Genomic DNA, 114172 nt, shown 5'->3' with positions numbered 1-114172 from the left:
GCCTGGGCGGCGGGGCTGATCGGGTCGGTCGGCTTGCAGGGGCGCTCTCCCGCCGTGGCCTGGGAGGCCGGCACCACGCACTGGCTGACCTTGGACAGCACCGGCTTCTGGACCACCACGCCGAAGCCCATCATCACCAGCGCGAACAGCAGGAAGGCCAGCACGAAGTTCATCAGCGGGCCGCCGGCCATGATGATGACCTTCTGCCACCACGGCTTGCGGTAGAAGACCCGGTCCTGGTCGCTCGGGCGGATCTCCTCCGAGGCGACCGCGCGGGCGTTCTCGATCAGGCCCTGCCATGGGCCGGTGGAGATGCTGCGCAGCTTGTTGGGGTCGTCGCTGGCCCGGGGCGGGAGCATGCCGATCATCCGGATGTAGCCGCCGAGCGGGATGTACTTCACCCCGTACTCGGTCTCGCCGCGGCGGCGGGACCAGAGGGTGCCGCCGAAACCGACCATGTACTGGGTCACCCGGACGCCGAAGATCTTCGCGGGGATCAGGTGGCCGATCTCGTGCAGGGCGATGGACACCATCAACCCGACGAAGAGGAGCAAGAACCCGGCCACATAGACCCAGCTCATCGGCGCGTACCCCCGTAGCGGAGAAGGGTGTCGTTTCCGTTCGAGGGTAGCCCACCATTGTGCGGCCCGCGTCGTCCCGGTGGGGGACGCCTTCCACGATCAACTTGCACAGAGTTTGCCGAATCGAGAGACTTCGTTGACACTGTGCGTCTGGCCGATCACCCTGAGGTAAGGAAGGGGCACCTTTGATCAGGATCCTGGTGGCCGAGCACCTGCCGCTGGTCCGGCACGGGCTCGTCGTGTCGCTGGCCGCGGAGAGCGACTTCGAGGTGGTCGCCGAGATCGCGGCCGGGGAGGACATCGTGGCCACCGCCTTGGAGGTGAAGCCGGACGCCGCCGTCATCGACGCCGACCTGCCGGGGCTGGACGGCCTCACCGCCGCGGCCCGGCTGCACGAGAAGGCGCCTCGCTGCCGCGTGATGATCCTGTCCAGCCAGCCCAACCCCGGCCAGGTCCGGCGCGCGTTCGCCGCGCGGGCGCTCGGCTACATGAGCATCCAGGTGGGAACCGAGCAGCTGGCCGAGGGCATCAGGCGGATCGCGGCGGGGCGCAGGGCGGTCGACTCCGACCTGGCGGTCGCGGCGTTACAGACCGCGGACAATCCGCTCACGCCGCGCGAACTGGATGTGCTGCGGATCGCCGCGCAGGGCGCGCCGTCCAAGGAGATCGCCGATCAGCTGTTCCTGTCGGTGGGGACCGTGCGCAATCACCTGTCCCGGATCATGTGCAAGACGGGGGCGCGCAATCGGGTGGACGCGGTCCGGATCGCGGCGAATTCCGGCTGGCTGTAAACCGGCGGGCTTCGGGAGACCGGGTCCCGGGTGAGCCGCGCCGCTCGCCCGGGACCGGGAATCGGTGCCGGTTCGCCCCGGGCGCACTCCCGGAAGCGGCCCCGGTCGCGTTTCTCCGCCGGCGGCACCCCCGCGCCGCCGGTGGCAGGGGTATCCCCAGGATCGCTTTTTGCGCGGCTCTTAACCAGTGACTACGGACATGCCCCAACCCATGGAGTTCGTCAGGGACGCCAGATCAGCACCAGCGCGCAGTCGTCGTTGTGGGCCGAGGACATCGTCGTCACCAGCTGGCGGGCCCCGCTCGCGAATCCGGACGGAAGCAGGCGTTCCGCCTCACCGAGCAGCCGATCCAGGCCCGCGTCGATGTCGCGGCCCGGCTGTTCGATCAGGCCGTCGGTGTAGAGCATGAGCGCGTCGCCCTTGCGCAGCACCCCGCTGTCCGGCTCGCACTGCAGGTCGGGCACGACCCCGAGAACCACGCCCTTGGCGGCGGCCACCCGCCAGGTGCCGGTCCCCGCGTCGAACTTGACCACAGGCGGATGACCGGCCGAAGTGATCACGTAACCACCGGTGGCCAGGTCCAGGCTGAGGTGCACCGCGGTGACGAAACCCTCACCCTCCCGCTGCCGGTGCAGGTAGGCGTTGCAGGCCGGCAGGAAGTCGCGTACCGACCCGAGCAGCCCGCCGAAGGTGCCGGAGAGCATCAGCGCCCGGGTGCCCGCGTCCACCCCCTTGCCGGACACGTCCACCACCGCGATCTCGACCCGGGTGCCCTCCCGCATGGACACCACGAAGTCGCCGCCGAAGGAGGATCCCCCGGCCTGTTTGAGCACGACTTTGGCGCCCCAGTCCTTGGGCAGCGCGGGCAGCTCGCTCTGGCGTTTCAGCCGGTCCCGCAGCTCCAGCAGCATCGCGTCGCCGCGCAGGCCCTGCACGCCGAGGGAGCCCCGGGTGCGCGCCATCAGCCAGGCCAGCACGGCGGTGACCCCGACCGCGATCAGCAGCCCCGGCCCGACATACCGGTCATCGGTGGAGGAGGCCAGGTAGGTGAGCGCGACCGCCACAGAGCACAGCAGCACCGCGAGACTGCGCAGCTTGAGCTGGAGCCCGCCGAGCAGCGTGATCAGGATCAGCAGCGACGGCGAGAACCAGAGCACGGAGACCCGCACTCCGAGCACCCCGATGAGCAGGGTCACGAAGACGAAGGCGACCAGTAGATGACGATCTTTCGACGAACTCTTCCTCACAAACCGGACAAGCGGCACCAAAAACGGTACCCGCACCAATATCGCGCGGAGCCGGGGAGGAATGAGCGGCACCGGACGGGAACTCATGATGCACTCGACTGTATCGGTCGACACCTCCGCAAGGCAGCCTCTTGACCAAGACCTTGATCATTTAGCACGGATATTGGGTGGCCGTCCCTCTTTGCCCCGGCCTACCGTGGAGCGGTGAATCTCCCGATACGCCCCATCTCCGAGGCCGAATGGCCCGCGTTCGTCGCCGTGCTCGAAGAGGCGTTCGCCTCCACATTCCATCCCGTACAGGTCGAGCGGTTCAAGGCGCTCACCCCCTTCAACCGCACCCTGGCGGCCTTCGACGGGGACCTGCCGGTCGGGGTGACCGCCATCTTCGACTTCGACATGACGCTCCCCGGCGGCGCGCGCCTCCCGGTCGCGGGCGTGACCGCGGTCGGCGTGCTGCCCTCACACCGCCGCCGCGGCATCCTCAACGGGCTGATGCGCAAGCAGCTCAACGACATCAAGGAGCACGGCGAGTCCATCGCCGTCCTGTACGCCTCAGAGGCGGGCATCTATGGCCGATTCGGCTATGGCCGGGCCGCCGATAGCGTCTTCTACCGCATCCCCCGGCACGGCTCCGCGTTCGTCAAGAACGCCCCCACCGATCCGTCCCTGCGCCTGCGGACCGCCCTGCCCGCCCAGGCCCGCGCCGAGTTCGAGCAGGTCTTCGACGCGATCTCCGGCAGCCGCCCCGGCATCTACACCCGCTCCCCCGCCCGCTGGGACTCGCTGCTGGCCGACGAGGAGTTCGACCGCGGCGACGACGGCCGGCTGCGCTGCATGCTCGCCGAGGACGACGGGGGCGTCCGCGGCTACGCGCTCTTCAAGATCAAGCGCTCCTTCACCGACCACGACGTGTTCGACGGCGAGGTCCGGCTGATCGAACTGTTCGCCGTCGACCCGGCCGCCTACGCGGCGCTCTGGCGGAGCGTGCTGGACCGCGACCTGTGCTCGCGGGTGTACGCGTGGAACCGCCCGGTGGACGACCCGATCACGCACCTGCTGGCCGAACCCCGGCACCTGAACGCGGGCACCCTGGACGAGCTGTGGGCCCGGGTGGTGGACCTGCCCGCCGCGCTCGTGGCGCGCGCGTACGCGGCCCCCGCCGAGGTCGTGATCGAGATCGCCGAGGACGACGTCTGCCCGTGGAACGAGGGCCGCTGGCGGCTCGCCACCGCCAAGGGCACCTGCGAGCGCACCGAGGACGAGCCCGACCTGACCCTGCCGATCCAGGTTCTCGGCGCGGCCTACTTCGGCGGGCGCCCGCTCACCACGTACGCCGACGCGGGACTGGTCACCGAGCATCGGCCGGGCGCGCTGCTGGAGCTGTCCACCGCGATGGCCTGGGATCCCAAGCCGTGGGCCGGGCTGGTGTTCTAGCGGAATCGTCGGAGCGGAGCCGTACAGTGGCGGGCATGGCCTTGCAGAGCTTGCAGATCACGGCGATCACCGCGATGCGCGCCCGGGACGTGTCGCGCCCGACGCAAGAGCAGCAGGAGGCCGCCGACCGGCGGCCCCTGCGCGACGAGATGCCCAGGCGGGACGCACGCAGACCGCTCCGCGATCCCGGGCCCGCCAGTTAGGGCAGGGGGGGTAGTTCGCCGCTCGCCTCGTAGTCGGTGAGCATGGCGATCCGGCGGGCGTGCCGTTCCGCCCCGGAGAACTCCGTGGTCAGAAACAGCTCCACGAACCGGGTGGCCTGCTCGGCCGGGTGCATACGCGCGCCGACGCTGATCACGTTGGCGTCGTTGTGCTCGCGGGACAGCTTCGCCGTGTCCTCGTTCCAGGCCAGGGCGGCCCGGATGCCGGGCACCTTGTTGGCGGCGATCTGCTCGCCGTTGCCGGAACCCCCGATCACCACGCCCAGGCTGCCCGGGTCCTCGGCCACACCCATGGCGGCGCGGAGCACGAACGGCGGGTAGTCGTCCTCGGGGTCGAAGCCCGCGGGACCGCAGTCGACCACCTCATGGTGCTGCTCCTTGAGCCAGGCCACCAGGTGATTCTTCAGCTCGAAGCCGGCATGGTCGGAACCTATGTAAACGCGCACCCCGCTAGTTTCGCAGGTCCACTAGAGTAATGGCCAACCCACCCGCTGAACCCTTACTCGTTCCTGGAGAGCGCGATGCGCGAGATCCGTTATCTTGGCGACCCGGTCCTGCGCACCCCGGCGGAGCCGGTCACCGAATTCGACCGGGACCTGCGCAGGCTCATCGACGAGATGTTCGCCACCATGTATCTGGCGGACGGGGTGGGCCTGGCCGGGCCGCAGATCGGCGTGCCGCGGCGGCTGTTCGTCTACGAGATCAGCAACCGCAAGGGCCACGTGGTGAACCCCGAGCTCATCGTCGACGACCCGGCCGAGGTGGTCGAGGAGGAGGGCTGCCTGTCGGTGCCCGGACGGGAGACCGGCAAGCCGCTGTACGCGCCCACGCCCCGCGCGGCGGGCGTCACCGTGCGCGGTCAGGACCAGCTCGGCCGGCCGGTGTCGATCACCGCGCGCGGCATGCTGGCCCGCTGCTTCCAGCACGAGTTCGACCACCTGGACGGGCGGCTCTACGTGGACCGGCTGCCCAAGGACGCCGCCCGCAAGATCATGCAGCAGGCCCCCTGAGCTACAGCTGCAGGGCCTTGACCTCAAGGAACTCTTCCAGGCCCGACTCGCCCAGCTCGCGTCCGACGCCGGAGTGCTTGTAGCCGCCGAAGGGCGCGAGCGGGTTGAAGCGCCCGCCGTTGACCGCCACCTGGCCGGTCCGCAGCCGCCGCGCCACACTCACCGCGCGCTCCTCACTGCCGGCCCAGACTCCCCCGGCCAGCCCGTACGGCGTGCCGTTGGCGATCTCCACGGCCTCGTCCACCGAGCCGAACGGCACGATCGACAGCACCGGCCCGAAGATCTCCTCCTGCTCGATCGCCATCCCGGGCGCGACCCCGGCGAAGACGGTCGGCTCGACGTAGTACCCCCGCTCCAGCGGATAGTCGGTGCCCCCGGCGACCAGCCGGGCGCCCTCCTCCTGGCCGATGTTGATGTAGCGGATCACCCGGTCCCGCTGCGCGGCGGAGACCAGCGGGCCGAGCCGGGTGTCCTCCGCGAACGGGTCGCCCACGGTGAAGGTGCGGGCGGCGGCGACCGCGAGGGCCACCGCGTCGTCGTACTGGTCCCAGTGCACCAGCATCCGGGTCAGCGCCGAGCAGGTCTGGCCGGAGTTCACGAACGCGTGCGACACCCCGGAGGCGACCGCCTTCTCCAGGTCGGCGTCCGGCAGGATGATGTTGGCGGACTTGCCGCCGAGCTCGAGCGCGACCCGCTTGACGGTCTCGGCGGCCAGCGAGGCCACCCGCCGCCCGGCCCTGGTGGAGCCAGTGAAGGAGACCATGTCGACCAGCGGGTGGGTGACCAGGGATTCGCCGACCACCGGGCCGTACCCGCTGATCAGGTTGAACACGCCGGGCGGCAGGCCGGCGTCGTGCAGCACGCCGGCCAGCGCGTACGCGGCGAGCGGGGCGACCTCGCTGGGCTTGAGCACCACCGTGCACCCGGCGGCGAGCGCGGCGGCGACCTTGCAGACGGCCTGGTGGAGCGGGTAGTTCCAGGGGGTGATGGCGCCGACCACCCCAACCGGTTCGCGCACGATGAGCGAGTTGCCCACCCGGCTCTCGGCGGTCAGCGTCTCGGCCATCCCGGCGAAGGACTTCATCACCCCGGCGGGCATCAGCGTCTGCACCTTGAGCGCGAACGGGAAGGGGGCGCCCATGTCGGTGGCGATGGTGGTGGCGATCCGCTCGGCCCGCTCCTTGAGCAGCTCTGCGGCGTCGGCGAGGAGCTTGGCCCGGTCGGCGGGCGGGGTGTTCGACCACGAGGTGAAAGCGGCGTGCGCGGCGTTGACCGCGGACTCCACGTCACTCGGCGTGCCGGCCGGAACGTGGTCGATGACCTCCTCGGTAGCGGGATTGATCACATCGACCACCTCACCCGAGGTGGAGGGTGTCCAGGAGCCGTTCACGTATAGGTGACGCATGTACCTCATCCTTGCGCGGGGACTGTCCGATGGCGAGCACACAAACCGGTAAGAGATTGGCATAGCCCATCACCAATTGGACGGCTGTCCGATTGGAGCTCCCGGCCGGTCGCGTGCGGTCCCGCGCAGAGGCCGGCACACGATCTTCACTTCTTCAGTTGACTGTGTCTTCGCTCAGGTTAAGGCCCCGCCGCGCGGAAAAACGAAGTCTTCCAAGATCGGTGTAGCTCCGGCAATATCCAGACGAGAACGATTCAATTCCGAGAGTTAGCCCTGTACTACTCAGGTAGACACCTCTCCCCCGAACATCAGTTCGTATGTCGAACTTCTGGTACCCGATCCCCTAGGCTTCCGGCCCCCCGGACAGATCGGGTCGAACCAGAAATGCACCAACTGCGCGTCTGACATTTGTTAAGGCTCTCAACTGGATTAGGGTTTCATCGATCGACAACCGAAGTCAGAGTTCTCCCTATTACAGGTAGGGCAAATCTTGATTGCGGCTTTGTCAGAGCGTCGTGGCAGGATTCAGGCATCCCCTGGGCGACGGAGCTGCGGGGTCGTGTGGATGAGGAGCGGATGTGGCAGGCAATCTGACCCGTGACGAAGCCCGGGAGCGCGCCCGGCTGCTGACCGTCCAGTCGTATGCGGTGGAACTCGACCTGACTGAGGGCGAGGAGCGGTTCGAGAGCGTCACGACCGCCCACTTCACCTGTGCCCAGCCGGGGGCGGACACCTTCATCGACCTGCACGGCGCGCATCTGCGCTCGGTCGTGCTCAACGGCGCCGAGCTGGACGTGAGCGGTTACGACGCGGAGCGCGGCCGGTTCCCGCTGCCCGGTCTGGCCGAGCACAACGAGCTGCGGGTCGACGCCGACGCGTCCTACATGCGCACCGGCGAGGGGCTGCACCGGTTCGTCGACCCGGTGGACCAGAAGGTCTATCTGCACAGCCAGTTCGAGACCGCGGACGCGCACCGGATGTACGCGTGCTTCGACCAGCCGGACCTCAAGGCCACCTTCGAGCTGACCGTGATCGCGCCGGGCGACTGGGAGGTCATCTCCAACGCGGCTCCGGACGCCTCGGACGAACTGCCGGCACACGAGGGGCGCCATGGCACGCTCCAAGCCGCCAAACGGTGGCATTTCCCCGCGACTCCGGTCATGTCCACGTATATCACCGCACTGGTGGCGGGGCCTTACGCGGTGGTCCGGGACGAGCACGACGGCATCCCGCTGGGCCTGTTCGTCCGGCAGTCGCTGGCCGAGCACCTGGACGCGGACAACCTGTTCGAGGTCACCAAGCAGGGCTTCGACTTCTTCCACCGGGTGTTCGGGCTGCGCTACCCGTTCGGGAAGTATGACCAGCTCTTCGTGCCGGAGTTCAACGCGGGCGCGATGGAGAACGCGGGCGCCGTGACGTTCCTGGAGGACTACGTCTTCCGGTCCAGGGTCACCGACGCGATCATCGAGCGCCGCGCCGAGACGCTGCTGCACGAGATGGCGCACATGTGGTTCGGCGACCTGGTCACCATGCGCTGGTGGGACGACCTGTGGCTGAACGAGTCGTTCGCCACCTACATGTCGGTGCTCTGCCAGGCCGAGGCCACCCGCTGGGGGCAGGGCGCCTGGACCACGTTCGCCAACGTGGAGAAGGCGTGGGCGTACCGGCAGGACCAGCTGCCGTCCACCCACCCGATCTCGGCCGATATTCCGGACATGCAGGCGGTCGAGGTCAACTTCGACGGCATCACCTACGCCAAGGGCGCCAGCGTGCTCAAGCAGCTGGTCGCCTACGTGGGCCTGGACAACTTCCTGGCCGGCGTGCGCGACTACTTCAACGAGCACGCCTGGGGCAACACCGAGCTGAAGGACCTGCTCGGCGCGCTGGAGCGCACCTCAGGCCGAGACCTGTCGTCCTGGTCGAAGGAGTGGCTGGAGACCGCCTGGGTGAACACGCTCCGCCCGTCCTTCGAGCTGGACGCGACCGGCAGGTTCACCAGCTTCGACGTGCTCCAGGAGGCCCCGGCCGCCTACCCGACGCTGCGCTCGCACCGCGTCGCGATCGGCCTGTACTCGATGGACGAAGGCCGGCTGGTCCGGGTCAAGCGGATCGAGCTGGACGTGGTCGGCGCCCGCACCCCCGTGCCCGAGCTGATCGGCGAGGCCCGCCCAGACCTGGTCCTGGTCAACGACGACGACCTGACCTACGCCAAGATCCGGCTCGACGAGGGCTCGCTGAACACCCTGGTGAGCGGCGGCATCGTGGCCTTCACCGAGTCGCTGCCGCGGGCGCTGTGCTGGTCGGCGGCGTGGGACATGACCCGCGACGGCGAGATGGCCACCCGCGACTACGTGCGCCTGGTGACCTCGGGCATCAACGCGGTCGGCGACATCACCGTGCTGCAGACCGTGCTGCGCCAGGCCCGCCTGGCGGTCCAGCAGTACGCGGCGCCCGAGTGGCGGGCCACCGGCATGAGCCGGCTGGCCAGCACCCTGCGCGACCTGCTGCACGGCGCCGAGCCCGGCTCCGACCACCAGCTGGCCTACGTCAACGCCTTCGCCGCCGCCGCCACCTCGGCCGAGGACCTGGCGATCCTGACCGGCATCCTGTCGGGGACCGCGGTGCCCGAAGGCCTGACCGTCGACACCGACCTGCGCTGGACGCTGACCCACGCGCTGGTCTCCGGCGGCGTCCTGGGCGCGGCCGACATCGACGCGGAACTGGTCAGGGACGCGACCGCGACCGGCGAGCGCGCGGCCTCGGCCGCCCGCGCGGCGATCCCGACCGCGGCCGCCAAGGCGGAGGCGTGGGCGGCCATCACCGGCGGTTCGCTGAGCGGCGCGCTGCTGCGCTCGACCGTCGGCGGCTTCATGGACCCGCACCATGTGGACCTGCTGGAGCCCTACGGCGCGGCCTACTTCGAGGAGGTCGGCCAGATCTGGAAGTCGTGGACCTCCGACATGGCGCAGACCTTCGCGATGGGCTGCTACCCGATGCTGCTGATCAAGCAGGACACCATCGACCGCACCGATGAGCTGGTCTCGGCCTCGCAGCCGCCGCACGCGCTGCGCCGGCTGCTGCTGGAGGGCGCGGACGGCGTCGGCCGGGCGCTGCGGGCCCAGGCCAAGGACGCCTGACCCATCTTTCTGAGCCCGGCCGGACCCGCCGCCCAAAGGGGAGGTCAGGCCGGGCTCATGAGAAAGTGATCCGATGGAGTCGGCCCAGGATCTGCTGATCGCGCTCGCCCGCCGGTATTCATTCGGGGACGTGGGGGCGTTGGCCCCCGCCGTCCTGGCGAATCCGGTCAAAGCCGCCCAGGTTTCGGCGGTGTGCGAGTTCGGGCAGCGGCTGCTGACCCTGGACGCGGAGGACTTCGCCAGCGAGCTGGACGTGCCGACGATCCCCGCCGACCTCCGGCGCCGGGCGCGGGCCTGCCACATGCCGCAGACGCCCAAGGAGCAGCCGCGCGGCGCGCTCGACTCGCTCCGCCCGGCGTATTCGCTGCTGCTTGAGGTGATCCGGGTCCGCTGGGACCAGCGGGAGCTGAGCGCGATGATGGCCGCGCTGCACATCTCCGCCGAATACCTGCCGCTGCTGGCGTATGAGACGGCGCTCGGCCATTCCGGCGATCCGGCCCGCTGGCCCGAAGGACTGCGGGCTCCCGGCAGCAGGTTCGGGGCGATCGGCGACCGCGACTGCGACCACACCCGCTCCGAGCAGTCGGCCACCGAGCGCACCCTGCGGGTGGCGGGCGAGCCGGGCGAAGGCTGGCGCGCCTACTTCGACCGGCAGCACAGCCAGGTCGCCGGGGCGCTCGCCACCTGTGTGGCCAAATGCCGCAACCCGTGCCCGGCCATCGACTGGGTCCCCGACCGCGAGAACCTCGCCACGCGCTGCCGGGTCGCCCTCACCTTCGCGGAAACCCCGCTGGTACGGCTCCGCCACGCGGCCCCGGTCGGCCACGGCTTCGGCGTGCCCTCCCCCGAGGAGGTCCTGGACGCCTGGCAGCGCAGCAGGACCGCGCTGGACAAGAACGGCGTCGGCCACCAGGTCATGCGCAGGGACGGCTTCCCGCTGGCGGGGCTGCCCAGCCTGTTCTCGGCCGTCGCGGGCACGGACCTGCGCCCGGCCCGGCTGCTGGCCGACGTGTCCGAGCACGTGATCTCGCTACTACGGGCCTAGCGGGCTCGTTCGCCCAGGGCGGCGATCCCGCCGGCCAGGCCGCCCATCAGGTCGCCGACGCTGAACCGGGTCGCCATGGACATGGCCACCAGGCGGCAGTCGCCGTCGGACAGCCGCCGCCGCGCTTCCTCGCCGGTGACGATCTCCAGGCCGCGCCCGGCGGTGTCCACCATGATCAGCACCGAGTAGGGCGCCATCTCGTCGCCGAGGGCGGCGTGCAGGCTTTCGGCGAAGTGCCGCCGCGGTCCCTGGGCGGGTCCGGTGTACACGGCGAAGTGGAGACCGGTCCTCTCGTTCGCCTTTCGCACCACCGTGCGGATGTCGACTGCTTGCAGTGTGTTCAGCGCGGGCATTGCGATCACCACCCCGCCGACGCGCCGCCGATGTGGCGGCCGGGTTCGGTGGTCGCGGCCATCGCGGGCCAGTCCACGTCCGGTGGCTCGCCGCGCGGCACCACTCCGGTCAGCACCCGGGTGGTCTGGCCGGCCCCGTGCTCGGTTTCGTACGGGCCGCCGATCCAGACGACGCCGTCTTTCTTGCGGTGCTTCCGCCCGGAGAAGACGAGCACCAGCAGCCCGACCACCACGAATATCGAGCCGGACGTTATGACAAGAAACGCAAGAATCTCGAGCGCACTGTCCATATATCGACGTTACGCCCGATTTCACATATTTCCTAGTCCCAGATCTGCGGCCTGCGGTCCCCCCAGAATCCGCCCACAGCGGCTTCCACCTGGGACGACAGCGAGATCAGAGTGCCCTCGTCGCCGTACCGGCCGGAAAGCATGACGCCAATGGGCAGGCCCTCGGGAGTCCAATAGAGCGGCAAATTCACGGCCGGTTGGCCGCTGACATTGCTCGTGGCGGCAAAAGGAGCGAAAGCCTTCATTCGCTCGAAAGTCTCCTTGGGGTCGTCGACGTCCTCGAACCAGCCGACCGGGGGCGGGGGCTGGGTGACGGTGGGGGTGAGGACGGCGTCGTACTCGTCGGTGACCAGCAGCGCGAAGCGGGTGGCGAGCTGGAGCGCCGACTGGGCCTTCAGGAAGTCGGGGGCGGGCGTGGCGAAGCCGCGCTCACGCAGCCAGGCGGTCAGCGGGCGCAGCTGGGATTCCAGTTGCTCTGCGACCGGGTGCATGCAGGCGAAGGCGAACCACATGCGCTCGAACTCGGGCACCATGTCCGGGCCGAACGGCGACGGGATGTCGACCACGTCGTGCCCGAGGCCCGCCAGGACGGCGGACGCGCTCTCGTAGGCGGCGCGGACCTCCGGGTGCACCTCGGCGTCCTGGACGACCGGGTCGATGTAGCGGGCGATGCGGAGGCGGCCGGGGTCGCGGCCGACGTAGGCGGTGAACGAGCCCAGCACGGGCGGGGGCGCGTAGTAGAGATCGCCCGGGTTGTTGTGGGCCATCACGTCCAGCAGCGCGGCGGCGTCCGCGACGTCCCGGGCGATCGGGCCGTTCGTCGACAGGCCCGCCAGATCCGGGACGATCGGGGCGAACGAGATGCGGCCCCGGCTGGGCTTGATGCCGTACAGACCGCACATGGAGGCCGGGATGCGGATCGACCCCGCTCCGTCACTGCCGTGCGCGGCGGGCGCGAGCCCGGCAGCCACGGCCGCCGCGGCACCCCCGCTGGAACCACCCGCCGACCTGGTCACATCCCATGGGGTGCGGGCCGGCGGGCCGATCGAGGTCTCGGTGTAACACGGCAAACCAAACTCTGGCGTACTGGTCTTACCCAGCATGATCGTGCCGGCGTCCCGCAGGCGTTCCACCACGCTGTCGTCGACCGGCGCAACGAACCCGTCGTACGTGGCAGAACCGAAGTGGATCGGCACATCCTTCACCAGATTGAGATCCTTGATCGGAATCGGCACGCCGAACAGCGGACGCTTCGCCGGATCCTGCTTCTCCAGCTGTCGTGCCTGGTCAAGTGCCCTCTCACCGACCACGGTGACATAGGCCCCGACCGCCTCGCCATGCCGGTCGATACGGTCCAGATAATGCTCAGTGATCTCCACCGGGGACAGTTCACGGTTTCGTACGGCCGCCGCCAACGCCAACGCGGTAAGGTCATGAATGCTGGTCACGCTACTGAACGGTAAGCGGCGGGCGCGGAGATATCTAGAGATGGTTCCCACAAATGGCCCATGCGAATCGGCAGAAGCGGGCCACAAAAGTATGAACCAGGCAACACTAGGCAACCTGTTGGCGGCTCAACTACCGTGAGTGACGTGGATACCGGTCTAGCGCCCGATGAGGGTCACGATACGTCACCGATCTGGGTGAGCGATCGTGAACGAGCCTCGACGCGACCCGAAGAGCCCGCGTCGACGTATGCGCCCGTAGAGCGCGCATCCCTGCAGAGCATGCTCAACCAGCCCAAATACCAGCATCTGAGGCGCCGTGCCCTGATCGCTGTAGCGGCCGGAGTCGTCTTCGGCGTGCTGCTGATGAGCTGGCGCGTCGGCCTCACCGCCGCGATTCTCGCGGCCATCGCGGACACCGTCTATCGGGCCAGGACCCAGTCGTCGGTCCCCGCCTGGCGGCGTCCTTCGGTGGCCGAGCGGCGGACCGAGGGCCAGCTCAAGAAGTTGGAACGTGGCGGCTACAAGACTCTGCACGCCCGCGCCATCCCCAACAGCGACGCCCAGATCGACCATCTGGTCGTCGGGCCGACGGGGGTGTACGCGGTCGACTCCGAGAAGTGGGACAGACGGCTGCCCGTGCGCGTGCAGTCGCACCGCAAGCTGTTCCACGGCCCCTTCAACCAGAAACCCCGGCTGGACGAGGCGCGCTGGGAGGCGAATCAGGCCAGCGACCTGATCACCCAGGCACTCGGCCGCGAGGTCACGGTCGTGCCGTCCCTGGCGATCTACGGCCCGGCCATCCCGTGGCGGATCCTCAACATCCGGGACGTGGACGTCTTCTCCGGCGGCCTGGTCCGCAAGTGGATCACCAAACGGGAGAAGTCCCTGACCACGGACGAGATCGACTCGATCTACCAGGCCGCGGCCAGCGTCCTGCCGGCGCGCTACGGCGACGGCTGACCCCTTTCCGATCGGTACGGCCCGCGTCACCCGGCGTGGGCCGTACCGCTTGGTGGGACGGAAGTCTCAACGACTGGGCGGTGGTCGTAGCATGGGGAGACTCAAACGTCGTCTTCCGATGGGAGTCCGGCCATGCCCGCCCTCAGGTCTCGTACGGTCACTCACGGCAGGAACATGGCCGGGGCCAGAGCCCTGCTCCGGGCGACCGGGGTAGCCGGCAGCGATCTCGGCAAGCCGATCATCGCGGTCGCCAACAGCTTCACCCAGTTCGTCCCCGGCCACGTGCACCTGCGCGAAGTCGGCGACGTGGTGGCCGGCGCCATCCGCGAGGCGGGCGCGATCCCGCGCGAGTTCAACACGATCGCCGTGGACGACGGCATCGCGATGGGCCACGGCGGCATGCTCTACTCGCTGCCGTCCCGGGAACTGATCGCCGACTCGGTCGAGTACATGGTGAACGCGCACTGCGCGGACGCGCTGATCTGCGTCTCCAACTGCGACAAGATCACCCCCGGCATGCTGCTGGCCGCGTTCCGGCTGAACATCCCCACCATCTTCGTCTCCGGCGGCCCGATGGAGGCCGGCAAGACGGCCGGCCGCAAGCTGGACCTGATCGACCCGATGATCGCCGCCGCCGACGACAGCGTCTCCGACGCCGAGCTGCTGGAGATGGAGGAGAACGCCTGCCCGACCTGCGGCTCGTGCAGCGGCATGTTCACCGCCAACTCGATGAACTGCCTGGCCGAGGCGATCGGCCTGGCGCTGCCCGGCAACGGCACCATCCTGGCCACCCACCTGGCCCGCAAGAAGCTGTTCCAGGACGCCGGCCGGCAGCTGGTGGAGATCACCCGGCGCTACTACGAGGACGACGACGAGAGCGTGCTGCCGCGCAGCATCGCCACCAAGGACGCCTTCGAGAACGCGATGGCGCTGGACGTGGCCATGGGCGGCTCGACCAACACGATCCTGCACATCCTGGCCGCGGCCCGCGAGGCCGAGGTCGACTTCGGCCTCAAGGAGATCAACGAGATCTCGCTGCGGGTGCCGTGCCTGTGCAAGGTCGCCCCGGCGACCGCGAAGTACCACGTCGAGGACGTGCACCGGGCCGGCGGCATCCCCGCCATCCTGGGCGAACTGGACCGGGCCGGCCTGATCCACCGGGACGCGCTGACCGTCAACGGCGGCACCATGAGCGACCTGCTGGCCCAGTGGGACGTGAAGTCGCCGACCGCGCTGCCGGAGTCGGCCGAGCTGTGGCACGCCGCGCCCGGGAACATGCGGACGGTGAAGCCGTACTCGCAGAGTGCGCGCTGGGACTCCCTGGACCTGGACCGGGCCGAGGGCTGCATCCGCGACGCCGAGCACGCCTACACCCGCGACGGCGGCCTGGCCGTGCTGTACGGCAACATCGCCGTCGAGGGCTGCATCGTGAAGACCGCAGGCGTGGACGAGTCGATCTGGCGCTTCACCGGCCCCGCCGTGGTCTTCGAGTCGCAGGAGGACGCGGTGGAGGGCATCCTCGGCAATCGCGTCAAGGCGGGCGACGTCGTGGTGATCCGGTATGAGGGGCCGAAGGGCGGCCCCGGCATGCAGGAGATGCTCTACCCGACCTCCTTCCTCAAGGGCAGGGGCCTGGGCAAGGCCTGCGCGCTGGTCACCGACGGCCGCTTCTCCGGCGGCACCTCGGGGCTGTCGATCGGGCACGCCTCGCCCGAGGCGGCGGAGGGCGGCACCATCGCGCTGGTCCAGGACGGCGACCTCATCGAGATCGACATCCCGGGCCGCTCGATCGAGCTCAAGGTCAGCGAGGCCGATCTGGCGGCCCGCCGGAAGAGCCTGCTCGCCGAGCTCGGCCGCTACCGGCCGCGCCACCGCGACCGGCCGGTCACCGCGGCGCTGCAGGCGTACGCGGCGCTGACCACGTCGGCGTCGACGGGCGCGTCCCGGGATCTGTCCCAGCTGTCGCGCTAGTCCTCAAGCACGCGTTCGAAAAATGTCAGTGCCGCTCGGTAAAATCTGAGGTATGGCCAACGTCATTAGGCACACCGGGTCGTTGACGACCGCCGAACTCGCCGCGCTCGCGCTCTCGCTCGCCCACCTGGGCGCGGGCCCGCAGTCCGTGACCGCCCGTCGCGGGCTCCGGCACGCATTCGAACACCTGGACCTCGACGACGACGTGATCGCGACGACCCTGTCCACCCTGACCACTCCGATGCCCCCCGACGTGGCCCGGCGCGCCCGCGCGGTCGCCGGCGCCATCACCACCCGCCAGGTGGTCCGCATCCAGTATCTGGACGCCGGGTCCGCCCTCAGCGTCCGCGACGTGGAGCCCGTGACCTGCCTGGTCCACCGCGACTACTGGTATCTGGTCGGCTGGTGCCGGCTCCGGCGCGGCATCCGGGCCTTCCGGTTCGACCGGATCGTGTCGGTCGAGCCGACCGACATCCCGTCCCGCCCGCACCTGCCCGAGCGGTATTTACCCTTCCAGCGACGCAAGGTCGCCTGAGGATCCCTGGGCCGGGCGCTTCTCCCGCGCCCGGCGCAGCGGTCAGCCGCAGCAGCCGCCCCCGCAGCAGCCACCGCCGCCACCGGAAGCGCGCGGTGCGCTCGCTGACGCGGCGCCGCCCATCACCGCCACGGTGGACAGCAGCTTCACCGTGTCGTCGTGCCCGTCCGGGCAGGTCGCCGGCGCGTTGGCCTCGGCCATCGGCCGGTTCAGCTCGAACGTGGAACCACAGGATCGGCACCGAAAGTCATAGCGAGGCATAGCCGCATCATAAACGGTCAGCCGAACGAGATCGTCGCGTAGTCGGCTACCGGGACATAGCCGATCGCTTGATAGATCGAGTTCGAGACCGGGTTGGAGAGGTCGGCGAAGAGCAGGACCTCGGTGGCGCCCTCGTCGATGGCCTTACGGGTGGCGGCGTAGGTGACCGCGGAGCCGTAGCCGTGGCGGCGGAACTCCGGGGGTGTGTACACCGGCCCGATCCTGGACATGCCGGAGATGGGGGTGGACACGCCCGCCAGCGAGACCGGGCGGCCGGCCAGCTCCCACCAGACCAGTTCGTTGCGGTTCAGGCGGGCCGAGACGACCGGGCCTGGGTCGGCCGAGGCGTCCACGTGGGCCTCGTTCTGGAAGGCGCGGAACCAGTGCACGGCGACCGGCAGGTCGTCCGGGGTGGCCACCCGGGCGTGGCCGGGGCCGTACAGGGCGGAGTGGCCGCCGGGGCCGCCTGGGGCGACCAGCGAGGCCAGCCGGTAGAGGCGTTCTGACCGGCGTTCCTTCTCGGGCTGCCACCAGGCGGAGGAGAAGGTGGAGACGGTCTCCACCGGCCCGGTGACGCCGGGCAGTTCACGGCCGCGGTTCACCAGCTGCCCGACCAGGGCGGGCAGCTCGGCGAACGGGGACGCGCCGATCAGCAGTGGGTACGGCGGCGTGTGACATAACGCCCCCCGCACCTCCCCGTGCTCGACGAACCAGCCCATCAAGGGGTCCGAGTACTGGCCGCTCCGGATCCACCGCAGCACGGTCAGCAGGACCGTGTTGCGGACGGGGTCGCGGAGCAGCCAGGGCTCGGCTGCTTCGGCGTAGGCCGACACGTCTGAGGTGAGCGTCCACGTCATGATTCGATTGTGCCCATCCGATCAGCGAGGTTCAGGCCGCTGACTCCGAGAGATAAGGAGCCCACTGCGGATCACCGTCGAATTGTGCCCCAATCAGCCGCCAGTGCGCACCGCGTGGCACGGCTGGGCTGACGCGGAGCGACCACCCGATCTCTTCCAGCAGCTTGTCTGCCTTGCGATGGTTGCAAGGCATACATGAGGCGACGCAATTCTCCCAGGTGTGCGGGCCACCTTTTGATCGTGGGATCACGTGGTCGATGGTCTCGGCCCGCTGCCCGCAGTAGGCGCAGCGGAAATCATCCCGGCGCATCAGCGCCGCCCGCGTGAGCGGGATCCGGGACCGGTACGGAATTCGGATATACCGGCGCAGCCGGATCACGGACGGCACGTCCAGGGTCCGGGTGGCCGATCGGAGAACCGTGCCACGGCCGTCTCGATGGACGACGTCGGCCTTCTCCCGCAGCACCAGGATGATCGCCCGGTGCAGGGAGAGCGTGGTCAGCGGCTCGTAGGTGGCGTTGAGGAGCAGGACTTGGCGCATCAGCCGGCCTCCACGGCAGTCTCGGCGGACTCGGCAGTCAGCCGGAGAGCGGCGAGTCGCAGAGCGACGACTGTGCGCCTACGTTGCGGCCCCACCTGTTGGGACTCGGGTGTTTCCTTCACGAAGACCTCCGCCGGACGGTCCAGCGGATGGTCACCACGGCACCGTCCTCAACCAAAGTGTGGCCTTTGCGATGACCTGTCCGCCACCCCATAACCTGGGCGACTGATACGCCTGGTGCTCTTTATGCCCCGGCGATCATCTTTTTACTCCCCGGCTTTAGGGGGTACGAGTCTGTCGGTGGGCTGCCCTAAAGTGCGTGACATGACGCGACCGCCTTACCCACCGGCTCCCCGGTCCGAGATCGTCGATGACCTGCACGGCAAACTCGTGCCCGATCCTTACCGGTGGCTGGAGGATCCGGACGCGCCCGAGGTGAAGGAGTGGCTGGAGGCGCAGGGCGAGCTGTTCGGGCAGGCGGGGCTGGCGGGCCGGGAGCGGTTCCGCGGGCGGGTCGAGGAACTGCTGAAGTCGGGCTCGATCGGGGCGCCGACCTGGCGCGGAAGTAGACACTTCTTCATGCGGCGCACGCCCGAGCAGGAGCACGCGGTCCTCTACGTGGTCGACGAGGCCGGCGAGCGGCCCCTGATCGACGCGATGGCGCTGGATCCGTCCGGTCTGACCACGCTGGACGCGTGGCAGCCCGACAAGGAAGGGCGGCTGCTGGCCTATCAGATCTCCGTCGGCGGCGACGAGGAGTCCCAGCTCTACGTGCTGGAGATCGAGACCGGCGAGGTGCTGGAAGGCCCGATCGATCGCTGCCGGTACTCTCCGGTCGCCTGGCTGCCCGGTGGCGGGTCTTACTACTACGTCCGGCGGCTGGCTCCGGAGAGCGTGCCGGAGGGCGAGGAGCAGTATCACCGCCGCGTCTACCTGCATGTCCTGGGCGCGCCCGCCGACGACGACACGATGATCTTCGGTGAGGGCCTGGAGAAGACCAACTACTACGGCGTCTCGGTCTCCCGCGACGGCCGCTGGCTGACGATCTCCGCCTCCCGGGGCACCGCTCCGCGCAACGACCTCTGGATCGCCGACCTGGCCTCCTCTCCGGGCGGGGCGCCGGAGCTGGTCACCGTCCAGGAGGACGTGGACGCGCAGACCGGCCTGCACTTCGGCCGGGACGGCAGGCTCTACGTGTTCACCGACCGGGACGCGCCCCGCGGCCGGGTGTGCGTGACCGCGCCGGAGAACCCGGCCCACGAGCACTGGCGGGACCTGATCCCGGAGGACGCCGAGGCCGTGCTGAGCGACTTCGCGATCCTCGACGACCTGGCCGAGCCGATCGTGCTGGTGGGCTGGACCCGGCACGCCATCTCCGAGATCTCGGTGCACCGCCTCGCGGACGGCGCCAGGACCGGCTCAGTCCCCACCCCCGGCCTCGGCACCATCGGCGGCATCTCGGAGCGCCCTGAGGGCGGCTACGAGGCCTGGTTCGGCTACACCGACAACACCACCCCGCCGACGATCCAGCACTTCGACGCCAGAACCGGCGAGACGACCCTCTGGGCGGCCTCCCCCGGCTCGGTGGAGGTCCCCCCGGTCCGGACCGAGCACGTCGTCTACCACTCCGCCGACGGCACCGAAGTGCACATGCTGGTCATCTCCCCTGTCGACGGCTCCGGGCCGCGCCCGACCATCCTGAACGGCTACGGCGGCTTCGGCATCTCGATGACGCCCGGCTACTCGGCCTCCGTGCTGACCTGGGTCGAGGCGGGCGGCGTCTACGCGATCGCGCAGCTGCGCGGCGGCGGCGAGCAGGGCGAGGAGTGGCACCGGGCCGGCATGTTCGGCAACAAGCAGAACGTCTTCGACGACATGCACGCCGCGGCGGAGCACCTGATCGCCACCGGCGTGACCACCTCCGGCCAGCTGGCCATCTCCGGCGGCTCCAACGGCGGCCTGCTGGTCGGCGCGGCCCTCACCCAGCGCCCGGAGCTGTACGCGGCGGTCGCGTGCTCCGCGCCGCTGCTGGACATGATCCGCTACGAGCTGTTCGGTCTCGGCGCGACCTGGAACGTGGAGTACGGCTCGGCCGAAGTGCCGGAGGAGTTCGCCGCGCTGCTGGCCTACTCGCCGTATCACAATGTCCGGCACGGCGTGGACTACCCGGCGACGCTGTTCACCGTGTTCGCCTCCGACACGCGGGTGCATCCGCTGCACGCCTGGAAGATGGCCGCCGCCCTGCAGCACGCGACCTCCTCCGACCGCCCGATCCTGCTCCGCAACGAGAGCGAGGCCGGGCACGGGGCCCGCTCGGTCAGCAAGACGGTGGCGCTGGCCGCCGACCAGCTGGCCTTCCTCGCCACCCATACGGGTCTGGCGCGCGAGGAGTAACCCGGGGTTGGTGCACAGGTCGTCGTTCCAGTTCGAAGCGGGCAGCTTCTGCCTCGAACTGGAGCGTCACCGGCGGCCGGGGCGGTAGCCCGCGCCCGCACTTCGGCAGCTGACTACCGGGGGAAGATAACGGTCTTGTGGCCGTCCAGGAGGACCCGGTGCTCGGCGTGCCAGCGGACCGCGCGGGCCAGGGCCTGGCATTCGAGATCCTTGCCGATGGCGACCAGATCGGTGGCCGAGTGGGTGTGGTTCACCCGGGCCACCTCCTGCTCGATGATCGGGCCCTCGTCCAGATCGGCCGTGACGTAGTGGGCGGTGGCCCCGATGAGCTTGACCCCCCGGGCGTGGGCCTGGTGGTAGGGCTTGGCGCCCTTGAACGACGGCAGGAACGAGTGGTGAATGTTGATCACCCGGCCGGACAGCTTGCCGCACAGATCCTCGGAGAGCACCTGCATGTAGCGGGCCAGCACCACCAGATCGGCCCGGTAGTGGTCGACCAGCGTGAGAATGTCGCCTTCCTGGCGGGTCTTCGTCTCCGGCGTCACCGGCAGATGGTGGTAGTCGATCCCGTACGACTGCGTGAGCGGCCGCAGATCAGGATGATTGGACGCCACCGCCACCACCTCGATGTCGAGCAGCCTCGACCGCACCCGGTAGAGCAGATCGTTCAGGCAGTGGTCGAACTTGCTCACCAGCACCAGCACCCGGGGCTTCACCGCCCGGTCGAAAAGTTGTAGCTCCATCCGGAATTCGGTGGCGAGCGCCGCGAACGCGGCCCGCAGCTCGTCCATCGGCGCCTCGCCGACGAACTGCACCCGCATGAAGAACCGATCCGCCTCCGGATCGCCGAACTGCTGGCTCTCGGTGATGTTGCACCCGCGCCCGGCCAGTAACCCGGAGACGGCCGCGACCACCCCGGGCCGGTCGGGGCAGGACAGGGTCAGCACATATTCGGCGTTCATCTGGATTCCTTGGCCGCGCGTATCCATCGGCTCAGCATGATATCGCTCTTGCCGGATTTCACCGCCCGCGAAGTTCCGGGGATAGGTCGCCCGCGCGGATGGCAGGATTGGCGAACGTGGCTGACTCCCGACCCGCGGCGCGGGTTCTCTGCGTGGACGGTCAGGACCGTGTGCTCCTGCTCCGCTGGCACGACCATGTCAGCGACGTCGTGTTCTGGGAGCCGCCGGGCGGCGGCATCGAACCGGGCGAGACGCCGCTGGAGGCGGCCCGCCGCGAGCTCGCCGAGGAGACCGGGCTGCCCGGCGGCAATGTGCTTGACCAGTGGATTCCGGTCGAACGGGACTATGTCTGGTTAGGCGTGCACTACATCAAGACCGAGCCGTTCTTCCTGGCCCGGTTCGACGGCACCCCCGATGTCGCCTCAACCGAGCTCACCCCCGAGGAGCACGGCACCTACCGCGGCCACGCCTGGCATTCCCGGGCCGACCTGGCCGCGCTCCCCGAGCCGGTCGAGCCCCCGAACCTGCTCGCCGTTCTCGACCATTTACTGTGAAATCCCGAGAAACTTTCATCCATTACCGGATGAATTGACCAGAATTAACCGGGATTAGTGATTTTTCGCCGTACAGCACGACGGCGTCGCCGCGAACCTCGCGGCTGAGTTCGCGCCAGCCGTACTTGCGGTAGAGCTCGATCGCCGCCCCCTGCTGCAGGGTGGTGTCCCCGCGCAGGAGGCTGTAACCCAGTTCACAGGCCCGTTGTTCGAGCAGTTCCAGGACTTGCGCGCCATAGCCGCGCCGCTGAAACTCCGGATGCACCCGCAATCGGCACATTTCCGCCGTTTCATCATCCAAACGGCGTAATCCGCCCATCGCGACGATCCGGCCGCCCGGCACCTCGCCGACCAGGAACTCGCCCCGGTCGGCCAGATAGACCTCAGTGATCCGCGGGAAATCGTCCTCGTAGTAGACGCCGTCGCCGGGCACCAGCCCCACTTGGGCAAGGCTGATCTGGTGCAGCGCCCAGATCGCGTCCAGATCGGACCAGCGATAGCGCCGCACCCGTAACGGGTAGCTCATAAACCCCCCACCAGGTCACCCAGGTCCAGCTGGGCCCGATCCAGTGCGACGGTCCTGAGCCGGTCCAGTCCCTTGACCTCGCCGTGCTTGCTGGTGACGCCGTTGATCAGCTCGGTCACCCGGGCGATCACCAGTTCGGTGCGGTGGATCTTCTCGATCATCTCCAGCGCCTTCACGGCCAGGCCCACGGCCTCTTCGGGGTCGCCCTCGATGAGCCGGCACTGGGCCAGGTCGAGCCGGATGAGCGTCTGGTCCAGCGGCTCGCCCTCGTACTGCCCGAGAGCCTGCTCCAGCACGACGTCGGCCTCCAGCGTCTCACCGAGCCGGACCAGCACGTCACCCTGGTAGAAGTAGAGCTGCCGCTCGGTGTAGCCGAACGCGGTGTCCTCCTGCTCGGAGGGCACCATCTGGGAGAACGCGGTGCGGGCCCGGGACAGCGCGCGCTTGGCCTGGTCGACCACGTCCTTCTTCTGGCCGTTGCTGCCGGCCAGCATGGCCAGCGCCCTGGCCTCCACCACCGGAGCCATGGTCTTCGCCGCACAGGGCGTCTGACCGGCCATGTCCCGGCTCTTCTTGGCCAGCGTGAGCGCCTCGCGCGGGTCGCCGTAGTACAGCGGCACGAGCGCCTCGCGGGCCACCACCCAGGCGCGCAGCGCGCGGTCGCCCGTCTCGTCGGCGGCCGTCCGCCCGGTGCGGAAGAAGGACCGCGCCAGCCGGTGGTCGCCCAGATCGATCATGATCATGCCGCACAGCCCGGAGAGCTGCGCCGCCATCCGGCAGAGCCGCTCCTGCAGGTCGACCGGCTGACGCCGTTCCATCGCCTTGCGCACCGCCGCGAATTCCAGCAGCACGTCGCAGAGCAGCCGGAGCGGCGGAGTGTTCATATATTGGCGGCCGAAGCCGATCGTGGATTCCTCCCACTGATCGAGCATCGCGGGAGAGACGGTAGCCGACACCATGGTGTCGTCCATCCGCCGCCTGATGTTCTCAACCGCACCAAGGACCTGACCGTCCAGGCTTACCGAGGTGCCGGCGAGGAGCTTCAACAGCGTCCTCCGTAGCACGTTCTCGTCCTCCTCGCCCCCGCCCGTTGAGGGGTCGCCGCCGTCCGAGAGGATCAGCAGCTCGCGCGAGACGGGGGATGTGTCGGATCTTCCGTCCTGCAGGTCGCCGCCGCGGACGACGCCCGGCATGCGGTGACCATGACCGCAGATGCAGGGGCCGTCGTAGCCGAGGGCGACCGGTTCGACCCGGTAGACGCAGCACAGGTAATGGAGGTATTCGGGCCCGGGGCGTTTGAGTCCGGACTCGTACGCGGACAGCAGCGTTTCCCCGATTCCCGGGATCGCTTTCCCGTCCCGCTCGAAAAGGGCGCGCACCTGCTCGATTACGTCGGCGAGCGCGATGCCGTTCGAGAGCCGATGGGATTTGATCCGGGTCGTGCCGAACAGCGGCGAGCAGGTCTCGAAGATCTCTTCGGCGACGCTCGCCAGACTCCGCCCGGCGGCCAGGCCTCGGGCCCGGACCCGCCTCGCGGTCTCCGTCTCCTTGTGTTGCCTGCCGGACATACCGGCCCCTCTCTCGTGGCCAGCCGTACGCGCCGCCCACATGTCCCGACCGGTCCTCATCTGCTGACTCAGCGTAACCTTCAGGTTGCACTGCGCCCAGACAAATGATGGACCAGGTTTGCCCGGCCCGGTGTCACTGTCGAACGTGCTGATTAAGGATCGTCCACCCCTGGGCTGTTTCTTTCAACCCACTTGGTGTTAACCGCATCCAGAGCTGCCTTTCCGCTTCGTTGACCGGTGCGGCCCAGTAAGTCATCTTGGGCCAACCAGCACCGAAAGGCAGAGCCGCAAATCACCGCAAGAAACCCGAAAAGGAGGACTAACGGTGGGGGAGGACGATTTCGGGCATCTGGAGCGTCTTGCTTCAGAGCTCGGCACCCGGGGACTTCACGCGCGGGTGGTGCACAGCCCGACGGGCCGTGCCTTCGTCCGCGTGATCAACCCGAATGCGACCAGTCTCACCGAGAACGTCGTCTGCAAGGCGGCGGACTATTGGTGGTCCTGGGGGGAGCGAATGCACCGGGCGGACGATCCGGCCGGTGCCGCGACAAAGGTCGCACGTGTGCTCGCCGCGGTAGGCGAATAACAGAATGATCGCAACAATCGCGATGGACCAGGTGAAGCGCAGTCACCTCGGCACATCGCGGTCACCGCGGCTCCACGGGGCCGGCGGGACGCCCGGTGCGGAACGTTCCCTGGAACGTTGCGGCGTCCCGCCGGCCCTGACACCAGCGGATCTGATCGGCACTGGTACTTGAATCTCGTGGGCCCTCGGGTCCACGCAGTCTCGGGTACGGCTCCGGCGCGGGGCCGTACCCGGCTGGCTGTCGACCGGCACGGGTGACCGGGCCGGTCGACCATCGGGGGGATCCCCCTCCCGGAGAACGGTTCGGGATGTGCTTCCGGGTGCACGTCCCTGCCCTGCCAGTCGTCACAGAAGTGTCGGCCCCCGCCCTCCGCGGCCCGGGTTCCGGCGCTTACGTCTCCCCGGCGTAATGTGACGTTGGCCGGTTTGCTCGGCAATATGGTTTAGGTTGACCTGCGTTGACCTGACCAGCGCCGAACGAACTGATCCGAGGGGGATCCACCTCGTGTTCCTGCTCTCCCCGAGCCCGAGCCCGACACCCAGTCTCAGCCCCAGCGTGGTGCCAAGCCTGTCCCCCAGCCCCACCCCGAGCCCGACCTCGTTCATCAATTTCGACCAGGCACACCAGAACCTGGTGGAGGCGTGTTCGAAAGGCGACGGGTTGATCTGCCCTCTCCTGAACACCTTGCTCCCCCCGCGGGCCGCTTACCCCACCTGGATTCAGCTGGTCGCCGGCGTGGCGGACGTCATCCTGATCATCGTGTTGATCCTGGTAGCGGCCCTGGTGATCAGGAAGATCGCACACCGGCTCATCACCCGGGCCACCCTGCGAGCCGCCGAGGGCGTGCTGCCGGACCGGCTCCGCCGGGCCACCACCCCCGAAGACGCCACCTCCGCCATCCTCAGCGAACGGCGCAGGCAGCGCGGCGACACTTTGGGATCGGTGCTCCGCAGCATCGCCTCGGCCGTGATCCTCGGCACGGCCTTCCTCACCATCGCCACCATGATCGGCCTCCCGATCGCCCCCGTCCTCACCAGCGTCGGCGTCCTGGGCGTCGCGGTCGGCTTCGGCGCCCAGGAACTGGTCAAGGACTTCATCGCGGGCATGTTCATGCTGGTCGAAGACCAGTACGGGGTCGGCGACGTGATCGACACCGGGGTCGCGATCGGCACCGTGGAAGCGGTCACCCTGCGCATCACCCGGCTCCGCGACGCCGACGGCAAGGTCTGGTACGTCAGGAACGGCACCATCACCCGGGTCGGCAACGAGTCCCAGGGCTGGTCGCGGGCGGTCGTCGACGTGCCGGTGGCCTACGACGCGGACGTGATCCGGGTGCAGGAACTGCTGAAGGAGATCGCCACCGAGGTGTGGGAGGACGAGAACTTCCACGACAAGGTGATCGTCGAAGAGCCGCAGGTCTTCGGCATGGAGCAGATCTCCGACTCCGCCGTGATCTTCCGAGTCAGCGTGAAGACCGTGCCCGGCGAGCGCGCCACGGCCGCCCGCGAACTCCGCCGCCGAATCAAGCGCGCCTTCGACGAGCACGGCCTGGTCTTCGCGGCCTGATCTCCTCTGACGGAAGAATCACTACCCGGCAGGAAAATCACCGGGATGAGAATCCTCCCCCGGGGCCCCGCGCCTTTACTGGTCGGTAGCTGTCTTAGGCTGAAACCGTGACCAGCGAGGAGAGTTTCTACGACCTCATCGGGGGCGAGGAGGCGTTCAAGCGCCTAATCCACCGGTTCTACCAGGGTGTGGCGGAGGATCCGCTGCTCCGCCCGCTCTATCCCGAAGAGGACCTCACCGGTGCCGAGGACCGGCTGCGGCTGTTCCTGATCCAGTACTGGGGCGGCCCGACTACCTACAGTCAGGAGCGCGGCCATCCCCGGCTGCGCATGCGGCACGCGCCGTTCGTGATCGGCGAGCCGGAGCGGGACGCGTGGCTCAAGCACATGGGCGACGCGGTGGAGTCCCTGGAGCTGCCGCAGGAGCAGCACGAGAAGCTCTGGAAGTACCTCGTCTACGCCGCCCACAGCCTGATCAACGCATAAGTCTCCGCATCGCGGGGCAGCGAGTGAACCATGGACCAAACCCCCTGGTGGCATGAGGCCGTCGTCTATGAGATCTACGTCCGCAGCTTCGCCGACGTCTCGGGCGACGGCGTCGGCGACCTGGCGGGGGTGCGCTCCCGCCTGCCGTACCTGACGGAACTGGGCGTGGACGCCATTTGGCTGACCCCCTTCTACCGCTCGCCCATGGCCGACGGCGGCTACGACGTGGCCGACTACCGCGACGTGGACCCGCTCTTCGGCGACCTGGCCGAGTTCGACGCGCTGGTGAGCGCCGCGCACGCGGCCGGAATCCGGATCATGGTCGATATCGTGCCCAACCACAGTTCGAGCGCCCACCCGTGGTTCCAGGAGGCGCTGGCGGGCACCGGCCGGGAGCGCTACATGTTCCGGGACAGGCCGAACAACTGGCTGTCGGTGTTCGGCGGCCCCGCCTGGACCAAACTTCCCGACGGGGAGTGGTATCTGCACCTGTTCGCCCCCGAACAGCCGGACTTCAACTGGCACAACCGCGAGGTGCACGAGGAGTTCCTCGACATCCTGCGCTTCTGGCTGGACCGCGGCGTGGACGGCTTCCGCATCGACGTCGCGATGGGCCTGTACAAGGCCGACGGCCTCCCCGACACCGACCCCGGCTTCGGCGCCGCCTCCCCCATCTGGAGCCGCCCCGAAGTGCACGAGGTCTACCGCGAATGGCGCAAGGTCCTGGACTCCTATCCGGGCGACCGGGCCGCCGTCGGCGAGGTCTGGACCGACTCCGCGGAGGACTTAGCCAGATATGTACGTCCCGACGAGCTGCACCAGAGCTTCAACTTCGCCTGGCTGGAGGCCCCCTGGTCGGCCACCGCCTTCCGCAAGGTGATCGACGACACGCTGGCCGCCGTCTCCGCCCCCACCTGGGTCCTCTCCAACCACGACGTCGTCCGCCACGTCACCCGCTACGGCGAAGGCTCACTCAACCCCGCCGCCGGCCCCGCCCGCGCCCGCGCCGCCCTGCTGGCCATGCTGGCGCTCCCCGGTTCGGCATACCTCTACCAAGGGGAGGAACTAGGACTCCCCGAGGTGACGGAAATCCCCCCGGAAGCCCGCCAGGACCCGATCTTCTTCCGCTCCAACGGCGAGATCCCCGGCCGCGACGGCTGCCGCGTCCCCCTCCCCTGGTCCGGTACGGCTCCGCCGTTCGACTTCGGCCCCGGCGGCAGCTGGCTACCCCAACCGGCGGACTGGACCGACCTGACCGCCGAACACCAAGCCACCGACCCGGCCTCGGCCCTGTCCTTCTACCGGCGCGCCCTGGCCACCAGAATGGCCCTGCGCGGCACGCTCCCCGACACAATCGGCTGGCTCCCCGGCCAACCCGACACGCTCTACTTCACCCGGGGTGACCTGATCTGCGCGGTCAACTGCGGCGAGCACCCGGCCACACTGCCGCCCCACCACCAGGTGCTCATCTCCAGCGGCCCCCTCGACGGCGACACGCTGCCGCCGGACACCGCCGCCTGGCTGCTCACCCGGTGAACTTCTCCAGGTAGGCCCGCTCGTCCTCGGTCAGCCGCCGCGGCCTGCCCGCCGCCGGGTCATAGGCCACCATGACCGACCGGGCCGTCACGAAGACCACGTCCTCATCCCGGATCTCGTACGCCAGGGTGAAACGCACCGGGCTGACCTGAGTCACCCAGGTCTCCACCCGTACGGGTTCGGGACGGAACGTCAGCGTCCGCCGGTAGTCGATCTCGTGCCGCGCCACGACCAGCCCGCGGTGCGGCCGGCCGCCCGCCCGGATCGGATCCAGGTAGAGCATGGCCAGCCGCGCGTCCTCCAGGTAGTCGAAGTACCGCACGTTGTTGACGTGCCCCAGCTGATCGATGTCGGCGAACCGGATCTGCCGGGAGAACACATGCCGCACGCTACTCGCGCGTCAGCTTGCGGTAGGTGACCCGATGCGGGCGAGCCGCGTCGGCGCCGAGCCGTTCGACCTTATTCTTCTCGTAGTCCGCGTAGTTGCCCTCGAACCAGAACCAGTTCGAGCCCTCTTCCCAGGCCAGGATGTGGGTGGCGATGCGGTCCAGGAACCACCGGTCGTGCGAGGTGATGACGGCGCAGCCCGGGAAGTCGAGCAGCGCGTTCTCCAGCGAGGAGAGCGTCTCAGTGTCCAGGTCGTTGGTCGGCTCGTCGAGCAGCAGCACGTTGCCGCCCTGCTTGAGGGTGAGCGCCAGGTTGAGCCGGTTCCGCTCGCCGCCGGACAGCACGCCCGCCTTCTTCTGCTGGTCGGGGCCCTTGAACCCGAAGGCCGCGATATACGCCCGGGACGGCATCTCGACGTTGCCGACCTTGATGTAGTCCAGCCCGTCGGAGACGACCTCCCAGACGTTCTTGCCGCCCTCGATCGCGGCGCGGGTCTGGTCGGCGTAGGAGATCTTGACGGTGTCGCCGATGACGATCGAGCCCTTGTCCGGCGCCTCGCTGCCGGTGATCTGGCGGAACAGTGTGGTCTTGCCGACGCCGTTCGGCCCGATCACGCCGACGATGCCGTTGCGGGGCAGGTCGAAGCTGAGGTTGTCCATCAGCAGCCGGTCGTCGAAGCCCTTGGTGAGGTTCTCGGCCCGGATGACCGTGGTGCCCAGGCGCGGGCCCGGCGGGATCTGGATCTCGTCGAAGTCGAGCTTGCGGAACTTGTCCGCCTCGGCGGCCATCTCCTCATACCGCTGGAGACGGGCCTTGCTCTTGGTCTGGCGGGCCTTGGCGTTGGAGCGCACCCACTGGAGCTCATCCTCCAGGCGCTTCTTCCGCTTGGCGTCCTTCTGCCCCTCCACCTTCAACCGGGCGGCCTTGGCCTCCAGGTAGGTGGAGTAGTTCCCCTCGTACGGAAAGCACCGGCCGCGGTCCAGTTCCAGGATCCAGCCGGCCACGTTGTCGAGAAAGTACCGGTCGTGGGTGACGGCCAGCACGGTCCCCGGGTACTTCTCCAGGTGGGACTCCAGCCACTGGACGCTTTCGGCGTCGAGGTGGTTGGTGGGCTCGTCGAGCAGGAGCAGGTCGGGCTGCTCCAGCAGCAGCTTGCACAGCGCGACCCGGCGGCGCTCGCCACCGGACAGGGTGGTGACCGGGGAGTCGGGCGGCGGGCAGCGGAGGGCGTCCATCGCCTGCTCCAGCTGGCTGTCCAGCTCCCACGCGTTGCGGTGGTCGATCTCGTCCTGGAGCTTGCCCATCTCGGTGAGCAGCGCGTCGGTGTAGTCGGTGGCCATCTGCTCGACGATCTCGTTGTAGCGGTCGAGCAGCGCCTTGGTCTCGGCGACGCCCTCCTCCACATTGCCGAGGACGGTCTTCTCCTCGTTCAGCGGCGGCTCCTGCTGGAGCATGCCGACGCTGAAGCCGGGCATCAGCAGGGCTTCGCCGTTGGAGGTGTTCTCGATGCCCGCCATCATCTTGAGCAGAGTGGACTTGCCGGTGCCGTTGGGACCGAGCACGCCGATCTTCGCTCCGGGCAGGAAGGAAAGCGTGACGTCGTCAAGGATCACCTTGTCGCCGACAGCTTTGCGCACACGTCGCATCGTGTAGATGTACTCGGCCATGGGTTTAGCTTAGTGGGCCGTGGCGGGCTTGCCGTCCGTCGGCGGATTCTGGGTGGCCGGTAGGCAGATACGGTCCCGGCCGAGTTCCTTGGCCCGGTAGAGGGCCAGGTCGGCGGCGGCCAGCAGTTCGATCAGGTCGTCCCCGTGCATGTTCATGATCGCGACTCCGGCCGAGATGGTCACGGTGATCATCGCGTCGTCGGCGGGCACGGCCATCCGGCCGACCCTGGTCCTGAGCCGCTCGGCGACCCGGCGGGCCTCGGCCACGTCGGCGCGGGGCAGCAGGACCACGAACTCCTCGCCGCCGAACCGGCCGACCACGTCATAGTCGCGGAGCTGGCTGCGCAGGGTGGCCGCCACCCCGATCAGGACCTGGTCGCCGACCAGGTGGCCGTAGGTGTCGTTGACCCGTTTGAAGTGGTCGATGTCGACGATCAGCAGGGCCAGCATCTCGCCGGTGCGGCGGGCCCTGACGATCTCGGTGTCCGCCTCGCGCTGCCAGGCGGCGGCGTTGAGCAGGCCCGTCTTCGGGTCGGTCCGGGCCGCCGCCTGGAGCTGGGCGTGCAGCAGGCTGCGCTGCAGCAGCATGACCGGCGGCAGTGCCAGCAGCAGCAGGGTCAGGTTGAGCCCGCACAGGATGGCCACCGAGACGCCCAGGCAGAGCTCGACCGCGTCCAGCAGCAGGCTCTCCCGGTCCCAGAGCACGTCCCGCCAGCGGCTGTCCGGGTCGGCGGTGTGCGCGGCGATGGCGATCAGCGCCGTGTTGAGCACGGTGAACAGGGCCGCGCAGGCGACCGCGGTCACGATCGGCCAGCCGGTCCCCAGCGCCAGCTCCCCCGGATCGGCGACCCGGGCGTGGAAGGCCACCGAGGCCGCCCCCGCCGCGAGGCCGATCGCGGCCGCGCTGAACACCCGCCGGTAGGCGACGGTCGCCCGGACCCGCAGTTGCAGCAGGATCTGCAGCGGGATCGGCGCGAGCAGCGCGTAGACCGGCGGCAGCAGCAGCGCGGCCGGCAGCCACCAGGCGGAGAGCAGGTCGCGGTGGACTCCGGCGGGCATGCCGAGCCGCCGGGTCGCCTCGATGCAGACCGCCCCGCAGGCCGTCAGGGCCAGGAAGGTGGCCAGGTCGGCGACCGAGAATCCGGTGGTCGCCGCGAAGTAACCGATCGCGGCCAGATCAAGCGCCACGATCGCCACCAGGTACAGCACCAGCGGACGCCGCTGCGCCAGCAGAGGCCACCGGCCGCCGCGTGCCGGCATGCCGCCGAGCGGTTTGGCCGAGGTCTGACTGGGCGCCGTCATCCCGTCCCCCAACGCATCCATACGCTGACTCCAGCGTCTCACGATGTGTAACACAATAGTTGCGGAGTGTGCGACGTGCGACGGGAACCGCTACCTTGGGCTGCGTGGCCATTCGTTCTGATGGCCTGGGGGCGCTTCTGTGGTGATTCGCCACAGAACCGTCCGTTGGTGGGGAACCGCTCGTTCGTGGAGCGGGCCGTGTGGGAAAGGAGCAGCCATGGTGCGGGGCGTTACCTGGACCTGATCTGGTGCTCTTGCAGCGACGCGGATCGTCGCCATCGGCCGATCTCCGGACCCTGATCGAGGGCACCGGCCGCGCACGGCCGATGCCCCCTCCCTCGTCAAGCCGCCAGCGGCGTGGCCTCACCAGGCCACGGAGTCTCGTCCCCCTCGCCCCCCGAACCATCGACAACATAGTCGGCACCCACCCGGGTGTCGTCCGAAAGGACGTCGGCGAAGGCGTCGCCCATCCGGCCGTCTCCCGCAAGGACGTCCGAACGGGCACCACTCAGCCGCCCGTCTCCCGCAAGGACGTCCGAATGAGAACCGCCCAGCCGCCCGTCACCCGGACGGCCGAACGGGTCGGCGTGCTCGTCGTCATCCGCGCCCGCGCCGCCCTCCAGTAGCCGCAGCGTGCCCGGGGCCCCAACGGTGGCCAGTTCCCAATCGCGGGTGGCGTCCTCCATCGCCCGGAGATCGCGTGCGGCGGCGACAGGACCGGACGAACCGCGCACCGGGCGTTCGAAGCTGGTGATACCCCACTTGAGGTCGTGTCCGACCGAGACCGCCTCCACCTCGACCCAGAAGCGCTGTTCCCCGTCGCGCTCGAACTGCTTCACCCGCAACTTGCCCGACACCACCACCGGATGGCCGCGCCGCACCGACTGGGCCACGTGGTCGGCCAGCGCGCGGTAGCAGCGCACGGTGTAGTAGCTGGTCTCCCCGTCCTGCCAGGTCTGCGTCTGGCGGTCCAGGAACCGCCGGTTCACCGCGACCCGCATCGAGGTCGCCCGGGACCCGTCACCGAAGTGGAACTGCTTGGGATCGTCGGTGACATTCCCCGACAGGGTGACATAGATCTCGCTCATGAGTGCCTCCACGGTCCGGACCCTCGCCGGACTCGCACTCACCTTCCCGCCGGCCGCCCCCGCCCCGAGCGGCCGAACGGCACTCTGTGGAAAACGAGCATCCTGTGGAAAACAGAGGGCTGTGGACAACGCGGGTTATCCACAGCCCTCGAAACGCTCGCTAGTACTTCGCGGTATTCAATGCCTCGTGAAAATCGTTGTAGCGCTGCAGCTCACGCTCCACCGGCTCCACCACCAGCTCCTGGGCCACGGTGGAGACCCGCCGCCGCATGTCCCGCTCCAGCCGGTCCCGCTCGGTCCCGGCGGCCAGCACCACGAAGTTCCGGCTGGCCACGGCGGAGAGCAGCCCGACACCGAGCACGCTGATCATCATGAGCAGCACCCAGGGCAGCACGCCGAGGTCGCCGAGCAATTCGGACGGGGGCACGCCGGCGTCGAACGCGCCGTAGGCCACGATCATGCCGGTCACGCCGAGACCCGCGCCGAACAGCAGGACCAGCAGGTACTGCCAGATCTTGCCCAGCCACCACCAGGGCGGCACCCGGTCGAGCGGCGGCGCGATCTCGCCCAGCTCGTCGGTCAGCACCTTGGGCAGCTGGCCGGAGCGGGACCTGGCCGCGTCGCGGACGCCGTCCTGCCAGATCACCGGCATGCCCTGGCTGAGCCCGTCGGAGAGCGCCTGGACGGCGTTGTCCACCTCGGCGGGCTGGGCTCGGACCGAGCCGCCGACGAGGGTGCGGATGTCGTCCTTGACGTCGCCGAGGCGCAGGCTCTTGAGCGGGTCGGGGCGGAACAGGCCGCCCCAGCGGGCGTAGGGCCAGCCGACCCAGTCGATCGAGCGGACGCCGTAGACGTTCTCGATGGCCTCGCCGACGGCCGCGGCGCCGACCGCGTCGCACAGTGCGTCGGTGAGACCGGCCCGGCGGGCGCCGTCCACGGTCGGCTCGACGTGCAGCAGGTCGGGCATGTCCTTGGCCACCCGGAGCATGAGCTTGTCCAGGTCGGCCTCCAGGCGGAGGTAGCCGGCCCGGCGCGCGCTCACCGACTCGGCCAGCACGGCCTTCAGGCCGTCGATGCCCTTGCCGGTCGTCGCCGAAGTGGCCACCACCTTCGGGTTGGCCACGCCCTCCCGCCCCAGCAGTTCCTCCAGGTCGGCCACGCAGATGGCCTGCTCCTCCGGGGTCAGCTTGTCGGCCTGGTTGAGCACGAAGACGGTCACGGCGTCGTGCCCGGCCAGCTCGGCCACGTAGCGCCGGTGGGTGGCGGCGTCGGCGTACTTCTGCGGGTCCAGCACCCAGACGATCAGGTCGGCGGCGGTGATCAGCCGATCCGCCTCGTTGTCGGTGAGCGCCCGGATGGAGTCGTGGTCGGGCAGGTCGAGCAGGATCAGGCCGTGCAGCTGGCTCTCGCCCTTGTCCAGCGCGCTGGCCCGGGCGAACCGGTGCCGCCACTGGATCTGCAGCCAGTCCAGCAGCGGCGCGGCCCCGTCCAGGCCCCACACGCAGGCGTGCGTGCGTGCCGTGGTCGGGCGGCGCACGCCGGTCGGCGAGAGCTCCAGGCCGGAGACCGAGTTGAACAGGGATGACTTGCCGCTGCCGGTGCCCCCGGCGAGCGCGACCACGGTGTGGTCGGGGGAGAGCTTGAGCCGGTTCCCGGCTCGCAGGAGGAGCTGGGTGGCCTCTTCGAGCAGCTCCGGATCGACCCGTCCCTGGCCCAGCTCGACCACCCTGGCGAGGGCGGCGAGCCTGGTGCCGAGTCCGTGCCGGGGTTCGGCGCTGATTGTCATCTGGCTACCTCAAGGTTGTAGGTGGCCTGGTACAGCCGGGTTGCCGCGGCTTCGTCCGGGATCCCGGCGCTGTCCAGCGCGTCCACGTAGCGCAACGTCTCGTCGTCGAAGAGCAGGCCGATCCTGGCCCGCAGGTCGCTGCGCGCCTTGGCGCTGATGCTGCGCAGCGACTCGGCGCCGAGTAGCCCGCGCAGCAGCCGCTGCGGCAGGGCGCTGTTGCCTGACCCGACCGACACGTCGGTGGTGCCGTAGCCGAGCAGGCCCACCGTGAAGATCAACGCCAGCGACTGCACGTCGAAGGAGACCAGTTTGGCCACCGAACGTTTGGTCACGCCCTCGGTTCTGATCAGCTCGGTCACGTGGTCCTGCCACGAGGTGACCATCCGGGCGGTCCGGCGCACCGACTCCTCACTCGGGCGGCCGAGACCGGGGGTGGCGGCCAGCTTGTCGCCCGCCCCGGCACGCTGCCGCCAGCGGGTGACGACCTCCTCGGCGGCGCGCTGGGCGGCCGAGGTGATCACGGATTCGAGGCCGGTGTGCAGCGCGCCCTTCAGCGCGCGGAGGCGTTCCGGGCCCTGCTGGCCGGACTTGGCCGCGCGGCGGAGTTGTAAAGTCCGCATGAGGTCGCCGGATCCGGCGAAGTCCTGCCAGCGGGCCAGCACCTCGCCGCGCAGCAGCGAGCCGTTCCTGGTGGCCTCGTCGATCTCGGCCAGCGCGCTCATGTATGCGGAGTCCACGTCCGAGCGCAGGTCCGCGCGGAGCGCCACCTGGGTCTCCAGGTGCCGGGCGAGGGCCGGGACGCGGTTGCGGAAGCTGTTGAGCACGCCGTTGAGCGTGGTCTGCACGGCCGTGGTGCGCCGCTGGTCGTCCACCGACAGTTCGGCCAGCCACATGCGCAGTTCGGTGACCTGGTCGTCGGGGAGCCTGCCGTTGGTGACGGCGCTCTCGTTGACGATGAAACGTTCGACCTCGCCCAAGCCGTACTCGTCGAGCATGCGGACGAAGTGCTTGACGATCACGTCGCGGGACTTCTCCGGGACCCGGGACAGGATGATCACCAGTCGGGCGTTGCGCTCCTTGGCCAGCCGGAGCAGGCCCCAGGAGGGGGCGTCGGCGTATCGGGCGGCGGTGGTGACGAACACCCACAGGTCGGCGGCGTCCAGCATCCGGTGCGCGATCTGGTGGTGCTCCTCGACGACCGAGTCGATGTCCGGGGTGTCGAGCAGGGCGACGCCCTGCGGCAGGCGTTCGGTCGGGGCGATCACGATGCTGTCCGCGCCCACGCCCACGCCGGGCTTGTCCAGCCGGGTCAGGCCGCTGAGCAGGTCACCCTTGACGAACCAGTCGCGGTCGTCCGGATGACAGGCCAGCACGGGGGTGCCGGTGGTCGGGCGGCGGACCCCGGTGGCACTGACCTGCTGCGCCGAGAGCGTGTTGACCAGGGTGGACTTGCCCGCGCCGGTGCTACCCGCGACCACGACCAGGGCCGGGGCCGTGCTCATGTGCACGCGCGGAATCACGTAGTCGTCGAGCTGCGTCAGCACGGCCGCCTGCGCCTTGCGCGCCTCATCGGCGCCCGGCACGTCCAGCCCGAAGTGCAACCCGGTGACAGCCTCCCTGAGCTGCGCCAACGCTCCCGTCAGAGCCGCCGACACCGCCTCAGGCAACTTCTCTTCCTGTACGGCTCCCGCGAACGTTCCACTCGTCGCCCCGAAAGCACCCCCACCCTCGTTCCGCCAACCACCACCGGCGGCTTCCTTGTCCGCAGAACCGTCGGAGGAGGCCACGAGGTGACCCTGGATGATCACAGCACCACCAGAGGGACGCTTGACATCACGCGGAGAACCCGCAGCCTCGTCGGCGGAATCATTGCCCTTGGCCGGGCGGCCGGGCTCATCGTCCGAGGGGCTGTCACCCCTGGCCGAAGAACTGGCGGCACCGCCCGCAGAGCTGTCAGCCTTGGGTGCGGGACCGGCGGAACCGCCCGAGGGGCTGTCGCCTCTATCCGCGGAATCAGCGGCACCGCCCGAAGGGCTGTCATCTCCAGCCGAGAAACCAGCGGCGCTGCCCACCGCACTGTCGGCCTTCGGCGCGGAACCAGCGGCACTGCCCCAGGGGCTGTCACCTTTGGCTGCGGAAACGGCGGCGCTGCCCGCAGAGCTATCAGTCTTCGCCGCGGAACCAAAGGCACCGCCCGAGGGGCTGCCAGCCTTGGGCGCAGAACCGGCGGCACTCGAAGAGTTGTCGCCCTTGGTCCAGAAATTGGAGGCACCGTCCGGAGAGCTATCCGCCTTCGGCGCGGAACCGGCGGCAACGTCCGAAGGGTTGTCACCCCTGGCTGCGGAAACGGCGGTCCTGCTCGCAGTGCTATCAGTCTTCGCCGCGGAACCAAAGGCACCGCCCGTGGAGCTGCCGACCTTGGGCGCAGAACCTGTTGCGTCGTCTGCGTCAGACTGAGAGCCGGCGGCGTCCGACGCGCTGCCGGTGCCGTCGCTTACGTGTTCCGTGGAATCTGTGGCCTTGTCCCAATAGCTACTGGCCTTGGCCGGGGGGTCGGCGACGTCTTCCGGGGAAGTGTCTGCTTCGGGTTGGGGGTCCGTGGCCTCGTTTGGAGGGCTGTCGGCCTTGGTCAGGGATTCGAGGGGCTCGGCGGAATCCTTGGGGTCGTCTCGGGAGGGAGGGGCGGTGTCGTCCACCCGGTCCCAGAAACTGCCCTTGGAGGTGGTGCCGGTCGAAGAATCCTTGGCGTCGGCCCGGGGGTCCGCTGTCTTGTCCAGGGAACCCGTGGCGCTAGTCGAGGAGACCTTGGGGCCGCTCGGCGGGCTTGGGGTAACGCCTGGCTTGTCCCAATAGCTGCCACTGGAGGCCGAGGCGTCGTCCGAGGAGGCCCCAGAGCCATCCGAGCCGTCAGATTCGTCGGGGGAGGCGGTGTCCGCGGCGGGGGAAGGGTTCACGGAAGCACCCGGGGCGTACTTTCTGAAGTAGTTTGGACTTTCGTCCGCTTTGCCGGGGTCCTGAGCAGACTGGGGGGTATCGTCCGAGTCGCCGGCGGCCGAAGTGGGCTCATCGTCGGGCGCTGGAGTGCCGCTGACCGACAGATGGGACCACGCGCTCTCGCCCTTCTTGCCCGCGCCACCCTCCTGCGCCGGCAGCGCCTTCGCCCGCGCCGCCGACACGGCCGCGGAGTTGATCACCGGTTCCGGGGTGGAATCCGGGGGTGGTTCGTCGGGCCTGATGGCACGGAACGATGCCGTCTGCTCACCAGGACCCTCGTCGACCTGGTCGTTCACGGTTTCTCCCGAGGTGCCGCTCACTGGGTCACCCGGCGCGTCGCCGGTGGCATGCTCGTGTCCGGGCACGTTGGCGGCCGACTTCACGGAACCCGCTCCGCTCGCACCATCTCAATCTCCTGGCCGACTCCGACGACGTCCCCGACGATCACGATCGCCGGGGGCCGAAGCCCGGCGGCGGTCACTCGCTCCGCCACGGTGGACAAGGTGGCGATTACTGCGCGCTGGGTGGGAAGAGTACCGTCCTGTACCACCATTACGGGAGTTTCCGGCGAACGTCCGTCACCTTGCAGCGTTTCAGCAATCTCCGCGAGACGTTCCACCGCCATCAGAAGTATCAGGGTTCCCTGGGATCGCGCCAATCCCTTCCAGTCAACGGTCGAATCCGGATGCCCAGGCGGCACGTGGACGGAGACGACGTGGAAGTCCTGGCTCACACCCCGATGGGTGACCGGAACCCCGGCCGCGGCCGGCACGGCCACCGCGCTGGTGATGCCGGGCACCACCATGACCGGCACGCCCGCCTTGGCGCACGCGATCATCTCCTCGCCACCGCGCCCGAACACGAACGGGTCCCCGCCCTTGAGCCGGACCACGAAACGCCCGGCTTTGGCGTGCTCGACGAGCAGTTCGTTGATCCGCTCCTGGGACAGGAACCGCCCGTACGGGACTTTGGCCGCGTCGATCAGTTCGACGTCTGGCGGGAGTTCGTCCAGCAGGCTGCGTGGGGCCAGCCGGTCGGCCACGACGACGTCGGCCTGGGCGAGCAGTTGGCGGCCACGGACCGTGATGAGGCCGGGGTCGCCGGGGCCGCCGCCGACCAGGGCCACGCCGACGGGTTTGGTGCGGTGGCGGCGGGCGTCGACCGTACCGTCGCGGAGGGCGCTCACGACGGCGTCGCGGATGCCGGCGGCGCGGCGGGGGTCGCCGCCCGCAGTGATCGCGACGCTGACCTCGTCCACCCGGCCGCTGGCCGGGGTCCAGGCGGCGGAGGCGTCCTTGTCGTCGGCGCGTACGCACCAGATGCGTTTGGCCTCGGCTTCGGCGGCAATGGCCGTGTTGGCGTCCCGGTTGCTGGTGCAGGCCTGCACCAGCCAGACTCCGTCGCAGTCCCCCGGCTGGTACGGCCGGCGTTCCCACACCACCCGGCCATCGGCGATCAGGTCATCCAGGGCCGGGGTGACGCTCGGCGAGACCAGGGTGATCGACGCCCCCGCGTCGAGGAGCGCGGGCACCCGCCGTTGGGCGACGCGTCCGCCTCCGACGACCAGCACCCGCCGGCCGTCGAGCCGCAATCCGAGCAGATAGGGCGCCATCTCTCCCCATTGGATCAATACGGGTCCGTTAAGAGGTAAACCTACCTCCTGACCTGTGACGCCACTGACGAGATACGCCTTATCGCCCTTCCAGCAAGGGCTTCCGGGGGTCCCAGGGCTCTCCACCGGCGGCGACCTCCCGTCGGCGGGCGATGGCGGAGAGCGCCTCAAGCACCACACGGTTACCAAGGAAGGCGGTGATGTCCGCGTGATCGTACGGCGGCGCGACCTCGACGACTTCGACTCCGACGACCGGCAACTCATAACAAATGCGACGAACCGCGTCGAGGAGTTCGCGCGCCGACAGGCCGCCGGGCTCGGGCGTGCCGGTGCCGGGGGCGTGGCCGGGATCGCAGACGTCGATGTCGACCGAGAGGAAGATCCCATCGCAGTCGTCCTGCGCGATCACGAACGCCTCGGTGAGGCAGTCGGTGAGCCCTCGGGCGACGATTTCCGTCATTTCATAGGAGCGCATGTTCTGCTGCGCCATCCAGCCGAGGATCTTCGGGCCGGGCCAGTAGCCGCGCAGGCCGAGCTGGAGAAACCGGTCGCCGCGGATCGCGCCGGATTCGATCAGTCGGCGCATGGGTTGCCCGTGGCCGTAGAGGTGGCCGAACTCGATCTCGCCGGTGTCCGCATGCGCGTCGAAGTGAATCATGGAGACGCGACCGAAGCCGTGGTGCCGGGCGACGCCGCGCGCGTCCGGCAGAGCCACCGTGTGGTCGCCGCCGAGAATCACCGGGATCGCGCCCGACTTGGCGATCGTGTAGACGGCGGCCTCGATGTCCTTGATCGAGGTCTCGATGTCCCCCGAGTAGCACTCCACGTCACCGGCGTCGAGAACCTTGAGATCCTTCAGGCCGTCCACGCGCAGCGCCATGCTCGGCCGGGATCCGTCATGAGCCAGATAACACGCCTGCCGCAACGCCTGCGGCCCGAACCGCGCCCCGGGCCGATTGCTGGTCCCACCGTCGAACGGCGCTCCGACGATGACCACATCGGCCTCGGCGAAACTGCTCGGCTCGCTCAGATCACAGCGCTCGACGCCAAGAAACGTGATGTCCGGCCCATACATAGGCCCATACCTAGCCATACCACCATCATCCACCCAAGCCCTGACCTACCGATCAGCCCCAGGAACCACGACGATCACGTTTTGTCGGAAACCCCAGCGGAGTCGAAGGTGGCGACATCATGCATGACCCGGGCGGCGGCGACGATCAGCGGTTGGGCGAGCAGGCCACCTGAACCCTCACCCAGCCTGAGCTCAAGGTCAACAAGCGGGCGCAGGCCCAGGAACTCCAGCGCGATGGCATGCCCCGGCTCAGCCGACCGATGCCCGGCGACGCAATACCCGATCGCCTCCGGCGCGAGCCCCGCCGCAACCAGCGCCGCCGCACCAGCGATCACCCCATCCAGAACAACGGGAACGCGCTGCGCAGCAGCCCCCAGCACAAACCCAGCAATCGCCGCATGCTCGAACCCACCAACAGCCGCCAATATCCGCAGAGCCTGGGACAGATCTCCAGCGCCGGGAATCGCATTCTCAGCCAGCGCCTGCGACGAATCCCCAACGTTGGGGACTTCATTCGCGGCTAGGGCCTGGAACGAATCTCCAGCACCAGAAACCGCAGCCTCGGCCAGTGCTTGCGACGAATCTCCAATGCCGGAGACTGCGTTCATCGCCAGTGCCTGGGACGGATCTCCAGCGCCGGGGCCTGCATTCGTGGCCAGGGCCCGGGATGTACCTCCAGCGCCGGTGACCGCACCCTCGGTCAGGGCCTGCGACGAATCACCGATGCCGGGGCCTGCATTCGTGGCTAGGGCCTGGGACGTACCTCCAGCGTCAGAAATCTCGTTCTTGGTCGGGGGCTGCGATGCATGTCCGGCGCCGGGGATTGCGTTCTTGGTCAGGGCCTGGCGGATTATGGCGATCTTGTGGTTGAGGGTGGTGTCGTCGATGCCGGTTCCTCTGCCGGTTGCGTCGGTGGGGTCGCTGCCGGTGAAGGCGCAGATCAGGGCGGCTGAGGCGGTGGTGTTGGCGATGCCCATGTCGCCGGTGATGAGGCAGCGGGCGCCGTCGGCGATCAAGGTGGTGGCGGTTTCGATGCCTGCGCAGAGGGCGGTGAGGGCTTGGGCCTCTGTCATGGCGGGGCCCTGGGAGAGGTCGGCGGTGCCGTATCCAGCCTTGTGGACGCGGAGGTTGGGGGCGGGGGGCAGGTCGGTGGCGACGCCGACGTCGACGACGGTGACCGTGATGCCCGCCTGGGCGGCGAAGGCGTTCGCGACGGCGCCACCCGCGAGGAAGTTGGCCACCATCTGGGTGGTGACCTCCTGGGGCCATGGGCTGACACCTTGGGCGTGTACGCCATGGTCGGCGGCGAAGATCGCCAGCGCTGCCGGTTCCGGGAGCGGGGGTGGCGAAACCGCAGCGATTCCGGCAAGCCGGACGGCTACGTCCTCCAGCGCGCCCAGCGACCCGCGCGGTTTGGTGAGCCGGTCCTGGTGCGCCCTGGCCTCAGCCATCGCCGCCAAGTCCAGTGAACTGATCGCCGCAATAGTCTCGTTCAGTCGGGTACGGCTAGGCACAGGACACTCCTCAACGCGTCGGGGATGTCTTCATTGTGGCCGCCAACGCCTCAAGAAACGCGTCCGAGGTCCCCGGATCCCTTACAGCCACGCGAATCCAGTCCTCCCCAAGCCCCGGAAACGTGTCCCCCCGACGAACAGCGAACCCTTTCGCCCGCAAAGCCAACCGCACATGCAAGGGCCTCTCGCTCCCGACCGAACCGGCGGAGCTGTCGCGGCCTGCCGGAAGTCGCACGCACACGAACGACGCCTGTGGGTCGGGAACGACGTGAGCGCCCAGTGCACGCAGCCCCGCCACGAGGTACTCACGTTCGACGGCCATTTGCCGTGCCCATGTTTCGGTCTCCGCATGAGCTCGCGAGCTCATGCACGCCTCCGCCGCAGCCAACGCCGGCGTAGAAACCGCCCAAAGCGGCTGCGCCTCCGCCAGTCGCGCGATCGTCGGCGCATCCGCGAGCACGTACCCGACCCGCAGCCCCGCCAGCCCCCACGTCTTGGTCAGACTACGAATCACGACCAGCCCTGGCAGCGACAGCGACGCGAGCGACTCAGGCTCCCCCGGTACGCAATCCGCGAACGCCTCATCCACCACCAACGTCCGCCCAGGCCGGACAAGACTCCGCAGACTCTCCCCCGAGTGCAACACCGAAGTGGGATTTGTCGGATTGCCCACCATGACCAGATCCGCGTCCTCCGGCACCAGGCCAGGATCCAGCGTGAACGCCCCGGACAGAACCACCCGCTCCACCCGATGCCCCGCCGCCAACAGCGCAGCCTCCGGCTCAGTGAACTGCGGATGCACCACCACCGCCCGCCGAGGCCGCAACACCCGCGCAAGCAGTACAAACGCCTCCGCCGCCCCAGCGGTCAGCAACACTTCGTCTGCATCGCGCCCATGCCGCCCAGCCACCGCCGCCCGGGCCCGATCCCCATCCGGATAAGCCGAAAGATCACCCACGGCCTCCCGAACCACATCACCGAGCCACCCGGGCGGCGCCCCCTGCCGCACATTCACCGCGAGATCCACCAACCCCGGCGCAACATCCCGATCCCCGTGATGCCGCAGATCCACCCATTCAGACACGATCAGCGACATTACGCGAACGGGCGATCGCCCATAAATCGCCCCCTGAGCTCAAACGCGCCCAGCGCTCCCGCAGGAAGACACGACATCAACGCCGCAAGCTCATCGCGGCCAGATGCCGATCAGCGCGCCGCCAAGCACCGATAAGTCCACTGCGGTCATGAGCCAATCAGGACACCGTGATCAGACACCCATCGGTCGCCCCCGTCGGGGGCCGATCGGAACACCGCCGCCAAACACCGATCAGAGCCGACGGCCTCCACACGCTTGACGACCAGGCTGAATTCCGGAACTGGCCGCGCCATCACGGAGCGGATGAGGGGCCAGTCGTCGAGGACATCGCTGAAGGAACCGCCCCTGGCCAGATATCGGCAACCAGTTCGCGACGCACTCATACAGATCGGTGTTCTCAACCCGAGGTCACACGCGGCCCCAAGAGGGCATCAGACCGGTGTGGGTTCCTCCGCGAAAGTTGTCCCCCGGGCGCGGGGGAAGCGCTGGGCTGCCAGGGCCTGTTGTACGCGTTGGCGGACGTTCCATTCGGCGGCGTCGGCCAGGGCTTCCTCGTAGCGGTCGATGACCACGTCGGCCAGGCCCTCGCAGTCGCCGATGACCTCGGCGCAGCGGATGTCGATGCCCTCGTGGTTGGCCCCGTACGCCAGCGCCTGAGCCCAGATGCGCTCAAGCACGCCCCCGGCGAACAGCAGGTACGGCAGCACGATCACCCGCTTCGCGCCGAGGCGGCGGCAGCGTTCCAGCCCGCCGGGCACGCCGGGCCGGGCGAGCGAGACGTAGGCGGTCTCCACGGTCAGGTAGTCGGCGGCGTGGGTTTCCCAGAACAGCCGGGAGACCCGATGCACCTCCGCGTTGGCGGACACGTCGGTCGATCCATGCCCGACCAGGACGATCGCGGTCTCAGCGGGAGTGATGCGCTCGGGCTCCTCGTCGGTGAGCCGGAAGGGCTCGGTCCGGAGCAGATGGGGCATGTCGGCCTGCGCGTCCGCGAGGCGTTCGGCGAGGAGTTCGAGGATTCGCGGGTCGGGGCCGAGCGAGCGCGCCAGGTCGTAGTCGAGCGTGGGGTGGCGTTCCTGCTCCAACGCGAGCGTGCCGGGAATGTCGCCCAGGGCGCGGCGGTCGTTGGTGAGGCTGAGGGGCAGCACGATCAGGTGGTGGTGGCCGCGCGCCACCAGGGACGTGATCGAGTCACTGAGCGGCGGCCGGGCCTTCGTGATGAAGCCGCCGGACACATCGGCGACCACGCCGTCCAGCCGGCATCGAAGCCGGTGTACGAAGCGGCCGAATTCAGCGACGCCCGTGTCATCGTGGGTGCCGTGTCCGATGAGCACCAACGGCGGTTTCATCTCACCGATCTCCCATGCCTTGTCCGGATCGTGACAATAGCGGACGGTACTGGCCCATGGGGGATCCTTGACCTGTGTTTTAAGGTCTGAGTTCGTCCCGCAGGATGCTGTAAAGAACGGCATCGGCGCGCCCGCCGGGGATCGGGAGCCCTTGGCGGAGGATGCCTTCTTCGGTGAATCCGGCCCGGCGCGCGACCGCGCGGCTGCCCACATTGCCGACCGCGATCGTCAGTTGCACCCGCGTGTAGCCCTGGGCGAGCAGCCAGCTGGCCACGGTTCTGGCGGCTTCGACGGCGTAGCCCTGGCGGCGGGCCCACGGCGAGACCCAGTAGCCGATCTCGACGTCGCTGCGCTCCAGGTCGGAGCGGTGCACGCCGATGGCGCCGCCGAGCCGGCCGCCGTCGCGGGGTTCGAGGGCGAAGGTCAGGCCGTTGACGCGGTCGGAGTGCGCCAGCCTGGTGCACCAGTCGATGGCTCGTTCCAGTGTGTAGCCGGGCGCCCAGGGCATCCAGCGGATCATCTCGGCGTCGTCCTTGACGGCCGCGAGCAGGTCGAAGGCGTCGTGTTTGCGGAACGGCCGCAGGATGAGGCGGGGGGTGTCCAGGCGTCCGCCGAAGGCGGGGCCGGTCTCGCCGCGGAGCAGGCCGAAGACGACGACGTCGTGCGGGCCGTCGTCCTCGAATCCGGCGCCGCGGAGCACGCCTTCCCGGCTGAATCCGGCTTTCTCCGCGACTCGGATGGACGCCGAGTTCTCGATCGTGGCGCGCAGTTCGATCCGGCGCAGCCGCGCGGGCCCGAGCGCCCAGTCGGCCAGTCCGCGTACGGCTTCGGGGGCGTAGCCGCGTCCGCGGTGGTCGGGGTGGATGCCGTAGCCGACTTCGGTGACGCCGGTCCCCCAGTGGGTTTTGAACAGGCTGATCGCGCCGATGATGTCGCCTGCGGCTTCGATGGCGAGGTGCAGGCCGTGACCGGATTTGCGCAGTTCGTGTACGCCATGGGAGAGCCATTGGGCGATTCCTCCCACGTAGCCGGGAGCGCCGGGCGGGAGGGCGGTCGACTGGGCGCCCTCCCGGACGATCGCCCGTACGCGGGCCGCGTCGTCCGGGCTGAAATGCCGCAGGAGTAGGCGTTCGGTTTGGATCGGGAGATGTTCGTCGAACACGCCCATACCGTACGGCATGCCGTCAGATCGAGATGATCACCTCAAGGGTTCGCGGACCGTGCACTCCTTCGACGCGGTTGAGCTCGATGTCACTGGTCGCGGAAGGGCCGCTGATCCAGGTAAGGGGACGTACCGGGTCAAGCCGGGTGAGCGCGTCCGGGACACCGGGCACGACCTGGTCCGCACGGACGACGCACAGGTGGTAGTCGGGCACGAGGGTGAGCGCCCTGCGGCCCATCCCGTCGCCCGCGTCGAGCACGATCGTCCCGGTTTCGGCGATCGCGACCGCGCAGGTGGTGACCACGGCGTCCACGGTCGTCAGGTCCTCGATCACCGATTCGGCCAGCCACTCGGCGGGGAACCCGGCCGGGACCACGACCCGTCCCGCCTCCCGCCGGGCCAGCGCGTCACCGATGGCGGCGGCGACCTCGGCCGCGTCCACGACGTGGACAACTGCCCGATAATCGCGGACCCGTTCGGCGAAATGCTCGATCAGGCCGTCGCTCTCCGCTCCGGGACCTCGGTAGCCCCGGGGGATCTCCACGTCCGGCGCGTCCCCGACGGCGGCACGGATCCGGGCGAGGATCAAGTCGCGGGAGGTCATCGGGCTCCCCTTTCGATCCGGTCCGACCAAGCACGGAAGCTCATCGGGCTCCCCCTTCGGTCCGGTCCCACCATGCCCGGAAGGATTCCTGAGGAATGTCGGGAAGATCGCGAGTGTCGGTCCAGCCGGACATAGGGCCCGGAAGGCGTTTCGGGATCAGTTTTCGCATTCGTCCGCCGAAGCGCTGGGCGCGCGCAAGCCGTACAGACCGGTTGAAGACCCATCCCGCGGCGGCCATGCCGATCCGTTCGGTGCGGGGATGTCTGGCCTTCGCGCGGAGATCGACGAGCACGCTCGGGATGTCGATCGCGACCGGGCACACGTCGTAACACGCGCCGCACAGCGAGGACGCGAACGGGAGCGACCGGTCCAGCGCGGTGTCCATGCCCCGCAGCTGCGGCGTGAGGATCGCCCCGATCGGCCCGGGATAAACAGACCCGTACGCATGCCCGCCCGCCCGTTCATACACCGGGCAGACATTCAGGCACGCGGAACAACGAATACAGCGCAACGCCTGCCGCCCGACTTCATCGGCCAGCACATCGGTTCGTCCATTGTCGAGCAGAACCAGATGGAAATCCTGCCCTTCGACCGCACCCGTCCACATCGACGTGTACGGATTCATCCGCTCACCAGTAGAACTGCGCGGCAGCAACTGCAGGAAAACCTCCAGATCCCGCCAGGCCGGCAGCAACTTCTCGATCCCCACCACACTGATCAGGGTCTCCGGCAGGGTCAGGCACATCCGGCCATTCCCCTCCGATTCCAGCACAACCAGCGTGCCCGTCTCCGCAATCATGAAATTCGCGCCAGAAATCGCGACTTTCGCCCGCAGAAACCGTTCCCGCAGATGCAGCCGTGCCGCATCGGCCAGCGCCTTCGGCTCATCGGTCAGATCAGCGGGAACATCCGCCATCTTCGCCAGGAAAATCTCCCGGATCTCCGCTCGATTACGATGAATCGCCGGAACCAGAATATGCGACGGCCAATCATCCCCAAGCTGCACGATCAGCTCGGCGAGATCCGTCTCATAAGCGGTGACACCTTCCACCGCGAGCGCCTCATTGAGCCCGATCTCCTGCGTCGCCATCGACTTGACCTTGACGACCTCGGTCTCACCGGTCGCCTTGACCAGCCCGGCGACGATGCGGTTGGCCTCCTCGGCGTCCTTCGCCCAGTGCACAGTCCCCCCGGCGGCCGAAACCGCCGCCTCCATCTGCACCAGATACCGCTCAAGATTCCGCAGCGTATGATCCTTGATCGCCTTCCCGGCCTGCCGCAATTCCGCCCAATCCGGCAACTCCTCCACGACCGAGGCCCGCTTACCGCGAATAGTCCGGGTAGCCTTCCGCAGATTGAACCTCAACTGCGAGTCCTGTACGGCTATCGCCGCATTCTTGGGAAACGACGGCATCCCCACAAACGTCTGACTCATCGAGCCCCACCCTCCGTGGCCGCCAGGATCTCCGCCAGATGCATGACCCGAACCCCCGACTTCTGCCGGCTCAACGTCCCCCCGATATGCATCAGACAGGAATTATCCGCAGCACAGAGCACCTCAGCCCCCGTCGTCATGATATTTCCCACCTTGTCCGCGCACATCGCCGCAGAAATGTCCCGATTCTTCACCGCGAAAGTCCCCCCGAACCCGCAGCACTCCTCCGCCCCCGGCAACGCCACCAACTCCAGCCCCCGCACCGCAGAAAGCAGCCGCGTCGGCCGATCCCCCAAATGCAGCCCCCGCAGCGAATGACACGTAGGATGATAAGTCACTCGATGCGGGAAATAGGCCCCCACGTCAGTAACCCCCAGCACATCCAGCAGGAACTCCGACAGGTCATAGACCTTCGGCACGATCTCCTCGACCGCCGTACCCAGCCCGGCCGTCTGCTTCGCCGGCACCCGCGCGGTCGCCGCCAGTTTCGGATACTGCTCGCGGATCATCGCCGTGCACGACCCCGACGGCGTCACCACCGCGTCGTACTCCGCGAACACCTCGGTGAAGTGCCGCGCGAGCCGTACCCCCTCGGCCGGATACCCCGTGTTGACGTGCATCTGCCCGCAGCACGTCTGCGCCTGCGGGAACTCCACGTCCACCCCCAGGCGTCGCAGCAGCGTGACGACCGCCCGGCCGGTGTCCGGGAAGAGGGTGTCGTTGACACAGGTGATGAACAGCGCGACCCGCACAGAAGCTCCCGCAGGTATGGTCAGACCAAATATTGTCAGACCATACACCGATCCCCCCGAGAGGCCCAGGGTGGCGAAACTCACCGGAACCCGAACCTTCGAGCAGGTGCTCGCCGAGATCGAGCGGCGGATCATCCTGTCGGGTCTGCGCGTCGGCGACCGGCTCCCGGGTGAGCGGCAACTGGCCGAGGAACTCCAGGTCGGCCGCTCGTCGGTCCGCGAGGCGCTCCGCGTCCTGGAGACACTCGGCCTGGTGGAGTGCCAGGTGGGCCGGGGCCCCAACGCGGGCGCGATCCTCACCTACGATCCGGACGGCACCCTCACCGACCTGCTCCGGCTGAACCTCAGCCTGTCCAGCCTGACCATGCGCGAGATCATCGACACCCGCCTGATGATCGAGCAGTGGTCGGCGGGCCAGGCCGCGCACGGCCCGCACGCCGAGCACACCCGCGCGATGACCGCCGCCCTCGCCGCGATGGACTCCGCCGCCACCCCGGAGGAGTTCGTCGCGCACGACATGGCCTTCCACATCGCCCTCACCGACGCGGCCGGGAACACCCTCAACTCGGCGATCATGCGCGCGCTCAGCAACACCCTGCGCCACTACGCGGTCGAGGCCGTGCACCGCCTCGGCCACACCGCCGACCTGCAGGCCGACCACCGGCTCATCCACACCGCGATCACCACGGGCACCCCGGCCGACGCGGTCGCCGCCGTCACCGAGCACCTCGGCCGCGCCTACCCTCTGGCTACGCCAATGTAGAACATGTTCTACTACGGGCATGGCGAACGATCTGAGGCTGGGGCTCAACCTGGGCTACTGGCAGCGGGACGCGGCCGACGCGACCGAACTGGTCCAGACGGCCGAACGGCTGGGCTATGGGTCGGTGTGGACCGCCGAGGCGTACGGCAGCGACGCGTTCACCCCCCTGGCCTGGTACGGCGCCCGCACCAGCCGGATCAAGCTCGGCACCAGCGTCGTCCAACTGTCGGCCCGCACGCCGGCCGCCACCGCGATGACCGCGATGACCCTGGACCACCTGACCGGCGGGCGCCTGCTGCTCGGCCTCGGCGCGTCCGGCCCGCAGGTCGTCGAAGGCTGGTACGGCCGCCCCTTCCCGCAGCCGCTGGCCCGCACCCGCGAATACGTCGAGATCATGCGCAAGATCTGGCGCCGGGAGGAACCGGTCACCAGCGAAGGACCGCACTACCCGCTCCCCTACCCGGGCGGCAGCAACCTCGGCAAACCCCTCAAACTCATCACCCACCCGCTCCGCCCGGACATACCCATGTACCTCGGCGCGGAAGGCCCCAAGAACGTCGCCCTCGCCGCGGAGATCGCCCAGGGCTGGCTCCCCCTCTTCGTCTTCCCCGAGAAGATCGAATCGATGTACGGCGACTCCCTCCGGCCCGCCGCACCCGGTTTCGACATCGCCGCGATGGTCCTCGTCGTGATCACCGACGACCTCCGCGCCGCCCTGGACGGGGTCAAACTCATGCTGACCCTCTACATCGGCGGCATGGGCGCCAAATCCCGCAATTTCCACGCCGACATCATCGGCCGCATGGGCTACGCCGAAGCCGCGGAACGCGTCCAGGCCCTCTACCTGGCCGGCCGCCGCGACGAGGCGTTCCACGCCATCCCCGACGAGCTGGCCGACGGCATCTCCCTGGTCGGCCCGCTCCCCAGAATCCGGGAGCGCCTGGAACTCTGGCGCAAGAGCCCGGTCACCAACCTCCTCGTCATGGGCCCACGCGACGAAACCGCCCTTACCCACATCCGTGATCTCGTTCTCGGCTGAACGCATATATTCCTGGCGTGAAAGTGCTCATCGCTGACGATCAGGAACTCGTGCGCGCCGGATTCACCATGATCCTGGACGCGCAGCCGGACATCGAGGTCGTCGCGGCGGTGGCCGACGGCGCGGCAGCCGTCCAGGAGGCCCGGCGGCTGCGCCCGGACGTCTGCCTGCTGGACATCCGGATGCCCAAACTCGACGGCCTCGAAGTCACCCGCCTGCTGGCCGGGCCTGGCGTGCCCGACCCGATGCGCGTGGTCATCGTGACCACGTTCGACCTCGACGAATACGTCTACGGCGCGCTCCGCGCCGGGGCCTGCGGCTTCCTGCTGAAGGACAGCGGCCCGGCGCTGCTGGTCGAGGCGGTCCGCGCCGCCGCGGCCGGCGACGCCCTGGTCTCCCCGTCGGTGACCGTACGGCTGCTGGCCCACCTGTCCCATCCGGTCGCGCCCAGGACCGTCAACGAGGCGCTGACCGAGCGGGAGCTGGACGTGGTGCGGCTGGTGGCCAGGGGGCGTACCAACCAGGAGGTCGCGGCCGATCTCTTCGTGTCGCTTTCCACGGTGAAAACGCACCTCAGCAGCATCTTCGCCAAACTCGGCGCGCGGAATCGGGTCGAGATCGCGGCCTGGGCCTGGGAGTCCGGGGTCATGGCCTGATTAGCGGGAGCGCTGCCGGGATAGAAGTCATGGCAGGTGCTCGATCCGGCTGGGAGGAGGAATCATGCGCTCGCTGCGAAGAGCCGCGGCGGGGGTCTACGCGTCACTCGGCGCGCAGGTCACCGCCACGTCGGCGCTGGTCCTCTTCGAGGAGCTCCGCGGCCACCGGCTGGCCCGGGAGATCGCCTCCTTCGGCGGCGACCCGGACGCGCCGGGCGCCCGTGAGGTGGTCGGCGCGGTGACTGTGTTCGCCGTCCTGATGATGCTCGTCGTCACCACCACCCTGATCGCCGGCGTGACCTACCTGGTCTGGCTCCGCCGGGCCCGGCCGTTCTCGTCCTCGACCTCGGTGCTGGCCGCCTGGCTGCTGCCCGGCGTCAACCTGATCGTGCCGCCGCTGCTGGCCGACTGGGCCTGGCAGGAGACCGACCGGCAGGGCCGCACCCGCTGGCTGACCCTGCTCACCACCTGGTGGCTGAGCTGGCTGACCGTGCTCTGGGTGCTCCTGGTCCACCTGCCGGACGCGACCGGCCTGACCGGCCTCGGCGTGCCCGAGCTCGCGGTGATCGCCTTCGCCGCGCTGCTGTGCGCGGGAACGGTCCGCGAGATCACCACCAACCACGTCAGATCCCACGCACTCCGCCGGATGCCCGCCGTGGGATTCCTCAGGGCGTAGGCCCCGAACTGCCCATGCTGGCGTGCCACAGCACCCGCGGCGGCTCCTTGACGCCCGGCGCCGGCCCGATGTCGGCGTACGGCGAGAGCCGGTACCCGTTCTCGTACCTGATCTCCTTCCCGCCGACCCCGCCGTCAGAGCCCGGCCGGTCGGCCAGCACGTCGCGGACCGCCTCGATGCCCCGCGAACGCCAGAGCCGGTCGAGATCGGTCAGATTCCAGCAGTGCACCGCTCTCATCGACACCGCCCGCGCCCCGGTCCGCCGAACCACCCCCCGGGCCACCAGCAACCACGACCCGAACACCGTCGACGCGGTGTGGCCCTGCACCGACTCGAAGAAGGTCAGGTCGACCGGCCCGGTGGAGTCGTCCAGGGTGGTGAAGATGACCCGCTGCCCGGACCGGACTGCGGGCGTCTGGGTGGCCACCTTCACCCCCGCGACCAGGATCTCCGCGCCGTTGCGCTGGCGGAGCAGATCGCGGGACCTGACCACGCCGATCGCGTCGAGCAGTTCGTCGTGGAAGCCGATCACGTGCCGGCTCACGTCCATGCCGAGCACGGCCAGCTCCGCCTCGACCGCCTCCGCCTCGGTCATCTCCGGCAGCTCCCCCGGCGCGACCTGCTCGGCGAACCCCATCGGCAGCTGCACGGCCAGCGCGCTCACCCCCGACCTGGACGCCCGTTCCATCGCCCCGACCTGGGCGATCAGATCCCGCCTGGTCAGCCGGCCCGGCCGCCAGCGGGGCTCCCCCGGCCGGAGCCGGTGCACCGCGTCGAACCCGCCCACCTCGACGATCCGCTCGGCCACCGGCCGGGACGGCCGGGCCCGCGCCCAGAAGTCGGCCATCGACGTGTACGGCCTGCCCGCCAGCATCCGATCCACTTCGGCCTCGCTCACCCCTTTGATGGCGGAGAACGGGACGCGCAAGCCGTACCCCCTCCCGAACTCCTCGGCCCGGACCGCGCTGGCCGACGCGTCGCCGGGGCGCGGCTCGCCCGCGTCCTCCCGGCGCACGTTCAGGGTGAGCTTCTCCACCCGCCACTCCCGGTCGGAGTGGTTGACGTCCAGCGGCAGGATCTCGACCCCGCACTGGCGGGCCTCGTCGAGGATCACCCGATTGGGATACATGCCGGGTTCGTGGGTGAGCACGCCCGCGAAGAACGCCGCCGTATGGTGGCGTTTGAGCCAGGCCGACTGGTAGGTGGGCACCGCGAACGCCGCCGCGTGCGCCTTGCAGAAGCCGAACGCGCCGAACGCGTCCAGCACCTGCCAGACCTTCTCCACCGTCGCCGCGTCGAACTCTGGCCGCACCCGCAGCTCCCACCAGGCCCGCACTCGCCGCCGCCCGTCGGGGCTGGACAGGGTCCTGCGGATCTTCTCCGCCTCGGACAGGCCGCACCCGGTCATCGCGTCCACGATCCGCAGCACCTGCTCGTGGAAGACGACCACCCCGTGCGTCTCCCGCAGCGCCTCCCGCAGATCCGGATGGGGGTAGTAGGACGCCCGGAACCCGTGCCGGGACTCCAGGAACGGCGTGACCATGTCCGAATTGACCGGCCCGGGACGGAACAGCGAGATGTCCACGATCAGGTCGTGCATGGTCCGCGGTTCCAGCTTGGCGACCAGCTCCCGCTGCCCCGGCGACTCGATCTGGAAGCACCCGAGGGTACGGCTGGCGCAGATCATGTCATAGGTGGCCGCGTCATCCCGGGGCACCTCCTCCAGCGCGAGCTCCTCCCCGTCCACCCGGCGCACCTCGCTCACCGCATACGCCATGGCGGACTGCATGCGCACCCCGAGCACGTCCAGTTTGAGCAGCCCGGCCTCCTCCACGTCGTCCTTGTCGAACTGCGACATCGGGAAGTCCAGGAAGCTCCGCTCGATCGGGGTGCGGTCGCCGAGGCCGGAGTTGCCGATCAGCACCCCGCACGGGTGCAGCGCGATGTGCCTGGGCAGCCCGTCCAGCCGCTCGGCCAGCCGGAACACCGTCTCCAGCGCCCGGTCGCCAAGACCGCTCCCGCGCAGCTCCGGCAGATCGTCCAGCGCGGCCCGGATCTGCCGGGCCCGGACGTGCGGGAACGCCTTCGCGATGGCGTCGATCTCGTGCGGCGGCAGGCCCATCGCCGCGCCCACGTCCCGGATCGCGCTGCGGGCCCGATAGGTCTCCATCATCGAGACGCAGGCCACCCGGGCCGTGCCGTACCGCTCCAGGATGAGGCGGTAGCAGTCCAGGCGGCGGGCCGACTCCACGTCCACGTCGATGTCGGGCAGGCCGATCCGGCCCTCGGCCAGGAAACGCTCCATCAGCAGGCCGTGTTCCAGCGGGTTCACCTCGCCGATCCTGATCAGGTAGTTGACCAGGCTGCCCGCGCCGGAGCCGCGGATCGCGCAGCGGATGCCGTTGCCGCGGATCATGTCGGTGATCCCGGCCACCGCGACGAAGTAGCCGGACAGCTGCTTCGCTTCAATGATCTTCAGCTCCTCGGCCAGCCGCGCCCGGGCCTGCGGGGAGCGGTTCAGGCCGCGCTCGTGCAGCCCGTCCTGGCAGCGGTGGCGGAGGAAGGGCACCGGGTCCAGGCCGACCTCCGGCAGGTGCAGGATCGGGTGGCGCTGGTTCAGCAGCGGGACGATCTCGACCGGGTTCAGCGCGCAGGACTCGGCCGTGCGCCGGGTCTCGGCCAGCAGCCGCAGCGCCCGGCCCTGGTCGCCGCCGCAGATCCGGGCCGCGACCCGGGCCATCTCGGCGCCGCTTTTGAGGTACGCGTGCGAGGACGGCTCCAGGTGCCGCCCGTGCAGGGGGACGAGTTTGCGCGCCGCGTCCAGGACGTTGCCGATCTGGTAGTCGGCGGGGTCCAGGTGGCGGACCGCGTTGGTGAGCACGGCGGGCACGCCCAGGCTGTCGGCCAGGGCGAGCAGGCGGGTGGCGGTGGTGGCGTCACGGTAGCCGTACCGGTCGACGAGTTCGACGGCGACGTTCGGGACCCGCGAGCGCCAGGCGGTGAGCAGGGTTCTGGCCTGGCCGTCGCGGCGGGCCGCCATCGCGCGGCCCACGTCGGAGTCGGGGCCGAGCAGGACCGTCAGGCCGCCGGAGTCGGCGAGCATCTCGGCGGTGACGGACGGCGCGCCGCGTTCGCCGACGTGGTGGGCGGCCGTGACCAGACGGCACAGCTGGCCCCAGCCGTCGGAGCGGGCCAGCACCACGATCCTGGTGTCCTCGTCCTCCATGGCCAGGTCGACGCCGACGATCGGGGTGATACCGGCCGCGTGGCAGGCCTGGACGTGCTTGATCGCGCCGTAGAGGCCGTCCCGGTCGGTCACCGCCAGCATGTCCATGCCGTGGTCGGCGGCGCGTTTGACCAGTGCGTCCGGGAACGCCGAGCCATACCGCAGCGAATAGGCGGAGGCGACGTGCAGGTGGGGGAAGCTGGGGTGGAACGTTCCCATCAATCCCACGCCCGGAGCAGCAGCCACGCCTCGCTCGCGGTGTCGAACCGCAGCTCGTAGGTGCCGACGTCGCGGCCGGCGGCGGCCTCGACCCGCCAGAACCGGCGCTCGCCCGGGTCGGTCTCGGAGGTCTTCCACCATTCGCGGGCGACCACCCAGTGGTCGAGAATCTGGCGGACGACATAAAGCCGGTCACGCCAGACGAATCGAGCGGGCTGCCCGTCTCTGACCCATACCTCAATCGGATCGCCATAGAGTCGGCTCACGGTCATTCTCCCTGTGGCTGGCAACTGCCACCCGGGGGAAGACGGGCGGTGCTGTATCGAACATATGTTCTCCGGAGATCGAACGCAAGTTCGGGTTGCTAGGGTGGACCCGTCAACGTGTCGGAGGGGGTCGCCATGCGCGCCATCGTCGTTCCCGCTTTCGGCGGATCGTCCGTGCTCGACTACGCCGAGGTTCCCGATCCGGTGCCCGGCCCCGGCGAGGTGCTGGTCGACGTGGCGGCGGCCGGGGTCAACTACATCGACGTCTACCACCGCGAGGGCCGCTATCCGCTGCCGCTCCCGATGGTGCCCGGCTCCGAGGGCGCGGGCACGGTCAGCCAGGTCGGCCCCGGCGTCACCGACGTCGTGGTGGGCGACCGGGTGGGCTGGGTGAGCGTGCCGGGGGCGTATGCGGAGAAGGCCGTCATCCCGGCCGCGAGTGCGATTCCGCTGCCGGCCGGGGTCAGCCCGGAACAGGCTGCCGCCGTCCTGCTCCAGGGCCTGACCGCGCACTATCTGACCACCTCGACCTACCCGATCAGGCCCGGCGACACGGTGCTCGTGCACGCGGCCGCGGGCGGGATGGGGCTGCTCCTCACCCAGCTGGCCCGGCTGCACGGCGCCCGGGTGTTCGGCACGGTGTCCAGCGAGGCGAAGGAGCGGATGGCCAGGGAGGCGGGCGCGGAGGAGGTCTTCGGCTACGACGACTTCGCCAAACGGGTCCGCGAACTCGCCCCCGAGGGCCTGCCCGTGGTCTACGACGGGGTCGGCGCGACCACCTTCGACGGCTCGCTGGCCTCGGTCCGCCCGCTCGGCATGCTCGTGGTGTACGGCGCGGCCAGCGGCCCGGTCCCCCCGTTCGACCTGCAACGGCTCAACCAGGCCGGGTCCGTCTTCCTCACCCGTCCGTCGCTCGGGCCCTACATCGCGACCCGGGAGGAACTCCTGCGCCGCTCCGCCGACGTGCTCGGCTGGACCGCGTCCGGGCAGCTCGACGTGCACGTGTTCGCCCGGCTGCCGCTGGCCGAGGCCCAGCGCGCCCACGACGACCTGGAAGGCCGTAAAACCGTGGGCAAGCTGCTGCTGATCCCCTAGAAGAGCTGGTTCGGCCAGTCCAGCAGGCGGGCCCCGAGCACGGCCGTCTCCAGGGTGAACCGCTGGGTCGGATCCTCCGGCGAGAAACCGGTCAGCCGGCGCACTCGCTCCAGCCGATAGGTGACCGCCCGCGTGCTGATCCCGAGCCTGCGCGCGGCCGCCGTCTGGTTGCCCTGGGCGGCGAAGACCTGCTCCAGCGTGTCCAGCAGCGGCTCGGGGCCGCCGCGCGCCTCCAGCAGCGGGCTGAGCACGCTGGTGACCAGATCTTCCATGGCCGCCCTGTCCCGCAGCAGGACCGGGAAGACCAGCAGGTCGGCGGCCTTCAGCACGGGCGCCCGCAGCCCCAGCCGGTCGCCCAGGTCGATCGCGTTCCCGGCCTCCCGGTAGGAGGTGACCACCCCGCCGGGCCCCCGATGCGCGCGGCCGACCCCGATCCGCCAGCCCGGTTCGAACCGGGATCGCACGTGATGGGAGAACTCGCCGGTCGCGGCGGCCAGCGTGCCCGGCACGACGCAGACCAGCAGGCCGTCCCGGACCGCGATCAGGATGTTGTGCGACCCGAACCGCGCGATCAGATCCCGCTCGATCGTCCCGGCCACCGAGTCGAGGGCGCCGGCCACCGGACGCGCGACGGCCACCACGTACGACTCCGCCAGCCGCAGCCCGAAATGTTCGGCCCGTTCCGCCAGCCGTTCGGCCCGGCCCTGGAGCAGGTCGTCGACGAACTCCCTGCGGGCCGTGTCCTCCGAGCGCAGGGCCTGCCGCTGGGCGTCCTCGTACCCTTCGATCAGGGCCGACACGACCCGGCGGAGCGCGGGCAGCACCGCGGCGGAGCCCAGCTGCTCGGCCTCGCGCAGCGCCGAATCCACCAGCGTCCGCAGCGGCACGCCCTGCTCGGCGGCCTTCGTCCCGGCCGCGCGGTACTCCGCCAGCATCGCCCGGTCCGGCATCCGGCCGGCCGTCTCGCCGAGCAACCCGCCCATCGGACACCCCTGATCAGACCCCGACATCACGCCGGTCGAAGGCGAGCGCCGCCGTCAGCAGCAGCACCGCCGTCGCTCCCGCCAGCACAAGGTAGTCCCCAACGGGGAAGCCCCGGTAAAGCGGCCTGCCATCGAGGTAGTAGTAGTACGGCACGATCCACTTGAGCCAGGCGATCGCGGGCACGCTCTGGCCGAGCGTGACGACCGCGTAGCCGCCGACCGCCCACACCCCGGCCACGCCCGAGGCCAGGGCCCGCCGCCCGGTGGCCGCCCCGACGGTGAGGGTCAGGGCGCAGAAGAACAGGCCGAGCAGGAACACGCCGGTGTGCCCGGCCAGGAGCCGGTCCGCGGGCACCCCGATTCCGGCGTTCGCGGCCGCCGCCCAGGTGACCAGGAAGCTCACTGCGGCCACCGCCAGCAGGCCGAGCACGGCCGCCGCGAATCGCTGGAGCACCAGGCTGGTCCGGGGGATCGGGAGGGTGACGGTCAGCTCCAGCACGCCGGACTCCTCCGGCGCCGCGATGGCCCGGTTGCCGAGCGTGCAGGCGCAGGCGATGAACAGCATCGGGATGAACAGCTGGTAGACGACCGACTGCAGGTAGCCGGGGCCGGAGGTGATGTCGGCCATGCCGCCCATCAGGTCCTTGAGCGCGCCGGGGAACTTGGCGAGGGCGGCCGGGCCGTACACCTCGGGGTTGGCGCTGATGCTGGTGTAGATCGAGACGTACAGCGACAGGAAGGCGCTGATGCCGATGGTCCAGCCGATCAGGGTCCGGCGGTAGTCACGCAGACTCTGCGCGATCAGCGGGGACATTCGGCTCCTCCTCGTTGCTGTAGTAGGTCAGGAAGATCTCTTCCAGGTCGGGTTCCGCGCTGACCAGGTGCACCACGGTGAACTTCGCGGCGGCTTTGATCAGCGCGTCGGGGCGGCCGTCGATCGTGCAGGTCACGCTGGCCCCGGCGACCCGCAGATCGCGTACGCCAGGGAGTCCCTCGAACGCCTCCGGCGGCACCGGCGCGTCGAAGTGCAGCTCGATCCGGCGGACCGCCTTCTCCCGCAGCGCGGCCACCTCCTCGACCGCCACCAGCCGCCCGGACCTGACGATGCCCACCCGGTCCGAGACGTGCTCCACCTCGGCCAGCACGTGCGAGGACATCAGCACGGTACGGCCGTCGGCGCGCACCTCCCGGACCATGGCCAGGAACTCCTGCTGGACGAGCGGGTCCAGGCCGCTGGTCGGCTCGTCCAGGATCAGGAACTCGGGCTGGTGCATGAACGCCTGGATCAGCCCGACCTTCTGCTTGTTGCCCTTGGAGAGTTTGCCCATCGGCACCGACAGGTCGGCCTCCAGGCGTTCGGCCAGCTCGTCGATCCTGGCCTGGGGGACGCCGCCGCGCGCGTCGCCGAGAAATCGCAGGTACTGGCTGGCGCGATCCCGTCCCTCCAGGGAGAGTTCACCGGGAAGGTAGCCGACTCTCGCCCGCACCTGCGCGTCCTTCGGGTCCGCCCCGAGCACCGTGACCCGGCCTCGGGTCGGGCGGATGACGTCGAGAATCAGTCTGATCGTCGTGGTCTTTCCTGATCCGTTCGGGCCGAGGTAGCCGAACACCTCGCCCGGCTGGATGGCGAGGTCCAGGTCTTCCAGGCCCCTTCGCCTGCCGTAGAACTTGGTCAGCCCTTCGGCTTCCACTACTGCTGTCATGACGTTCATGGTGGGCTGCCGGACAAGCCGCCGGTAGGGCGCGAGTCCGACAGTTGCCCGCCGCTTGCTTTCGCAGTTCCGGCAACATGTCTATGTTTTGATATGGAGGATCATTTGGACATCACTGCGTTTGTGCTGGGTGGGGGCGGGGTGCTCGGCGCCCACGAGGTGGGCATGCTCCGCGCCCTCGCGGAAGCCGGCATCACCCCCGACCTGGTCGTCGGCACCTCGGTCGGCGCCCTCAACGGCGTCCTGCTCGCCGCCTCCCCCGACACCGCCGTCGACCGCCTGTCCGAACTGTGGGGATCCTCCATTGTCCGTACGGCTTTCGCCGGCTCGTGGGTCACCCGGCTGTCCACTCTCGCCAGAACCGGCACCCACCTGCACCCGATCGAACCCCTGCGCGACCTGATCGGCGCGGCCATCCCTGAGACGTTCGAGGAACTCCAGATCCCGTTCCAGTGCGTCGCCGCCTCCATCGAAGGCGCCTCCGCCCGCTGGTTCTCGGCCGGCCCCCTCGCCGACGCCGTCCTCGCCTCCTGCGCCGTCCCCGGCCTCCTTCCGCCGGTCCGAATCGGCGACGAGCATTACCTGGACGGCGGTCTCGTGCACAGCATCCCCGTCGGCCGGGCCGTCCAGCTCGGGGCCCGCCGCATCTTCGTCCTGCACGTCGGCCGCATCGAACGCCCGCTGACCCCGCCCAGCAAACCCTGGGAAGTCGGCCTGGTGGCCTTCGAAATCGCCCGCCGCCACCGTTTCACCGAGGAAATGGCCTCGCTCCCCGCCGACGTCGAAGTGCACGTCATGCCGGCGGGCTTCAACGGCAGACCCGGCCTGTCCGACCTCCGCTACCGCGACTCCTCCAAAATCAGCGACCACATCGCCCGCGCGTACTACGCCTCGTCGGACTACCTGTCCGCCCTGACCGCTCCCACTTCGCCATGAGCACGCGAGGCGAGCCTTCGCGTGAATCTGTTCGTCCCTCGGCCGCGCGTTTCCCGGCAATACCTGAAGTTCGTTCTCCGGTCGCGTCGTTACCGGCGCGGGCGGGAGTTAGGAGCCGGCCATGGTGCCGCCCCGGATTATCCGGCGCCTGATCTTCGCGCCGCTCGTGATCGCGCTGACGCTGGCCGTCATCGTCACGCTGCCGATCTGGCTGCTCGTGGCCTTCCTGGCTTCGCTCCGGCTGCCGCCGCCGCAACGGCGGGGGATGCGATTACTCGCGTTCGCGGTCATCTGGCTGGCTCTGGAATCGGCGGCGCTGATCGCCTGCCTCGGGCTGTGGATCGCGAGTGGCTTCGGCGGCCGGATCCACGTCGAGGCCAACCAGGAACGCCACTACTCGCTGATCCGCTGGTTCCTCTCCCGCGTCTACGCCGCCGCCGTCCGGATCTTCCGCCTCTCCGTCGACATCGACGAACCCGAATTCACCCCCGAGGAAGCCTCCCGCCGCCTCACCCGCCCCGTGATCGTCCTGTCCCGCCACGCGGGCCCCGGCGACTCGTTCCTCCTCGTTTACCACCTCCTGGCCCGGTACCACAGACGCCCCCGCATCGTCATGAAAGCCGCCCTGCAATTCGACCCGTCACTCGACGTGGTCATCAACCGCTTACCCAACGCCTTCGTCCCGCGAAAGGTCGCGGAAAGCGGAATCATCACCGAAATCGAACGCCTGGCCGCCGGAATGAACGCCGTCGACGCCCTGGTCATCTTCCCGGAGGGCGGCAATTTCACCCCGCTCCGCCGCCGCCGCGCCATCGGCCGCCTCCGTGAGAAGGGCCTCCGCGAAGAAGCCGCCCGCGCCGAATCCCTCGACCACCTCCTTCCGCCCCGCCCCAACGGCGCCATCGCCGCGATCGAGTCCTGCCCGGCCGCCGACGTCATCTTCGTCGCCCACACCGGCTTGGACGACCTCATCACCATCGGCGACGTCTGGCGCAAACTTCCAGCCCGCGCCCGAATCCGCGCCAAGTGGTGGCGTTTCCCCGCCGACCAGGTCCCCCGCACCCGCGAATCCCAGATCACCTGGCTCTTCGACCAGTGGACCCAAATCGACAACTGGATCACCGAGAACCGCCCGTCTCAGCTGACGGTCACGGAATAACTCTGGAGTGGCCCACACCGCTCGCTCAGCACCGTGTTCCGCCTCGGCGCATCCCGTGAGGGAACACGCGTTCGAGTCCCACCCGGCCCAGCTACTAATTTTGGCATTGTTAGCAGCTAATTAGCTGCTAACAGGACACCAATTAGCAGGTGATCATGAAGCATGTCCGGGGCCATGCTCACCTACGCCCTTCCCGATGAGGTGCTTCGTGGCGTCGAGGCGGTGAGCCGGCACACCAGCGGCCAGATCGGCGCGCCGAACCTGGTCACCGACGAGAACACCAAAGACCGCTACATTGTGCGATCACTCATCGAGGAAGCCATCACTTGGAAGGCGCATCCACGACGCATCGGGTCGCGAAGGACATGTTGCGAACCGGCAGGCCGCCGCGCGACCACGACGAACGAATGATCGTCAACAACTTTCTCGCGATGCGGCGGATAGGCGAGATCCGGCACGAACGCATGACTCCTGAGCTGATCTGTGACATCCACCGACTGGTCACCGACGGCACCCTTGATACGGCGGAGACGGCAGGTCGTATCCAACTCCCCGGCGAACAGAGGGTGGTCGTCGTCGACCACCTCGGCGAGGTGCTACACGAGCCGCCGGCCGCCGTGGAACTTCCGAGGCGGCTGGAGCGCCTCTGTGAATTCGCCAATGCGACAACAGATGGCGCATACGTGCCGCCGGTGGTCCGCGCGATCGTGATTCACTTCATGCTGGCGTACGACCACCCGTTCGCGGATGGGAATGGGAGAACAGCCCGAGCTCTCTTCTATTGGTCGATGCTCAACCAGGAGTACTGGCTTACCGAGTTCGTATCCATCTCCCGGCTGCTCAAGAAGGCGCCATCGAAATACGCCCGCAGTTTCCTGCACAGCGAGCACGACGAAGGCGACCTGACCTATTTCATTATTTATCAGCTTGAGATCCTTCAGCGAGCGATCAAGGACCTGATCGCTTATCTCGACCGGAAGTCCGCCGAGACGAAGCGCTTCCAGGAAGCGCTTGCCGGACGCGCGAGCGACTTCAGCCATCGTCAAGTAGCCGTTCTCCAGCGTGCGATCGCGCATCCACCGACCCATTTCACGGTGCAGTCTCACGCGACCAGCCACAAGGTGGCCATCCAAACAGCCAGGAACGACCTGCGCGACCTGGAGGGCCGCGGGCTACTGGTCCGTATCGCTCAGGGACGCGGCTACGCATGGACTGCCCCGGCCAACCTTGCCGATCTTCTTTCAGGTTAACGATCTTCGAAGTCGGACGCTTACGCACGTCTTACCCCCCGCCGAATTGAATCGGCTCTGAATGGGAGGGTGAGTGATGACTGATCCTGAGTTCAAGCCGGCCGAGGAGCTGGCGTACGAGCCGGTCCGGCGGCCGAAGAGGCGCGCTCTGGTGGCGGGGGTGGCGACGGCGTTATTGGTCGTCGGCGGAGTGGGAGTGGCTGCGGCCGCTTCTTCCCCCACACCGAGCGGAAGCGAGTCACCGACGGCGGTTCCGTCGGGGGAACCGAGTCCTGGCCTGCCGCCCGGAAAGCCGGGGCCTGGGCACAAGGGCGGCTGGGGGCCGCTACGAGGCGGCATGTTCGGGGCACTGCACGGGGAATTCGTAGTGCCGAAGGAGGGCGGCGGATACGAAACCGTCTCCATGCAGAGCGGAAAAGTGACGGCGGTCGATCAATCGTCGGTCACCGTCCGCAGCGAGGACGGATTCTCGCGGACTTACTCGATCGCGGACACGACTCGGGTCGACGGCGGGCGCGAGGGCATCGGCTCGGTGAAGGTCGATGACGACGTGACCGTGCTCGCGACCGTGGCGGACGGCAAGGCGACCGCGACCATGCTGATCAACGCCACCCGACCGGCCCGGCCGGGCTGGTTCGACCAGCGCGGCGGCAACCGCGAGTGGAAAATCGGGCCCGAAGAGCTCCAGCGAGGAGACCGATTCCCACGCCGAATCCCCATGAATCCCGACGAGCTGAAGCCCATCCCGTCACCGCCCGACTCCCCCATCCCGGAATCGGCCACCCCGACACCAACAGCCTGACAGACACGTAAGCCGGACCAGCCGCCGCCCTCGAATTCACGCGGCCGCCCCCGCCGGACGACCGGAGTCGGTCAGCTGTTGGTGAGGATGGAGAGGCGGTGGCGGTATTCGGCCTCGTCTATTTCGCCGGCGGCGTAGCGGCGGCGGAGGATTTCTTTGGGGTCGTCGGTGCGAAAGGAATGGCGGGGGCGGCGGGAGAGGACGACGACTGTGACGACGCCGGTGACGACGGCGAGGAGGAACAGGAGGGAGGCCGTCAGGAGAAGGGCGGTTGATGTCATCGTGCGCCTCCTGGGGGGATCGGCGGGAGCTGCGGGGGTGGGCCGTTCTCGATCAGGGTGCGGAGTGCGTCGGTATTCACATGCTGGTCAATGAGGTCGCCCAGTGCGTCGAGGCGGGCGGTTCGGAGTCCGGCGAAGGAAATGCCGGGGGCGGGGGTGAAAGGGCGTCCTGCGGTTGTCGCGATTTCGGTGAGGAAGGCCTGGCGGAAGGCGTCGTTTTCGAGGGCGCCGTGCCAGGTCGTGCCCCACACTGAGCCGGCTCGGCAGCCGTCGAGGAATGGCTGGGATGGGGCGGCGGGGTCCACGGTCACGGCGCCATGGTGAATCTCATAGGCGGCCACGCGGTGACCGTACGCCGTGCCGACGGGTCTGGCGAGGGTTTTTCCCGCGGCGAAGCGGACAGTGGCGGGGAGGAGTCCGAGGCCGGTTGTCCGGCCTTTCTTGGATTCGACGTCGTCGTGGATCGTGTGGGCGAGCATTTGGTAGCCGCCGCAGATGCCGAGAACAGGGCGGCCTGCGGCGGCTCGGGCCTGTACGGCTTGCGCGATGCCCGTCTCCCGTACCCACGCCAGGTCGGAAACCGTCGCCCGGGAGCCGGGCAGGATGACCAGGTCTGCGTCCTCCAGTTCATCCGCCGACCGGACGAACCGCACGACGACGCCCGGTTCACTGGCGAGCGCGTCGATGTCGGTGAAGTTGGAGATCCGGGGCAGCCGGACCACGGCGACCCGCAGGGAGTGCGGCCGGTAGACCTGCGAGGGCCGGTTGTCGAGGGCCAGCGAGTCCTCGGCGTCGAGCCAGAGACCGTCAAGCCACGGCAGCACGCCGTAGGTCTCCCGGCCGGTCAGGTCATAGAGCATGTCGAGGCCGGGGGCGAGGAGTTCGGGCGCGCCCCGGAACTTGTTGATCACAAATCCGGCGATCAGGGACTGGTCGGCGGCGTCCAGCAGGGCGACCGTCCCGTACAGCGAGGCAAAGACACCACCACGGTCGATATCGCCGACGACGATCACGGGGAGCCGGGCGGCCTGGGCGAGGCCCATGTTGGCGATGTCGCCGGCCCGCAGGTTGATCTCGGCGGGGCTTCCGGCGCCTTCGCAGATCACCACGTCGTACTCGGCGCGGAGCCGGGTCAGCGACTCCACGGCCACCTCACGCAGGCGGGCTTTGTACGCGCCGTACTCCATCGCGTCGACGTCGGCGATCGCCCGGCCGAGCACGACGACCTGGCTCCGGCGATCACTGCCCGGTTTGAGGAGGATCGGGTTCATATCAGCGGTCGGCTCAATGCCGCAGGCGGCCGCCTGGGTCGCCTGGGCGCGGCCGATCTCCGCGCCGTCCGCGGTGACGAAGGAGTTCAGGGACATGTTCTGCGCCTTGAAGGGCGCCACCCGCACGCCCTGCCGGGCCAGCCAGCGGCAGATACCCGCCGTCACCACACTCTTCCCGGCATCCGAGGTGGTCCCCGCGACCAGCAGCGCGCCCTTCATCGGCCCGCCCGGAAATGGCGGACCAGGATCGCCAGCCCGGCGGCGGTCCACGAGACGGCTCTGGCCAGGCGCACAGAACGGCGGATGTCGGGAAGCGCGGGGGGCGGGCCGTCGCCCAGTTCGGGCCGGCGTTCGACGCGTCCCGCGTAGTTGTTGACGCCGCCGAGGCGTACCCCGAGCGCGCCGGCGAAGGCGGCCTCGCACTGGCCGGAGTTGGGGCTGGGGTGGCGATCGCCGTACCGGGCCAGGACGGTGATCGTCGTGTACGGCGAGCCGCCGACGACGGGGGCGAGCGCGGCGGTGAGCAGCGCGGTCACGCGGGCGGGCAGGTAGTTGGCGAGGTCGTCAAGGCGGGCCGAGGCCCAGCCGAAGCGCGCATAGCGTGGGGAACGGTGGCCGACCATGGCGTCCAGCGTGTTGACGGCCCGGTAGGCGAGCAGCCCGGGAACACCGGCGACCGCACCCCAGAAAAGCGGCGCCACGACGGCGTCGGAGGTGTTTTCCGCGATGGATTCGACGGTCGCGCGGGCGAGTTCCGGCGATTGCAGTTCGGAAGGGTCACGTCCGCATAGATGGGGTAATCGTCTCCTTGCGGCGGTGATGTCGTCTCGTTCGAGCGCGTTGGCCATGTGCGTACCTTCACGGGCCAGCGTGGTTCCCCCGAGGACCGCCCAGGTGGCGGCAGCCGTCACCGCCGCACTAACCAGCGGCCGGCCCCGGCTCGCGCGCTCCGCGAGCACGCCGATCCCCGCCACGACCCCGGCACACACCCCGGCGAACAGCACCCCCCGCAACCGCGAATCCCGATATATCCGTCTCTCCAGGGCTGCCGCTCTCGACCCGAACACCGCGACCGGATGCCCCTTCCGAGGATCTCCGACCATGGCGTCCACCCCGACCCCGACCGCCATCCCCACCGCGACCGCCCCTGACCTGATCACTCCGGCATTCTCCCCCATCCCCGCACAATCAGCTCAGACGGGGTAGAGCACTAGACCAAGTGGTCGCGCAGGACATCCTCATGAGCGTCGAGCCAGGCGCTGGCGCGTCTGATGCGCTGGCCCGCGCCGTTGGCCCACAGTTGCGCCCAGGAACCGCCGTGCGACTCCGCTTTCCTGCGCATCGCCAGGTACGAGCGATCGAACCGGAGCCGGGCGGTCGGCAGCAGGTTCCTGCGGTCGCGGGGCGTCAAGCCGTACGCGTCGGAGAAGAGGCGGAGGCGATGACCGATGTCGAGCCCGCGCTGGCGGGGGTCGCGGTCCAGCGGGTCGGCGATCGGAGCCCAGTGGCGGAGGGTGGTGACGACCTCGAACAGGCGGGTGGTCGGGCGGGCCAGATCGAAGTCGATCAGCGCGTGCGGCCGACCGGCGCGGAAGATGACGTTCTCCGGAGTGACGTCGCAGTGGCCGATGATCTCGGGGGCGTCGTCGGGGGTCGAGCCCTGCTCCCAGCGGGCGTCCGCGGGCGGGACGAACGTGGCGACCGCGTCGTGGTAGCGGCGCAGCAGGCGGGCGAGCGTGGCGAGGGTCTCGTCGGTCACCGCGTATCCGGGGAGGGGGCGGACGGCGGCGGTGCCGTCGATGTAGGTGAGGATCTCGCGGCCGGAGCCGTCGACGCCGAGCACGCGCGGAGCGCCGTCGAATCCGACGGATTCCAGGTGGCGGAGGAGGGCGTGCACAGCCGGAGTGGACGGTTTGAGCGGACGGCGCACGGTAAGGCCCACCCGGACCACACCTTCGGTGACCTCGCCACCGGTCAGGGGTATCTCAGCCTCGGCCCGTCGCTTCGTCGAGACGAACATGCCGCCTCAGCGTAGTGGCCCCGCCCTTCTCCTGAACGGGATTCGGAAACATCCGGGGCGATCAGATCGACCGCTGATACGACCCGAAGGCCCGAGTCGCCATATATCCGAGGAACAGGGCGACAACCGTGAGGTAGCCGAGATTCGCCCAGATCGTGCCCCAGTCGGGAGCCGCCGACAGCGCCTCGCGGGACGCCACGACCGCCCAGTCGACCGGGTTGAACCGGGACACGTTCCGGATCCAGTCCGGCGCCGCGCCCTGCGCCATCAGCGCCGACGACAGGAACGACAGCGGCAGCGCGATCATGATCGACAGGCCGATGAGGGCCTCTCTGCTCCGCAGCACCAGCGCGTACGCGTTGGAGATCGAGCAGAACGCCCCCGTCAGCAGAATCGTCGCGGCGAACGAGACCAGGATCCCGGGGAGCGTGTAGCTCGCGCCCAGCGGCCACCCGACCAGGAAGATGATCATCGTCTGGACCACGGTGACGATCGAGTTGTACGCCAGCGACGAAAGGATCAGCGCCCCACGCTTCAACGGCGTGGTGAGCATGCGATCCATCGTGCCCTGATCGATCATCTCGATGAACGTCATCCCGCTCCAGCTCGCGCCGAAGAGCACGTTCATCACGAGGATCCCGGGAATCAGGAAGTCGATGTAACTGGTCGCGCCGAACCCGGGCAGTTCCGCGACCCGCTTGAACAGTTCGCCGAACAGCAGCAGCCAGATCATCGGCTGGACCAGCGAGATCGCGACGAAGAACGGCTGCCGTAGCAACGTCCGGACGGACTGCAGGGTGAGGTAGCGGGCGTGCGTCGCCAGCGACCAACGGACCGGAGTCACACTGATCGTCGTCATGCCGCCACCCCTTCCGCGTCGGCGAACGAGCGTCCGGCATAGCGGAGGTAGACGTCGTCCAGGGATGGGCGGGCGACCGCGACGGACGACACGGCGATACCGGCTGAATCCAGGGCGGCCAGGACGGCGGGGACGGCGGTGGCGCCGTCGGAGACCCTGGCGCGGAGCGAGCGGCCGGACTGGGTGACCTCGGTGGCGATCCTGGCCAGGAGGGGATGGGCCTGGGCGATCGCGGCGGTGTCGGCGAGGTCGATGGTGATCGCGTCGCCGTGGAGCTCGTTCTTGAGGTCGTCGGGGGTGCCGGTGGCGACGACCTTGCCGCGGTCGACGATGGCCAGGCGGGAGGCGAGTTTGTCGGCTTCCTCCAGGTAGTGGGTGGTGAGCAGGACGGTGATCTGGTCCTCGGCGGCGAGGCGGGTGAGTTCGGTCCGCATTTCGGCGCGGGATTCCGGGTCGAGGCCGGTGGTGGGCTCGTCCAGGAAGAGCACGCGGGGGTGGTGGATCAGGCCCATGGCGACGTCGAGTTTGCGCTGCATTCCGCCGGAGTAGGTGCGGCTGGGGCGGTCGGCGGCGTCGGTGAGGCCGAATCGGGTGAGCAGGTGGTCGGTCCTGGATTTGAGGGCGGCGCGGCGGAGGCCGTACAGAGCGCCCTGAAGGTGGAGGTTCTCACGACCGGTGGCGGCGGGATCGACACTGGTCTTCTGCGGAACACACCCAATAACCTGCCGCACCTTTTCCGGAAATTTCGTGACATCGAGGTTGGCGACGTGGGCGGTGCCGCTGGTCGCGATCGAGAGTGTGGTCAGGACTTTGACGGTGGTGGACTTGCCCGCGCCGTTGGGGCCGAGCAGTCCGAAGACCGTGCCCGGTTCGACGTCGAGACTCAGCCCGTCCAGGGCACGGACCTTGCCGTACTCCTTGACCAGGGCTACTGCGTTGATCATTTACGTGACCTTTCCGGCCACGCGCGTACCATGTCTTCTGATGCGTTGACTGGTCGCCCGCGGGTGGCCTGTTGGCTATTCGCCCCGGTGCCGTGCTGCAACACGCCGCCGGGGCCTTCTTCACTGCTGGTGGAACGTCACTGCTGGTGGAACGTCACTGCTGGTGGAAATCCCGCCACATCGCCAGTCCCTCGATCGTCTCCTCACGGATCTCCTGCACCAGCGACGAGACGAATTCCAGTTCGGTACGGCGAAGCGCGATTCGGTACTCCCATTCGATGTACAACAACCGGGGCAACTTGCTCATGGACGAGTGCCCCCGCAGCCCTTCGGCCGCGGCCAGTTCCTGCTCAAGCCTGGACACGCGCTCCTCAAGCAGCCGTACCGCCTCATCTGGCTTCAGACAGGCCAGCAGCGACAGCGCGGCCTCGAACTGGGTGAACTCCCGGGTGGGCACCGCGACCAGCTCACTCAGCCAGTCGAGCAACTCGACCGTGCCCGGCTCGGCGATCGCGTACACAGTGCGCTCCGGACGGCGTCCGTCCCGCTGGACCTCCTGGGCCGTGACCAGGCCCCGGCGCTCCAGCGACTGCACGACCGAGTAGAGCGAACCGTAGTTGAGCTTGATGCTGTCCTCTTTGCGACGCTCCCTGAGGGTTGTCGCCATCTCGTACGGATGCATCGGCCGCTCGTAGAGCAGGGCGAGCACCGCGAGCGCGAGCGGATTGCTGCGTTGCCGGGTCGCCATGGCCGATCCCTCCTTACTCGGACTCGCGTACTCGGAATCGAGTATTTTCGAGATACATCGCGAGTGTCAAGAGCCCTCGGCGGAATCGTCCCCTTCATCGAACCCCGAATGGGAACATGTCCGGCATGCCGGTCTTAGCTCCCAAGGCACGGCATCATTGTCAGTTGTCAGACATATCCGACGGGCACTCCCCCATCGCCTGGAGCCACCATGTCGCAGTACCCGCAGGGCCCGCAGCAGTACGGCCCGCCCGGCTACTACTACCCGCCACAGCCGCCGCCCAGGAAGAGCAGCGCGCCGCTGATCCTGCTGGTCATCGCGATCTTCGTCGTGGTGGTGGGCGTCAGTGCCGGCGTGCTGGTGGCGATCGGCCGGACGGCGGGCGACACACCGGTGGCTGCGGCAACGAAAACGGGCACTCCGACCAAGACCGTGGACACCACAGCCGAGCCCGAGGAGACGGAGGCTCCGCGCGGAGGCACGCAGCGGCTGGGCCGGACGATCGAACTCCACGGCATCCAGGACACGACGGTGGTCCGGGTGATGGCGACTCGCGTGATCGCGGGAGCTCGGCCTGCTAATCAGTACATAACTCCCAAGTCTGGGTATCAGTACATCGCTGTCGAACTGCTGTTGAAGAACGTGGGCGAGGATCTCTACAACGACGCCCCGACGAACAGCGGCAAACTGATCGACGCGGATGGCCAGCAGTACAGCGCCACCTATGCCGAAGTTCACGACGGTGTCGCCCTCAACGGCCTGGTCACAATTTCCAGCGGCGACAGCCGCAAGGGCGTGCTCGTGTTCGAGGTCCCCCGGCGTACGAAACTGACGCGGTTCCAGTTCGTCCTGAACAGCGGCTACGGCAAGGACCAGGGCGTATGGTCCATCCCGGGCTGACCGGGTTCAGATACTCAGATTCGATCGCCGGGAGAGAGCCGCGCATGCTCGGCCAGCGCGAGTTCGACATACTGCCGGACCGTCGCCGGCGTCTTCCACCCGCCGACCCGCATCAGGTTCAGCGGATCCCCGCCCTCCCGGAGATACCCACTCGCCATCGTGTGCCGGAACCGATGCGGGAACACGCCCGGAATCCCCGCTTCCTCGCCACGCCGATGCAGCATCTGCTGAATCCCCGCAGCCGTCAGCCGCCGATCCCCGCCATGCGCGGTCACTCCCCGCTCCGGCAGCCACAACCACGGCGAAGACGCATGCTTCAGCCGGGTACGGGCCCGCAGATACCGATCCACCGCCGCCGCCGACTTACGCCCAAGCGGCGCCAGATACCCCTCCCCACCCGGAAGCGTGATCCGCAACACATGCCGGGCAAGCCACACATCGTTCGCGTCCGGATCGGTCGCGCTGTACCGCAGCCCCGCCAGCGCGGACACCCGCATCCCGTTGTCCATCAGAATCCGCATGATCGCCGTATCCCGCCGATCGATCCACGAATCCCCCGCGCAAACCGCCAGCAGCCTGGCCAACTCCTCCTCGCTGAGCGGCCGAACCGGCTTCCGATCCACCTTCGGCGGCTCGACCTCCGCCAGCGGCGTGCCCCCCGCCCGCTCCCCCTCCGCGACCAGCCAGCCGAAGAAGACCCGCAGGTTCCGAAAATGCTTGTGCGCGTTCCCCGGCGAGGACACTTCCAACGTATGGGCGAGAAAGGCGCGTATGTCATCCGCCCCGACCCCGTCCACGTCCGCCCGCATCCCCTCATCGATCAGAAACGCCGACAGCCCCCGTACGCTGTCCAGGTAGCTGCGGATCGTCCCCGGCGACTTGTGCCCTGCCTGCAGCGACAGCTCCCACGAAGGAAGCAGCTCGGCAAGCGTCGGAGACACGGGCATCTGTCTTCGGGGGCGGACCATCGCTCCTCCAAAAATCCGACGCTGTTCCAGCACAGCCCAGCTATGCTAGCTTCGCACAAGACCGGCAAATAAGCTGGTCAACGCAGCAGCGGAAGCGCCCATAGCTCAGCCGGATAGAGCATCGGACTTCTAATCCGACGGTCGGGGGTTCGAATCCCTCTGGGCGCGCTTCCACGATCAGGCCAATCCCTCTTCTCACCTGGGGTAACGCCCGTTCTTCCCCTGCCGGGATGTGCCATCGGAGGCACCCGGACTTGGACCACCTCTGCCTGCGCGGCCCAAGCCCGGACCCTCGCCGACCTATACCGCTCCGCCGTGCAACTGGCCGCGCCCACGATCGACCCGGACTCCCGCGCCGCGTCACCAGGCCGTCTCGCCCGGCCGCGCCTGTAGCCCGGCGAGACACCGCAGCTGGGTCCGCTGTCGCCTCCCAGCGAGACGTACTGGCGGTGCTTGGATACCGCGAGCCCAAACGCGGATTGCCTAGCCGAAAAGCGGGATTGGGACTCTCCACATTAAAGCGGATTCCGTAGTCATCTGATTACTCGACCGCGTTTCCATTTACCGTAGTGAGCGATCGGGAAAAGGTCTCGCCACCTGGTAAGACACCAAGGGCCACGGGCGTGGCCAAGTCCGAGGTGAATGCGGAATCCACTATTCCCTAGATAGTCCTATTTGACCTTTTGGGTCATGCGTGACGTAGATCACAATTATTCTCACTGTATTCAGGGTTGGAACTCTGCTCAAATTGCTCTGCCGCCACACAAGTAACCCAAGGCGCCAATAACTCGACGATGGGTGCCTCGTTGAGTTTGGTTCGTTGCTCCTTGAGTGCGTTTCCGCTGGCTCACACAGCGCGAGAGGAACGATGTGGCAATTCGTAATTCAACCACGGGGCGATTGGTCTGCGCGTCAGCAGCCACGATCTTGGGGGTGCTGATCTCGGGAGCCTCCGTGGCTCACGCGGACCCGGGTGTCGTGCCCGGATTATCAGCATCACCGCTGCCGTCTCCCGGCCTGACCGAGGAGCCCGAGCATCCGGATGCCCCCTACTGCGATCCCCGCTATGTGTATCGGGCGAAGAACCCGACGAACGCCCACCAGGGGGTCGGCGTAGGCCAGGCGAGCTACAACGGGACATCGAAGACGATCAAGTCGATCTTCTCGTCCAAGCAGTCGGGACCGTCGGCCTGACCACTCAGGCTTCGGTTACCGTCCAGGCCGGCGTGATCCTCGCCGGGGCGGAGGCTACGGCGGGGGTCAACCTGTCGGCCAGCCTGAGCGTCGAAATCGGTAATACGATCGAGGTTCCGACGCCGCCCAAAAAGACCGCCAACGCGTCATACGGCGTGTGGCGCAAGAAGACCTCGGGGAATTACGTCCAGATCTTCAGCAACTGTTCGGAGAAGGTCCGCAGTTCGGTGACGGCCTGGGCGCCATGGAAGATTGGCTGGAGAACGTGGGAGAGCTAGCCGTCGAGTAGTCGTTCATCTGGTACGGCGGTCGAGCGCGGATAGCTTTTCCGCTTCGGCCGTCGTACCTTCAGGAGGCTGGCGCGCGCTGGTCTCGTCGATTTGCGTTCGCCAGTGCGGTGTCCTATAAACCTTCGCCGGGTGGAGGGCTCACCGACCTCGACGATCGCAGTTCTCAAGCCGGTGAACGTTTATTGGACACCGTCCTAGAGCAAGGGGTGGTCGGTTGTGCGAGGCACCATGCTTACCTGTGGACTCGTTCTCGGGATGGTAGCCGCGTGTTCTCCTGAAGAAAGTGGGGGTTCCACGGCAACGACGACAGAACCGGAGGTCGTCGTCGTACGGGTATCGGCTCCGCCGGAGGGTGAGCCGGGATTACGGGTGCTCGCTACGAGTGGCCCGACCGAGGGAAGCGCGCCCGCCGGGGGAATCGACGTCAAGCCTGGCTCGCTCTTCGTGTCGCTGGACTGCGTCGGCGGGGCGACGCTCACGCTGAAACTGCCTCCCGTGACGGAGCTGGCCATTCCCTGCGCGGCCGACAAGGTGACCTCCACCTTCAACGAGGTCGTGCTCAAGAACGCGCGAGTGATCTCGCTGCGGGTGGAGGCTCCAGCCGAGGTCACTTGGGCGTTCAAGGTACAGCAGTGAGCCAGGCGTACCGAAGCCGTCAGAGCGTCGCAGGCTCGAATCCGAGGTCGCCTGAGTGATGGCGGCGGCACAGGACGCGGTAGTGAACTACAGCGTCGTCGGTGTCGGCGATCATGACCTGTTGACTCGCGCAGGCCATGGCGCTGCGGCGCGATGGCCTGCGACGGTCGGGGGTCCGAATCCGGTCCAGCCCTTCGGCCGTGGCCTTATCCACGCCCGGCAGGCTCACCTGCCCACTGGTGTGCGGATACTTAGCGCCCCGGGCTAGAGTGCAGTTATGAGCGCTCAGCCGATCCACGGGGATCCCGAGGACCCCCAAGAGATCCTGCGCGGCCTGCCAACTCGGGAGCGGCCGGAGTTCCTTCGCCAGTACCGGGCAGCGGTTGAATCCGCCCGTGACGACCTGGCCAGCTACACAGCTCTGAAGAGGCTGCTGCATCGGTGGAGCCTGACCGTGGTCGCGGTCAACCAGCCCGGCTACTACGAGGCGATCCAGGAAGCCAAGGACGGCGCTGGCGCGACCACGCCTCTTGATGAGGCCATCGCCAGCGAGTTGGCCCGCCGCCGGTGACCTTCCGCCCCCACTTGTCCGAGCGGGCGCTACGCCAACTCGGAGGCTTCCCTTCTGCGGCGCTCACCACCTTGGCCCAGGCGATGGCCGATGTCTGCGAGAACCCTTCGACCCGCTCACCAGCATGGCCACCGACGACCCGCAGGTGCGGCGGGCCGACTTCGGCGACCACGGCTTCGTCACGTACCTGATCCTCGACTCGGTCGAGATCGTCCGCGTCGTCGACATTCTGTGGGCAGGCTGATCCGGCGCGACGCACATACCACTAACACCGCTGGATCGGTCTAAACCCAGCCGCATCGTCATAGCGTGGAGCCATCTGCCCGCGGGCTCCGCCGCCGCCACAGTGACCTCGCGGCCATGTTTCAGAGGTCATCGGGACAGAAGTCCGGGTCCTCTTCGCTGGGCGTGACCGGCGCGTACTGCCGCAGCTCACCGTCCCTCAACATCGACACTCTGAAGAACGCCTCCTCCTGATCCATCACGAAGACCTGCAGCGCGTTCGGGCACCGCCAGGGCATCCGCCCAATGTGATCAAGGACTGCCTTCAGGTCGGCATGGTTGAGCGCACCGGCCCACACATCGCATTCGGGGTACTTCCACCCACCCCAGACCGTGTCCTCGGCAGTGATCTCGCGGAGAAAGCCACAGCCTCGCCCCGGCCTATCCCGCAGTGGAGCTTCCGTACGCAGCCACTCGCTCAACGCCTCCACGTTCGGACGGTCATCCGGATCAATCGACACCATCACGTTGGCGACCCAGCTCATCAGCCCATTGTCCGTCACCTCTAACGGGGCCGCCCTGGATTTTTCCCCCAAGAAAATCCCGGACCGATGTCCCTCGGTCGCGTTTCTGTCGGCTCCGATTGCTATAGATGGTGCCGTCACCCCCCCGACGATCGAGGATGCGCTGATGGCAGTAGTCACCTTTCGCGACGAGACCGCGACGGGCAAGGCGTTGGAGGAGTTCACCCTGCCCGATCTGCCGGAGCGGATCTCCGCCCGGGAGCTGGTACGGCTTCGCGTCCGCGAGGAGGTCGCCCGCTACAACGCCGCCCCCTCCCACCACTTCCGCGGCCTGGTCCGGCCGAACGACGCCGAAGCCGAGCTGAACGGCTACCGGATGCGTACCACCCGCAGGCTCGACTGGGAGAAGCAGGCCGACGCCGCCGAGGCCGCCTTCACCCGCAACGGCTTCCTGCTGCTGATCGGCGACCGGCAGATCGAAAACCTGGACCTGGAGATCGACCTCACCGTCGACCCGGTCGTGTCCTTCGTCAAGCTCGTCCCCCTGGTCGGAGGCTGACATGGGCGTCGTCGACGAACTCCCCGCCGAGCACCGCGCCTGGCTGAACGGCCTGGACCAGGCCAGTCTCGATGTCTTCGCCCAGTTGGACGCGGTCTACGAATATCGCTACGTCTCGCCGCAGCCGACGCTGGCCGACACCCCGATGGGGAAGCTGGCCCAGGATTGGGGCGATGCCGAGTGGCGGGCCATGGGAGTGTGGGCGCAACTGCGCATGCACATCCTCTGGCAGCGGCAGAACGGGCCCGGATACTGCTGGATCCTGATGACAGTGCCAACGGCGGTCGCCCGGCGCAAGCTCGGCTGGACTCCGGCGGAGATCGACCTGCTGTGGCGGACGGCCGCCGTCCCGCCGGGCAACGCGCAGCAGCGCGAGGAGCTGTTCAAGGTGCCGGTCGCCGTGCTCAAGCGGCTGTCCACCGCCGAGCGTGAGCCGTACCTGGAGCACCTCCGCCGGGCTGACACCTACCTGAACGAGCACGAGTGGACGGCGAAATGGTCGGCCAGACGTTTCCTCGACGACGTGCTGAGCGAGCATTCGGGCGGCGACGCCGCGGCCTCTGCGAAGGCTCTCCTCACCACGCACGACGAGTTCGCCGTGCTGCTGGCCGAGGAGTACGCCGTTCGCCTCGGTGCCGCGGACGTGCTGCCCCTGCTGCGGCACTGGACCACGGCCACGTCCGCCAGGCCCTCCGCGAAGTGGCTGAAGCAGGCGGCCGCCTTGGGCACGCCCGATGCCGTCGCCGTGGCCAGAGAGGTGCTCGGCCGGATCCCGGCCCACCGCGAGAAAGTCGAACGGCGTCGCCACGACGACTACGAGTGGACGGTCATCACCTATCTCCACGAACGCACTGCCATGATCCTGCGCGGCATGGTCTGGACCTGTGAGCCGATCGACGAGCCGTGGGTGACCCCGCTGCTGGGCGACGTCGCCGTGGCCACCGGCACCGGGATCGGCGGGGCGGGAGCCAACGCGCGCAGCGAACTGCTGGCCAACGCCGCGATCGGGGTGCTTGCCCGGCGCGGCGGGCTGGAGGTGGTCAGCCAGTTGGCCAGAGTGCAGGCGAAAGTGCGCAAGAAGACCATTCTGGCGGGAGTCACCAGGACGCTGGATGCGGTAGCCGTACAGACCGGGCTGTCTCCGGAGCAGTTGCTGGAGCGCACTGTCCCGACGTTCGGGTTGGGTCCCGACGGCACCCGTACCGAGCATGGCCTGCGGTTGGGCATCGACGGCGTCGTGGACTTCGTCGATCCTGCCGGCAAGATACGCAAGACGATTCCCAAGGCCGTCCGCGAAGAGCACGCGGAGTTGCTGGCGGAGATCAAAGCGACCGCCAAGGAACTGAAGAAGGCGCTGCCCGCCGAACGTTTCCGCATCGAGCGGGCGCTGGCCACCGAACGCCAGTGGCGCTGGCACGAGGTGTGCGAGTTCTACCTCGACCATCCCATCACCGGGCAGTACGGCAGATCCTTGATCTGGGAGGTCCTCCAGGGGCCCTCGGGGCTTCCAGTCCAGGTTGACGGCGTCTGGGAGCTGACCGACCCGGCGGGACACCGGATCCAGCCCCGCCCAGAAACCCCGGTCCACATCTGGCACCCCATCTCCCACACCATGGACGAGGTCCGCACCTGGCGCGACCACCTGATCGAGACAGGTCTGCGCCAGCCGTTCAAGCAGGCTTTCCGCGAGGTCTACCTGCTCACCCCCGCCGAGGAGGAGACACGCGACCACTCGCGCCGCTTCACCGGGCATCTCCTCCGGTACGGCCAGGCCAAAGCCCTGTTGACGGAACGCGGCTGGACCGGCATGTCACTGGGCCACTGGGGCTGGGAGTACGGTTCCGACCAGGCCGACGCCACCAAGGCCCTGCCCGGCGGACGCACCGCACACTGGGATTTTCACCTGGACGAGGGGTCCGCCGAGCGGGACAACGTCGGCACCGTCTCCATCTGCGTCAGCGGGCATCTCCGCTTCACCGACGACCGCGGGGCCACGATCCCACTGGCTCAGCTCGATCCGCTGGCCCTGTCGGAGGCGTTACGTGACGCCGACCTGGCCGTGGGCGTCGCTTCGACCGGGCTGGACCCCGAGGGCACCGGCGAATACTGGCAGTCCTACGGATTCGGCGACTTGCCGGAAACCGCCCAGATCCGTCGGGACGCCCTCACCCGGCTGCTGCCTCGCCTGGCCATCGCCGACCGCTGCACCCTCACCGACCGGTTCCTGCATGTACGGGGTGACCTGCGCACCTACAAGATCCACCTCGGCTCGGGCAACATTCTCATGGAACCCAACGACGCCTACCTGTGCATCGTCTCCCGTGGCAGTGGCGACCAGCTCTTCCTGCCTTTCGAGGAGAACGGCGGCATGCTGTCGATCATCTTGTCGAAGGCGTTCCTGCTGGCCGCCGACACCGCCATCACCGACCCGTCCATCACTCGCCAACTGACCTAGCTGGGGTCGTGCCATTGCCGGACCGCGGCCAAGTGCTCCGGCCGGCCGATCGCCACGAGATCGGAGCGGTAAAGACCGATCGCGCCGGGTTTGTCGAGGTCGGCTCGCGAGCACGGCCGCAGGACGTCGTTCAGCTCGTCCACCAGGAAAACCCAGCGATAGCGGGCGAAGACGACGTCGAGCACTTCGCCCGCATCGCAGCCGCAGTTCGCCTGGAGCTCGGGATGCAGTTCGAACAGCAGCGTCGGCGAGGCGGCCAGAGCCTCGGCCGCGCCTCGCAGCACGAAGCCCTCGTAACCCTCGACATCGATCTTGATGATGTCGGGCGGGCCAAGACCACCACCGGCCAGGTAGGCGTCGATCGACGTCATGGGCCTGGTGACCGCGCCGGCGGGCGTGCCGACGTTCGCCGCCGCGGCCGAATTCTTACCGGACTGCTCGCCCGACAGGTGCACGGGTCAGCTCACCGCACGACTCCCCCACGGCCACCGGCTCCACGGTCACGCGGCCGGTCAGCTCGTTGCGCTCCACGTTGCGTCGCAGGTAGGCGACGTTCTCCGGCACCGGCTCGAAGGCGATCAACCTGCCGCCTTGGGAGAGGTGCCGCGCCGGTGCAGGCGTACACACCGATGTTCGCCCCGACGTCGATGATCGACTGACTGACCGAGGCCAGCCGCTCGAAGACGGAGACCTCGAACTCCTCGTAGTAGCCCCCCAGACCGAAGGCATGATCGTCGCGTCCCATACCGGGCCAGCCAGCACAACCCCCCGGTAGTGCGCCTCGACATCCCGATTCCCGGCGGTGACCCCCAACCGGAACACCACATGATAAAGCCGATTGACCAGGGCGAATCGCCGCACACTGCGGCCTCGCAGCAGCGCGCGAACCACCCGGCTCCTGTTCGCCGCTTTGGCCGCCCGCATCACCCCGATGGCAAGATCCCGTCGTAATCGCCTCATCGATGTGGCCATAGCGTGAATTTTGCGCTAACCGCGGTTCATGCGGGCAAAAATCACTCACGATCCCACGCCCCTCGGGACTTCGGGATACTAGACGGAACATGGATCAAAATTCCGCGGCGAACCGCCTCACCTCCTTCGGCACACAGCTACTCGAAGTACACATCTGGCTCCGCGAGATGCTGGAAGACCTCCGGGACAGCATCGACGCCTACTTCAACGGCAACGGCCTCCCGCCCCGAGACCTCCGCGCCCACTGCCTTTCCTTCTGTACGGCGTTGACCCGCCACCACACCGGCGAAGACCGGGGCGCGTTCCCGACTATCGCCGAGGACTTCCCCGACCTGCGCAAAGTCCTCTCCGACCTGCGCGCCGACCACAACCAGCTGGACTGGCTGCTGGGGAACCTACAGAACCTCCTCGAATCCCTCCCGGAGAAACCCGACCCGACCACGGCGTCGAAGGTCCGCGAGGAAGTGACAGCACTGTCGGCGATCATGCAAACGCACTTCATCTACGAGGAGAAGCAGCTGATCTCCGTACTCAACTCGATGGACGTGCCCGAATGGCACGAAAACCGACCCGACTTCCTGCAGATCGACGACGAGGACGGGTACCGCTGAGCTGCGGGCCGCTCAGTCCGAGTCCTGGTACGGCCCACCACGCCAGGAGGGCATCGGCCTCTCGCCGACGGCCACCTCGTAGGCGGCACTGGCAATAAGTCGGGTGGAGTCCAGCGTGGGCAAAGGCGAAACTTCGGGCGTCACCAGAAGCGGAATCTCCGTGCATACGAGCGCGACCGCATCGCATCCACGATCGGCCAACTGAGAGATGACCCGCACATACTCCTGACGCGACGCATCAGTGAACACGCCGCTGACCAGCTCATCGAAGATGATCCTGTTGATCACCTCTCGATCGTCCGGATCCGGCAACTCGGTCGCGATCCCGCGCGCCGCGAACGCGCGAGGGTAAATCGGCCCATCCATCGTGTACCTGGTCCCAAGCACGGCAACTCGGGTACGCCCATCACGCACGGCCTGATCGGCGACCACCTCAGCGATGTGCAGCCCCGGCAGCGCGAGGTCAGGACCGGGCCGTTCGAGAGCCAGGTGCGCGGTGTTGTCCGGACAGGCGAAAAAGGCAGCCCCGGCCCGCGCCAGCCGATCCACGCTCACGGCCAGCGTCGCCCTGACCGAGTCATGATCACCCGAATCCCAGGCGGCCATGCTGTAACCAAACGCAATGTAGTCAAGCGTCACACCCGGATGCTCATGACGCCCGGTACGGCGATACGCCTCCTGGCAGTACGCCAAAAAACTGAGCGCCGCCCCCTCGGTACTGTGCGCCAAAATGCCGAAGTGGTTCATAGTTCCCTCGCTAACAGCAATCCAGACCACGGGCGACGAGAGCCGAAACGGTTCATCGCTAACCCCAAAACATCGATTATGGCTCCGGCCCACGCCGACTGACGCCTTGCTCGACGACGTACGGCGTCCACACAGGGCACAACCAGCGGACCACTGCGCAGGGTCATCTTCGTGTTCGACCCCTGGCGGTCGGCGATCCTGCTGGTCGGCGGGGACAAATCAGGGGACTGGTCCGGCTGGTACCGGCGGGCCATCCCGCAAGCCGAGGAACTGTACGCGCACTATGTGAAAGAGCGGGAAGAGGAGGAAGGGCGGCTATGACGAACTTTCCCAAGTGGAGCGATGTACGCCCCGGCATTGTCGCCGACGCCGGTGGCGAGCAGGCGGTCGCCGAGGCCCGCAAGCGCAATCAGGCCTACATCGACGGACACCGCCTCGCCGAACGCCGTACCGCCCAGGACCTGACCCAGGCCGAGGTGGCTGATCGGATGTGCGTCACCAAGAGCCGAGTCTCACAGATCGAGCGAGGCGAGGTGTCCGCCGTCGAGGCCATCGCCCGATACGTCCAGGCCCTCGGCGGCCACCTCCAGATCTCCGCCGTCTTCGGCGACGACCTGTACATCCTGCGCGGCACCGACACCCACGCCGCGTAACCCCTCGCCGGCCCTGCATACATGCGAGCCGTGCTTGGTTCCGTTCGATTCCTTGGATCAAACCTTGATCTGGGACCACCGCCACCTTCTGCACGCATCGCGAGCTTGAGACCTAAGGCGGCCACCAGCGGCAAAAGACCGCAGCACGATCGGGTTTGCCATGCCCATGGTTCGGCGCTGGCCAAAGTATCCGGGGTTTACCGTGAACCTTTGTCCCGGTAGGCAAGGCCTGTGCGGTGGAATGGATTTCGACGATGGCTGATGATTTTCCGATCACTGATGACCGTGAACCGGCTCGGGTGGTGGTCGAGATGACGGAGCATGTGCTTCGGTTGGCGGCTACGTGGACTGGTTGGGACGGGAGGCCGTATCCGATCGATGGGCGGATATACACGCCCAACAAAGCGATCAGGCGAGTGGCCGATCACCTTGTGGATCACCTCGCTGAGCTGGAGGCTCGGCTGGTGGGGGTGGAGTCGATGCGTGATCACTGGCATGCATCGGCGAGCACTACTCCCGCCGATCTCGCGCCATTCACGGCTGCGGATCTGGATGAGGCTCGGAGTCGGCTTACCAGGCTCGCGCAGATCTGGGCTGTCCGGTTGAACGCGCTGACCGCCGACCAACTCGACCAATCGCCGGGCGACGGCTGGAGTTTTCGGCAGCTCGCTTTCCATGTGGCCGGCTCGGCCTATTACGCAAATGCCATCGGCGCCCTCCCGCCTGCGGCGGCAGGTGCCTCGTCGTGATCAATCTGGTGAACCTTGGACCGGGCCAGAAGGTCCGCATGATCCATAGCAGGTCAACAACGTCAACGGCACGGATCTGATCAAGGTCTCGACGAAGGCGGGCGTGACCCACGAGATCATCCGCGTCTGAGGGGGTGATAGCCCGGCCGGCCCGCGCTGGGCTCTCCGCGGAATCCGTGCCGCGATTTTGTCACCCCCGGTCGGTACCGTTCTTGGGTACGCGTTTCCTGACCTGAGGCGGCGGAACGGCATGGCTGTTGGGCTCATCGGGCGAGACCACCCGGCGGGTCTGCTGCGCGCCGAGATCGGCCGGGCCGCGGACAGTCACGGCGGCCTGGTGCTGGTCACCGGGGAGGCGGGGATCGGGAAGACGACGCTGGTCACGGGGGCTGTGGAGGAGGCCAGGCGGCTGGGGGCGCTGGTGCTCAGCGGGTCCTGCTGGCATTCCGAAGGGGCGCCCGGGTTCTGGCCGTGGGTGCAGGTGGTGCGGGGGTTGCGGCGGAGCGCGACGGCGGAGGAGTGGGAGGCTGCCGCTGCGGCGGCGGGTGGCAATCTGACCGCGCTGCTGGGTGAGCAGCCCGCGCCGGGGTCGGCCGAGGCGTTCCAGCTGTATGACGCGGTGACGGTGGCCCTGGTCTCGGTGTCGCAGCGGCGGCCGGTGGTGGTCGTGCTGGACGATCTGCACTGGGCGGATACGGCGTCGCTGCGGATGCTGGAGTTCGCGGCCCGGCACACCTGGTTCGAGCGGCTGCTGCTGGTCGGGACGTACCGGGATGTGGAGGTCGAGTCGGGCGGGCATCCGCTGGAGAGCTTGATCATGCCGTTGCTGGCCAAGGCGACGACGGTGACGCTGACCGGTCTGTCCCGTGACGAGGTGGGCGCGCTGATGGCCCGCACGGCCGGGCGGGAGCCGGAGCCGGAGCTGGCGGCCGAGGTGCATCGCAGGACCGGCGGCAATCCGTTCTTCGTCGAGCAGACGGCCCGGCTGTGGCGGAGCGGCGGCTCGGTGAGCGCGATCGCGCCGGGAGTGCGGGATGCGTTGCAGCGGCGGTTCTCGCTGCTGCCGCCGGTCTTGGTGGAGTTGCTGACCTCGGCTTCGGTGCTGGGGCGGGAATTCCATCGCGAGGTGCTGGCGGCCACGTCGGGCACTCCGCCCGGGCGGGTGAGCTCGCTGCTGAACCAGGCGGTGAACGCGCGGCTGGTCGTGGCCGGTGAGGACGGGCGGTTCTCGTTCGCGCACGACCTGGTCAGGGAGACGTTGTACGCGACGATCGAGGGCACCGAGGCGCGGAGGCGGCACGCCGCGGTGATCCGCGCGCTCGACGAGTCTGCCGCGCTGACCGAGTGGATCTTTCCGGCGGATCAGGCACACCACGCCTACCTGGCCGGGGACGCGCTCGATCCGGCGCGGGTGGTGCGGTCGTTGCGGGAGGCCGAGCACGATGCCGCGCGGCGGCTGTCCGCCGAGGAGGGCCTGGGGCATCTACGGCGGGCGTTCGAGGTGTCGGCGATGCTGGATCCGCGCAGCCGGGCGATGATCGCGCTCGATCTGGGCGAGGCGCTCGACCACTTCGAGTCGGCCGAGGAGTCCAGGCGGGTGTTCGGCACGGCCGTCGAACTGGCCAGACAGGTCGACGAGCCGGGTCTGCTGGCGCGGGTGGCGCTCAGCCTGTATCGGACCGTGGGGCCGGGCTGGCATATCGGCCGGAGCCCGCAGCTGGCCGACGACCTGATCCGGGAGGCGCACGCCCGGATGCTGAAGGTGCCGATCCAGGACGCGACGCCGCTGGCCGCGCTGGCGGACGAGCTCACCACCCACGTGGTGACGCTGGCGCGCCGGGACAACGACGACGACGCGCTGACGTTCGGCCTGAACTCGCGGCACGACGTCGTCTGGCGGCTGGGCAGCGCGGCCGAGCGTACGGCGATCACCGAGGAGATGGGTGAAGCCGCCCGCCGCCGCGGCGACCGGGACGGGGAGCATTTCGCCGCGTCGCTGCGGTGGGTGTCGCTGCTGGAACAGGGCGATCCCGCCTATCTGGACCAGTACGACGCGTCGACCACGTTCGCCGAACGCCAGAGCATGCCACGGATGGCCTTCGCGGCGTTCATCGATCAGAGCATCATCACCACGCTGATGGGCCGGTTCGAGGAGGCCGAGACCTTCCTTCAGCAGGCCATCGACGCGGCCGGGGAGAAGGGCGAGTTCTACTTCACGTTCATGAACAACCATCTGCGCTGGGCGTTCCTGCTGTTGCAGGGCCGGTTCGACGAGCTGGCCGAGTTGCACATCCGGCTCGGCGACGACGGGCATCCGTATCCGGGGCTGCTGCAGGGCATCACCTCCCTGCACCGCGGGGACATTCCGGCGGGGCTGCGGATGCTGCCGGAGCTGGTGCCGGGCGAAGACCCCTATCCGCGGAGTTTCATGCCGCTGGGTCTGCGCTTCCTGGCGCACGCCGCCGCGGTCTCCGGCGACGCCGACCTGTGCGCGTGGACGCGGTCGGCGCTGGCGCCGTTCCGCGGGCAGTGGCTGTTGTCGCTGTACGGCTGCGACATCAGCGGGCCGGTCGATCTGTGGCTGGCCAGGATCGACGCCGCCCAGGGGCGGTTCACCGAGGCGGTCACCGAATTCACCGCCGCCTACCAGTCCGCCGACCGGCTGAAGGCGCGGCCGTGGTCGATCGAGGCGCGGGCGCAGTTGGCGGCGACGCTGCTCCGCCGGGGCGACGGCGACGACGTTTCCATGGCGAAGGAACTCCTCGACGGGGTGGAGCGGGATGCCGTGGACGTCGGCATGCGTCAGGTGGTCGCGCAGGCGCGGCGGATGCGCCGGGAGGCCGACGCGGACACCGGCGCCGTTTCGGCGCCGAAGCCGAGCGGGGTGTTCCGGATGGAGAGCGGAGTCTGGTCGCTCGGTTTCGGCGGGCTGACCGTGCACATGCCGGACGCCAAGGGGTTGCGCGATCTGTACTACCTGCTCGGCAGTCCGGGTGGGGACATTCCCGCGGTCCGGCTGCTCGATCCCGAAGGCGGGGAGGTCGTGGTGGCCGCCCGTCGCCTGGGTGGCGACGCCGTCCTCGACGAGGAGGCCAAGACGCGGTTCCGGCGTCGGCTCACCCAGCTCGACGACGAGATCGACCGGGCGACCGAACTGGGCGACGACCGGCGGGCCATCGCCTTCGACCGGGAACGCCAGGCCCTGCTGTCCGAACTACGCGCCGCCGCCGGGCTGGCGGGCCGGGACCGCCGCCTCGGCGACGAAGCCGAACGCGCCCGCAAGACCGTCACCGCCCGCATCCGTGACACCTTACGCAAACTGGACGAACGACATCCCGAACTGGCCGTGCACCTCCGTTCGGCGGTCTCCACCGGCGCCACCTGCCGCTACCAGCCCGAACGCGAGATCGACTGGCGGCTGTGAAACTCCGGGTGTCCGCGACCTTGTGATCGCGGACACTGGGCAGGCTACTTGCGGTTGTAGAGGCGCATGGTAATGGTGCCGAAGACGGCTGTCATGATCACGCAGGAGATCAGGACCCAGGTGATCTCGCCGGTGTCCCAGTTGCCGGCCATCAGGTCGCGTACGCCGGAGACCACGTGGGTGATCGGGTTGACGTTGACGAAGGCCTGGAGCCAGCCGGGCATGGTGGTGGGTTCGACGAAGACGTTGCTGAGGAAGGTCAGCGGGAACTGGAACAGCATGCTGACGCCCATGACCGATTTCTCGCTGCGCAGGAACAGGCCGAACATCGTCCAGATCCAGGAGAACGCGAACGAGAAGACGACCAGGAGGGCGATTCCGGCCAGTACGCCGACGACGCCGCCCGCCGGGCGGAAGCCCATGATCAGGCCGACGATGATGATCGTCGTGGAGGCCAGCACGTAGCGGAGCAGGTCGCCGAGGAGGTTTCCGACCAGGGCCGCGGGCCGCCAGATCGGCAGCGTGCGGAACCTGTCGAAAACGCCCTTCGCGATGTCGGTGTTGACCGAGACGCCGGTGTACATAGTGGTCATCACGACGCTCATCACCATGATGCCCGGCAGCAGATACTGCAGATAATCGCCGGTGGATCCGGCCAGCGCGCCTCCGAACAGGTAGGTGAACATCAACGTCATCATGATCGGGAACGCGGTGACGTCAAAGAGCTGCTCGGGCACGTGCTTGATCTTCAGCATGGCCCGCCAGCCGAACGTGATCGACGCCGACAGCGCACTCGGCCGCGGCGGCCGATCCCCCGGCGCCATAACCGCCCCGATACTCTCCAGCGCCGGCGTGTACGGCACAGCCGGCGCGAGGTTCTCCGTGGTAGCACTCATACCGCTCTCTCCTCCACAAAACGTCCGTATTGCTTACGGTGGGTCATCCCACCCACCCGCCCTTTGGGTCGCTCGCGCTCGGCCATCCCCCCGCACCGACGCGCTCCGCCAACACGCGGCACCCGCTTGGGCCCCTCGCTCGGCCACCCCCCGCACGCCCCGCCAACGCTCGGTACCCCCTTGGATCGCTCACGCCTGGCCGCCCCCCGCAACACCTGGCACCCTTGGATCACCCTCACGCGGCCTCCTCCGCACTAGCCCGGCGATCCGTCAGCGCCAAAAACACCTCATCCAAACTCGGCTGCCCCAGCGAAAACTCGTCCACGACGATCCCCGCCGCCGCCAGCTCCGACAACGCCCGCGAAGCCTGCTCAGCCGCCCCCCGATCCATCTCCACGTCACTCCCGGCCCCACTGACCCGAGCAGTCAGCGCCACCGGATCCGCATCCAATTGCACCGACACCTTCAGCACCCGAGCCAGCACCCGCTCCGCCTCCCCCCGCTGCCCGGCATCCCGCAACCGCAAATGCACCGTCCCCGCCCCAATGGACGACTTCAACTCCCCAGGAGTCCCCTCCGCGATCACCCGCCCCGCGTCGATCACCGCGATCCGACCCGCCAGATGATCCGCTTCATCCAGATACTGCGTGGTCAGCAAGACAGTCGTCCCCTGCGCGACCACCGCCCGAATGATGTCCCACACCTGATTGCGACTACGCGGATCAAGCCCCGTCGTCGGCTCATCCAGAAACAGCAGCCGAGGCGTGTTCAGGATGCTGGCGGCGATATCCACCCTTCGCCGCATCCCACCGGAATAGTTCTTCACCTGCCGATCAGCGGCATCGGTAAGCCCGAACGCCTCCAGCAACTGCCAGGCCCGGACACGCGCCTCAGGCTTCCGATATCCGAGCAGCCGACCCAGCAGAATCAGGTTCTCCGCCCCGGTCATGTCCTCGTCAACCGAGGCGTACTGCCCGGTCAGGCTGACCATGCCGCGGACGGCGTCGGCCTTCCGCACCACGTCCAGGCCGAAGACGCGGGCTTCGCCGGCGTCGGGGCGGAGCAGGGTGGCGAGCATTCTGACCGCGGTGGTCTTGCCGGCGCCGTTGGGGCCGAGCACGCCGTACACCGAGCCGGCGGGGACGGTGAGGTCGAGGCCGTCGACGGCGCGGGTGGTGCCGAATACTTTGACCAGGCCGGAGGTCTCGATGGCCGGGGTGGTGTCTCGTTGAATCATGGGTGACCCTCTCTGTCACCCTCCAGGCGCGAGAGAGGCCGCTAGATCGGATCTAGCGGGTAGTCGATCAATGGGCGGGTACGGTCCGGAGCGAGGATCGGGGGAGCTATGTCTGACGTCTTCGACGTGATCGTGATCGGCGCCGGGCCGGCGGGCGAGAATGTGGTTGGCCGGGTGACGCGCGGCGGCCTCACCGCGGCCGTGGTGGAGCAGGACCTCGCGGGGGGTGATTGTTCCTATTGGGCGTGTATTCCGAGTAAGGCACTGCTGCGCCCGATGGAGCTGGTCGCGGAGGTGGGCCGGCAGCCGGGGTTGTCGGTCGGGCCGATCGATGTGCCGGCGGTGCTCGCGCGGCGGGATGAGGCGGTGTCGGGCTATGACGATTCTGGCCAGGTCCGCTGGCTGGAGTCGGTGCATGGAACGGTGATCCGGGGGCGGGGGCGGATCGCGGGTCCGCGGCAGGTCGAGGTGACCGCGGCCGATGGCGGGAAGCGCCTGCTCACGGCGCGGCATGCGGTGGTGCTGGCGACGGGGAGCACGCCGGTGATTCCGCGGGTGCCGGGGCTGGCGGCGGCCGATCCGTGGCTGACCAAGGACGCGACCGCCGTCAAGGAGGTGCCGGCGCGGCTGATCGTGATGGGCGGCGGGGTGGCGGCCTGCGAGCTGGCGCAGGCTCTGCACGCGCTGGGCGCGAAGGAGACCACGCTGGTGGTGCGGAAGGATCGGGTGCTGGAGCGGACCGAGCCGTTCGCCGGTGAGATGGTCACCGCGTCGCTGCGCGAGGCCGGGATCGACGTCCGGTTCAACACGACCATCGAGAAGGTGGAGCGGCCGGTTCCGGGGAGCGAGGTGACCGTCGATCTGTCGGACGGCACCCGGCTGACCGCGGACGAGATCATGGTGGCGACCGGCCGGGATCCGGGCAGCGCCGACATGGGCCTGCCGTTGATCGGGCTGCCCGACGGGGCCCCGGTGGCGGTGGATGACAGCATGCGGGCCACCGAGGTCGAGGCCGGCTGGCTGTACGCGGTCGGGGATGTCAACAACCGCAGCATGCTCACCCACATGGGGAAATATCAGGCGAGGATCGCCGGGGATGTGATCGTGGCCCGCGTCGCCGGCGCGCCGGACGATCTGCCGTCCATGCGGGACCGGGCCGACGCGATGGGCTCGCCGCAGGTGATCTTCACTGACCCGCATGTGTGCGCGGTCGGGCGCACCGAGGAGCGGGCCCGCAGGGACGGTTTCAACGTCCGGGCGGTGGAGTATGACATCGGCCTGGTGACGGGGGCGTACCTGCAGGCGGATGGGTACAAGGGCCGGGCCAAAATGGTCGTGGACGAGGACCGGAGGGTGCTGCTGGGGGTCACCTTCGTCGGTCCCGGGATCGCCGATCTGCTGCACGGCGCGACGATCGCCGTCACCGCCGAAGTGCCGCTGGACGATCTCTGGCACGCCATTCCCGTGTTCCCGGCGGTCAGCGAGATCTGGTTGCGCCTGCTTGAGGCTTATGGCTTGTAAGTTCACCTGGAGTTTCTTGCGGTCGACCCCGTGATGACGGTTCGGTGAGGTCCCATGAGCGAGCCGATTGTCGTAGATTCGACGGCCGAACGGGATGGATCCGGCGAACTCCGGCACGAGGGAAACCGCGTGCCGGACATCGTCACGCTGGACGCGAGGCGCTGGATCGTGGCCTGGCGCGCGGGCTTGCGGGACGCCCGCGACCCCACGGCGACCGACCAGGGCTCGATCCGGTACGCGCGATCCAGCGACAGCGGCCGTACCTGGACGAAGGGCACCCTCGCTCCGGCCACGGCCACCCACCGGTTCCACTACTGCGTCTTACTCAACGACGACGGCGTCCTGTACGCGCTGCTCGGCCGCATCACGATCGCCGAGGACCGCCAGGGCGACGACGTGGACGGCTTCCCCACCCGCCTGACCATGAAACGAAGCACCGACCGTGGCGAGACATGGTCAGATTTCCCGATAACCGTGGACGTTCCGGGCAACAACCGGGGGGTCGTCGTGGCGGGCAAGCCGGTGAAGCATCGGGGCGGGTGGCTGATCCCGTACTGGCGGCAGGGCGCGGGCGCGTCCCAGGCGGGCGTGCTGCGCTCCTCCGACCTGCGCATCTGGACCTCCGGCGCCCTCGCCACGAACCCTCCCGGCATCGGCGTCGAGGAGCCCCAGATCGTCACGGACGGTGACACACTGCTCATGGTCACCCGCGCGCTGGTACGGACTGCGTCCCCCGAGAACCGGGACGCCCACTACCGCACCCACGCCACCTACTCCGCCACGACTACCAGCACCGACGGCGGCCTGACCTGGGCGCCCATGACGCTCGACCCCGAACTCCCCAACTACTACGTGAAAACCTTCTACGCGCGAGCCACCGACGGCCGGCACCTCGCGATCTACAACACTCTCGCCGGACCTTTCGCCGGTTCCGCCCCGAGCAGACCCGACCGCTACCGCGAAGTCCTCCACTACAAGGTCCGTACCCCCGGCGAGCCCTGGCGCCCCGGCAGGCTCTTCGCCGACGGCCCCCGGCTGACCCAGGGCGCGGCCAGAGGCTGGGACGTCTACCCCAGCGGCGACGAATTCGCCCCCGGCAAGTTCGCCATCGTCTGGGAGCACAACCAGATCAACATCAAGGTCGCGACCCTCGACCTCAACGACGACCTCCCCGCCGACCTCGCCCCCGGCCCCTGGACCCTCGACCCCGGCGCCCGCCACGACGAAACCGGCCTCCACCTCCGCAGCACCACCGCGACCCCGGTCAGGGCCACCGCCCCGCTGATCGCGCTCTGCGATTTCACCGTCGAGTTCCACGGCCGCGTCCTCGACGACAGCGCCTTGGACCCACGCACCGGCCAGGGCGTCAGCCTCGGCACCAAGATCTGCAACGGCGCGAGACGCCTCATGCTGACCATCCAGCGCGGCGGCATCTGGACGATACGCAAAGGCTCGACGACCTGGGAGCGCGTCCACTCGACCCCCCTGGCCGAGGCGACCTGGAAGGTGACCACCGACAGCGCCGGACTCGCCCGCCTGTTCCGCGACAACGCGGACACCGGCGTCACCTGGATCATCCAGGACAGCGGCGAGAAACCCTCCGTAACCCACTGGGTGGCCGGAACGTCAGGCGGCAACGCCGCCGAGGCCCACATCTCCTGGACCAAGGTCACACCCACCCGCGACCCGAGCGACGACGCGTGACCGCCTAACAGAGGTCTGGCGCCCGATGACGCGACAACATCGTGCGCCTGCCAGGGGTCAGGCGCCCGATGACCGCGACAACATCGTGCGCTGGTCGGACTCCGGCGAGGACGGCCATTTCGCGGCGACGGAAGCCCCCGACGCCCGCACCCGTCCATTGCGGTGGTCGCCCGCCCGGTATTTTGAGGCACGTGACAGTTATTGATTCGGGCACCACCGGTGCGTACGGCATTGGCCTGGCGACGATCGCCGCCAACGGCACGGTTCTGGACACCTGGTTCCCCGCGCCCACCCTCGGCGAGCCCTCCGCCCGCGGCACCCAGCGCCTCTCCGCCGAAGAGGCCGGCGACCTGGCCGCCCACCTCGGCCCCGACCCGGACCGCGGCGTCGAGGTCGTGGCCGTGCGCACCGGCATCGGCAAGCTCACCGAAGCCCCCGCCGACGCCCACGACGCGTACCTCCGCCTGCACCTGCTGTCCACCCGCCTGATCCGCCCGCACGGCCTCAACCTGGACGGACTCTTCGGCCTGCTGGCCAACGTCGTCTGGACCAACCACGGCCCCTGCCCCGTCGAGAACTTCGAGTCGGTACGGCTCCGCCTGCGCTCCCGCGGCCCCGTCACCGTCTACAGCGTCGACAAATTCCCCCGCCTGGTCGACTACGTCCTCCCCACCGGCGTCCGGATCGGCGACGCCGACCGCGTCCGCCTCGGCGCCCACCTGGCTTCCGGCACCACGGTCATGCACGAGGGCTTCGTCAACTTCAACGCCGGCACCCTCGGCGCCTCCATGGTCGAAGGCCGCATCTCGGCCGGCGTCGTGGTCGGCAACGGCTCCGACGTCGGCGGCGGCGCCTCGATCATGGGCACCCTCTCCGGCGGCGGCAAGGAGACCATCTCCATCGGCGAACGCTGCCTGCTCGGCGCCAACGCCGGCTGCGGCATCTCCCTGGGCGACGACTGCGTCATCGAAGCCGGCCTCTACCTCACCGCCGGCACCAAGGTCGCCCTCCCCGACGGCACGATCACCAAGGCCCTCAACCTCTCCGGCCAGAACGCCATCCTGTTCCGCCGCAACTCAACCACCGGCACCGTCGAAGCCGTCCCCCGCAAGGGCACCGGCATCGAACTGAACGCGGCCCTGCACGCCAACGACTGACCCTGGCCATTCGGGTACGGGGGCTCCCCCCGATCGCGCGCCGAAACTCGCGATGCCCCCTTATCCCAAAAAGGCCCAAACGCCCCATCACCCTCTCGATCACATGGAGCCGTTCAACACTGAGCCGATACCACCTCAGTGAAACGGAATCGAACCAGTGTCGAAAAACATCCGGCGCGGGTTGATCGCGTTAGCGGTCACCCTCGCTTCAACGACCGTGGCGGCCGTCGGGGCCCCGTCCGCGAACGCGTTGGTCAGTCATTGGGCCAGCTGGGCCACCGCCTCGACCGCCAAGCTCTACCCCGCGACTTCGACAACGACGGCTACGACGACCTCGCCATGACCGGTCCGAGCGAGTGGTCCACCCTGCCCGTGGCCTTCTCGCGGGGCGACGGCACCTTCGGCATCAGCAACGCCCCCATCGGCGGCGGCTGGGCGATCTGGGCCGCCGACCCGAAGGCCAAAATCGCAGTCGGCGACGTCAACAACGACAAGCGCGCCGACCTGATCATGACCGGGCCGGACAACTGGTTCGGCGTCGTCAAAGTGGCCCTGTCCAAGGGTGACGGCACCTTCAACGTCGTCGACTACAGCGTTCCCGGCGACTGGTACCTCTGGGCCGGCGACCCCGCCGCCAGGATAGCGGCCGGGGACGTCAACGCCGACGGCCTGACCGACCTGATGCTCACCGGCCCAACCCACTGGACAACCCTGCCGGTCGCCTTCGCCACCACCAACTACAGCTTCACCGTCACCAACCAGCCGGTTTCATCCACTTGGCGGAACTGGGTCGCCGACCCATCGGCCGAAGTCGGGAGCGGTGACTTCAACGGGGACGGCAAAGCCGACCTGACCCAGATGGGCTCTGACGCCCTCGGCCACGGCGTCCACCACCTCCTTTCCCGCGGAGACGGCACGTTCACGACTCAGAATTTGGGGGGGTATGTGAACCAATCTTCAAAGCCCGCACTGATCGGGAACTACCACCGCAACCAGAACCTGAGCGAGCGGGACGACTTCCTCTTGCTCAGATCGGACGCCATCTCGGCAATGGGGCAAAATGATCTAGATACCAAGGGCTACTTCATCCGCAACTTCTTCTCCTACCCAGCAAGTGGCTTCGCCGGCTGGGCCGCGCTCCCCGGGGTCAAAGCCGTCGGTGGTGACTTCAACGGCGACGGAGCATCCGATGTCGCGGTGACCGGCGGGGCAGGCTGGTTCAGCGTGCCGGTGGCCTTCCTCCATCTCAGCGACAACACCTTCACGGTGACCAACCACCCGATCCCCTGACACTCCTCACCTCGGCTCCCGCCCCTGCCATCCGGCGAGAGGCGGGAGCCCTGGGACCGGCACGTCGATCGCAGCGGTTCACCCGGGGAATCAGGCGGGGACGATGACTTCCTGAAGTTCTGTCACCCAAGTGGAGGGGTCGCCCTTCCCGTACTCCAGGTAGACCTCGCGCATGAAGCCGACGCTGCGGTAGCCGTTGTCTTCGACCCAGCGGGCCAGTTGCTGGACCGAGGAGTCCACGTCGTCCATCGAGCCGTGATGGAGGAAGGTGGCCACCAGCTCGAGGGCCGGCAGGTCGACCACGTCGAAGTCGTAGCCGGCGTTCGGTTCCACGCTGACGGGGGCGCCGGCGTGGACCAGGATCCCGTCGGGGACCACCTCGTAGTACGCGATGCCGGGGCCGACCATCGTGACCCCGGCCTTCTCCAGGCGGTCCATCAGTTCCGGGTAAAGCGGCTGGATGACCGGGCTGATGTGTTCGGTCTCGTAGCTTTCCGCGACTCCGGAGAGTTCGGCGAGGCGGACGGCGGGGACGCTCTTGACGATGACGTCTGCGGGCATGACGCCCTCCCTTTCGATGATTCGGATCCTCGCCTCGACCCCGGCCAGCCTGGCCCGATCCCGGACAACCTGGTCCTCCAGCTCGGCCTGCCGCAGCCGCAGCATGCCGTGCAGTTCGTCCACGCTGACCTTGTCGTCGAGCACGCCCGCGACCTGCTGCAACGTGAACCCGAGGTCTTTCAGCGCGATCAGGCGGTTGAGCCGGGCCAGCTGAGCCGCCTGGTAGTAGCGGTAGCCGGTGACGGGGTCGACCCGGGCGGGACGCAGCAGCCCCACCGTGTCGTAGTGGCGCAGCATGCGTATCGACACACGGCCGATTCTGGCGAAGTCTCCGATGCTGAACATGACGCCTCCCGGTGTAGACCCTCACACGATGTCAGAGTCAATACGTACTGGAGGACCCTGACTTATCCCTGAGGTTGAACTCCGGCCCGCGCTTCTTGGGCGATCGCGTCGTACCGTGAAGACATGGGACGCATTCTTATGATCGCCGCGCTGGCCGTGGTGGGCTTCTTCGTCATCGGGTGGCTGATCGGCTTCGTGTTCAGCATGCTCAAGTGGGTTCTGATCATCGGTGTGCTCGCGGTCGCCGTGATGGGCGTCATGCGCCTCACCAGGTCAGGAGCCTCTCGGAACAAGGATTCCGACTACTCCTAGGTTTCGTATATTCGTCACATGAGCGGTGACGCACACGGGCACGGTCATGGGCACGCTCTCACCAAGGAAGCCGATCGGCGCTACCTGAGCGGCGCCCTGGTGCTGATCGTCGCGTTCATGGCCGGTGAGGTCGTCGTCGGCCTCATCGCTCACTCGCTGGCGTTGATCACCGACGCCGGTCACATGCTGACGGACGCGGCGGCCATCGTGGTCGCTCTGATCGCGATGCGGATCGCCGCCCGGCCGCCGCAGGGCGGTTTCACCTACGGGCTGCGGCGCGCGGAGATCATCAGCGCCCAGCTCAACGGCATCACGCTGCTGCTGCTCACCGTCTACTTCGCCTACGAGGGCGTTCGCCGCCTGATCGCCCCGCCCGAGGTGCGGGGCGGCCTGGTGGTGATCGTCGGCCTGGCCGGGATCGTGGTCAACCTGGCCGCGACCTGGCTGATCAGCCGGGCCAACCGGTCCAGCCTGAACGTCGAGGGCGCCTTCCAGCACGTGCTCAACGACCTGTACGCGTTCATCGCCACCACGATCGCCGGCCTGGTCATCCTGCTCACCGGCTGGTCCCAGGCGGACGCGCTGGCCGCCCTGGTGGTGGCCGCGCTGATGCTGAAGGCCGGCTGGGGGCTGGTGCGCGACTCGGGCCGCGTCTTCATGGAGGCGGCTCCGGCGGGGATGAACCCGAACGAGATCGGCGGCCGGATGGCGGCGCTCGGCTCGGTGGTCGAGGTGCACGACCTGCACGTCTGGGAGGTCACCTCCGGCTACGCCGCCCTGTCGGCGCACGTCCTGGTGGACCCGGCCGCCGACTGCCACGCCGTCCGCCTGGCCACGGAGAAACTCCTGCACGCCACTTACGGCATCGAGCACACCACGCTCCAGGTCGATCACGCCACGCCCGAGCTGCTCAGCATCGGCGATCAGGACGCGCACTGCCGTGCCCCGCATGGGCCGTCCCACAAGCCCGCGAAGTAGCAGGATTCAGATTCACTTAACTCTCAGCGAATCAAATCTAACTGGACGTACAACATCCTGCTCCCGCAGAGTCGCCATATGAGTCATAAGAGGATGTTCGTGGCGATGGTGACCCCGTTTCACGAGGATGGTTCGCTCGACGCCGAGGGTGCCCAGGCGCTCGCCACGTACCTGATCGAGGAGCAGGCCGGTGAGGGCCTGGTGGTCAACGGGACCACCGGGGAGGCGCCGACGACCACGGACGCGGAGAAGGAGACCCTGGTCCGCGCGGTCGCCGAGGCGGTGGGCGATCGGGCGACGATCATCGCGGGGGCGGGCAGTTTCGACACCCGGCACGCCGTGGAGCTGGCCAGAACGGCCGAAAAGGCGGGCGCGGACGGCCTCCTGGCGGTGACGCCCTACTACAGCCGGCCCAGCCAGGAGGGCATCTTCCAGCACTTCACCGCCATCGCGGACGCCACCTCGCTGCCCGTGACCGTCTACGACATCCCGCAGCGAACGGGCACCGCTCTCACCACCGACACCCTGCTCCGGCTGGCCGAGCACCCCGGCGTCACCGGCGTCAAGGACGCCGCCTACGACCTGCTCAAGTCCGCCGAGATCCTCGCCGCCACCGACCTGCTCTACTACTCCGGCGCCGACGAGCTCAACCTCCCCCTGGCCGCCATCGGCGCGACCGGCGTCATCAGCACCATCGGCCACGTCGCCGGCGCCACCACCAAGGCCATGCTCGACGCCCACCACCGGGGCGACGCCAGGCGGGCCACCCGGCTCCACCTCGACCTGACCCCCGTGGTCTCCGCGATCATGACCAGGGCCCCGGGCGCGGTCACCGTCAAGGCCCTGCTCAACCAGCGCGGCCTTCCCGCCGGCCCGGTACGGCTTCCGCTCGTCCCCGCCGACACCGACCTCCTGAAGCACCTCAGACAGGCATGCGAGTAGGCTCCGGAGGACACACTTTTCGCCGAGAGGGAATGTCATGACCGTCAAAGTGACCGTCACCGGCGCGGCCGGCCAGATCGGTTACGCTCTGCTCTTCCGGATCGCCTCGGGGCAGCTGCTCGGTGCGGACACCCCGGTGTCGCTGAGCCTGCTGGAGATCACCCCGGCGCTGAAGGCGGCCGAGGGCACCGCGATGGAGCTCGACGACTGCGCGTTCCCGCTGCTGCAGGGCATTGAGATCACCGACGACCCGAACGTCGCCTTCGACGGCGCGAACGTGGCGCTGCTGGTCGGCGCCAGGCCGCGGACGGCCGGGATGGAGCGGGGCGACCTGCTCTCCGCCAACGGCGGCATCTTCGGCCCGCAGGGCAAGGCCATCAACGACCACGCCGCGGACGACATCCGGGTGCTCGTGGTGGGCAACCCCGCCAACACCAACGCGCTGATCGCCCGCAGCCACGCGCCGGACGTCCCGGCCGACCGGTTCACCGCGATGACCCGGCTGGACCACAACCGGGCGCTGTCCCAGCTGGCCGCCAAGCTCCAGGTCCCGGTCACCGAGATCAAGAAGCTGACCATCTGGGGCAACCACTCCCCGACCATGTACCCCGACCTCTACCACGCCGAGGTGGGCGGCAAGATCGCCGCCGAGCAGGTGGACGGGGAGTGGCTGCGGGACACCTTCATCCCGACGGTCGCCAAGCGCGGCGCCGCCATCATCGAGGCGCGTGGCGCGTCCAGCGCGGCCTCGGCCGCCAACGCCGCGATCGACCACGTGCACACCTGGGTGAACGGCACGGCTCCCGGCGACTGGACCTCGGCCGCGATCGTCTCCGACGGTTCGTACGGGGTGCCGGAAGGTCTCATCTCGTCCTTCCCGGTGACCGCCGCGAACGGCCAGTGGGAGATCGTCCAGGGCCTGGCCATCGACCCGTTCTCCCGCGAGCGCATCGACCTGTCGGTGCGCGAGCTGCTGGACGAGCGCGACGCGGTGCAGGCGCTCGGCCTGATCTAGCCGGACCGCGTGCCCGGCGGCCACCAGCAGCAGCGCGACCTCCGACAGGACGGTCACCCGCTGGGTGAGGCCGCCGGGCACCAGTCCCGGGTCAAGGCCGAGCATCCGGATCGCGTACGGCACGACCACCATCACCAGTGACCCGAGCGCGATCAGGCTGAGCACCCGGATCGCGCGGGATCGGGTCCGCCTGGCCAGCAGCAGCCCGGCGGTCGGCATGGCGATGAAGGCGATCAGGGCCGCGTACCGGTGGATGCCGCCGGCCAGCGAGAGTGAGAGCCCCGGTTTGTCGGTCGGGAAGGCGCCGACCATCAGCAGGCAGCCGGACCAGAGCCCGACCAGCAGCGCGGCCCTGCGGTCCAGCCGGGCCAGGCCGATCCCCAGCACCGACGAGCCCACCGCGAGCAGCGTCAGCGCGACCGGCAGCAGCCAGCCGTGCGAGGCCCAGGCGTACTCGCTGATCATGTCCCGCATCGGGTTGAGTCCGGACACCGCGTGCAGCAGCGCCATGGCCGCCACGCCCAGCGCGGTGATCAGATAACCCAGCACCATTCCCATGACATCGACTGTCCTGGGAAGCGCTCTCCGCCCCCATCGGAGATCGGCCCCACCCAGCCCTGACCCCTCCCTTAGCCACCCCTAGGCCGAAATTTCGGCAAGCGTCGGGGTTGGCGTGGGGTCGGTGGCTGTCGTGCCTGGTCAGGGCCTAAGGGAAGCCTCAGGGGAGGCCATCAGGTCGAGTCGGCCGGCGCGGTTTCCGGAGTCGACGCGCGGAACCACCGGCAGCCGTACGCTTCCACGTCGAAGCGCGCCAGGCCCTTGTCGGAGATCTCGATCGTGCCGTCCTGGAGCAGGTCGGTGAGGACCTGGTCGGAGTCCAGCCCGTCCAGGGAGAGTTCGACCTCGACGTCCCGGTCGGCGAAGTTGTGCGCCGCCAGCACGGTCCCGCCGTCGATGTCGGCCCTGTGTGCCAGCACGGCGGTGTCGCCCGCGTCGAGCACGTCGTAGTCGCCCCAGGCGAGTTCGGGGCACTCCCGGTACTGCTCGATCAGCCGGGTGATCCAGATCAGCAGCGAGTCGGGGTCGCGCCGCTGGGCGGAGACGTTGACCTCCTCAGGGCCGTACCGGCCGGCGGTCATCGGGATGGCGGGTTCGGCGGTGGAGAAGCCGCCGTGCAGGTTCGGCGTCCACTGCATCGGGGTGCGGACGGCCGCGCGGCCCTCGATGTCGAGGTTCTCGCCCATGCCGATCTCCTCGCCGTAGAAGAGCACGGGCGTGCCCGGGAGCGAGAACAGCAGGCTGTAGACGAGCCGGATCCGGCGCGCGTCGCCGTCCAGCATGGTGGGCAGCCGCCGCCGGATCCCCCGGTCGAAGATCCGCATGCCCTTCTCGGGGGCGAACGCCTTGAAGACCTCGTCGCGTTCCTTCTTGGTGAGCTTGTCCAGGGTGAGCTCGTCGTGATTGCGGACGAAGCCGGCCCACTGGCTGTCCTTGGGCGGCTTCGGCCGGTCCCGCAGCGAGTCGGCCAGGGGACGGGCGTCGCCCCGGGCCAGCGCCAGGTACATCCGCTGCATGCCGATGAAGTCGAAGCACATCGTGATCTCGTTGCCGAGCGGCGTGCTCCCGAAATACTTCATTAAATCGTCGTAGGGCAGGTTGACCTCGCCGAGCAGCATCGCGCCGCCGTCCCGGCGGTTCATGAACGCCCGCAGTTCGGCGAAGTAGTCGTGCGGGTCGGGGAGCGTGTCGCTCTCCACCACCTGCTCGACCAGGAACGGCACCGCGTCCACCCGGAACCCGGACAGCCCGAGCTCCATCCAGAAGCCGAGGATCTTGGCGATCTCGTCGCGGACCGCGGGATTGGCGGTGTTCAGGTCGGGCTGGAACTTGTAGAAGCGGTGGAAGTAGTACTGGCCGCTGTCCTCGTCCAGCTCCCAGAGGCTGTTCTCCTGGTCGGGGAAGACCACGCCCTTCGGGTCGTCGGGCTCCGGCTCGTCGGACCAGATGTACCAGTCCCGGTGCCGGGAGTCCCGGCTGGACCTGGCGTCCTTGAACCACGGGTGCTGGTCGGAGGTGTGGTTCACGACCAGGTCGGCGATCACCCGGATGCCGCGGTCCCTGGCCACCCGCATGAACTCCACGAAGTCGCCGAGGGTGCCCAGCCGGGGGTCGACGCTGTAGAAGTCGACGATGTCGTAGCCGTCGTCCCGGTCCGGGGTCGGGAAGAACGGCATCAGCCAGACGCAGGTGACGCCGAGGCGGTCCAGATGGTCGATCCGCTGGATCGCCCCCTGGAAGTCGCCCACGCCGTCGCCGTTGCCGTCCGCGTACGTCTCGATGTCCAGGCAGTAGATGACGGCGTTCTTCCACCACAGTTCAGAGGTCTGGCTCAGGCGCATGACCGGCACGACTACCCAGAAACGCCGGAAAAACAACAACCCGCGCCACCGAAGTGACGCGGGTTGTTCTCTAGATCAGGCTTAGAGCGGCGTTACGTTCTCGGCCTGGGGGCCCTTCTGGCCCTGAACGGTCTGGAAGCTGACGCGCTGGTTCTCGTCGAGGCTGCGGTAACCACTCGACGTGATCGCCGAGTAGTGCACGAACACGTCAGGGGTACCGTCGTCCGGAGCGATAAACCCAAAGCCCTTTTCGGCGTTGAACCACTTGACCGTGCCTTCAGACAACTGCTTCTCCTTTTCGGGAGCCTCACCATGCCATCAGGTCGATGACACGGGGCTGCTTAGCGGACCCTACCCTGCATCCGCGCAATACGCTGGAGAAGCAAGCACGCCCGCTGTCGAGACATTCCATCGGGAAGGTCCCGAGGCGCTTTTTTACAAACACCACTGCAACACGAGCAGCCTACCTGCCCTGAGCCGGATGTCCAAACAGGGCCCCTCTCCGCAGCTCAGACCCCCTGTCAGCTAAGGGCTGGGGCCGCCATGTACCACCGGGCCTGCCCGTCGCCCCGAGTCAAGGAGTCAAGACGGCGGGGCAGTTCCTGCCTGGAGAAGGGGTCACCGGTGGCGTTCCTGATGTGGATCCCCACCGCGTACATGTCCCTGATCTCCATCAACGTGCTGTAGTCCGGCCACTCCCGCAGGTCCGATCCGTACGCCTGGGCGAACGCGTCCACCTCCCCCGTGGTCAGGCCGAACCGGCGCTGGCCGTGGTAGGTGTGCACCAGGTCCCACTCACGCGGGCCCACGGCGACGCCGTCCCAGTCGCAGAGCACGGCGTGGCCGTCCCGGCAGCGGAGCAGGTTGTCGATCCAGGCGTCGCCGTGCAGCAGCACCGGAGGGCCGGAGTCCAGGCTCTGCCAGCGGTCGGTGAGGGTGCAGATCCGCTCCCCCAGCCAGGCCCGCTGGTACGGCGTGAGCACCTCGGACCGATGCTCCACCGCGTGCCGCACCTCCGCCAGCGGATCGGTGAGGCGGCGCAGCTCGATCGGCGGGACCGGTTCGCGGTGCAGGTTGCGCAGGACCCGGCCGAGCTCGCTGGTGGTCGGGCGGCCGTTGGAGCGCACGTAGCGCCAGAAGGTGACCGCGCGCCCGCCGTACACGATGGGCTGGCCGGGGATCTCGTCCACCGGCCGGACGGTCGGGAAGCCGCGCTCGGCGAGCCAGCGGGCGACCGCGAGCACCACCGGCAGGCGGGTGAGCGCGTCGGGGGCGGTCGCGATCCTGACCACCATCTCGCTGCGCAGCTTGAACACCGCGTTGCTGCGCAGCCGCATCAGGCGGGCGCCCTCGGCTTCGATCCCGATCTGGCCGCAGACCGCGCGCAGCACCGTGAACGCCTCTTCTGCCAGGGGTTTCCCGGTGAAGGAATGCGCGATGGTGTGGTTCATATGGCTAGCCGGAGGGAGGACTCCGACAGGACCTGGTTGAGGTGCCGGACCGACGGCAGCCGGGGGTCGGCGTCGTTGAGCAGCGCTCTGGCCCGGGTGACGACGATCGAGGTGCGGTGCTCGGCGGGGACCTGGCCGAGCGCCTGGGCGGCCAGCCGGCAGGCCTCGTCGTGGTCGCCGTGCCGGGCCAGGTGGGTGGCCTGGTCGAGCAGGATCAGGGCGGGGTCGATGGTCTGGAAGCCGCTGCCGAGCGATTCCAGGCCCTGCACCTGGGACTCGTCGCCGAGCTCCAGCAGGGTGCCGGTGCGGTAGAAGGTCATCCGCTTCTCGGTGAAGACGAAGGCGAGGTCGTCCTGGCTCATGCCGCGCATCCGGGCGAAGATCTGCTCGGCCTCGGCCAGCGCGATCCTGGCGGCCTTGCGGTCGCCCATCCGGGCCAGCGCGCGCGCCTCGGCGGCGGCGGCCAGCGCGGCCGGGGAGCTGGGCGCGGATCCGGCCAGCATCCTGGCCTCGCGGGCCAGCCTGACGGTCTCGGTGAGGTCGCCGTAGTAGTAGGGCAGCATCGTCTGGTTGGCCCGGACGAGGGCGCGCAGCCGCAGGTCGCCGATGTCGTCGGAGGCGGTGCGGGCGGTGCCGTACCAGGCGTGGGCCTGGCGGGTGTCGCCGAGTTTCATCAGCGCGTCGGCGGTGAGCAGGGCGAGCATGGTGGTGGCGGTGAGCAGGCGGCGCTGGACGCTGGCCAGCTGCCTGGCCCCGGCCAGCTTGCGCACGTCGGCGAGTTCGAGCATCACCCGGCAGAGCATCGGCATCGGCGGGGTGGTCATGTATTCCCGGCGATAGCGCAGCACCTGCTCGTCCAGCCGGTCGAGCTGGTCCTCGGTGACGCTGCCGGTGGCCAGGGACCGATCCACATCGTGCCGGGTGCCTTCCACTTCGGCGAAGAAACGTCCGTTCGGGGTGCCGGCCAGCATCGCCTGGTGGAACAGGGCGCGGCGGTCGGTGTCGTCGTCGGCGAGGTCCTCGACGTGCACGCCGTCGTCGCTGGAGCCGTTGGCGACCACGACCACCTTCTGGCCGCCGCCGGGATCCTCGCAGTAGTCGGCGGCCAGGCCGAGCCGGACCGCGTTGGCCTTGTACAGCCGGGCCAGCAGGTCGATGGTCTGCGGCCGGGGCCTGGCGCGGTTGTTCTCCCAGGCGTTCAGCAGGTCGATGCTGGCCCGGGGCAGGCCGAGCGCCTGCTGTTCGCAGAGGAACTCCAGTTCCTCGATCGCCTGGCGGGCGGACCAGCCGCGGCCGAGCCGATGCGCCTTGAGCATGCTGACTCCGCAGCAGCCGTGGATCGCCTGGACCGTCTGCCACAGGGTCCACTGCCGGGCTTCCGCCTGCTCGCGCCAGCGGCGCGCACAGGCGGGCGAGTGCTCTCCTCGGGCCATGGTGCCTGCCCTTCCACTACTGGATATGGGGCGTTGGTGGGGGTCGGGCCGTACCCCAGTCTGCCCGGGAACCACCCTGTTCGGCTATTACGGATATTTCCCACAGGTTAACCGGCACGCACCCAACCGCCACCACCGTTATGCGTTCGTGCCCCCAGAACCGTGTCTGTTCCACGGAATACTGCCGACTTCCCTGGTTATTGCGCGTATACGTCGAATGGGTCGGATTGCCGGTAGGTCATCCCGGGTTCACCCTTTCCGGTGAAAGGTCCCAACATCCCCGGGAGACCACGATGGCCATGAAGGCAGATCGCAGCGAGGCGATGGACCACCTTGAGCGGCTGGCCGCCCAGCTGGAGGCGCACTCGTTCCAGGTGCGCCTGACGGCGCCCGCCGGCCTCTACCCGCGGCTGCGGGTGGTCAACCCGATGGCTCCCGCCATGGCCGAGGACGTGCTCGCGTCCAACGCCAACGACGGCGAGTGGTGGTACTGGCTGTCCTGGGCGGGCCGCATCGGGCACGCCTCTGACGTCGTCACCGCCGCCGAGCGCATCGCGAGCGTCCTGCACGTCATCCGACGCTAGTTCCACCCCAGCCGGTACGGCTCGCGCCACGCGATCTTCGCGACCCGCGTGTCCCCTTCCGCCCACACAGGGACGCGGGCCGTACCCAGGAGTGCACGGGGTGTTTGCCGCTGTTAGCTGCGGTGTTAGCGGAAGAACGACAGGATGTCTACCATGGAAGCGGGATCCCAGGGTGGTTCCGGCCTATTAATTGCCGTTTGACGTATCTCACAATCGGGCATTCGTGATGTGCGGCCCTCGGCTCGTCGAATCCTATCGACAGCGACGGGAATGGTCGCTTACCCTCAGGTAGGTGGGTCTCCGCCTTTACGATACTTTCAGTCGCTCGGTCCGCGATTTCTCCCCCCGAATTCCGGGAAAGGTCTCGCTTTATCTGTGCGGTCCCACCGTGGTCGTTCCACCGCATGTCGGTCAGATCAGATCCCAGGTGAATTTCGATATTCTGCACCGCTGGCTGCGGCATCTGGAATATCAGGTAATATTCTGCAGGAATGTCACCGACATCGAGGACAAGATCATCAGCCGGTCGCTCAGCGAGGGCGTGCACTGGTGGCGGATCACCGACCCGATGTACCGGTCGTTCAAGAGCACCTACGAGGCCCTCGGCTGCCTTCCGCCCAGCGTGGAGCCCCGGGCGACCGGGCACATCCCGGAGATGATCGAGCTCATCGAGCAGTTGCTCGGGTCCGGGCACGCGTACGAGGTCGAGGGCGACGTCTATTTCTCGGTAGATTCCTTCCCGGCCTACGGCGCCCTCTCCGGGCAGCGCCCCGACCAAATGCGCGGCACCGAGGAGCACGGCCACGGAAAACGCGACCCGCGCGATTTCGCCTTATGGAAAAGAGCCCGGCCAGGTGAGCCGATCTGGACCGCGCCGTGGGGCGAAGGCCGTCCAGGATGGCATCTCGAATGTTCCGCGATGGCCCGCAAGTACCTCGGCCGCGAATTCGACATCCACGGCGGCGGCGCCAATCTGGTTTTCCCGCACCACGAAAACGAGATCGCCCAGTCCCGGGCCGCGGGCGACGAATTCGCGCGTTACTGGATTCACAACGGGCCGGTCACCCACCGGGGCGAGAAGATTCGCAAAGTGGTGAAGAACCCGATGGCCGTGCACACCCTGCTGCGGCGGATCAGGCCGGTCGAACTCCGCTATTACCTGGCGGCCGCGCACTACCGCTCGCCGATGGAGTTCTCGGTGGCCGCGGTGGAGGAGGCGGCGACCGCCTACCGGCGGATCGAGCGGTTCGTGCACCGGGTCGCCGAGCGGCCCGCCGACCGACTTCCGGTCCTGTTCAGCGAGGCGATGGAGCATGACCTGAACGTGCCGCAGGCGATGTCCCGGGTGCACGCCGCGGTGAACGAGGGAAACGCCGCGCTGGATTCCGGCGACCCGAAACTGGCCGCCGCGAAATGCGGCGAGGTGCGCGCGATGCTGGAAATCCTGGGGCTTGATCCACTCGCCGAAAACTGGGCCAGAGAAACCCGGCTGCAGGAGGTCGCCGGGGCCGTGCTGCACGTGGTCAGAAATCTCGCCGAAGCCAGCGCGGCGGCGGGCGAGTTGGAGCGGGCGCACGCGATGCACCGGCAGATCGACAGCGCCTTGATCGGCCGCCGGGTTAATCACCGGCTGACCGTCTGACGACTAAGCTCCAAGCCGTGGCACCGAAAAAGATCGTCATTGACTGCGATCCGGGCATCGACGACGCGCTGGCCCTCGCGCTGGCGCACGGCAGCCCCGCCCTGGAGATCGTGGGCGTCACCACGGTCGGCGGGAACGTGTCGCTGGACCGGACGACCGACAACGCGCTGCGGCTGCGCGAGTTCCTCGGCTTCCCCGAGGTGCCGGTGACGCCGGGCGCGGCCGGGGCGATGCTGCGCGGCACGATCGAGGCGGCGCGCGTGCACGGCACCGGCGGGCTGGGCGGCGCGGTGCTGCCCGAGGCGACCCTGCCGGTGGCTCCCGGGCACGCCAGCGACTACCTGATCGAGACGCTGCGCGCCGACCCCGGCGAGATCACCCTGGTCGCCATCGGGCCGCTGACCAACATCGCGCTGGCGGTGCTCAAGGAGCCCAGGATCGTCGACTGGGTGCGCGAGTTCGCCATCCTCGGCGGCACCTACACGCGCGGCAACCGCACGCCCGCCGCCGAGTTCAACATCGCCGCCGACCCGGAGGCGGCCGCGATCGTGTTCCGGGCCGGGTGGACGGTGACCCAGATCGGCCTGGACGTGTCGACCACGGCGCAGGCCACCGGGCCGGTGGTGGAGCGGATGCGGGCGCTCGGCCGGCTCGGCGCGGATCTGCTGGTCCCGTGCGCGACCTTCTACGGGATGGTCACCGCCAGCGACGGGCCGGCCATTCACGACGCGTGCGCGCTCGCCTACCTGGCCGACCCGACCTTGATCGAGTTCGAGTCGGCCTGGGTCGAGGTGGAGACGGCCGGCCGGTTCACCTCCGGGATGACGGTGGTCGACTTCGATCTGGGTGACCGGGTGCCCAACGCGCGGGTGGGCACCTCCATCGACGTGGCCCGGTTCTGGGAGCTGACCCTGTCGGCGTACGAGCGGGTGAACCAAGGGCTCGGTTCCGGCATCTAACGGAGCATGTTCTCCCACGTTCTCCTGGTGCTCGGCCTGCTGGCACCCCAGCAGGCCGCCGTCGCCCCCACCTGGTTGGTTCAGAAGACCTCGGGCATCGGCAGCGCCAGCGCGCTCCTGGACGTGTCCGCCAGCGGCCCGGCCGACGCCTGGGCGGTCGGATACGGGTGCAGCGCCGAGGACCGGGAGGGTTGCGCCGCGATCCAGCGCTGGAACGGCCGGTCCTGGCGCAAGGTCACGGGGATCAAGTCGCCTCCGTTCCACGTCGACGGCGTCAGCGCCGCCTCCCCCGGCAACGTCTGGGCGGTCGGCAACGGCGTGACCGCGTGGGCCGGGCACTGGAACGGGCGCGCCTGGACCTCCTACCAGCCGTTCGGCGCGGCCGAGCACAACAGGATCAGCGACGTCGCGGTCTCCGGGCGGCCCTGGTTCGCCGGGACCACCACCGACAACCGGGCCGTCGTGCTCAGCTGGACCAAGTCGGGTGGATTCACGACCGTGTTCACCAACCCCGGCTCGCTGAACGCGATCACCGCCAAGAGCGCCACCGGGGACGTCTGGGCGGTCGGCTCCACCGGCACCCAGCCGATGATCGTGCACGGCTCGAACGGGCGCTTCGCCGAGCACTGGTTGCCCAGCATCCCGGGCGGCGTGCTCACCCGGGTCTGGCAGGCCGCCGAGAACGACGTCTGGGCGGTCGGCTACACCGGGAGCACCTTCGCCTCCGCCAAGCCGATCGTGCTGCGCTACGACGGCAAGTCGTGGCGGCAGATCGCCATCCCGGTGACGAAGGGCAGACTGACCGGGCTGACGAGTGACGGGAGCGGCCAGGTGTGGGCCGGCGGCGTCGACTTCGACAACGGCGGCCGGGTCCTGGTCATCCGGCTCGGCGCGGGCAGCCCGCGAGCGTCCTGGAGCCAGGGACTGGACATCCCCCGGCAGCGCGACTACGACCCCCAGACGGTGACGAGCGTCTCCCTCGCCCGGATCCCCGGCACCCGGCACGGCCTCTGGGCGGCCGTCGCGGCCGGGGGCGGCGACTTCCAGCGGCACTTCCTCTTGCGCCGCAGGTGAGGAGGTGCCGCAATAACCGTGGCTGAACGACCAATACCGGAAACAAACCCGGACTTTGCGCGAAACATGGGTTCTCTACCCTCCGGTCATGGCGGACATATTCGACTCATATGCCCTGGCCGATGCATGGGACGAGATGTTCGAGCGTCCGGGCGTGCCCCGCGCCCCTTACCAGGGGCTCTTCGCCGCACTGCAACCCCTCGGAGCCGATGAGTTACGGTTCCGGGCCGACCAATTGGCCCGCGTCTTCACCGACCGCGGCGTCACCTTCGACTACGCGGGCGAGGAACGGCCGTTCCCGCTCGACCTGATCCCGCGCGTCATCGACGCCGCCGAGTGGGACCTGATCGCCCGCGCGGTCCGGCAGCGGGTGCGCACCCTGGAGGCGTTCCTCGCCGACGTGTACGGCGCCCGCCAGGTCTTCCACGACGGGATCGTGCCCTGGCGGCTGCTCCAGTCCTCGCCGCACTTCCACCGCACGGCCGACGGCATCCGCCCGGCCAACGGGGTCCGGGTGCACATCGCCGGGATCGACATCATCAGGGACGAGGCCGGGGACTTCCGGGTGCTGGAGGACAACGTCCGTACCCCCTCGGGGGTGAGCTACGTGCTGGAGAACCGGCTGGCCATGATGCGGACGCTGCCCGCCCTGTTCGCGGGGCCGGGACGGGACGGCGTCGGAGCCGAGCAGCGGGTGCGGCCGGTGGACGAGTACCCGCCGCGCCTGCTGGCGGCCCTGCGCAAGGCCGCGCCGGGCAATGTGACCGACCCGACCGTGGTGGTGCTCACCCCGGGCGTCTACAACGCGGCCTACTTCGAGCACGCGCTGCTGGCCCGGCTGATGGGCGTCGAACTGGTCGAGGGCCGGGACCTGGTCTGCGAGAACAACCGGGTCTACATGATCACCACGCACGGCAAGCGGCCGGTGCACGTGATCTACCGGCGGGTGGACGACGACTACCTGGACCCGCTGCACTTCCGGGCCGACTCCACGCTCGGCTGCCCCGGCCTGCTGAACGCGGCGCGGGCGAACACGGTGACGATCGCCAACGCGGTCGGCAATGGCGTCGCCGACGACAAGCTGCTCTACACCTACGTGCCGGAACTGATGAAGTACTACCTGGGCGAGGAGCCGCTGATCGGCAACGTCGAGTCCTACCGGCTGGCCGACCCCGACACGCTCGAATGGGCGCTGGAGCGCCTGGACACGCTGGTGCTGAAGCCGGTGGACGGCGCGGGCGGCAAGGGCATCGTGATCGGGCCGAGGGCCGAGCAGCAGACTCTGGAGGCGCTGGCCGAGACCGTGCGCGCCGACCCGCGCGGCTGGATCGCGCAGCGGCCGGTGATGCTGTCCACCTCGCCCGCGCTCATCGGCGACCTGCCCCGGCCGCGCCACATGGATCTGCGCCCGTTCGCCGTGAACGACGGCGACGACGTCTGGCTGCTGCCCGGGGGCCTCACCCGGGTGGCGCTCCCGGAAGGAGAACTGGTGGTCAACTCCAGCCAGGGCGGCGGCTCCAAGGACACCTGGGTGCTGTCCGAGCCGGGCCCCCGGACGGCGCCGCCCGAGCCCACCCCCGCCCAGGTGCACTGGGAGCCCACCAGGAGCGCCGCCTGGGACGGCGAGCAGTGACCCGCGAGCTGCTCAGCCGGATCGCCGAGACCCTCTACTGGATCGGCAGGTACGTCGAGCGTTCCGACGACATCGCCCGCCTGCTGGACGTCTCCCTGCACCGCGCCCTGGTCGGCGACGAGGACTGGGCCGCCGTCTTCGCCACCCTCGGGCACGTGGGCGCCGAGTCGCCGACCACCGAGGTGATGGTCCAGCGCCTGGCCTACGACTCCGACACCCCCGGCTCGATCGCCGGCTGCGTCCGGGCCGCCAGGGAGAACGCCCGCGGCGTCCGGGAGATCGTCTCCAGCGAGGTGTGGGAGTGCCTCAACGTCACCTGGAACCAGCTGCCGCTCCGCCAGGTCGGCGCGGAACGCCTCGGCCCGCACGGCTACCTGCGCTACGTGCGGGAGCGGGCGGCGCTCTTCTTCGGCCTGGCCGACGCCACCATGAGCCGCGACGACGGCTGGCGGTTCATCGTGCTCGGCCGCAGCCTGGAGCGGGTGGACATGATCGCCCGGCTGCTCACCGTGCACCACGAGCCCGGCCACGCCGCGAACTGGCGGCTGCTGCTGGAGGCCTGCGGCGCGGACGAGTCGTTCGCCAGGACCCATCGCGGCGACTCCCGCCGGGTGCTGGAGTTCCTGCTGCTGGACCGGCTGTTCCCGCGCTCGGTGATGCACGCGCTGGCGACCGCCGAGCAGTGCCTGGCCGAACTCACCCCGGACCACGACCGGGCCGGCATGTCCGACTCGGCCCGCGCCGCGATCGGCCGGGTCCGGATGAGCCTGGAGTACGCGGACGTGGCCGACCTGGACGACCAGCGGCCCGAACTGCTGACCGCGCTCCAGGCGGTCTGCGTGATCGCGTCCGAGGCGATCACCGACCGGTTCTTCCAGCATGTGTCCTTGGGGGGAGCGACGTGGCAGACGGCTGGCGTGTGAGGATCCGGCACCTGACCCACGTGGAGTACGAGGGCGACGCGCAGTCGTCCTACAACGAGGTCAGGATGACGCCGCTGGACGACCGCGGCCAGACCACGCTGGACCAGCGGCTGACCATCCGCCCGGCCACCCCGGTCTGGACCTACCGCGACTACTGGGGCACCCAGGTCAGCGTCTTCGACCTGCCGATGGGGCACCGGACCCTGACCATCGAGGCGGTCAGCCGGGTGGAGACGTCCGGGCCGCGCCCCCGGGCCAAGCCGCTCAGCTGGGCCGAGCTGCGCAACGTGGACGGGCCGATCGCCGAGTACCTGCGCCCGACCGAACGGACCGCCATCCGCCCCGGCCTCGCCACCGCCCAGGTGCCGGGCCGCGACCCGCACGAGGCGGCCGAGGCGATCGCCTGGGCGGTGCACGAGCGGGTGGAGTACGTGCCGGGCTCCACCGGCGTGCTGACCAACGCGCAGGAGGCCTGGGACCGGTGCGTGGGCGTCTGCCAGGACATGGCGCACGTCACCGTGGCGCTGCTCCGCGCCGCCGGGCTGCCGGCCCGGTACGTCTCCGGCTACCTGCATCCGCACCGGCACGCGACCATCGGCGAGACGGTGCTCGGGCAGAGCCACGCGTGGGTGGAGTACTGGGCCGGGGACTGGGTCGCGCTCGACCCGACAAATCAGACATATGTCGGCGAATCACACGTGGTGGTAGCGCGTGGGAGAGATTACTCTGACGTACCCCCTTTGAAAGGTATTTACCAAGGCCCACCTGCGGGAAGACAAGTAGTAGAGGTTGAAGTGACCCGGCTGGCGTGATCTTGGCGCATTTCTGGGAAGGCTGAGACCAAACGATGAGAGGAGCGCCTCTGTGAAAAGGGTCCAGATCGTTCAGCGGCCTCGGCCTCCACGCCGTCCCGTCCCCATCGACCTGCGCACCCCGTCCGGACGGATACTTCCGTTCTAACCGCGCGGCAGCCGTCCTACCTGCGTGTCTTACCGTCCCGGGCCAGCGCGTAACACCGGTCGAATCCCTCCAGCACGGCCGGCCACGAGCAGCGCACCGGCGCGGTCTCCCGGTTGTGCTCCGCGATCGAGGTGCGCAGCCGCGGATCCCCGGCCAGCCTGGCCACCGAGCCGACCAGCTCATCGAAACTGCGGCCGAGCAGCCCCTCCTTGCCCGGCCTGACGAAATCCGCCACTCCGCTCTGGGCCCGAGCCACCACCGGCACCCCCGCGGCTCGGGCCTCCAGCGCGGCCAGCCCGAACGACTCGCGCGGCGCCGGCGCCACGAACACGTCGGCCACGGCCAGCAGCTCGCGGATCTGCTCGCGGGTGTAGCGGCCCGGCATCTCCACCCAGTCCATCCGGTGCGCCGCGAGATAGCGCTCCATCGACCCCCGGGCCGGGCCGTCGCCGACGATGGTGGCCCGGATGGCCACCTCGGCGGGCACCCGCGCCCGCGCCGCCGCCAGCAGCTTCAGCAGCCGGACCGGCTGCTTGCGCGGGGCCAGCCGCCCCACCGCCACGATGTGCACCGGATCGCCGGACGGCACCGGGCCCGCCGCGCCCCAGCCCGCCAGGTCCAGCCCGTTGGAGACCACCCGCACCGGCACCCGGGGGCCCGCGACGGCCCGGATCGGCCGGGCCGCGGCCTCGCTCACGGCGGTGGCCACCAGACCCCAGCGCGGCCAGCCGCCCAGCGCCTTCAGCGCCCGGTAGAGGCCCTGGGTGACCGGATCCCACATGCTGTGCACGGTGACCACGGTCGGCAGCCCGGCCCGGTGCGCGGCCCGCACCCCCATCCAGGCGAACGGCGAGACCGCGCCGGTGTGCACGTGCACCACATCCGGCCGTAAGGCCGTCATCAAGCGGATCAGATGGCCGGTGCCGCGCGGGTGAACCGGCAGGTCGAACGGCATCCGGGCGACCAGCCTGCGCACCCCTGGCAGGTCCTCCCCCGTCGTGGCGGTGGCCACCACGACCTCGTGGCCGGCCTCGCGCTGACTCCTGATCAGGTCCGCCACCTGCACCTCGATCCCACCTAGCCGGGGCAGGTAACAGTCGCTCACGTGAAGGATCCGCACCCGAGCCAGCCTAGCTGTGTCTATGGCCGCGCCTCCGGCACGGCGGGCTTGGCCGCCCCTTAGCCGGTGTCTTCCCTCGTCACTCCGGCCGCTTCGCGACCTGCGTTCCTCAGTCCAGACACCGGCGCGGCCAAGCCGGGACATATGACTTACGGCGCGGAGGTTGCCGGGAGATGGAGGTGGGGGGATCCATGGGATCATGGGGTGCGTGCAGACTGCGGTGTTCTTTCACGCTCATCCCGACGACGAGGCGCTGCTGACGGCCGGGACGATGGCCATGCTGGCCGCGGAGGGGCACCGGGTGGTGCTGGTGGTGGCGACGGCCGGGGAGCGCGGGCTGGCCGAGATGCCGCACGGTGACGAGCTGGGCGCGGTCCGGATGGCCGAGTTGTACGAGTCGGCGGCTCGGCTGGGGTGCGCCCGGGTGGTGCGGCTCGGTTACGGGGATTCCGGGCTCGGGTCCGACGGCGGCGTCGTGGACGAGCGGCCGGCCAACGCGTTCATCGACGCCGACACCGAGGAGGCGGCGCAGCGGCTGGCCGCGATCCTCAAGGAGGAGGCCGCCGAGCTGCTCACCATCTACGATCCGGCCGGCGGGTACGGGCACCCCGACCACGTCATGGTCTACCGGGTCGGCACCAGGGCCGCCGAGATCGCCGGGACGCCCATCCTGCTGGAGGCCACGGTCAACCGCGACCCGCTGCTCACCGGCGTCAGGCTGGCCGCCAGGTTCTACCCGCAGCTGGACGTGCGCTCCTTCGAGAGCGCCTACTCGGCCGGCGCCGACATCACCCACCGCGTCAACGTGCGCAGGCACGCCAAGGCCAAGCGGGCCGCGATGGCCGCGCACGCCACCCAGACCGCGGGCGGCGACGGGGACCGTACGCTGGGGGCGATGCTGCGGATCCCCGCCCCGCTCTTCCGCTACGTGTTCGGCACCGAATGGTACGTGCGCCGCGGCCTCCCGCCGGGGACCCGGCTGAAGCATCCGTTCGACCAGCCGAGCTGAGGGGGAACGTGAACAAGTGGCTGCGGGCGGGCCTGTCGGCCGCGTCGCTGGGCCTGGCCGTGACCCTGATCGTGTTCCTGCCGCGCGTCGTCGGCGGCCTGACCGGCAAGCACGTGTCGTGGACCGAGATCGGCGCGCTGTTCGGGCGGCTGGACTGGAGCGCCGTGCTACTGATGGCGGCTGTCTGGCTGGCCAGCCTGCTCGCCTACAGCCACGTGCTGACCAGTTCGCTGCCCGGTCTGAGCCACCTGCAGGGCCTCACCCTGAACGCGGCGGGCAGCGCGGTCAGCAACCTGCTGCCGTTCGGCGGCGCGGCCGGGGTGGCGCTCACCTTCGCGATGACCAAGGGCTGGGGGTTCCCGGTCCGCTCGGTGCTGGTGCTGACGCTGGTCAGCGGGATCTGGAACACGCTGTTCCGTTTTATCCTGCCCGCGGTCGGCATCCTGGCCCTGGTCGCCTCTGGGCAGGCGATGAGCCCGACCGTGGCGCGCGCGGGCTGGGCCGGCGGGGTCTCGATCCTGGTGCTGGTCACGGTCGTCGCGGTGGCGCTCTACTGGGACCGGGCCGCGGCGCTGCTCGGCCGGGGCATGGACGCGCTGCTCCGGCTGCTGCCGCACCGGTTACGCCCGGCCGAGCATTCTGCCTCGGCGGCTCTGGACCGGCTCAGGGCCGACACCGCGGGGATCGTGCGGACCCGGTGGCCGGGACTGTCGGCCGGCATGGTGCTGTTCCTCGGCCTCCAGTGGCTGATCATGGTGCTCTGCCTGCAGGCCACCGGCGCCTATCCGGGGCTGGCCCAGTCGATCGCGGTCTTCGCGCTCAGCCGGGTGCTGACCACCGCGTTGATCACGCCGTCCGGCGCCGGGATCATGGAGGGCGGGGTGGCCGCGCTGCTGATCACCTTCGGTCAGCCGGCCAGCGGCGCGACCGCGGCGGCGCTGCTGTTCGGCTTCTGGACGTACACAATCGAGATCCCGTGGGGGGGTCTGGCGCTGGGCGGCTGGGCGATACTCCGTAAGCGGGGGGACAGCCTGCCGACCGAGGCGGAGCGCGCCCCAACATCGTGATCTTGCGGGACAATTGACGATCACGATTGCGATAGTGAGGATGTCGGCCATGTCGAGAAGCTTGTGCACAGTTTGGCGGCGCGCATAGCGTGGCGGCTGACATGAGCAAGGTGGTCTTCCGGGTCCTGGGACCGGTCGAGGCGTACGACGCCGACACCGAGAGCGAGAACGAACTCGACCTCGGCGGCTTGCGGCAGCGGGCCGTACTGGCGCGGCTTCTGGTCGCCCGCGGCCAGGTCGTGCCGGTGGACACGCTGATCTTCGACCTGTGGGCGGACGACGCCGCCAAGGGCGCTCAGTCCGGCCTCCAGGTGTACATCTCACGGCTGCGCCGGGTGCTCGAACCCAACCGGCCGCGCGGCGGCCCCAACCGGCTGCTGGTCACGGTGGCGTCCGGTTACGCGCTGCGGGCCGCGCCCGAGCAGGTGGACGCGCTCAGGTTCGAGGCCACCGTCCGGGCCGCAGGGGAGCGCCTGGACGAGAACCCGCACACCGCGCGGGCCCGGCTGGAGTCTGCGCTGGGGCTGTGGCAGGGCACGCCGTACTCCGACTTCGCCGACCAGTCCTGGGCCGAGGCCGAGGTGACCCGCCTCAACGAGCTGCGCCTGGTGGCCAGGGAGCGGCACGCGGACGCGGGCCTGCGGCTCGGGCTGCATGCCGAGACGGTGCCCGACCTGGAGGCGCTGACCACCGAGAACCCGCTCCGCGAGGAGGGCTGGCGGCTGCTCGCGCTCGGCCTGTACCGGTGCGGGCGGCAGGGCGACGCGCTGGCCGCGCTGCGCAAGGCGCGCAACATCCTCGCCGACGAGCTGGGCATCGACCCTGGCCCGGCGCTGCGCAAGATGGAGTCCGACATCCTGGCCCAGGACACCGGCCTGGAGCTGGCGGTGGCCCCGCGCCGGCCGGAGAGCACGGCCAGCTGGCCGCCCCGCCCGGTCGAGGTCAGCGCGGTCCCGCCGCTGGAGCCCGAGCCGTTCGTCGGCCGCGACGCCGAACTGACCACGCTGGCCGCCGCCGCGCCCCGGGCCAAGTCGGGGCGGCTCACCATCGCCGTGCTCAGCGGCGACGCGGGCGCGGGCAAGACCACACTGCTGGGCCGGCTCACCGGCCAGCTGGAGAGCCACGGCTGGATCGTGGCCGGCGGCGCCTGCCCGGACAGCCCGGCCACCCCGCCCGGCTGGGCCTGGGTGGAGGTGCTGCGCACGCTGATCGCCCGCCGCGGCGCGGGTGAGTACGGCGCGCTGCTGGCCCCCCTGCTGGACGACCACGCCCCCGACACCGGCGACGACGAGACCTCCGGCGGCTTCCGGCTGCACCGCGCGGTCGGCGGCTTCCTGTCCGGCGTCGCCCGCGAGGCCCCGCTGCTGCTCACCCTGGAAGACCTGCACTGGGCCGACGACCAGACGCTGGCCCTGCTGCGCGCGCTGCCCAGCCTGCTCGCCGCCAGCCGGGTGCTGCTGGTGGTGACCTGCCGGGAGAACGAGCTGAACGA

108 protein-coding genes, 1 tRNA gene and 1 pseudogene (2 of these 110 cut by a window edge) are annotated in these 114172 nt (G+C 68.9%); 56 read left to right on the top strand and 54 right to left on the bottom strand.

Annotated elements, in window-relative coordinates:
• Nucleotides 1–581, bottom strand: the 5' portion of a protein-coding gene (locus Acor_RS09555; protein ID WP_155336204.1) for a M50 family metallopeptidase. 727 nt of this gene lie to the left of the window's left edge; the window shows 581 of its 1308 coding nt (coding positions 1–581); its start codon is at nt 579–581; the stop codon falls past the left edge of the window.
• 185 nt (nt 582–766) lie between these two features.
• Here Acor_RS09555 and Acor_RS09550 point away from each other — a divergent pair, with 185 nt between their 5' ends.
• On the top strand, nt 767–1372 hold the full coding sequence (locus tag Acor_RS09550; RefSeq protein WP_155336203.1) for a response regulator transcription factor: 606 nt from the start codon (nt 767–769) through the stop codon (nt 1370–1372).
• A gap of 221 nt (nt 1373–1593) precedes the next feature.
• Here Acor_RS09550 and Acor_RS09545 read toward each other — a convergent pair whose 3' ends face one another.
• On the bottom strand, nt 1594–2706 hold the full coding sequence (locus tag Acor_RS09545; RefSeq protein WP_155336202.1) for a PP2C family protein-serine/threonine phosphatase: 1113 nt from the start codon (nt 2704–2706) through the stop codon (nt 1594–1596).
• Nucleotides 2707–2823: 117 nt separating this feature from the next.
• On the opposite strand from Acor_RS09545, the gene Acor_RS09540 reads away from it, so the two are divergent.
• Together Acor_RS09540 and Acor_RS09535 are read left to right on the top strand one after the other, a co-directional pair.
• Nucleotides 2824–4053 carry a GNAT family N-acetyltransferase gene (locus tag Acor_RS09540; RefSeq protein ID WP_155336201.1) on the top strand — a complete coding sequence of 410 codons (1230 nt, stop codon included), beginning with the start codon at nt 2824–2826 and terminating at the stop codon, nt 4051–4053.
• Nucleotides 4054–4088: 35 nt separating this feature from the next.
• Entirely contained in the window at nt 4089–4256 is a 168-nt protein-coding gene (locus tag Acor_RS09535) for a hypothetical protein (RefSeq protein WP_155336200.1), read from the top strand.
• On the opposite strand, the gene Acor_RS09530 is transcribed toward Acor_RS09535, so the two are convergent.
• The gene (locus tag Acor_RS09530) at nt 4253–4720 is read right to left on the bottom strand and encodes a ribose-5-phosphate isomerase (protein ID WP_155336199.1); all 468 of its coding nucleotides are present in this window, start codon (nt 4718–4720) and stop codon (nt 4253–4255) included. The genes Acor_RS09535 and Acor_RS09530 overlap by 4 nt on opposite strands.
• A 75-nt stretch (nt 4721–4795) precedes the next feature.
• On the opposite strand from Acor_RS09530, the gene def reads away from it, so the two are divergent.
• Nucleotides 4796–5284, top strand: coding sequence for a peptide deformylase (gene def, locus Acor_RS09525; protein ID WP_155336198.1), 489 nt, complete (start codon nt 4796–4798; stop codon nt 5282–5284).
• A 1-nt stretch (nt 5285) separates the two neighbouring features.
• On the opposite strand, the gene Acor_RS09520 is transcribed toward def, so the two are convergent.
• Nucleotides 5286–6689 carry an aldehyde dehydrogenase family protein gene (locus Acor_RS09520; protein WP_155336197.1) on the bottom strand — a complete coding sequence of 468 codons (1404 nt, stop codon included), beginning with the start codon at nt 6687–6689 and terminating at the stop codon, nt 5286–5288.
• A 578-nt stretch (nt 6690–7267) separates the two neighbouring features.
• Between Acor_RS09520 and pepN the strand changes: the two genes are divergently transcribed.
• Both pepN and Acor_RS09510 read left to right on the top strand, forming a co-directional pair.
• Nucleotides 7268–9826 (top strand): aminopeptidase N, encoded by a 2559-nt coding sequence (gene pepN / locus Acor_RS09515; RefSeq protein ID WP_155336196.1) that lies wholly within the window; start codon nt 7268–7270, stop codon nt 9824–9826.
• 73 nt (nt 9827–9899) lie between these two features.
• Nucleotides 9900–10871 (top strand): hypothetical protein, encoded by a 972-nt coding sequence (locus Acor_RS09510; protein ID WP_155336195.1) that lies wholly within the window; start codon nt 9900–9902, stop codon nt 10869–10871.
• Here Acor_RS09510 and Acor_RS09505 read toward each other — a convergent pair.
• From Acor_RS09505 to Acor_RS09495, 3 genes are read right to left on the bottom strand one after another with little or no spacing between them, the layout of a single operon-like run.
• Nucleotides 10868–11224: a TPM domain-containing protein gene (locus Acor_RS09505; protein ID WP_155336194.1), complete on the bottom strand. Its 357-nt coding sequence runs from the start codon at nt 11222–11224 to the stop codon at nt 10868–10870. The genes Acor_RS09510 and Acor_RS09505 overlap by 4 nt on opposite strands.
• A 5-nt stretch (nt 11225–11229) precedes the next feature.
• Nucleotides 11230–11514 carry a hypothetical protein gene (locus Acor_RS09500; RefSeq protein WP_155336193.1) on the bottom strand — a complete coding sequence of 95 codons (285 nt, stop codon included), beginning with the start codon at nt 11512–11514 and terminating at the stop codon, nt 11230–11232.
• Nucleotides 11515–11546: 32 nt separating this feature from the next.
• Complete coding sequence (locus tag Acor_RS09495) at nt 11547–12962, bottom strand: amidase (RefSeq protein ID WP_155336192.1); 1416 nt, start codon at nt 12960–12962, stop codon at nt 11547–11549.
• A 279-nt stretch (nt 12963–13241) separates the two neighbouring features.
• Here Acor_RS09495 and Acor_RS09490 point away from each other — a divergent pair, with 279 nt between their 5' ends.
• The 3 genes from Acor_RS09490 (at nt 13242) to Acor_RS09480 (ending at nt 16428) form a co-directional block, all read left to right on the top strand.
• Nucleotides 13242–13922, top strand: a complete 681-nt coding sequence (locus Acor_RS09490) for a nuclease-related domain-containing protein (protein ID WP_246238529.1) — start codon at nt 13242–13244, stop codon at nt 13920–13922.
• A gap of 132 nt (nt 13923–14054) precedes the next feature.
• On the top strand, nt 14055–15893 hold the full coding sequence (gene ilvD, locus Acor_RS09485) for a dihydroxy-acid dehydratase (RefSeq protein ID WP_155336190.1): 1839 nt from the start codon (nt 14055–14057) through the stop codon (nt 15891–15893).
• A gap of 52 nt (nt 15894–15945) precedes the next feature.
• Complete coding sequence (locus Acor_RS09480; RefSeq protein WP_155336189.1) at nt 15946–16428, top strand: helix-turn-helix transcriptional regulator; 483 nt, start codon at nt 15946–15948, stop codon at nt 16426–16428.
• Nucleotides 16429–16470: 42 nt separating this feature from the next.
• Here the strand turns inward: Acor_RS09480 and Acor_RS09475 are convergent, their stop codons facing one another.
• Genes Acor_RS09475 through Acor_RS09465 form a run of 3 tightly spaced genes read right to left on the bottom strand, consistent with a single transcriptional unit; the run spans nt 16471 to nt 18087 of the window.
• Nucleotides 16471–16689 (bottom strand): FmdB family zinc ribbon protein, encoded by a 219-nt coding sequence (locus tag Acor_RS09475; RefSeq protein ID WP_155336188.1) that lies wholly within the window; start codon nt 16687–16689, stop codon nt 16471–16473.
• Nucleotides 16690–16706: 17 nt separating this feature from the next.
• Complete coding sequence (locus tag Acor_RS09470) at nt 16707–17546, bottom strand: GNAT family N-acetyltransferase (RefSeq protein WP_155336187.1); 840 nt, start codon at nt 17544–17546, stop codon at nt 16707–16709.
• Nucleotides 17547–17577: 31 nt separating this feature from the next.
• Nucleotides 17578–18087 carry an HNH endonuclease gene (locus Acor_RS09465; protein ID WP_155336186.1) on the bottom strand — a complete coding sequence of 170 codons (510 nt, stop codon included), beginning with the start codon at nt 18085–18087 and terminating at the stop codon, nt 17578–17580.
• 324 nt (nt 18088–18411) lie between these two features.
• On the opposite strand from Acor_RS09465, the gene Acor_RS09460 reads away from it, so the two are divergent.
• Nucleotides 18412–20481, top strand: a complete 2070-nt coding sequence (locus tag Acor_RS09460; protein WP_155336185.1) for a prolyl oligopeptidase family serine peptidase — start codon at nt 18412–18414, stop codon at nt 20479–20481.
• A 113-nt stretch (nt 20482–20594) separates the two neighbouring features.
• On the opposite strand, the gene purU is transcribed toward Acor_RS09460, so the two are convergent.
• Complete coding sequence (purU, locus tag Acor_RS09455) at nt 20595–21443, bottom strand: formyltetrahydrofolate deformylase (protein ID WP_155336184.1); 849 nt, start codon at nt 21441–21443, stop codon at nt 20595–20597.
• A gap of 116 nt (nt 21444–21559) precedes the next feature.
• On the opposite strand from purU, the gene Acor_RS09450 reads away from it, so the two are divergent.
• A complete protein-coding gene (locus tag Acor_RS09450; protein ID WP_281353188.1) occupies nt 21560–21997 on the top strand; it encodes an NUDIX hydrolase in 438 nt (145 codons plus the stop codon).
• A gap of 22 nt (nt 21998–22019) precedes the next feature.
• On the opposite strand, the gene Acor_RS09445 is transcribed toward Acor_RS09450, so the two are convergent.
• Both Acor_RS09445 and Acor_RS09440 read right to left on the bottom strand, forming a co-directional pair.
• Nucleotides 22020–22523 (bottom strand): GNAT family N-acetyltransferase, encoded by a 504-nt coding sequence (locus tag Acor_RS09445; protein ID WP_155336182.1) that lies wholly within the window; start codon nt 22521–22523, stop codon nt 22020–22022.
• Nucleotides 22520–24091 (bottom strand): tetratricopeptide repeat protein, encoded by a 1572-nt coding sequence (locus tag Acor_RS09440; protein WP_155336181.1) that lies wholly within the window; start codon nt 24089–24091, stop codon nt 22520–22522. The genes Acor_RS09445 and Acor_RS09440 overlap by 4 nt, the downstream gene beginning before the upstream one ends.
• 325 nt (nt 24092–24416) lie before the next feature.
• Between Acor_RS09440 and Acor_RS09435 the strand changes: the two genes are divergently transcribed.
• The 4 genes from Acor_RS09435 to Acor_RS09420 all read left to right on the top strand — a co-directional run bounded on the left by Acor_RS09435 (nt 24417) and on the right by Acor_RS09420 (nt 28265).
• Nucleotides 24417–24677 (top strand): hypothetical protein, encoded by a 261-nt coding sequence (locus Acor_RS09435; RefSeq protein ID WP_155336180.1) that lies wholly within the window; start codon nt 24417–24419, stop codon nt 24675–24677.
• A gap of 448 nt (nt 24678–25125) precedes the next feature.
• Nucleotides 25126–26244: a mechanosensitive ion channel family protein gene (locus Acor_RS09430; protein WP_246238528.1), complete on the top strand. Its 1119-nt coding sequence runs from the start codon at nt 25126–25128 to the stop codon at nt 26242–26244.
• Nucleotides 26245–26351: 107 nt separating this feature from the next.
• On the top strand, nt 26352–26729 hold the full coding sequence (locus Acor_RS09425) for a globin (protein ID WP_155336179.1): 378 nt from the start codon (nt 26352–26354) through the stop codon (nt 26727–26729).
• Between the two features lie 30 nt (nt 26730–26759).
• Nucleotides 26760–28265, top strand: a complete 1506-nt coding sequence (locus Acor_RS09420) for a glycoside hydrolase family 13 protein (RefSeq protein WP_155336178.1) — start codon at nt 26760–26762, stop codon at nt 28263–28265.
• On the opposite strand, the gene Acor_RS09415 is transcribed toward Acor_RS09420, so the two are convergent.
• The 15 genes from Acor_RS09415 to Acor_RS09345 form a co-directional block, all read right to left on the bottom strand.
• On the bottom strand, nt 28255–28644 hold the full coding sequence (locus Acor_RS09415) for an acyl-CoA thioesterase (RefSeq protein WP_218034197.1): 390 nt from the start codon (nt 28642–28644) through the stop codon (nt 28255–28257). The two genes, Acor_RS09420 and Acor_RS09415, sit on opposite strands and share 11 nt — an antisense overlap.
• A gap of 10 nt (nt 28645–28654) precedes the next feature.
• Nucleotides 28655–30319, bottom strand: a complete 1665-nt coding sequence (ettA, locus tag Acor_RS09410) for an energy-dependent translational throttle protein EttA (RefSeq protein ID WP_155336177.1) — start codon at nt 30317–30319, stop codon at nt 28655–28657.
• A gap of 9 nt (nt 30320–30328) precedes the next feature.
• Nucleotides 30329–31642 (bottom strand): GGDEF domain-containing protein, encoded by a 1314-nt coding sequence (locus Acor_RS09405; protein ID WP_246238527.1) that lies wholly within the window; start codon nt 31640–31642, stop codon nt 30329–30331.
• Between the two features lie 320 nt (nt 31643–31962).
• Nucleotides 31963–32709, bottom strand: a complete 747-nt coding sequence (locus tag Acor_RS09400) for a single-stranded DNA-binding protein (RefSeq protein WP_155336176.1) — start codon at nt 32707–32709, stop codon at nt 31963–31965.
• A gap of 160 nt (nt 32710–32869) precedes the next feature.
• The gene (locus Acor_RS09395; protein WP_155336175.1) at nt 32870–34495 is read right to left on the bottom strand and encodes a GTPase; all 1626 of its coding nucleotides are present in this window, start codon (nt 34493–34495) and stop codon (nt 32870–32872) included.
• Nucleotides 34492–36303, bottom strand: a complete 1812-nt coding sequence (locus Acor_RS09390; RefSeq protein WP_246238526.1) for a GTPase — start codon at nt 36301–36303, stop codon at nt 34492–34494. The genes Acor_RS09395 and Acor_RS09390 overlap by 4 nt, the downstream gene beginning before the upstream one ends.
• A 1565-nt stretch (nt 36304–37868) precedes the next feature.
• The gene (gene cobA, locus Acor_RS09385) at nt 37869–39101 is read right to left on the bottom strand and encodes a uroporphyrinogen-III C-methyltransferase (protein WP_155336174.1); all 1233 of its coding nucleotides are present in this window, start codon (nt 39099–39101) and stop codon (nt 37869–37871) included.
• Between the two features lie 79 nt (nt 39102–39180).
• Nucleotides 39181–40194, bottom strand: coding sequence for an agmatinase (gene speB, locus Acor_RS09380; RefSeq protein ID WP_155336173.1), 1014 nt, complete (start codon nt 40192–40194; stop codon nt 39181–39183).
• Between the two features lie 56 nt (nt 40195–40250).
• Complete coding sequence (locus Acor_RS45870) at nt 40251–41690, bottom strand: nicotinate-nucleotide--dimethylbenzimidazole phosphoribosyltransferase (protein WP_308805637.1); 1440 nt, start codon at nt 41688–41690, stop codon at nt 40251–40253.
• 10 nt (nt 41691–41700) lie between these two features.
• A complete protein-coding gene (cobC, locus tag Acor_RS09370) occupies nt 41701–42786 on the bottom strand; it encodes an Rv2231c family histidinol phosphate aminotransferase CobC (protein WP_155336172.1) in 1086 nt (361 codons plus the stop codon).
• Nucleotides 42787–43217: 431 nt separating this feature from the next.
• Nucleotides 43218–44135 carry a sirohydrochlorin chelatase gene (locus Acor_RS09365; RefSeq protein WP_155336171.1) on the bottom strand — a complete coding sequence of 306 codons (918 nt, stop codon included), beginning with the start codon at nt 44133–44135 and terminating at the stop codon, nt 43218–43220.
• Between the two features lie 79 nt (nt 44136–44214).
• Nucleotides 44215–45297 (bottom strand): GNAT family N-acetyltransferase, encoded by a 1083-nt coding sequence (locus Acor_RS09360; RefSeq protein WP_170316857.1) that lies wholly within the window; start codon nt 45295–45297, stop codon nt 44215–44217.
• A 22-nt stretch (nt 45298–45319) separates the two neighbouring features.
• A complete protein-coding gene (locus tag Acor_RS09355; RefSeq protein ID WP_155336169.1) occupies nt 45320–45901 on the bottom strand; it encodes a LutC/YkgG family protein in 582 nt (193 codons plus the stop codon).
• Between the two features lie 40 nt (nt 45902–45941).
• Nucleotides 45942–47336: a lactate utilization protein B gene (locus Acor_RS09350; RefSeq protein WP_155336168.1), complete on the bottom strand. Its 1395-nt coding sequence runs from the start codon at nt 47334–47336 to the stop codon at nt 45942–45944.
• Entirely contained in the window at nt 47333–48088 is a 756-nt protein-coding gene (locus tag Acor_RS09345; protein ID WP_155336167.1) for a (Fe-S)-binding protein, read from the bottom strand. Before Acor_RS09345 ends, Acor_RS09350 begins: the two co-directional genes overlap by 4 nt.
• Before the next feature lie 70 nt (nt 48089–48158).
• Between Acor_RS09345 and Acor_RS09340 the strand changes: the two genes are divergently transcribed.
• The 4 genes from Acor_RS09340 to Acor_RS09325 all read left to right on the top strand — a co-directional run bounded on the left by Acor_RS09340 (nt 48159) and on the right by Acor_RS09325 (nt 51222).
• The gene (locus Acor_RS09340) at nt 48159–48851 is read left to right on the top strand and encodes a FadR/GntR family transcriptional regulator (protein WP_246238525.1); all 693 of its coding nucleotides are present in this window, start codon (nt 48159–48161) and stop codon (nt 48849–48851) included.
• A gap of 19 nt (nt 48852–48870) precedes the next feature.
• The gene (locus Acor_RS09335; protein ID WP_155336165.1) at nt 48871–49890 is read left to right on the top strand and encodes an LLM class F420-dependent oxidoreductase; all 1020 of its coding nucleotides are present in this window, start codon (nt 48871–48873) and stop codon (nt 49888–49890) included.
• 23 nt (nt 49891–49913) lie between these two features.
• A complete protein-coding gene (locus tag Acor_RS09330) occupies nt 49914–50546 on the top strand; it encodes a response regulator (RefSeq protein ID WP_155336243.1) in 633 nt (210 codons plus the stop codon).
• Nucleotides 50547–50610: 64 nt separating this feature from the next.
• Entirely contained in the window at nt 50611–51222 is a 612-nt protein-coding gene (locus Acor_RS09325) for a DUF4328 domain-containing protein (protein ID WP_155336164.1), read from the top strand.
• On the opposite strand, the gene Acor_RS09320 is transcribed toward Acor_RS09325, so the two are convergent.
• Nucleotides 51212–54667 carry a DNA polymerase III subunit alpha gene (locus tag Acor_RS09320; RefSeq protein WP_155336163.1) on the bottom strand — a complete coding sequence of 1152 codons (3456 nt, stop codon included), beginning with the start codon at nt 54665–54667 and terminating at the stop codon, nt 51212–51214. The two genes, Acor_RS09325 and Acor_RS09320, sit on opposite strands and share 11 nt — an antisense overlap.
• Nucleotides 54667–54939, bottom strand: coding sequence for a DUF6504 family protein (locus Acor_RS09315; RefSeq protein ID WP_155336162.1), 273 nt, complete (start codon nt 54937–54939; stop codon nt 54667–54669). The genes Acor_RS09320 and Acor_RS09315 overlap by 1 nt, the downstream gene beginning before the upstream one ends.
• Nucleotides 54940–55068: 129 nt before the next feature.
• On the opposite strand from Acor_RS09315, the gene Acor_RS09310 reads away from it, so the two are divergent.
• Nucleotides 55069–56028, top strand: coding sequence for a quinone oxidoreductase family protein (locus Acor_RS09310; protein WP_155336161.1), 960 nt, complete (start codon nt 55069–55071; stop codon nt 56026–56028).
• On the opposite strand, the gene Acor_RS09305 is transcribed toward Acor_RS09310, so the two are convergent.
• The 3 genes from Acor_RS09305 to Acor_RS09295 are packed head-to-tail and all read right to left on the bottom strand — an operon-like array spanning nt 56025 to nt 58714.
• Complete coding sequence (locus Acor_RS09305) at nt 56025–57011, bottom strand: PucR family transcriptional regulator (RefSeq protein ID WP_246238524.1); 987 nt, start codon at nt 57009–57011, stop codon at nt 56025–56027. The genes Acor_RS09310 and Acor_RS09305 overlap by 4 nt on opposite strands.
• A 13-nt stretch (nt 57012–57024) precedes the next feature.
• Nucleotides 57025–57825 carry an ABC transporter permease subunit gene (locus Acor_RS09300; RefSeq protein WP_155336159.1) on the bottom strand — a complete coding sequence of 267 codons (801 nt, stop codon included), beginning with the start codon at nt 57823–57825 and terminating at the stop codon, nt 57025–57027.
• Nucleotides 57794–58714 carry an ABC transporter ATP-binding protein gene (locus tag Acor_RS09295; RefSeq protein WP_155336158.1) on the bottom strand — a complete coding sequence of 307 codons (921 nt, stop codon included), beginning with the start codon at nt 58712–58714 and terminating at the stop codon, nt 57794–57796. The genes Acor_RS09300 and Acor_RS09295 overlap by 32 nt, the downstream gene beginning before the upstream one ends.
• A 114-nt stretch (nt 58715–58828) precedes the next feature.
• On the opposite strand from Acor_RS09295, the gene Acor_RS09290 reads away from it, so the two are divergent.
• The 5 genes from Acor_RS09290 to Acor_RS42765 all read left to right on the top strand — a co-directional run bounded on the left by Acor_RS09290 (nt 58829) and on the right by Acor_RS42765 (nt 62870).
• Nucleotides 58829–59659, top strand: a complete 831-nt coding sequence (locus tag Acor_RS09290; protein WP_246238523.1) for a patatin-like phospholipase family protein — start codon at nt 58829–58831, stop codon at nt 59657–59659.
• A gap of 121 nt (nt 59660–59780) precedes the next feature.
• Nucleotides 59781–60818 carry a 1-acyl-sn-glycerol-3-phosphate acyltransferase gene (locus tag Acor_RS09285; RefSeq protein WP_155336156.1) on the top strand — a complete coding sequence of 346 codons (1038 nt, stop codon included), beginning with the start codon at nt 59781–59783 and terminating at the stop codon, nt 60816–60818.
• 162 nt (nt 60819–60980) lie between these two features.
• Complete coding sequence (locus Acor_RS09280) at nt 60981–61229, top strand: hypothetical protein (RefSeq protein ID WP_155336155.1); 249 nt, start codon at nt 60981–60983, stop codon at nt 61227–61229.
• Nucleotides 61226–62068: a Fic family protein gene (locus tag Acor_RS09275; RefSeq protein ID WP_170316856.1), complete on the top strand. Its 843-nt coding sequence runs from the start codon at nt 61226–61228 to the stop codon at nt 62066–62068. The genes Acor_RS09280 and Acor_RS09275 overlap by 4 nt, the downstream gene beginning before the upstream one ends.
• A 76-nt stretch (nt 62069–62144) precedes the next feature.
• Complete coding sequence (locus Acor_RS42765) at nt 62145–62870, top strand: hypothetical protein (protein ID WP_174876124.1); 726 nt, start codon at nt 62145–62147, stop codon at nt 62868–62870.
• A 71-nt stretch (nt 62871–62941) separates the two neighbouring features.
• Here the strand turns inward: Acor_RS42765 and Acor_RS09265 are convergent, their stop codons facing one another.
• From Acor_RS09265 to Acor_RS09235, 7 genes are all read right to left on the bottom strand, one after another.
• Entirely contained in the window at nt 62942–63151 is a 210-nt protein-coding gene (locus tag Acor_RS09265) for an SHOCT domain-containing protein (RefSeq protein WP_155336153.1), read from the bottom strand.
• Nucleotides 63148–64641: a cobyric acid synthase gene (locus tag Acor_RS09260; protein ID WP_155336152.1), complete on the bottom strand. Its 1494-nt coding sequence runs from the start codon at nt 64639–64641 to the stop codon at nt 63148–63150. Before Acor_RS09260 ends, Acor_RS09265 begins: the two co-directional genes overlap by 4 nt.
• On the bottom strand, nt 64638–65600 hold the full coding sequence (locus Acor_RS09255) for a cobalamin biosynthesis protein (RefSeq protein WP_174876123.1): 963 nt from the start codon (nt 65598–65600) through the stop codon (nt 64638–64640). The genes Acor_RS09260 and Acor_RS09255 overlap by 4 nt, the downstream gene beginning before the upstream one ends.
• 32 nt (nt 65601–65632) lie before the next feature.
• On the bottom strand, nt 65633–66442 hold the full coding sequence (locus tag Acor_RS09250; protein ID WP_155336151.1) for a phosphotransferase: 810 nt from the start codon (nt 66440–66442) through the stop codon (nt 65633–65635).
• Nucleotides 66443–66503: 61 nt separating this feature from the next.
• Nucleotides 66504–67301: an ABC transporter permease gene (locus Acor_RS09245; protein ID WP_155336150.1), complete on the bottom strand. Its 798-nt coding sequence runs from the start codon at nt 67299–67301 to the stop codon at nt 66504–66506.
• Nucleotides 67298–68245, bottom strand: coding sequence for an ATP-binding cassette domain-containing protein (locus tag Acor_RS09240; protein WP_155336149.1), 948 nt, complete (start codon nt 68243–68245; stop codon nt 67298–67300). Before Acor_RS09240 ends, Acor_RS09245 begins: the two co-directional genes overlap by 4 nt.
• Nucleotides 68246–68399: 154 nt before the next feature.
• Nucleotides 68400–68993, bottom strand: a complete 594-nt coding sequence (locus Acor_RS09235) for a PadR family transcriptional regulator (RefSeq protein WP_155336148.1) — start codon at nt 68991–68993, stop codon at nt 68400–68402.
• 210 nt (nt 68994–69203) lie between these two features.
• Between Acor_RS09235 and Acor_RS09230 the strand changes: the two genes are divergently transcribed.
• A complete protein-coding gene (locus Acor_RS09230) occupies nt 69204–69893 on the top strand; it encodes a DUF4352 domain-containing protein (protein WP_155336147.1) in 690 nt (229 codons plus the stop codon).
• A 14-nt stretch (nt 69894–69907) separates the two neighbouring features.
• On the opposite strand, the gene Acor_RS09225 is transcribed toward Acor_RS09230, so the two are convergent.
• Entirely contained in the window at nt 69908–70834 is a 927-nt protein-coding gene (locus Acor_RS09225; protein WP_170316855.1) for a tyrosine-type recombinase/integrase, read from the bottom strand.
• Nucleotides 70835–70955: 121 nt separating this feature from the next.
• Here Acor_RS09225 and Acor_RS09220 point away from each other — a divergent pair.
• The 5 genes from Acor_RS09220 to Acor_RS09200 all read left to right on the top strand — a co-directional run bounded on the left by Acor_RS09220 (nt 70956) and on the right by Acor_RS09200 (nt 73552).
• A tRNA-Arg gene (locus Acor_RS09220) sits at nt 70956–71029 on the top strand.
• Nucleotides 71030–71815: 786 nt separating this feature from the next.
• Nucleotides 71816–72055: a hypothetical protein gene (locus Acor_RS09215; protein WP_155336145.1), complete on the top strand. Its 240-nt coding sequence runs from the start codon at nt 71816–71818 to the stop codon at nt 72053–72055.
• Nucleotides 72056–72087: 32 nt separating this feature from the next.
• Complete coding sequence (locus Acor_RS09210; RefSeq protein WP_155336144.1) at nt 72088–72333, top strand: hypothetical protein; 246 nt, start codon at nt 72088–72090, stop codon at nt 72331–72333.
• A gap of 381 nt (nt 72334–72714) precedes the next feature.
• Nucleotides 72715–72981 (top strand): hypothetical protein, encoded by a 267-nt coding sequence (locus tag Acor_RS09205; RefSeq protein ID WP_155336143.1) that lies wholly within the window; start codon nt 72715–72717, stop codon nt 72979–72981.
• A 277-nt stretch (nt 72982–73258) separates the two neighbouring features.
• The gene (locus Acor_RS09200) at nt 73259–73552 is read left to right on the top strand and encodes a DUF6247 family protein (protein ID WP_155336142.1); all 294 of its coding nucleotides are present in this window, start codon (nt 73259–73261) and stop codon (nt 73550–73552) included.
• A 365-nt stretch (nt 73553–73917) separates the two neighbouring features.
• On the opposite strand, the gene Acor_RS09195 is transcribed toward Acor_RS09200, so the two are convergent.
• A complete protein-coding gene (locus tag Acor_RS09195; protein ID WP_155336141.1) occupies nt 73918–74319 on the bottom strand; it encodes a squamosa promoter-binding protein 15 in 402 nt (133 codons plus the stop codon).
• Nucleotides 74320–74464: 145 nt separating this feature from the next.
• Between Acor_RS09195 and Acor_RS09190 the strand changes: the two genes are divergently transcribed.
• Both Acor_RS09190 and Acor_RS09185 read left to right on the top strand, forming a co-directional pair.
• Complete coding sequence (locus Acor_RS09190) at nt 74465–74857, top strand: hypothetical protein (RefSeq protein ID WP_155336140.1); 393 nt, start codon at nt 74465–74467, stop codon at nt 74855–74857.
• 1 nt (nt 74858) lies between these two features.
• Nucleotides 74859–77312: a DUF4132 domain-containing protein gene (locus tag Acor_RS09185; protein ID WP_155336139.1), complete on the top strand. Its 2454-nt coding sequence runs from the start codon at nt 74859–74861 to the stop codon at nt 77310–77312.
• Here Acor_RS09185 and Acor_RS09180 read toward each other — a convergent pair.
• Both Acor_RS09180 and Acor_RS09175 read right to left on the bottom strand, forming a co-directional pair.
• Entirely contained in the window at nt 77309–77767 is a 459-nt protein-coding gene (locus tag Acor_RS09180) for an FkbM family methyltransferase (RefSeq protein ID WP_155336138.1), read from the bottom strand. The two genes, Acor_RS09185 and Acor_RS09180, sit on opposite strands and share 4 nt — an antisense overlap.
• A complete protein-coding gene (locus tag Acor_RS09175; protein ID WP_155336137.1) occupies nt 77739–77894 on the bottom strand; it encodes a class I SAM-dependent methyltransferase in 156 nt (51 codons plus the stop codon). The genes Acor_RS09180 and Acor_RS09175 overlap by 29 nt, the downstream gene beginning before the upstream one ends.
• Before the next feature lie 479 nt (nt 77895–78373).
• Between Acor_RS09175 and Acor_RS09170 the strand changes: the two genes are divergently transcribed.
• Nucleotides 78374–78895, top strand: coding sequence for a hemerythrin domain-containing protein (locus tag Acor_RS09170; RefSeq protein WP_155336136.1), 522 nt, complete (start codon nt 78374–78376; stop codon nt 78893–78895).
• A 12-nt stretch (nt 78896–78907) separates the two neighbouring features.
• Here Acor_RS09170 and Acor_RS09165 read toward each other — a convergent pair whose 3' ends face one another.
• Nucleotides 78908–79642 carry an aspartate/glutamate racemase family protein gene (locus Acor_RS09165; protein WP_155336135.1) on the bottom strand — a complete coding sequence of 245 codons (735 nt, stop codon included), beginning with the start codon at nt 79640–79642 and terminating at the stop codon, nt 78908–78910.
• 171 nt (nt 79643–79813) lie between these two features.
• Here Acor_RS09165 and Acor_RS09160 point away from each other — a divergent pair, with 171 nt between their 5' ends.
• The 4 genes from Acor_RS09160 (at nt 79814) to Acor_RS09145 (ending at nt 84468) form a co-directional block, all read left to right on the top strand.
• Nucleotides 79814–79963, top strand: coding sequence for a hypothetical protein (locus tag Acor_RS09160; protein ID WP_246238522.1), 150 nt, complete (start codon nt 79814–79816; stop codon nt 79961–79963).
• Nucleotides 79960–80295: a helix-turn-helix domain-containing protein gene (locus Acor_RS09155; RefSeq protein WP_155336134.1), complete on the top strand. Its 336-nt coding sequence runs from the start codon at nt 79960–79962 to the stop codon at nt 80293–80295. The genes Acor_RS09160 and Acor_RS09155 overlap by 4 nt, the downstream gene beginning before the upstream one ends.
• A gap of 254 nt (nt 80296–80549) precedes the next feature.
• Entirely contained in the window at nt 80550–81044 is a 495-nt protein-coding gene (locus tag Acor_RS09150; protein WP_155336133.1) for a hypothetical protein, read from the top strand.
• 250 nt (nt 81045–81294) lie between these two features.
• On the top strand, nt 81295–84468 hold the full coding sequence (locus Acor_RS09145; RefSeq protein ID WP_155336132.1) for an ATP-binding protein: 3174 nt from the start codon (nt 81295–81297) through the stop codon (nt 84466–84468).
• Between the two features lie 44 nt (nt 84469–84512).
• Here the strand turns inward: Acor_RS09145 and Acor_RS09140 are convergent, their stop codons facing one another.
• Nucleotides 84513–85364 carry an ABC transporter permease gene (locus Acor_RS09140; protein WP_155336131.1) on the bottom strand — a complete coding sequence of 284 codons (852 nt, stop codon included), beginning with the start codon at nt 85362–85364 and terminating at the stop codon, nt 84513–84515.
• 235 nt (nt 85365–85599) lie between these two features.
• Nucleotides 85600–86601, bottom strand: coding sequence for an ATP-binding cassette domain-containing protein (locus Acor_RS09135; protein ID WP_155336130.1), 1002 nt, complete (start codon nt 86599–86601; stop codon nt 85600–85602).
• A 108-nt stretch (nt 86602–86709) separates the two neighbouring features.
• Here Acor_RS09135 and Acor_RS09130 point away from each other — a divergent pair, with 108 nt between their 5' ends.
• From Acor_RS09130 to Acor_RS09115, 4 genes are all read left to right on the top strand, one after another.
• Nucleotides 86710–88122 carry a dihydrolipoyl dehydrogenase family protein gene (locus tag Acor_RS09130; RefSeq protein WP_155336129.1) on the top strand — a complete coding sequence of 471 codons (1413 nt, stop codon included), beginning with the start codon at nt 86710–86712 and terminating at the stop codon, nt 88120–88122.
• Nucleotides 88123–88176: 54 nt separating this feature from the next.
• Entirely contained in the window at nt 88177–89826 is a 1650-nt protein-coding gene (locus tag Acor_RS09125; RefSeq protein WP_155336128.1) for a sialidase family protein, read from the top strand.
• Between the two features lie 191 nt (nt 89827–90017).
• Complete coding sequence (gene dapD / locus Acor_RS09120; RefSeq protein WP_246238521.1) at nt 90018–90983, top strand: 2,3,4,5-tetrahydropyridine-2,6-dicarboxylate N-succinyltransferase; 966 nt, start codon at nt 90018–90020, stop codon at nt 90981–90983.
• Between the two features lie 261 nt (nt 90984–91244).
• Complete coding sequence (locus Acor_RS09115) at nt 91245–92273, top strand: FG-GAP repeat domain-containing protein (protein ID WP_155336126.1); 1029 nt, start codon at nt 91245–91247, stop codon at nt 92271–92273.
• Nucleotides 92274–92363: 90 nt separating this feature from the next.
• Here Acor_RS09115 and Acor_RS09110 read toward each other — a convergent pair whose 3' ends face one another.
• Nucleotides 92364–93179 carry a MerR family transcriptional regulator gene (locus tag Acor_RS09110; RefSeq protein ID WP_155336125.1) on the bottom strand — a complete coding sequence of 272 codons (816 nt, stop codon included), beginning with the start codon at nt 93177–93179 and terminating at the stop codon, nt 92364–92366.
• A gap of 123 nt (nt 93180–93302) precedes the next feature.
• Between Acor_RS09110 and Acor_RS09105 the strand changes: the two genes are divergently transcribed.
• From Acor_RS09105 to Acor_RS09090, 4 genes are all read left to right on the top strand, one after another.
• On the top strand, nt 93303–93491 hold the full coding sequence (locus Acor_RS09105) for a hypothetical protein (protein WP_155336124.1): 189 nt from the start codon (nt 93303–93305) through the stop codon (nt 93489–93491).
• Between the two features lie 18 nt (nt 93492–93509).
• Complete coding sequence (locus Acor_RS09100) at nt 93510–94469, top strand: cation diffusion facilitator family transporter (protein ID WP_155336123.1); 960 nt, start codon at nt 93510–93512, stop codon at nt 94467–94469.
• A 78-nt stretch (nt 94470–94547) separates the two neighbouring features.
• Complete coding sequence (gene dapA / locus Acor_RS09095; RefSeq protein WP_218034196.1) at nt 94548–95411, top strand: 4-hydroxy-tetrahydrodipicolinate synthase; 864 nt, start codon at nt 94548–94550, stop codon at nt 95409–95411.
• 37 nt (nt 95412–95448) lie between these two features.
• Nucleotides 95449–96426, top strand: coding sequence for a malate dehydrogenase (locus Acor_RS09090; protein WP_155336122.1), 978 nt, complete (start codon nt 95449–95451; stop codon nt 96424–96426).
• A 75-nt stretch (nt 96427–96501) separates the two neighbouring features.
• On the opposite strand, the pseudogene Acor_RS46175 reads toward Acor_RS09090, so the two are convergent.
• From Acor_RS46175 to Acor_RS09065, 5 genes and pseudogenes are all read right to left on the bottom strand, one after another.
• Nucleotides 96502–96900: pseudogene (locus Acor_RS46175) on the bottom strand (DUF998 domain-containing protein); the annotation flags it as partial.
• 257 nt (nt 96901–97157) lie between these two features.
• Entirely contained in the window at nt 97158–98825 is a 1668-nt protein-coding gene (locus tag Acor_RS09080; protein ID WP_155336121.1) for an alpha-amylase family protein, read from the bottom strand.
• A gap of 81 nt (nt 98826–98906) precedes the next feature.
• Nucleotides 98907–99110 carry a cold-shock protein gene (locus Acor_RS09075; RefSeq protein ID WP_155336120.1) on the bottom strand — a complete coding sequence of 68 codons (204 nt, stop codon included), beginning with the start codon at nt 99108–99110 and terminating at the stop codon, nt 98907–98909.
• 236 nt (nt 99111–99346) lie between these two features.
• Nucleotides 99347–100276, bottom strand: coding sequence for a phosphotransferase enzyme family protein (locus Acor_RS09070; RefSeq protein ID WP_155336119.1), 930 nt, complete (start codon nt 100274–100276; stop codon nt 99347–99349).
• Nucleotides 100273–101709, bottom strand: coding sequence for a helix-turn-helix domain-containing protein (locus Acor_RS09065; RefSeq protein ID WP_155336118.1), 1437 nt, complete (start codon nt 101707–101709; stop codon nt 100273–100275). The genes Acor_RS09070 and Acor_RS09065 overlap by 4 nt, the downstream gene beginning before the upstream one ends.
• Nucleotides 101710–102008: 299 nt before the next feature.
• On the opposite strand from Acor_RS09065, the gene Acor_RS09060 reads away from it, so the two are divergent.
• From Acor_RS09060 to Acor_RS09030, 7 genes are all read left to right on the top strand, one after another.
• Nucleotides 102009–102293: a hypothetical protein gene (locus Acor_RS09060; RefSeq protein WP_155336117.1), complete on the top strand. Its 285-nt coding sequence runs from the start codon at nt 102009–102011 to the stop codon at nt 102291–102293.
• A gap of 292 nt (nt 102294–102585) precedes the next feature.
• The gene (cysS, locus tag Acor_RS09055; RefSeq protein ID WP_155336116.1) at nt 102586–103935 is read left to right on the top strand and encodes a cysteine--tRNA ligase; all 1350 of its coding nucleotides are present in this window, start codon (nt 102586–102588) and stop codon (nt 103933–103935) included.
• Nucleotides 103936–103952: 17 nt separating this feature from the next.
• Nucleotides 103953–104894 carry a nucleoside hydrolase gene (locus Acor_RS09050; protein WP_155336115.1) on the top strand — a complete coding sequence of 314 codons (942 nt, stop codon included), beginning with the start codon at nt 103953–103955 and terminating at the stop codon, nt 104892–104894.
• Nucleotides 104895–104900: 6 nt separating this feature from the next.
• Entirely contained in the window at nt 104901–105968 is a 1068-nt protein-coding gene (locus tag Acor_RS09045; protein ID WP_155336114.1) for an NHL repeat-containing protein, read from the top strand.
• 88 nt (nt 105969–106056) lie between these two features.
• Nucleotides 106057–107601 (top strand): circularly permuted type 2 ATP-grasp protein, encoded by a 1545-nt coding sequence (locus Acor_RS09040; protein ID WP_155336113.1) that lies wholly within the window; start codon nt 106057–106059, stop codon nt 107599–107601.
• Nucleotides 107598–108524 (top strand): alpha-E domain-containing protein, encoded by a 927-nt coding sequence (locus tag Acor_RS09035; protein WP_155336112.1) that lies wholly within the window; start codon nt 107598–107600, stop codon nt 108522–108524. Before Acor_RS09040 ends, Acor_RS09035 begins: the two co-directional genes overlap by 4 nt.
• On the top strand, nt 108521–109336 hold the full coding sequence (locus tag Acor_RS09030; RefSeq protein ID WP_246238519.1) for a transglutaminase family protein: 816 nt from the start codon (nt 108521–108523) through the stop codon (nt 109334–109336). Before Acor_RS09035 ends, Acor_RS09030 begins: the two co-directional genes overlap by 4 nt.
• Before the next feature lie 164 nt (nt 109337–109500).
• Here Acor_RS09030 and Acor_RS09025 read toward each other — a convergent pair whose 3' ends face one another.
• Entirely contained in the window at nt 109501–110604 is a 1104-nt protein-coding gene (locus Acor_RS09025) for a glycosyltransferase family 4 protein (RefSeq protein WP_155336111.1), read from the bottom strand.
• A 208-nt stretch (nt 110605–110812) separates the two neighbouring features.
• On the opposite strand from Acor_RS09025, the gene Acor_RS09020 reads away from it, so the two are divergent.
• From Acor_RS09020 to Acor_RS09010, 3 genes are all read left to right on the top strand, one after another.
• Nucleotides 110813–111613: a PIG-L deacetylase family protein gene (locus Acor_RS09020; protein ID WP_246238518.1), complete on the top strand. Its 801-nt coding sequence runs from the start codon at nt 110813–110815 to the stop codon at nt 111611–111613.
• A gap of 8 nt (nt 111614–111621) precedes the next feature.
• Nucleotides 111622–112680 (top strand): lysylphosphatidylglycerol synthase domain-containing protein, encoded by a 1059-nt coding sequence (locus Acor_RS09015; protein WP_246238517.1) that lies wholly within the window; start codon nt 111622–111624, stop codon nt 112678–112680.
• Between the two features lie 101 nt (nt 112681–112781).
• Nucleotides 112782–114172, top strand: partial view of an ATP-binding protein gene (locus Acor_RS09010; RefSeq protein WP_155336108.1) — the 5' end (the start) only. 1945 nt of this gene lie beyond the right edge of the window; the window shows 1391 of its 3336 coding nt (coding positions 1–1391); the start codon lies at nt 112782–112784; its stop codon lies off the right edge, out of view.

The organism is Acrocarpospora corrugata, assembly GCF_009687845.1.
Classification (GTDB): domain Bacteria; phylum Actinomycetota; class Actinomycetes; order Streptosporangiales; family Streptosporangiaceae; genus Acrocarpospora; species Acrocarpospora corrugata.
Note: the sequence above shows the minus strand (reverse complement) of the source record. Positions and strands in the feature narration are given on the sequence as shown.

What these genes read in the sequence shown, in the direction of transcription:
- Acor_RS09065 (WP_155336118.1), bottom strand. Translation starts at nt 101,709, where the DNA reads ATGGCCCGAGGAGAGCACTCGCCCGCCTGTGCGCGCCGCTGGCGCGAG.
- Acor_RS09260 (WP_155336152.1), bottom strand. Translation starts at nt 64,641, where the DNA reads ATGAAGGGCGCGCTGCTGGTCGCGGGGACCACCTCGGATGCCGGGAAG.
- Acor_RS09155 (WP_155336134.1), top strand. Translation starts at nt 79,960, where the DNA reads ATGACGAACTTTCCCAAGTGGAGCGATGTACGCCCCGGCATTGTCGCC.
- Acor_RS09445 (WP_155336182.1), bottom strand. Translation starts at nt 22,523, where the DNA reads ATGAGCTACCCGTTACGGGTGCGGCGCTATCGCTGGTCCGATCTGGAC.
- Acor_RS09295 (WP_155336158.1), bottom strand. Translation starts at nt 58,714, where the DNA reads ATGACAGCAGTAGTGGAAGCCGAAGGGCTGACCAAGTTCTACGGCAGG.
- Acor_RS09335 (WP_155336165.1), top strand. Translation starts at nt 48,871, where the DNA reads ATGGCGAACGATCTGAGGCTGGGGCTCAACCTGGGCTACTGGCAGCGG.
- Acor_RS09090 (WP_155336122.1), top strand. Translation starts at nt 95,449, where the DNA reads ATGACCGTCAAAGTGACCGTCACCGGCGCGGCCGGCCAGATCGGTTAC.
- Acor_RS09320 (WP_155336163.1), bottom strand. Translation starts at nt 54,667, where the DNA reads ATGGGAACGTTCCACCCCAGCTTCCCCCACCTGCACGTCGCCTCCGCC.
- Acor_RS09230 (WP_155336147.1), top strand. Translation starts at nt 69,204, where the DNA reads ATGTCGCAGTACCCGCAGGGCCCGCAGCAGTACGGCCCGCCCGGCTAC.
- Acor_RS09365 (WP_155336171.1), bottom strand. Translation starts at nt 44,135, where the DNA reads ATGAAACCGCCGTTGGTGCTCATCGGACACGGCACCCACGATGACACG.
- Acor_RS09545 (WP_155336202.1), bottom strand. Translation starts at nt 2,706, where the DNA reads ATGAGTTCCCGTCCGGTGCCGCTCATTCCTCCCCGGCTCCGCGCGATA.
- Acor_RS42765 (WP_174876124.1), top strand. Translation starts at nt 62,145, where the DNA reads ATGACTGATCCTGAGTTCAAGCCGGCCGAGGAGCTGGCGTACGAGCCG.
- Acor_RS09280 (WP_155336155.1), top strand. Translation starts at nt 60,981, where the DNA reads ATGTCCGGGGCCATGCTCACCTACGCCCTTCCCGATGAGGTGCTTCGT.
- Acor_RS09350 (WP_155336168.1), bottom strand. Translation starts at nt 47,336, where the DNA reads ATGAGTCAGACGTTTGTGGGGATGCCGTCGTTTCCCAAGAATGCGGCG.
- Acor_RS09165 (WP_155336135.1), bottom strand. Translation starts at nt 79,642, where the DNA reads ATGAACCACTTCGGCATTTTGGCGCACAGTACCGAGGGGGCGGCGCTC.
- Acor_RS09245 (WP_155336150.1), bottom strand. Translation starts at nt 67,301, where the DNA reads ATGACGACGATCAGTGTGACTCCGGTCCGTTGGTCGCTGGCGACGCAC.
- Acor_RS09100 (WP_155336123.1), top strand. Translation starts at nt 93,510, where the DNA reads ATGAGCGGTGACGCACACGGGCACGGTCATGGGCACGCTCTCACCAAG.
- Acor_RS09315 (WP_155336162.1), bottom strand. Translation starts at nt 54,939, where the DNA reads ATGACCGTGAGCCGACTCTATGGCGATCCGATTGAGGTATGGGTCAGA.
- Acor_RS09510 (WP_155336195.1), top strand. Translation starts at nt 9,900, where the DNA reads ATGGAGTCGGCCCAGGATCTGCTGATCGCGCTCGCCCGCCGGTATTCA.
- Acor_RS09250 (WP_155336151.1), bottom strand. Translation starts at nt 66,442, where the DNA reads ATGTTCGTCTCGACGAAGCGACGGGCCGAGGCTGAGATACCCCTGACC.
- Acor_RS09470 (WP_155336187.1), bottom strand. Translation starts at nt 17,546, where the DNA reads ATGACGTGGACGCTCACCTCAGACGTGTCGGCCTACGCCGAAGCAGCC.
- Acor_RS09145 (WP_155336132.1), top strand. Translation starts at nt 81,295, where the DNA reads ATGGCTGTTGGGCTCATCGGGCGAGACCACCCGGCGGGTCTGCTGCGC.
- Acor_RS09125 (WP_155336128.1), top strand. Translation starts at nt 88,177, where the DNA reads ATGAGCGAGCCGATTGTCGTAGATTCGACGGCCGAACGGGATGGATCC.
- Acor_RS09070 (WP_155336119.1), bottom strand. Translation starts at nt 100,276, where the DNA reads ATGAACCACACCATCGCGCATTCCTTCACCGGGAAACCCCTGGCAGAA.
- def (WP_155336198.1), top strand. Translation starts at nt 4,796, where the DNA reads ATGCGCGAGATCCGTTATCTTGGCGACCCGGTCCTGCGCACCCCGGCG.
- Acor_RS09200 (WP_155336142.1), top strand. Translation starts at nt 73,259, where the DNA reads ATGAGCGCTCAGCCGATCCACGGGGATCCCGAGGACCCCCAAGAGATC.
- ettA (WP_155336177.1), bottom strand. Translation starts at nt 30,319, where the DNA reads ATGGCCGAGTACATCTACACGATGCGACGTGTGCGCAAAGCTGTCGGC.
- Acor_RS09185 (WP_155336139.1), top strand. Translation starts at nt 74,859, where the DNA reads ATGGGCGTCGTCGACGAACTCCCCGCCGAGCACCGCGCCTGGCTGAAC.
- cobC (WP_155336172.1), bottom strand. Translation starts at nt 42,786, where the DNA reads ATGTCGCTGATCGTGTCTGAATGGGTGGATCTGCGGCATCACGGGGAT.
- Acor_RS09150 (WP_155336133.1), top strand. Translation starts at nt 80,550, where the DNA reads ATGGCTGATGATTTTCCGATCACTGATGACCGTGAACCGGCTCGGGTG.
- Acor_RS09395 (WP_155336175.1), bottom strand. Translation starts at nt 34,495, where the DNA reads ATGACAATCAGCGCCGAACCCCGGCACGGACTCGGCACCAGGCTCGCC.
- Acor_RS09475 (WP_155336188.1), bottom strand. Translation starts at nt 16,689, where the DNA reads ATGCCTCGCTATGACTTTCGGTGCCGATCCTGTGGTTCCACGTTCGAG.
- Acor_RS09135 (WP_155336130.1), bottom strand. Translation starts at nt 86,601, where the DNA reads ATGATTCAACGAGACACCACCCCGGCCATCGAGACCTCCGGCCTGGTC.
- Acor_RS09040 (WP_155336113.1), top strand. Translation starts at nt 106,057, where the DNA reads ATGGCGGACATATTCGACTCATATGCCCTGGCCGATGCATGGGACGAG.
- Acor_RS09130 (WP_155336129.1), top strand. Translation starts at nt 86,710, where the DNA reads ATGTCTGACGTCTTCGACGTGATCGTGATCGGCGCCGGGCCGGCGGGC.
- Acor_RS09440 (WP_155336181.1), bottom strand. Translation starts at nt 24,091, where the DNA reads ATGTCCGGCAGGCAACACAAGGAGACGGAGACCGCGAGGCGGGTCCGG.
- Acor_RS09405 (WP_246238527.1), bottom strand. Translation starts at nt 31,642, where the DNA reads ATGGATGCGTTGGGGGACGGGATGACGGCGCCCAGTCAGACCTCGGCC.
- Acor_RS09140 (WP_155336131.1), bottom strand. Translation starts at nt 85,364, where the DNA reads ATGAGTGCTACCACGGAGAACCTCGCGCCGGCTGTGCCGTACACGCCG.
- Acor_RS09080 (WP_155336121.1), bottom strand. Translation starts at nt 98,825, where the DNA reads ATGCGCCTGAGCCAGACCTCTGAACTGTGGTGGAAGAACGCCGTCATC.
- purU (WP_155336184.1), bottom strand. Translation starts at nt 21,443, where the DNA reads ATGAACGCCGAATATGTGCTGACCCTGTCCTGCCCCGACCGGCCCGGG.
- Acor_RS09535 (WP_155336200.1), top strand. Translation starts at nt 4,089, where the DNA reads ATGGCCTTGCAGAGCTTGCAGATCACGGCGATCACCGCGATGCGCGCC.
- Acor_RS09325 (WP_155336164.1), top strand. Translation starts at nt 50,611, where the DNA reads ATGCGCTCGCTGCGAAGAGCCGCGGCGGGGGTCTACGCGTCACTCGGC.
- cobA (WP_155336174.1), bottom strand. Translation starts at nt 39,101, where the DNA reads ATGGCGCCCTATCTGCTCGGATTGCGGCTCGACGGCCGGCGGGTGCTG.
- ilvD (WP_155336190.1), top strand. Translation starts at nt 14,055, where the DNA reads ATGCCCGCCCTCAGGTCTCGTACGGTCACTCACGGCAGGAACATGGCC.
- Acor_RS09460 (WP_155336185.1), top strand. Translation starts at nt 18,412, where the DNA reads ATGACGCGACCGCCTTACCCACCGGCTCCCCGGTCCGAGATCGTCGAT.
- Acor_RS09060 (WP_155336117.1), top strand. Translation starts at nt 102,009, where the DNA reads ATGAAGGCAGATCGCAGCGAGGCGATGGACCACCTTGAGCGGCTGGCC.
- Acor_RS09275 (WP_170316856.1), top strand. Translation starts at nt 61,226, where the DNA reads ATGATCGTCAACAACTTTCTCGCGATGCGGCGGATAGGCGAGATCCGG.
- Acor_RS09500 (WP_155336193.1), bottom strand. Translation starts at nt 11,514, where the DNA reads ATGGACAGTGCGCTCGAGATTCTTGCGTTTCTTGTCATAACGTCCGGC.
- Acor_RS09045 (WP_155336114.1), top strand. Translation starts at nt 104,901, where the DNA reads ATGTTCTCCCACGTTCTCCTGGTGCTCGGCCTGCTGGCACCCCAGCAG.
- Acor_RS09110 (WP_155336125.1), bottom strand. Translation starts at nt 93,179, where the DNA reads ATGTTCAGCATCGGAGACTTCGCCAGAATCGGCCGTGTGTCGATACGC.
- Acor_RS09255 (WP_174876123.1), bottom strand. Translation starts at nt 65,600, where the DNA reads ATGGGGGAGAATGCCGGAGTGATCAGGTCAGGGGCGGTCGCGGTGGGG.
- Acor_RS09420 (WP_155336178.1), top strand. Translation starts at nt 26,760, where the DNA reads ATGGACCAAACCCCCTGGTGGCATGAGGCCGTCGTCTATGAGATCTAC.
- Acor_RS09195 (WP_155336141.1), bottom strand. Translation starts at nt 74,319, where the DNA reads ATGAGCTGGGTCGCCAACGTGATGGTGTCGATTGATCCGGATGACCGT.
- Acor_RS09300 (WP_155336159.1), bottom strand. Translation starts at nt 57,825, where the DNA reads ATGTCCCCGCTGATCGCGCAGAGTCTGCGTGACTACCGCCGGACCCTG.
- Acor_RS09240 (WP_155336149.1), bottom strand. Translation starts at nt 68,245, where the DNA reads ATGATCAACGCAGTAGCCCTGGTCAAGGAGTACGGCAAGGTCCGTGCC.
- Acor_RS09480 (WP_155336189.1), top strand. Translation starts at nt 15,946, where the DNA reads ATGGCCAACGTCATTAGGCACACCGGGTCGTTGACGACCGCCGAACTC.
- Acor_RS09490 (WP_246238529.1), top strand. Translation starts at nt 13,242, where the DNA reads ATGCTCAACCAGCCCAAATACCAGCATCTGAGGCGCCGTGCCCTGATC.
- Acor_RS09170 (WP_155336136.1), top strand. Translation starts at nt 78,374, where the DNA reads ATGGATCAAAATTCCGCGGCGAACCGCCTCACCTCCTTCGGCACACAG.
- Acor_RS09305 (WP_246238524.1), bottom strand. Translation starts at nt 57,011, where the DNA reads ATGGGCGGGTTGCTCGGCGAGACGGCCGGCCGGATGCCGGACCGGGCG.
- Acor_RS09400 (WP_155336176.1), bottom strand. Translation starts at nt 32,709, where the DNA reads ATGAGCGAGATCTATGTCACCCTGTCGGGGAATGTCACCGACGATCCC.
- Acor_RS09190 (WP_155336140.1), top strand. Translation starts at nt 74,465, where the DNA reads ATGGCAGTAGTCACCTTTCGCGACGAGACCGCGACGGGCAAGGCGTTG.
- Acor_RS09235 (WP_155336148.1), bottom strand. Translation starts at nt 68,993, where the DNA reads ATGGCGACCCGGCAACGCAGCAATCCGCTCGCGCTCGCGGTGCTCGCC.
- Acor_RS09355 (WP_155336169.1), bottom strand. Translation starts at nt 45,901, where the DNA reads ATGACCTCCCGCGACTTGATCCTCGCCCGGATCCGTGCCGCCGTCGGG.
- speB (WP_155336173.1), bottom strand. Translation starts at nt 40,194, where the DNA reads ATGGCTAGGTATGGGCCTATGTATGGGCCGGACATCACGTTTCTTGGC.
- Acor_RS09310 (WP_155336161.1), top strand. Translation starts at nt 55,069, where the DNA reads ATGCGCGCCATCGTCGTTCCCGCTTTCGGCGGATCGTCCGTGCTCGAC.
- Acor_RS09465 (WP_155336186.1), bottom strand. Translation starts at nt 18,087, where the DNA reads ATGCGCCAAGTCCTGCTCCTCAACGCCACCTACGAGCCGCTGACCACG.
- Acor_RS09520 (WP_155336197.1), bottom strand. Translation starts at nt 6,689, where the DNA reads ATGCGTCACCTATACGTGAACGGCTCCTGGACACCCTCCACCTCGGGT.
- Acor_RS09505 (WP_155336194.1), bottom strand. Translation starts at nt 11,224, where the DNA reads ATGCCCGCGCTGAACACACTGCAAGCAGTCGACATCCGCACGGTGGTG.
- Acor_RS09105 (WP_155336124.1), top strand. Translation starts at nt 93,303, where the DNA reads ATGGGACGCATTCTTATGATCGCCGCGCTGGCCGTGGTGGGCTTCTTC.
- Acor_RS09285 (WP_155336156.1), top strand. Translation starts at nt 59,781, where the DNA reads ATGGTGCCGCCCCGGATTATCCGGCGCCTGATCTTCGCGCCGCTCGTG.
- Acor_RS09265 (WP_155336153.1), bottom strand. Translation starts at nt 63,151, where the DNA reads ATGACATCAACCGCCCTTCTCCTGACGGCCTCCCTCCTGTTCCTCCTC.
- dapA (WP_218034196.1), top strand. Translation starts at nt 94,548, where the DNA reads ATGAGTCATAAGAGGATGTTCGTGGCGATGGTGACCCCGTTTCACGAG.